95 protein-coding genes, 1 tRNA gene and 1 pseudogene (2 of these 97 running past the window's edge) are annotated in these 115,343 nt (G+C 61.6%); 58 read left to right on the forward strand and 39 right to left on the reverse strand.

Features of this window, described 5'->3' with window-relative positions:
* The 19 genes from sdhD to ACST81_RS03845 all read left to right on the forward strand — a co-directional run.
* A protein-coding gene (gene sdhD / locus ACST81_RS03755) for a succinate dehydrogenase, hydrophobic membrane anchor protein (RefSeq protein ID WP_056329928.1) crosses the window boundary here: on the forward strand, positions 1-330 show its 3' portion. The gene continues 51 nt to the left of window position 1, outside the view; only the last 330 of its 381 coding nucleotides appear in the window; the start codon falls outside the window, past its left edge; it ends in the stop codon at positions 328-330.
* A gap of 4 nt (positions 331-334) precedes the next feature.
* The gene (gene sdhA, locus ACST81_RS03760; RefSeq protein ID WP_438751505.1) at positions 335-2,179 is read left to right on the forward strand and encodes a succinate dehydrogenase flavoprotein subunit; all 1,845 of its coding nucleotides are present in this window, start codon (positions 335-337) and stop codon (positions 2,177-2,179) included.
* Between the two features lie 76 nt (positions 2,180-2,255).
* Positions 2,256-2,570, forward strand: a complete 315-nt coding sequence (locus ACST81_RS03765; RefSeq protein WP_411036416.1) for a virulence factor — start codon at positions 2,256-2,258, stop codon at positions 2,568-2,570.
* Positions 2,570-3,349 (forward strand): succinate dehydrogenase iron-sulfur subunit, encoded by a 780-nt coding sequence (locus ACST81_RS03770; RefSeq protein WP_438751507.1) that lies wholly within the window; start codon positions 2,570-2,572, stop codon positions 3,347-3,349. Before ACST81_RS03765 ends, ACST81_RS03770 begins: the two co-directional genes overlap by 1 nt.
* 503 nt (positions 3,350-3,852) lie before the next feature.
* Positions 3,853-4,401, forward strand: a complete 549-nt coding sequence (locus ACST81_RS03775; protein ID WP_438751508.1) for a protease inhibitor Inh/omp19 family protein — start codon at positions 3,853-3,855, stop codon at positions 4,399-4,401.
* Positions 4,402-4,469: 68 nt separating this feature from the next.
* Positions 4,470-5,624, forward strand: a complete 1,155-nt coding sequence (zapE, locus tag ACST81_RS03780) for a cell division protein ZapE (protein ID WP_438751509.1) — start codon at positions 4,470-4,472, stop codon at positions 5,622-5,624.
* A gap of 196 nt (positions 5,625-5,820) precedes the next feature.
* Entirely contained in the window at positions 5,821-6,783 is a 963-nt protein-coding gene (gene mdh / locus ACST81_RS03785; RefSeq protein WP_438751510.1) for a malate dehydrogenase, read from the forward strand.
* Positions 6,784-6,827: 44 nt separating this feature from the next.
* Positions 6,828-8,021 (forward strand): ADP-forming succinate--CoA ligase subunit beta, encoded by a 1,194-nt coding sequence (sucC, locus tag ACST81_RS03790; RefSeq protein ID WP_438751511.1) that lies wholly within the window; start codon positions 6,828-6,830, stop codon positions 8,019-8,021.
* Between the two features lie 16 nt (positions 8,022-8,037).
* Positions 8,038-8,940 (forward strand): succinate--CoA ligase subunit alpha, encoded by a 903-nt coding sequence (gene sucD / locus ACST81_RS03795; RefSeq protein ID WP_438751512.1) that lies wholly within the window; start codon positions 8,038-8,040, stop codon positions 8,938-8,940.
* 129 nt (positions 8,941-9,069) lie between these two features.
* A complete protein-coding gene (locus tag ACST81_RS03800) occupies positions 9,070-12,066 on the forward strand; it encodes a 2-oxoglutarate dehydrogenase E1 component (RefSeq protein WP_438751513.1) in 2,997 nt (998 codons plus the stop codon).
* Between the two features lie 73 nt (positions 12,067-12,139).
* Positions 12,140-13,372, forward strand: coding sequence for a 2-oxoglutarate dehydrogenase complex dihydrolipoyllysine-residue succinyltransferase (odhB, locus tag ACST81_RS03805; RefSeq protein WP_438751514.1), 1,233 nt, complete (start codon positions 12,140-12,142; stop codon positions 13,370-13,372).
* A gap of 197 nt (positions 13,373-13,569) precedes the next feature.
* Positions 13,570-13,983 (forward strand): MAPEG family protein, encoded by a 414-nt coding sequence (locus tag ACST81_RS03810; RefSeq protein ID WP_438751516.1) that lies wholly within the window; start codon positions 13,570-13,572, stop codon positions 13,981-13,983.
* Between the two features lie 25 nt (positions 13,984-14,008).
* Positions 14,009-14,650 carry a LysE family transporter gene (locus ACST81_RS03815; RefSeq protein ID WP_438751517.1) on the forward strand — a complete coding sequence of 214 codons (642 nt, stop codon included), beginning with the start codon at positions 14,009-14,011 and terminating at the stop codon, positions 14,648-14,650.
* A 2-nt stretch (positions 14,651-14,652) separates the two neighbouring features.
* Positions 14,653-15,147, forward strand: coding sequence for a hypothetical protein (locus ACST81_RS03820; RefSeq protein WP_438751518.1), 495 nt, complete (start codon positions 14,653-14,655; stop codon positions 15,145-15,147).
* Positions 15,144-15,902, forward strand: a complete 759-nt coding sequence (locus ACST81_RS03825) for an SDR family oxidoreductase (protein WP_438751519.1) — start codon at positions 15,144-15,146, stop codon at positions 15,900-15,902. Before ACST81_RS03820 ends, ACST81_RS03825 begins: the two co-directional genes overlap by 4 nt.
* A gap of 23 nt (positions 15,903-15,925) precedes the next feature.
* Positions 15,926-17,329 (forward strand): dihydrolipoyl dehydrogenase, encoded by a 1,404-nt coding sequence (gene lpdA / locus ACST81_RS03830; protein WP_438751520.1) that lies wholly within the window; start codon positions 15,926-15,928, stop codon positions 17,327-17,329.
* Between the two features lie 410 nt (positions 17,330-17,739).
* Positions 17,740-18,702, forward strand: coding sequence for an IS110 family transposase (locus ACST81_RS03835; protein WP_438750411.1), 963 nt, complete (start codon positions 17,740-17,742; stop codon positions 18,700-18,702).
* Positions 18,703-18,853: 151 nt separating this feature from the next.
* Positions 18,854-19,345, forward strand: a complete 492-nt coding sequence (locus ACST81_RS03840) for a DUF2867 domain-containing protein (RefSeq protein WP_438751521.1) — start codon at positions 18,854-18,856, stop codon at positions 19,343-19,345.
* 121 nt (positions 19,346-19,466) lie between these two features.
* The gene (locus ACST81_RS03845) at positions 19,467-20,735 is read left to right on the forward strand and encodes a CHASE3 domain-containing protein (RefSeq protein ID WP_438751522.1); all 1,269 of its coding nucleotides are present in this window, start codon (positions 19,467-19,469) and stop codon (positions 20,733-20,735) included.
* Between the two features lie 288 nt (positions 20,736-21,023).
* On the opposite strand, the gene ftsZ is transcribed toward ACST81_RS03845, so the two are convergent.
* A complete protein-coding gene (gene ftsZ, locus ACST81_RS03850) occupies positions 21,024-22,046 on the reverse strand; it encodes a cell division protein FtsZ (protein ID WP_438751523.1) in 1,023 nt (340 codons plus the stop codon).
* Between the two features lie 194 nt (positions 22,047-22,240).
* Here ftsZ and ACST81_RS03855 point away from each other — a divergent pair, with 194 nt between their 5' ends.
* Together ACST81_RS03855 and ACST81_RS03860 are read left to right on the forward strand one after the other, a co-directional pair.
* Complete coding sequence (locus tag ACST81_RS03855) at positions 22,241-22,747, forward strand: methyltransferase family protein (RefSeq protein WP_438751524.1); 507 nt, start codon at positions 22,241-22,243, stop codon at positions 22,745-22,747.
* Positions 22,748-22,846: 99 nt separating this feature from the next.
* On the forward strand, positions 22,847-23,332 hold the full coding sequence (locus ACST81_RS03860) for a TetR/AcrR family transcriptional regulator (protein WP_438751525.1): 486 nt from the start codon (positions 22,847-22,849) through the stop codon (positions 23,330-23,332).
* Positions 23,333-23,970: 638 nt separating this feature from the next.
* Here the strand turns inward: ACST81_RS03860 and ACST81_RS03865 are convergent.
* Entirely contained in the window at positions 23,971-25,056 is a 1,086-nt protein-coding gene (locus tag ACST81_RS03865; RefSeq protein WP_438751526.1) for a TraB/GumN family protein, read from the reverse strand.
* Between the two features lie 103 nt (positions 25,057-25,159).
* Entirely contained in the window at positions 25,160-26,095 is a 936-nt protein-coding gene (locus tag ACST81_RS03870) for a tyrosine recombinase XerC (RefSeq protein ID WP_438751527.1), read from the reverse strand.
* Positions 26,096-26,229: 134 nt separating this feature from the next.
* Between ACST81_RS03870 and ACST81_RS03875 the strand changes: the two genes are divergently transcribed.
* The 4 genes and pseudogenes from ACST81_RS03875 (at position 26,230) to ACST81_RS03890 (ending at position 30,391) form a co-directional block, all read left to right on the forward strand.
* Positions 26,230-27,156 carry a GNAT family N-acetyltransferase gene (locus ACST81_RS03875; RefSeq protein WP_438751528.1) on the forward strand — a complete coding sequence of 309 codons (927 nt, stop codon included), beginning with the start codon at positions 26,230-26,232 and terminating at the stop codon, positions 27,154-27,156.
* A 70-nt stretch (positions 27,157-27,226) separates the two neighbouring features.
* Positions 27,227-27,613 (forward strand): annotated as a pseudogene (locus ACST81_RS03880) (AAA family ATPase); the annotation flags it as partial.
* 1 nt (position 27,614) lies between these two features.
* Positions 27,615-28,307 carry an AAA family ATPase gene (locus tag ACST81_RS03885; protein ID WP_438751529.1) on the forward strand — a complete coding sequence of 231 codons (693 nt, stop codon included), beginning with the start codon at positions 27,615-27,617 and terminating at the stop codon, positions 28,305-28,307.
* A gap of 269 nt (positions 28,308-28,576) precedes the next feature.
* A complete protein-coding gene (locus ACST81_RS03890; RefSeq protein WP_438751530.1) occupies positions 28,577-30,391 on the forward strand; it encodes a methyl-accepting chemotaxis protein in 1,815 nt (604 codons plus the stop codon).
* Positions 30,392-30,658: 267 nt separating this feature from the next.
* Here the strand turns inward: ACST81_RS03890 and fsa are convergent, their stop codons facing one another.
* Positions 30,659-31,312 carry a fructose-6-phosphate aldolase gene (gene fsa / locus ACST81_RS03895; protein ID WP_438751531.1) on the reverse strand — a complete coding sequence of 218 codons (654 nt, stop codon included), beginning with the start codon at positions 31,310-31,312 and terminating at the stop codon, positions 30,659-30,661.
* An 80-nt stretch (positions 31,313-31,392) separates the two neighbouring features.
* Between fsa and ACST81_RS03900 the strand changes: the two genes are divergently transcribed.
* The 8 genes from ACST81_RS03900 (at position 31,393) to ACST81_RS03935 (ending at position 41,151) form a co-directional block, all read left to right on the forward strand.
* Positions 31,393-33,597, forward strand: a complete 2,205-nt coding sequence (locus ACST81_RS03900; RefSeq protein ID WP_438751532.1) for a primosomal protein N' — start codon at positions 31,393-31,395, stop codon at positions 33,595-33,597.
* Positions 33,598-33,764: 167 nt separating this feature from the next.
* Positions 33,765-34,151 carry an AGROH133_08824 family phage infection protein gene (locus ACST81_RS03905; RefSeq protein WP_438751533.1) on the forward strand — a complete coding sequence of 129 codons (387 nt, stop codon included), beginning with the start codon at positions 33,765-33,767 and terminating at the stop codon, positions 34,149-34,151.
* Positions 34,152-34,412: 261 nt separating this feature from the next.
* On the forward strand, positions 34,413-34,979 hold the full coding sequence (locus ACST81_RS03910) for a F0F1 ATP synthase subunit delta (RefSeq protein WP_438751534.1): 567 nt from the start codon (positions 34,413-34,415) through the stop codon (positions 34,977-34,979).
* Entirely contained in the window at positions 34,979-36,508 is a 1,530-nt protein-coding gene (gene atpA / locus ACST81_RS03915) for a F0F1 ATP synthase subunit alpha (protein ID WP_438751535.1), read from the forward strand. Before ACST81_RS03910 ends, atpA begins: the two co-directional genes overlap by 1 nt.
* A 28-nt stretch (positions 36,509-36,536) precedes the next feature.
* Positions 36,537-37,421, forward strand: a complete 885-nt coding sequence (locus ACST81_RS03920) for a F0F1 ATP synthase subunit gamma (RefSeq protein ID WP_438751536.1) — start codon at positions 36,537-36,539, stop codon at positions 37,419-37,421.
* A 24-nt stretch (positions 37,422-37,445) separates the two neighbouring features.
* Positions 37,446-38,963 carry a F0F1 ATP synthase subunit beta gene (gene atpD, locus ACST81_RS03925; RefSeq protein ID WP_438751538.1) on the forward strand — a complete coding sequence of 506 codons (1,518 nt, stop codon included), beginning with the start codon at positions 37,446-37,448 and terminating at the stop codon, positions 38,961-38,963.
* A gap of 107 nt (positions 38,964-39,070) precedes the next feature.
* A complete protein-coding gene (locus tag ACST81_RS03930) occupies positions 39,071-39,478 on the forward strand; it encodes a F0F1 ATP synthase subunit epsilon (protein ID WP_438751539.1) in 408 nt (135 codons plus the stop codon).
* Positions 39,479-39,723: 245 nt separating this feature from the next.
* Positions 39,724-41,151, forward strand: a complete 1,428-nt coding sequence (locus tag ACST81_RS03935; RefSeq protein WP_438751540.1) for a mannose-1-phosphate guanylyltransferase/mannose-6-phosphate isomerase — start codon at positions 39,724-39,726, stop codon at positions 41,149-41,151.
* Between the two features lie 273 nt (positions 41,152-41,424).
* On the opposite strand, the gene ACST81_RS03940 is transcribed toward ACST81_RS03935, so the two are convergent.
* Positions 41,425-42,528 (reverse strand): saccharopine dehydrogenase C-terminal domain-containing protein, encoded by a 1,104-nt coding sequence (locus ACST81_RS03940; RefSeq protein ID WP_438751541.1) that lies wholly within the window; start codon positions 42,526-42,528, stop codon positions 41,425-41,427.
* Positions 42,529-42,649: 121 nt separating this feature from the next.
* Here ACST81_RS03940 and ACST81_RS03945 point away from each other — a divergent pair, with 121 nt between their 5' ends.
* The 3 genes from ACST81_RS03945 to ACST81_RS03955 all read left to right on the forward strand — a co-directional run bounded on the left by ACST81_RS03945 (position 42,650) and on the right by ACST81_RS03955 (position 46,730).
* Positions 42,650-43,081 carry an Lrp/AsnC family transcriptional regulator gene (locus tag ACST81_RS03945; protein ID WP_062577605.1) on the forward strand — a complete coding sequence of 144 codons (432 nt, stop codon included), beginning with the start codon at positions 42,650-42,652 and terminating at the stop codon, positions 43,079-43,081.
* Positions 43,082-43,186: 105 nt separating this feature from the next.
* Positions 43,187-44,695: an ATPase domain-containing protein gene (locus ACST81_RS03950; protein WP_438751542.1), complete on the forward strand. Its 1,509-nt coding sequence runs from the start codon at positions 43,187-43,189 to the stop codon at positions 44,693-44,695.
* 79 nt (positions 44,696-44,774) lie between these two features.
* On the forward strand, positions 44,775-46,730 hold the full coding sequence (locus ACST81_RS03955; RefSeq protein WP_438751543.1) for a PAS domain-containing protein: 1,956 nt from the start codon (positions 44,775-44,777) through the stop codon (positions 46,728-46,730).
* A gap of 17 nt (positions 46,731-46,747) precedes the next feature.
* Here the strand turns inward: ACST81_RS03955 and ACST81_RS03960 are convergent, their stop codons facing one another.
* The 8 genes from ACST81_RS03960 to ACST81_RS03995 form a co-directional block, all read right to left on the reverse strand.
* A complete protein-coding gene (locus ACST81_RS03960) occupies positions 46,748-47,443 on the reverse strand; it encodes a pentapeptide repeat-containing protein (RefSeq protein WP_438751544.1) in 696 nt (231 codons plus the stop codon).
* A 201-nt stretch (positions 47,444-47,644) separates the two neighbouring features.
* Positions 47,645-47,902, reverse strand: coding sequence for a formate dehydrogenase subunit delta (locus ACST81_RS03965; protein WP_438751545.1), 258 nt, complete (start codon positions 47,900-47,902; stop codon positions 47,645-47,647).
* Positions 47,892-48,719 carry a formate dehydrogenase accessory sulfurtransferase FdhD gene (gene fdhD, locus ACST81_RS03970; protein ID WP_438751546.1) on the reverse strand — a complete coding sequence of 276 codons (828 nt, stop codon included), beginning with the start codon at positions 48,717-48,719 and terminating at the stop codon, positions 47,892-47,894. The genes ACST81_RS03965 and fdhD overlap by 11 nt, the downstream gene beginning before the upstream one ends.
* Before the next feature lie 397 nt (positions 48,720-49,116).
* The gene (gene fdhF, locus ACST81_RS03975; protein ID WP_438751547.1) at positions 49,117-51,996 is read right to left on the reverse strand and encodes a formate dehydrogenase subunit alpha; all 2,880 of its coding nucleotides are present in this window, start codon (positions 51,994-51,996) and stop codon (positions 49,117-49,119) included.
* Positions 51,997-52,206: 210 nt separating this feature from the next.
* Complete coding sequence (locus ACST81_RS03980) at positions 52,207-53,763, reverse strand: formate dehydrogenase beta subunit (RefSeq protein ID WP_438751549.1); 1,557 nt, start codon at positions 53,761-53,763, stop codon at positions 52,207-52,209.
* On the reverse strand, positions 53,760-54,239 hold the full coding sequence (locus ACST81_RS03985; protein WP_438751550.1) for a formate dehydrogenase subunit gamma: 480 nt from the start codon (positions 54,237-54,239) through the stop codon (positions 53,760-53,762). Before ACST81_RS03985 ends, ACST81_RS03980 begins: the two co-directional genes overlap by 4 nt.
* Positions 54,240-54,445: 206 nt before the next feature.
* The gene (locus ACST81_RS03990) at positions 54,446-55,339 is read right to left on the reverse strand and encodes a LysR family transcriptional regulator (RefSeq protein WP_438751551.1); all 894 of its coding nucleotides are present in this window, start codon (positions 55,337-55,339) and stop codon (positions 54,446-54,448) included.
* Between the two features lie 34 nt (positions 55,340-55,373).
* The gene (locus ACST81_RS03995) at positions 55,374-56,144 is read right to left on the reverse strand and encodes an SDR family NAD(P)-dependent oxidoreductase (RefSeq protein ID WP_438751552.1); all 771 of its coding nucleotides are present in this window, start codon (positions 56,142-56,144) and stop codon (positions 55,374-55,376) included.
* Positions 56,145-56,320: 176 nt separating this feature from the next.
* Here ACST81_RS03995 and ACST81_RS04000 point away from each other — a divergent pair, with 176 nt between their 5' ends.
* The 9 genes from ACST81_RS04000 to ACST81_RS04040 all read left to right on the forward strand — a co-directional run bounded on the left by ACST81_RS04000 (position 56,321) and on the right by ACST81_RS04040 (position 65,244).
* Complete coding sequence (locus tag ACST81_RS04000; protein WP_438751553.1) at positions 56,321-57,085, forward strand: DeoR/GlpR family DNA-binding transcription regulator; 765 nt, start codon at positions 56,321-56,323, stop codon at positions 57,083-57,085.
* Between the two features lie 86 nt (positions 57,086-57,171).
* Entirely contained in the window at positions 57,172-58,731 is a 1,560-nt protein-coding gene (gene glpD / locus ACST81_RS04005) for a glycerol-3-phosphate dehydrogenase (protein ID WP_438751554.1), read from the forward strand.
* A 48-nt stretch (positions 58,732-58,779) separates the two neighbouring features.
* The gene (locus ACST81_RS04010) at positions 58,780-59,862 is read left to right on the forward strand and encodes an ABC transporter ATP-binding protein (RefSeq protein ID WP_438751555.1); all 1,083 of its coding nucleotides are present in this window, start codon (positions 58,780-58,782) and stop codon (positions 59,860-59,862) included.
* A gap of 10 nt (positions 59,863-59,872) precedes the next feature.
* The gene (locus tag ACST81_RS04015; protein WP_438751556.1) at positions 59,873-60,961 is read left to right on the forward strand and encodes an ABC transporter ATP-binding protein; all 1,089 of its coding nucleotides are present in this window, start codon (positions 59,873-59,875) and stop codon (positions 60,959-60,961) included.
* A 2-nt stretch (positions 60,962-60,963) separates the two neighbouring features.
* Positions 60,964-61,830 (forward strand): carbohydrate ABC transporter permease, encoded by an 867-nt coding sequence (locus ACST81_RS04020; protein ID WP_438751557.1) that lies wholly within the window; start codon positions 60,964-60,966, stop codon positions 61,828-61,830.
* Positions 61,831-61,851: 21 nt separating this feature from the next.
* The gene (locus ACST81_RS04025) at positions 61,852-62,676 is read left to right on the forward strand and encodes a carbohydrate ABC transporter permease (RefSeq protein WP_438751558.1); all 825 of its coding nucleotides are present in this window, start codon (positions 61,852-61,854) and stop codon (positions 62,674-62,676) included.
* Positions 62,677-62,689: 13 nt separating this feature from the next.
* Positions 62,690-63,109, forward strand: a complete 420-nt coding sequence (locus ACST81_RS04030) for a DUF2160 domain-containing protein (protein WP_438751559.1) — start codon at positions 62,690-62,692, stop codon at positions 63,107-63,109.
* An 81-nt stretch (positions 63,110-63,190) separates the two neighbouring features.
* Positions 63,191-64,912 carry an ABC transporter substrate-binding protein gene (locus ACST81_RS04035; protein WP_438751560.1) on the forward strand — a complete coding sequence of 574 codons (1,722 nt, stop codon included), beginning with the start codon at positions 63,191-63,193 and terminating at the stop codon, positions 64,910-64,912.
* A gap of 140 nt (positions 64,913-65,052) precedes the next feature.
* Positions 65,053-65,244 carry a hypothetical protein gene (locus tag ACST81_RS04040; RefSeq protein WP_438751561.1) on the forward strand — a complete coding sequence of 64 codons (192 nt, stop codon included), beginning with the start codon at positions 65,053-65,055 and terminating at the stop codon, positions 65,242-65,244.
* A 124-nt stretch (positions 65,245-65,368) separates the two neighbouring features.
* Here the strand turns inward: ACST81_RS04040 and ACST81_RS04045 are convergent, their stop codons facing one another.
* The 5 genes from ACST81_RS04045 to ACST81_RS04065 all read right to left on the reverse strand — a co-directional run bounded on the left by ACST81_RS04045 (position 65,369) and on the right by ACST81_RS04065 (position 70,881).
* Positions 65,369-66,130 (reverse strand): sugar transferase, encoded by a 762-nt coding sequence (locus tag ACST81_RS04045; protein WP_438751562.1) that lies wholly within the window; start codon positions 66,128-66,130, stop codon positions 65,369-65,371.
* Between the two features lie 417 nt (positions 66,131-66,547).
* Positions 66,548-67,417, reverse strand: a complete 870-nt coding sequence (locus ACST81_RS04050) for a DUF6030 family protein (RefSeq protein WP_438751563.1) — start codon at positions 67,415-67,417, stop codon at positions 66,548-66,550.
* 499 nt (positions 67,418-67,916) lie between these two features.
* On the reverse strand, positions 67,917-68,720 hold the full coding sequence (locus ACST81_RS04055) for a potassium channel family protein (RefSeq protein WP_438753367.1): 804 nt from the start codon (positions 68,718-68,720) through the stop codon (positions 67,917-67,919).
* A gap of 134 nt (positions 68,721-68,854) precedes the next feature.
* The gene (locus tag ACST81_RS04060) at positions 68,855-69,811 is read right to left on the reverse strand and encodes an MBL fold metallo-hydrolase (RefSeq protein ID WP_438751564.1); all 957 of its coding nucleotides are present in this window, start codon (positions 69,809-69,811) and stop codon (positions 68,855-68,857) included.
* Between the two features lie 83 nt (positions 69,812-69,894).
* The gene (locus tag ACST81_RS04065; protein ID WP_438751565.1) at positions 69,895-70,881 is read right to left on the reverse strand and encodes an alpha/beta fold hydrolase; all 987 of its coding nucleotides are present in this window, start codon (positions 70,879-70,881) and stop codon (positions 69,895-69,897) included.
* A 154-nt stretch (positions 70,882-71,035) separates the two neighbouring features.
* Between ACST81_RS04065 and ACST81_RS04070 the strand changes: the two genes are divergently transcribed.
* Together ACST81_RS04070 and ACST81_RS04075 are read left to right on the forward strand one after the other, a co-directional pair.
* Entirely contained in the window at positions 71,036-72,034 is a 999-nt protein-coding gene (locus tag ACST81_RS04070) for a GlxA family transcriptional regulator (protein WP_438751566.1), read from the forward strand.
* A gap of 228 nt (positions 72,035-72,262) precedes the next feature.
* Positions 72,263-73,633, forward strand: coding sequence for an IS1182 family transposase (locus tag ACST81_RS04075; protein ID WP_438751402.1), 1,371 nt, complete (start codon positions 72,263-72,265; stop codon positions 73,631-73,633).
* A gap of 161 nt (positions 73,634-73,794) precedes the next feature.
* Here ACST81_RS04075 and ACST81_RS04080 read toward each other — a convergent pair whose 3' ends face one another.
* From ACST81_RS04080 to rocF, 4 genes are all read right to left on the reverse strand, one after another.
* Positions 73,795-74,274 (reverse strand): chemotaxis protein CheW, encoded by a 480-nt coding sequence (locus ACST81_RS04080; RefSeq protein ID WP_325463718.1) that lies wholly within the window; start codon positions 74,272-74,274, stop codon positions 73,795-73,797.
* Positions 74,274-76,061 (reverse strand): methyl-accepting chemotaxis protein, encoded by a 1,788-nt coding sequence (locus ACST81_RS04085; RefSeq protein ID WP_438753369.1) that lies wholly within the window; start codon positions 76,059-76,061, stop codon positions 74,274-74,276. Before ACST81_RS04085 ends, ACST81_RS04080 begins: the two co-directional genes overlap by 1 nt.
* A 321-nt stretch (positions 76,062-76,382) precedes the next feature.
* Complete coding sequence (rocD, locus tag ACST81_RS04090; RefSeq protein ID WP_438751567.1) at positions 76,383-77,585, reverse strand: ornithine--oxo-acid transaminase; 1,203 nt, start codon at positions 77,583-77,585, stop codon at positions 76,383-76,385.
* A gap of 29 nt (positions 77,586-77,614) precedes the next feature.
* On the reverse strand, positions 77,615-78,550 hold the full coding sequence (gene rocF, locus ACST81_RS04095) for an arginase (RefSeq protein ID WP_438751569.1): 936 nt from the start codon (positions 78,548-78,550) through the stop codon (positions 77,615-77,617).
* Positions 78,551-78,688: 138 nt separating this feature from the next.
* On the opposite strand from rocF, the gene ACST81_RS04100 reads away from it, so the two are divergent.
* The gene (locus ACST81_RS04100) at positions 78,689-79,132 is read left to right on the forward strand and encodes an Lrp/AsnC family transcriptional regulator (protein ID WP_438751570.1); all 444 of its coding nucleotides are present in this window, start codon (positions 78,689-78,691) and stop codon (positions 79,130-79,132) included.
* Between the two features lie 3 nt (positions 79,133-79,135).
* Here ACST81_RS04100 and ACST81_RS04105 read toward each other — a convergent pair whose 3' ends face one another.
* The 3 genes from ACST81_RS04105 to ACST81_RS04115 form a co-directional block, all read right to left on the reverse strand.
* Entirely contained in the window at positions 79,136-84,856 is a 5,721-nt protein-coding gene (locus ACST81_RS04105) for a translocation/assembly module TamB domain-containing protein (protein ID WP_438751571.1), read from the reverse strand.
* Positions 84,857-84,952: 96 nt separating this feature from the next.
* Positions 84,953-86,863 (reverse strand): autotransporter assembly complex protein TamA, encoded by a 1,911-nt coding sequence (locus ACST81_RS04110; protein ID WP_438751572.1) that lies wholly within the window; start codon positions 86,861-86,863, stop codon positions 84,953-84,955.
* 279 nt (positions 86,864-87,142) lie between these two features.
* Entirely contained in the window at positions 87,143-87,397 is a 255-nt protein-coding gene (locus ACST81_RS04115; protein WP_325463711.1) for a YMGG-like glycine zipper-containing protein, read from the reverse strand.
* On the opposite strand from ACST81_RS04115, the gene ACST81_RS04120 reads away from it, so the two are divergent.
* The 6 genes from ACST81_RS04120 (at position 87,384) to ACST81_RS04145 (ending at position 94,281) form a co-directional block, all read left to right on the forward strand.
* On the forward strand, positions 87,384-87,746 hold the full coding sequence (locus ACST81_RS04120; RefSeq protein WP_438751573.1) for a hypothetical protein: 363 nt from the start codon (positions 87,384-87,386) through the stop codon (positions 87,744-87,746). The genes ACST81_RS04115 and ACST81_RS04120 overlap by 14 nt on opposite strands.
* 110 nt (positions 87,747-87,856) lie before the next feature.
* A complete protein-coding gene (locus tag ACST81_RS04125; protein ID WP_438751574.1) occupies positions 87,857-88,345 on the forward strand; it encodes a (2Fe-2S)-binding protein in 489 nt (162 codons plus the stop codon).
* Between the two features lie 121 nt (positions 88,346-88,466).
* Complete coding sequence (locus ACST81_RS04130; protein WP_438751575.1) at positions 88,467-90,815, forward strand: xanthine dehydrogenase family protein molybdopterin-binding subunit; 2,349 nt, start codon at positions 88,467-88,469, stop codon at positions 90,813-90,815.
* A 16-nt stretch (positions 90,816-90,831) separates the two neighbouring features.
* Positions 90,832-91,629: an FAD binding domain-containing protein gene (locus ACST81_RS04135; protein WP_438751576.1), complete on the forward strand. Its 798-nt coding sequence runs from the start codon at positions 90,832-90,834 to the stop codon at positions 91,627-91,629.
* A gap of 224 nt (positions 91,630-91,853) precedes the next feature.
* Complete coding sequence (gene hemA / locus ACST81_RS04140; protein ID WP_438753371.1) at positions 91,854-93,071, forward strand: 5-aminolevulinate synthase; 1,218 nt, start codon at positions 91,854-91,856, stop codon at positions 93,069-93,071.
* A 91-nt stretch (positions 93,072-93,162) separates the two neighbouring features.
* Entirely contained in the window at positions 93,163-94,281 is a 1,119-nt protein-coding gene (locus ACST81_RS04145) for a serine hydrolase domain-containing protein (protein ID WP_438751578.1), read from the forward strand.
* A gap of 2 nt (positions 94,282-94,283) precedes the next feature.
* Here ACST81_RS04145 and dxr read toward each other — a convergent pair whose 3' ends face one another.
* Positions 94,284-95,477: a 1-deoxy-D-xylulose-5-phosphate reductoisomerase gene (gene dxr / locus ACST81_RS04150; RefSeq protein WP_438751579.1), complete on the reverse strand. Its 1,194-nt coding sequence runs from the start codon at positions 95,475-95,477 to the stop codon at positions 94,284-94,286.
* Positions 95,478-95,634: 157 nt separating this feature from the next.
* On the opposite strand from dxr, the gene ACST81_RS04155 reads away from it, so the two are divergent.
* Entirely contained in the window at positions 95,635-96,051 is a 417-nt protein-coding gene (locus ACST81_RS04155; RefSeq protein ID WP_438751580.1) for an META domain-containing protein, read from the forward strand.
* Between the two features lie 20 nt (positions 96,052-96,071).
* On the opposite strand, the gene ACST81_RS04160 is transcribed toward ACST81_RS04155, so the two are convergent.
* The 12 genes from ACST81_RS04160 to ACST81_RS04215 all read right to left on the reverse strand — a co-directional run bounded on the left by ACST81_RS04160 (position 96,072) and on the right by ACST81_RS04215 (position 110,787).
* Positions 96,072-96,227, reverse strand: a complete 156-nt coding sequence (locus tag ACST81_RS04160) for a hypothetical protein (protein ID WP_438751582.1) — start codon at positions 96,225-96,227, stop codon at positions 96,072-96,074.
* Between the two features lie 248 nt (positions 96,228-96,475).
* Positions 96,476-96,613: a hypothetical protein gene (locus ACST81_RS04165; protein ID WP_438751583.1), complete on the reverse strand. Its 138-nt coding sequence runs from the start codon at positions 96,611-96,613 to the stop codon at positions 96,476-96,478.
* Positions 96,614-96,686: 73 nt separating this feature from the next.
* Complete coding sequence (locus ACST81_RS04170) at positions 96,687-97,007, reverse strand: hypothetical protein (RefSeq protein ID WP_438751584.1); 321 nt, start codon at positions 97,005-97,007, stop codon at positions 96,687-96,689.
* Positions 97,004-98,497, reverse strand: a complete 1,494-nt coding sequence (gene cysG / locus ACST81_RS04175) for a siroheme synthase CysG (RefSeq protein ID WP_438751585.1) — start codon at positions 98,495-98,497, stop codon at positions 97,004-97,006. The genes ACST81_RS04170 and cysG overlap by 4 nt, the downstream gene beginning before the upstream one ends.
* Positions 98,469-101,126, reverse strand: a complete 2,658-nt coding sequence (locus ACST81_RS04180; RefSeq protein WP_438751586.1) for a nitrate reductase — start codon at positions 101,124-101,126, stop codon at positions 98,469-98,471. Before ACST81_RS04180 ends, cysG begins: the two co-directional genes overlap by 29 nt.
* 293 nt (positions 101,127-101,419) lie before the next feature.
* A complete protein-coding gene (gene nirD, locus ACST81_RS04185) occupies positions 101,420-101,755 on the reverse strand; it encodes a nitrite reductase small subunit NirD (RefSeq protein WP_438753372.1) in 336 nt (111 codons plus the stop codon).
* Positions 101,755-104,205, reverse strand: a complete 2,451-nt coding sequence (nirB, locus tag ACST81_RS04190) for a nitrite reductase large subunit NirB (RefSeq protein ID WP_438751587.1) — start codon at positions 104,203-104,205, stop codon at positions 101,755-101,757. Before nirB ends, nirD begins: the two co-directional genes overlap by 1 nt.
* A gap of 5 nt (positions 104,206-104,210) precedes the next feature.
* Positions 104,211-105,974 (reverse strand): ABC transporter ATP-binding protein, encoded by a 1,764-nt coding sequence (locus ACST81_RS04195; RefSeq protein WP_438751588.1) that lies wholly within the window; start codon positions 105,972-105,974, stop codon positions 104,211-104,213.
* 9 nt (positions 105,975-105,983) lie between these two features.
* Positions 105,984-107,069 (reverse strand): ABC transporter permease, encoded by a 1,086-nt coding sequence (locus tag ACST81_RS04200; protein ID WP_438751589.1) that lies wholly within the window; start codon positions 107,067-107,069, stop codon positions 105,984-105,986.
* Between the two features lie 35 nt (positions 107,070-107,104).
* Complete coding sequence (locus tag ACST81_RS04205) at positions 107,105-108,508, reverse strand: CmpA/NrtA family ABC transporter substrate-binding protein (protein ID WP_438751590.1); 1,404 nt, start codon at positions 108,506-108,508, stop codon at positions 107,105-107,107.
* A gap of 358 nt (positions 108,509-108,866) precedes the next feature.
* Positions 108,867-110,165 carry a CmpA/NrtA family ABC transporter substrate-binding protein gene (locus ACST81_RS04210; protein WP_438751591.1) on the reverse strand — a complete coding sequence of 433 codons (1,299 nt, stop codon included), beginning with the start codon at positions 110,163-110,165 and terminating at the stop codon, positions 108,867-108,869.
* Positions 110,166-110,199: 34 nt separating this feature from the next.
* Entirely contained in the window at positions 110,200-110,787 is a 588-nt protein-coding gene (locus tag ACST81_RS04215; protein WP_438751592.1) for an ANTAR domain-containing response regulator, read from the reverse strand.
* 213 nt (positions 110,788-111,000) lie between these two features.
* Here ACST81_RS04215 and ACST81_RS04220 point away from each other — a divergent pair, with 213 nt between their 5' ends.
* Together ACST81_RS04220 and ACST81_RS04225 are read left to right on the forward strand one after the other, a co-directional pair.
* Positions 111,001-112,737, forward strand: a complete 1,737-nt coding sequence (locus ACST81_RS04220; protein ID WP_438751593.1) for a cation:proton antiporter domain-containing protein — start codon at positions 111,001-111,003, stop codon at positions 112,735-112,737.
* A 117-nt stretch (positions 112,738-112,854) separates the two neighbouring features.
* The gene (locus tag ACST81_RS04225) at positions 112,855-114,138 is read left to right on the forward strand and encodes a cystathionine gamma-synthase family protein (RefSeq protein ID WP_438751594.1); all 1,284 of its coding nucleotides are present in this window, start codon (positions 112,855-112,857) and stop codon (positions 114,136-114,138) included.
* A gap of 213 nt (positions 114,139-114,351) precedes the next feature.
* Here ACST81_RS04225 and ACST81_RS04230 read toward each other — a convergent pair.
* Positions 114,352-114,428: transfer RNA gene (locus ACST81_RS04230), tRNA-Arg, on the reverse strand.
* A 202-nt stretch (positions 114,429-114,630) separates the two neighbouring features.
* Here ACST81_RS04230 and ACST81_RS04235 point away from each other — a divergent pair.
* Positions 114,631-115,343 carry the 5' portion of an ROK family protein gene (locus ACST81_RS04235; protein WP_438751596.1) on the forward strand. The gene runs 184 nt beyond the window's last position, so only the first 713 of its 897 coding nucleotides appear in the window; the start codon lies at positions 114,631-114,633; its stop codon lies off the right edge, out of view.

The following is a 115,343-nucleotide window of genomic DNA, read 5'->3' on the forward strand; positions in this document are numbered from 1 at the left end:
TCCGGCACCGAGCATTTCTGGCGCGTCCGTACGACGTCGCTGGCGCTGGTGCCGCTCATCCTTTTCTACGTGGTTTTCCTGATCTGCTATGCCGGCCGGCCCTATGAAGAGGTGATCGCCGCGCTTGCCAATCCCTTCGTCTCGGTGATCACCGTGCTCACCATCCTTGCCGGCATCATCCACATGAAGCTCGGCATGGAAGAGATCATCCAGGACTATTTCCATTCCGAAGGCCTGAAGCTTTCGCTTCTCGTCCTCAATAGTTTCTTTTCCTACATCGTCGGCGGCCTCTGTCTGCTTGCCGCTCTGAAGATTGCATTCGCGGGATAATCAGATGGCAACCAACAGTTCACCCGCTCAAACCGGCAAGGCCTATACCTATGTCGATCATTCCTTCGACGTCGTCGTCGTCGGCGCCGGTGGCGCTGGCCTGCGCGCCGCGCTCGGCATGGCCGAACAGGGCTTCAAGACGGCTTGCGTGACCAAGGTCTTCCCGACGCGCTCGCATACGGTGGCCGCGCAAGGCGGCATCGCAGCCTCGCTGCAGAACATGACGCCGGACAGTTGGCAGTGGCATCTCTACGACACGGTCAAGGGTTCCGACTGGCTCGGCGATGTCGATGCCATGCAGTATCTCGCCATGGAAGCGCCGAAGGCCGTCTACGAGCTTGAGCATTACGGCGTGCCCTTCTCGCGCAATGCGGAAGGCAAGATCTACCAGCGGCCGTTCGGCGGCCATATGCAGAATTACGGCGAAGGCCCGCCGGTGCAGCGCACTTGCGCCGCCGCCGACCGCACCGGCCATGCCATCCTGCACACGCTCTACGGCCAGTCGCTGAAGCACAATGCCGAATTCTTTATCGAATATTTCGCGCTCGACCTGATGATGTCGGACGATGGCAGCCGCTGCACCGGCGTGGTTGCCTGGAACCTCGACGACGGCACGATCCACCGCTTCGCCGCCAAGATGGTGGTGCTGGCGACAGGCGGCTATGGCCGCGCCTATTTCTCGGCGACCTCCGCCCATACCTGCACCGGCGACGGCGGCGGAATGATCGCGCGCGCCGGCCTGCCGCTCCAGGACATGGAATTCGTGCAGTTCCATCCGACCGGCATCTATGGCGCCGGCTGCCTGATCACCGAGGGTGCGCGCGGGGAGGGCGGCTATCTCGTCAATTCCGAGGGCGAGCGCTTCATGGAGCGCTATGCGCCCTCCGCCAAGGACCTTGCCTCGCGCGACGTGGTGTCCCGCTGCATGACGCTGGAAATCCGCGAGGGACGCGGCGTCGGCAAGAACAAGGACCATATCTTCCTGCATCTCGACCATCTCGATCCGGCCGTTCTGCACGAGCGGCTGCCGGGGATTTCCGAGAGCGCCAAGATCTTTGCCGGCGTCGACGTGACGCGCGAGCCGATCCCGGTGCTGCCAACCGTTCACTACAACATGGGCGGCATCCCCACCAATTACTGGGGCGAGGTCTTGAATGCCGACAGCGCCAATCCCGAGCGGATCATTCCGGGCCTGATGGCCGTGGGTGAGGCCGGCTGTGCCTCGGTGCACGGCGCCAACCGGCTGGGCTCCAATTCGCTGATCGACCTCGTGGTCTTCGGCCGCGCTGCCGCCATCCGCGCCGGCGAGGTCATCGACCGGGCGTCATCCATCCCGCCGGTCAACGAAAAGGCCAGCGAGAAGATCATGGCGCGCTTCGACAAGCTGCGCCATGCCAATGGCCAGACGCCGACAGCTGTGCTGCGCGAAAAGATGCAACGCACCATGCAGGAGGACGCCGCCGTGTTCCGCGCGCAGGAATCGCTGGAAAGCGGCTGCAAGCGGATGAGCGCGATCTGGCAGGAACTGCCCGACATCAAGGTCACCGACCGCTCGATGATCTGGAATTCCGATCTGGTGGAAACGCTGGAACTGGAAAACCTGATGGCCAATGCCATCACCACGGTCTACGGCGCCGAGGCCCGCAAGGAAAGCCGCGGCAGCCATGCGCGCGAAGACTATGTCGACGGCCCCTTTGCCGGCCGTGACGACGTCAACTGGCGCAAGCACACGCTCTCCTGGGTGAACGAGGCGGGCGAGGTGACACTCGACTACCGGCCGGTGCATACGCAACTGCTGGCCGAGGGCATCGATCCGTACAAGATCGAGCCGAAGGCGCGTGTGTATTGACGGGAGACATGCGATAATGGCGGGGAAAGGGTTCGCCATGAACATGATGGGACACAATAGAAGGCTGCCGAGATCCATGTATGCGATCACCTTCGATCTGGACACTGACACTCTGAAGAAGAGCTATCACAATCAGTCGTGGCAAAATGCCTACAACGACATTGCCAAGTTTCTTCGCGGGCAAGGCTTCGACCGTCAGCAGGGCAGCGTCTATTTTGGTGACGAGACGATCGATAGTGTAAAGTGTCAGATTGCGGTTCAGCGACTTACACTTGAATATGACTGGTTCGCACCTTCGGTCACCGATATCCGCATGTTGCGTATTGAAGACAACAATGATCTGACGCCGGCGATCGAGTTGGCACTTATGGCAAAAGGCATGGGCCGATAATGGTTGAACTCGCTCTCCCCAAGAATTCGCAGATGACCGAAGGCAAGGTCTGGCCGAAGCCGGCCGGGGCCGCCAATACCCGCGAATTGCGCATCTATCGCTGGAGCCCGGATGACGGCAAGAATCCGTCGATCGACACATTCTATATCGATGTCGACGATTGCGGCCCGATGGTGCTCGACGCGCTGCTCTATATCAAGAACAAGATCGACCCGACGCTGACCTTGCGCCGCTCCTGCCGCGAGGGCATTTGCGGCTCCTGCGCCATGAATATCGACGGCACCAACACGCTGGCCTGCACCAAGGGTATGGACGACGTGAAGGGGACGGTGAAGGTTTATCCGCTGCCGCATATGCCTGTCGTCAAGGACCTGGTGCCGGACCTCACCAATTTCTACGCCCAGCACCGCTCGATCGAGCCCTGGCTGAAGACCGTTTCGCCGACGCCGGCCAAGGAATGGAAGCAGAGCCATGAGGACCGGCAGAAGCTCGACGGCCTCTACGAGTGCATCCTCTGCGCCTGCTGTTCCGCCTCCTGCCCGAGCTACTGGTGGAACGGCGACCGCTATCTCGGCCCGGCCGTTCTGCTCCAGGCCTATCGCTGGCTGATCGATAGCCGCGATGAAGCCAAGGGGGAGCGTCTCGACGACCTCGAGGATCCCTTCCGTCTCTATCGCTGCCACACGATCATGAACTGCGCCCAGACCTGTCCCAAGGGTTTGAACCCGGCCAAGGCGATCGGCGAAATCAAGAAGATGATGGTCGAGCGGCGGGTCTAGTTTTCGAGGCGCCATCGCATGCAACATTGGGTGCGGCTACACCCCCCCCTGTCCCTCCGGGACATCTCCCCCCCTCAAGGGCAGGGCAATCGCATATGGAAAAGTCCCCTCCCCAACCCCTCCCCACAAGGGGGAGGGGCTTAACCCGCCGCTCTGTCAGTGATTTGAAGCGAGGGCCAACGGCTGGGTCTCTCCCCCCTTGTGGGGGAGATGGCCGACAGGCCAGAGGGGGTCTTTTTCCATATGCGATAGCCCTGCCCTTGCGGGGGCGATGTGGGCGTTGCCGACAGAGGGGGGTGCTGCCGCACTTACCGATCCAGCCAGCAGGGCATAAACTCTCCCCGGCAACCTCCCGGCGCAGAAACCTAAGCGTTTCAATCATGCCACAGTCCCAAAGAATCATTGCCATCTTGAATTTAAAGTTAGTTTTAAGCTAATTCCGCCTATATTCCCCTGAACAACGCCATGAACGCTAATAGCAGAGACGATCGGGAGCTTTAGACATGCGGACAATACATGCGGTTGCGGGACTGGCCGTGGTGCTGGCGGTGGCTGGATGTCAGCGGACGTCCATGACCGATTTCGGCGGAAATTCCATGCAGCCGGCGCCCTTGCAGGCACAGCCGGTGCCGACGGTTCAATCCAACCAGCTTTCCGCCCCGACCGGCGATACCTCGCAGTTTCCGGCTGCACCCGTCAGCGGCACGGCCGCGGTCGGTGGCGTGCAGACCCCGGGAACGGGCACCGAGGTCGCGGCCGCGACCAATGCGCTCGATGTCACCAAGGAATCGATGGTCGGCAACTGGCGCGTCTCGAATGCCGGCGCCTCCTGCGACATGTTCCTGACGCTCACCAATCTCGGCAGCGGTTCGCGTGGCGGTACGCGCGGCTGCGCCGGCGAGTTGACGACCATGGGCTCGTGGGAAGTGGCCGGCAAGCAGGTCGTGCTGAAGGATCGCAACGGCAATCCGCTGGCGCGCCTGTTCAAGACGGCCGATTCGCGCTTCGACGGCTCGACCAATGGCGGCCAGCCGGTCAGCCTGAGCCGCTAACAGACCAGCCCGGCATCTGAGCCGGGCTTTTTCTTGCCGTCGTTTCCGACACCAGACCGGTCCAGCGCGTGCCCAATCCCGAAGACAGCATTTCGCGAAAACTCGAAACCATGATCGCGGCCGGTACGCTCAAGCGTGATCCAGCCCAGATAGGCATTGCCAAGCGGCTTGATCACCTGTCGAGCGAACTGGCCGGCAGCCGGGCGCAGCGCAAGTCGAATGCGCTGGGATGGCTGTTTGCCTCGCGCAAGAACGATCATCCGCCGCTGAAGGGCCTCTATCTCTACGGTGGCGTCGGTCGCGGCAAGACCATGCTGATGGACCTGTTCTTCGAGACGGTGCCGATCCAGCGCAAGCGGCGGGCGCATTTCCATGAATTCATGGCCGATGTGCACGACCGGATCTTCAAGCACAGGCAGAAGCTGAAGAATGGCGAGACCCGCCAGGCCGATCCGATGCCGCCGGTGGCCTCCGAAATCTTTGCCGAAGCCCGGCTGCTCTGCTTCGACGAATTTTCCGTTACCGATATCGCCGATGCGATGATCCTGTCGCGGCTGTTCAGCGAACTGTTCGCCAAGGGCTGCGTGCTGGTCGCGACTTCCAATGTCGAACCGGTCAATCTCTACCGCGAAGGGCTGAATCGCGACCTTTTCCTGCCGTTCATCGATCTCCTGAAGGCCCATGCCCACATTGTTCCGCTCGATGCCGGCACCGACTACCGGCTGGCCAAGATCGAAGGCCTGCCGGTCTGGTCGGCGCCGCTCGGGCCTCAGGCCGATGCGGAGCTGGACAATGCCTGGAGGCTGGCGACGGCGGGCGTTGCTGCTGATCCGGCCGAAGTTGCCTTCAAGGGTCGCAAGATCGTCGTGCCGATGGCGGCAGGAGACTGTGCGCGGTTCTCATTCGCCGATCTCTGCGAGAAGCCGCTGGGGGCGGCCGATTATCTCGCCATCCTCTCACAGTATCGCACCATCTTCATCGAGGATATCCCGCATCTGAGCCCGGAACGCCGTAACGAAACCAAGCGCTTCATCATGCTGATCGACACGATCTATGATCACGGCGCGCGTTTGTTTGCTTCGGCCGCCGCAGCGCCGATCGATCTTCTGACAGCGAAAAAAGGCACCGAGGGCTTCGAATTCGACCGGACGGTATCGCGCCTGATCGAAATGCAAAGCGCCGAATACGCGCGCAATCATCATGGTGAATCTGCTGTTTCGTGACATGTTGGCGACATAATTTCTTACGTTTACGTAAGAAATTTATGATCTAACCGATTGAAAACGTTCTACTCAAAACTAGTTATTGATATTTTAGATTTTGAAGGTTAATTCCTTGCGCCGTAGGTTTGCGACGGTGAGCGCTTGGAGGCGCCGCGTTCAGGCCTTGTCAGATTTGGATCCTAAAGGAAGCACTTTCATGGCTCGCAACAAGATCGCACTCATTGGTTCTGGAATGATTGGTGGCACGCTGGCGCATCTCGCCGGCCTGAAGGAACTGGGCGACATCGTCCTGTTCGACATCGCCGATGGCATTCCGCAGGGCAAGGGTCTCGATATCGCCCAGTCCTCGCCCGTCGAAGGCTTCAACGCCAATCTGACCGGTGCCAGCGACTATTCCGCCATCGAAGGGGCCGATGTCTGCATCGTCACCGCCGGCGTCGCCCGCAAGCCGGGCATGAGCCGCGACGATCTTCTCGGCATCAACCTGAAGGTCATGGAACAGGTCGGCGCCGGCATCAAGAAATATGCCCCGAACGCCTTCGTCATCTGCATCACCAACCCGCTCGACGCCATGGTCTGGGCGCTGCAGAAGTTCTCCGGTCTGCCGAAGAACATGGTCGTCGGCATGGCCGGCGTGCTCGATAGCTCGCGCTTCCGCCTGTTCCTGTCCCAGGAATTCAACGTCTCCGTCCAGGACGTCACCGCCTTCGTTCTCGGCGGCCATGGCGACACGATGGTGCCGCTTGCCCGCTACTCCACCGTCGGCGGCATTCCTTTGACCGACCTCGTCAAGATGGGCTGGGTTACCAAGGAGCGCCTCGAAGAAATCATCCAGCGCACCCGTGACGGCGGCGCCGAAATCGTCGGCCTCCTGAAGACCGGCTCGGCCTACTACGCCCCGGCAGCGTCGGCGATCGAGATGGCCGATGCCTTCCTCAAGGACAAGAAGCGCGTCCTGCCAGCGGCTGCCCACCTCACGGGCCAGTACGGCGTCAAGGACATGTATGTCGGCGTTCCGACCATCATCGGTGCCGGCGGTGTCGAGCGCATCATCGAAGTCGAATTCACCAAGGCCGAACAGGAAGCCTTCGACAAGTCGGTCTCTGCGGTTGCCGGCCTTTGCGAAGCGTGCGTCGGCATCGCTCCGAGCCTGAAGTAATTGCGCCTGAAGTAACCGCTTCGGCATCAAACAGGAAATTTCCCATGAACATTCATGAATATCAGGCCAAGGCTCTCCTGAAGACCTTTGGTGCTCCGGTCGCGGAAGGTGTCGCCATCTTCTCCGCCGACGAGGCCGAAGCGGCAGCAAAGTCGCTTCCGGGTCCGCTTTACGTCGTCAAGAGCCAGATCCATGCCGGCGGCCGTGGCAAGGGCAAGTTCAAGGAACTCGGCCCCGACGCCAAGGGCGGCGTTCGCCTGGCTTTCTCGATCGAGGAAGCCAAGGCGCATGCCAAGGACATGCTCGGCAACACGCTGGTGACCGCGCAGACCGGCGAAGCCGGCAAGCAGGTCAACCGCCTCTATATCGAGGACGGCGCCGATATCGACCGCGAACTCTATTGCTCGCTGCTGGTCGATCGCTCCGTTGGCCAGGTCGCTTTCGTCATCTCGACCGAGGGCGGCATGGACATCGAGGCTGTCGCCCATGACACGCCGGAAAAGATCCACACCATCGCCATCGACCCGGAAGCGGGCGTGACCGATGCGGACGTGACCGCGATCTCCAAGGCGCTCGAGCTTTCGGGTGCGGCCGCCGAAGATGCCAAGTCGCTCTTCCCGCTGCTCTACAAGGCCTTCAACGACAAGGACATGTCGCTGCTCGAGGTCAACCCGCTGATTGTCATGAAGGATGGCCACCTGCGCGTCCTCGACGCCAAGATGTCGTTCGACGGCAATGCGATCTTCCGTCATGACGACGTCAAGGCGCTGCGCGACGAGACCGAGGAAGACGCCAAGGAAATCGAAGCCTCCAAGTGGGACCTCGCCTACGTTGCCCTCGACGGCAATATCGGCTGCATGGTCAACGGCGCCGGTCTCGCCATGGCGACGATGGATATCATCAAGCTCTACGGCAAGGAGCCGGCAAACTTCTGCGACGTCGGCGGTGGCGCCGGCAAGGAGAAGGTGGCTGCTGCCTTCAAGATCATCACCGCCGACCCGAAGGTCGAGGGCATCCTCGTCAACATCTTCGGCGGCATCATGAAGTGCGATGTCATCGCTGAAGGAGTCGTCGCTGCGGTTCAGGAAGTCGGTCTCAAGGTTCCGCTCGTCGTGCGCCTGGAAGGCACCAATGTCGAGCTCGGCAAGAAGATCCTCAACGAGTCGGGCCTGGCAATCACCGCCGCCGACGATCTCGATGACGCGGCGAAGAAGATCGTCGCTGCGATCAACGCCTAATCTGGGGACCTGATAGATGTCTATTCTCGTTAACAAGAATACCAAGGTCCTCGTCCAGGGCCTGACCGGCAAGACCGGCACGTTCCACACCGAGCAGGCGCTTGCCTATTACGGCACGCAGATGGTCGGCGGTATCCACCCGAAGAAGGGTGGCGAAACCTGGACCGGCTCGAAGGGCGAAAGCCTGCCGATCTTCGCCTCCGTCGCCGAGGCCAAGGAGCGCACCGGCGCCGATGCGTCCGTGATCTACGTTCCGCCGGCAGGTGCCGCCGATGCGATCATCGAGGCGATCGAAGCCGAGATCCCGTTCATCACCTGCATCACCGAGGGTATCCCGGTCATGGACATGGTGCGCGTCAAGGCCCGCCTCGACAAGTCGAAGTCACGCCTGCTCGGCCCGAACTGCCCGGGCATCCTGACGCCGGAAGAATGCAAGATCGGCATCATGCCGGGCTCGATCTTCCGCAAGGGTTCGGTCGGCATCGTCTCGCGCTCCGGCACGCTGACCTATGAAGCCGTGTTCCAGACCTCGAACGAAGGCCTCGGCCAGACGACGGCTGTCGGCATCGGCGGCGACCCGGTCAAGGGCACCGAGTTCATCGACGTGCTCGAAATGTTCCTCGCCGACGAAGCCACGACCTCGATCATCATGATCGGCGAAATCGGCGGTTCGGCTGAAGAAGATGCGGCACAGTTCCTGATCGATGAAGCGAAAAAGGGCCGCAAGAAGCCGATGGCCGGCTTCATCGCGGGCCGCACCGCGCCGAAGGGCCGCACCATGGGCCATGCCGGCGCTGTCGTTTCCGGCGGCAAGGGCGACGCGGAATCCAAGATCGCTGCCATGGAAGCGGCCGGCATCAAGGTTTCGCCCTCGCCGGCGCGCCTCGGCAAGACCCTGGTTGAAGTCCTCAAGGGCTGAGACACCGAGACGTGATCGGGCTGGTCCTTGCGGCCGGCCCGGTCGCCTCCATCTGAGTGCAGGTCGACCGGGACCGAAGCCGGCAGAGTTAACAAGTCAGGAGGCGGACGGACAGGTCCGCAAAACACCATGGCAAGGCAAGAAGCCAACGAGCAATTCCAGCTGACATCGTTCCTCGACGGTGCGAACGCAGGCTATATCGATCAGCTCTATGCGCGGTACGAAAGCGATCCGTCGTCGGTCTCCGGCGAATGGCAGTCGTTCTTCAAGGCGTTGCAGGATTCGCCAGACGACGTGATCCGGGCCGCCAAGGGTGCCTCCTGGAAAAAGCCGAACTGGCCGATCCCCGCCAGCGGCGACCTCGTCTCCGCCCTCGACGGCGACTGGGGCACCGTCGAAAAGGTTATCGAGAAGAAGGTGGCTGCCAAGGCCGAGGCACAGGCTGCCGCCACCGGCGTCGCATCCGCGCCCGCCGACGTCCACCAGGCGACCCGCGACAGCGTTCGCGCCATCATGTTGATCCGCGCCTACCGCGCCCGCGGTCACCTGCATGCCAAGCTCGACCCGCTGGCGATCGCCGCCCCGGTCGAGGACTATCACGAGCTGTCGCCGTCCAACTACGGTTTCAGCGATGCCGATCTGGATCGCAAGATCTTCCTCGATAACGTGCTCGGCCTCGAAGAGGCAACGTTGCGCGAGATCGTCGATATCCTCGAGCGAACCTACTGTTCGACGCTCGGCGTCGAGTTCATGCATATCTCCGATCCGGAGATCAAGGGCTGGATTCAGGGCCGCATCGAAGGTGCGGACAAGGGCATCGATTTCACCCCGGAAGGCAAGAAGGCCATTCTGCAGAAGCTGATCGAGGCCGAGGGTTTCGAGCAGTTCATCGACGTCAAGTACAAGGGCACCAAGCGTTTCGGCCTCGACGGCGGTGAATCGCTGATCCCGGCGCTGGAGCAGATCATCAAGCGCGGCGGCCAGGAAGGCCTCAAGGAAGTCATTCTCGGCATGGCCCATCGCGGCCGTCTGAACGTCCTGACCAACGTCATGGGCAAGCCGCACCGCGCCGTGTTCCACGAGTTCAAGGGCGGCTCCTATGCGCCTGACGACGTCGAAGGTTCGGGCGACGTGAAGTACCATCTGGGCGCTTCCTCCGACCGCGAATTCGATGGCAACAAGGTTCACCTGTCGCTGACGGCGAACCCGTCGCATCTCGAAATCGTCAACCCGGTCGTCATGGGCAAGGCTCGCGCCAAGCAGGACCAGATGGCCAAGGTGTTCGAAGGCGACGTCATCCCCTTGTCCGAGCGCGCGCAGGTCATGCCGTTGCTGCTGCACGGCGATGCTGCTTTCGCGGGGCAGGGCGTGACCGCTGAAATCCTCGGCCTGTCGGGCCTGCGCGGTCATCGCGTCGCCGGAACCGTGCATTTCATCATCAACAACCAGATCGGCTTCACCACCAATCCGGCCTTCTCGCGCTCGTCGCCTTATCCGTCCGACGTCGCCAAGATGATCGAGGCGCCGATCTTCCACGTCAACGGCGACGATCCGGAAGCAGTCACCTACGCCGCCAAGATCGCCACCGAATTCCGGATGAAGTTCCACAAGCCGGTCGTGATCGACATGTTCTGCTACCGCCGCTTCGGCCATAACGAGGGCGACGAGCCGTCGTTCACCCAGCCGAAGATGTACAAGGTCATCCGCGCCCACAAACCGGTCGTGCAGATCTACGGCGAACGCCTGATCGCCGAAGGCGTCATCAGCGAAGGCGAACTGGAAAAGATGCGGGCCGACTGGCGCGCCCATCTGGAACAGGAATTCGAGGCTGGCCAGTCCTACAAGCCGAACAAGGCCGACTGGCTGGACGGTGCGTGGTCGGGCCTGCGCGCCGCCGACAACCAGGACGAACAGCGTCGTGGCAAGACCGGCGTGCCGATGAAGGCGCTGAAGGAAATCGGCCGCAAGCTGTCGGAGGTTCCCGCCGGCTTCAACGTCCACAAGACGATCCAGCGTTTCATGGATGGCCGCGCCAACATGATCTCGAGCGGCGAGGGCATCGACTGGGCCATGGGCGAGGCACTGGCCTTCGGTTCGCTCGCGACGGAAGGCACCAAGATCCGCCTGTCCGGCCAGGATTGCGAACGCGGCACCTTCTCGCAGCGTCATTCGGTGCTCTACGATCAGGAGACCGAGGAACGCTACATCCCGCTCGCCAACCTGTCGCCCACCCAGGCCCGCTACGAGGTCATCAACTCGATGCTCTCCGAAGAGGCCGTCCTTGGCTTCGAGTATGGCTATTCGCTGGCTCGTCCGAATGCGCTGACCCTCTGGGAAGCCCAGTTCGGCGACTTCGCCAACGGTGCGCAGGTCGTGTTCGACCAGTTCATCTCGTCGGGCGAACGCAAGTGGCTGCGCATGTCCGGCCTCGTCTGCCTGCTGCCGCATGGCTATGAAGGCCAGGGTCCGGAACACTCCTCGGCCCGCCTCGAGCGCTGGCTGCAGATGTGCGCCGAAGACAACATGCAGGTCGCCAACGTCACGACGCCGTCGAACTACTTCCACATCCTGCGCCGGCAGATGAAGCGCGACTTCCGCAAGCCGCTGATCATGATGACGCCGAAATCGCTGCTGCGCCACAAGCGCGCCGTGTCTTCTCTGTCGGAAATGGCCGGCGACACGTCCTTCCACCGCCTGCTCTGGGACGATGCGGAGGTGATCAAGGACGGCCCGATCAAGCTGCAGAAGGACGCCAAGATCCGTCGCGTCGTGCTCTGCACCGGCAAGGTCTATTACGACCTGCTGGAGGAGCGCGAAAAGCGCGGCATCGACGATGTCTACCTGCTGCGCGTCGAACAGCTCTATCCGTTCCCGGCCAAGGCGCTGATCAACGAACTCTCGCGCTTCCGCAACGCGGAAATGGTCTGGTGCCAGGAAGAGCCGAAGAACATGGGCGCCTGGTCGTTCATCGACCCCTATCTGGAATGGGTGCTTGCCCATATCGACGCCAAGTACCAGCGGGTGCGCTACACCGGCCGCCCGGCTGCCGCCTCGCCGGCAACCGGACTGATGTCGAAGCATCAGGCACAGCTCGCGGCCTTCCTCGAAGACGCGCTCGGCGGCTGACGATCGGGAGGCCGGAAGGCCTCCTTCTCTTCCCCATTAGAAACAGACACCCGATCAACGGACGATAAATATCATGGCCACAGAAATCCGCGTTCCCACCCTGGGCGAATCCGTCAGCGAAGCCACCGTCGGTACCTGGTTCAAGAAGGTTGGCGACACCGTCAAAGCTGATGAGCCGCTGCTCGAACTCGAAACCGACAAGGTGACCATTGAGGTTCCCGCGCCCGCAGCCGGCGTTCTCTCCGAGATCGTTGCCGCCGCCGGCGAAACCGTCGGTCTTGGCGCACTGCTCGGCCAGATCGACGCCGCCGGCGCTGCAGCCGCTGCGCCTGCCGCCGCTGAAAAGAAGGTCGCTGCTCCGGCTACTGCTGCTCCGGCGGCAACACCTGCCGCAGCCCCGGTTGCCTCCGCCATGCCGGCAGCGCCTGCCGCCGCCAAGATGCTGGCTGAAAACAACCTTTCGGCCGATCAGGTCGATGGTTCCGGCAAGCGTGGCCAGGTGCTGAAGGGCGATGTCATCGCCGCCGTTGCCAAGGGTATCTCGACGCCTGCCGCTTCCGAGCCGGTCAAGGCCGTGTCGCGCGGCCCGTCGTCGGCCGAGGATGCGCCGCGCGAAGAGCGCGTCAAGATGACCCGCCTGCGCCAGACCATTGCCCGGCGCCTGAAGGATGCGCAGAACACGGCGGCCATGCTCACCACCTATAACGAGGTGGACATGAGCGCGGTCATGAGTCTGCGCACCAAGTACAAGGACATTTTCGAGAAGAAGCACGGCGTCAAGCTCGGCTTCATGGGCTTCTTCACCAAGGCCGTGACCCACGCGCTGAAGGAAATCCCCTCGGTCAACGCCGAGATCGACGGCACCGACATCATCTACAAGAACTTCTGCCATATCGGCATGGCCGTCGGCACCGACAAGGGCCTCGTCGTTCCGGTTATCCGTGATGCCGACGAGATGTCGATCGCCGGCGTCGAGAAGGAACTCGGCCGTCTCGCCAAGCTCGCCCGTGACGGCGCACTCGGCATGGGCGACATGCAGGGCGGCACCTTCACCATCACCAATGGCGGTGTCTACGGTTCGCTGATGTCCTCGCCGATCCTCAACGCGCCGCAGTCCGGCATTCTCGGCATGCACAAGATCCAGGATCGCCCGGTCGTCGTCGGCGGCCAGATCGTCATCCGTCCGATGATGTATCTCGCGCTCTCCTACGATCACCGTATCGTTGACGGCAAGGAAGCGGTCACCTTCCTCGTTCGCGTCAAGGAAAGCCTGGAAGATCCGGAACGCCTGGTTCTCGATCTGTAATAATCTCGATTGGCGAAAAGCCCCTCATCCGGCCTACCGGCCACCTTCTCCCCGTTTTTAACGGGGAGAAGGGACAAGCGGCAAATGCTGTCGTCCCCTCTCCCCGCATGCGGGGAGAGGGCTAGGGTGAGGGGCAGTCTCGCGATGAGAAGTTGGCTCACGATCCGAGCCGGTCGATCAACAGGGAATAGCCTTCAATGGACGCAGCAGTTCTGGCCGTATCGCCGTTCATCACACTCGTCGCATGGAGCGTGGTGGTGCTTGCCGTCCATATTGGCCTGCAGAGCATTCCCGCGACGCTGGAGCTCGGATCGGCCTGGAATGCCAGCGCTCGTGACGAGCAGCGCCGGCCAACCGGTATCTTCGCCGGCCGTGCGGAACGCGCCTTTGCCAATTTCCGCGAGACCTACCCGGCCTTCATTGGCCTCGCGCTGTCGCTTGCGATTACCGGCGATCTCAGCGGCTGGGGGCTGAGCGGCGCGTGGATGTGGCTGGTCTGCCGGATCGTCTATATTCCGCTTTATCTGGCAGGCATTCCCTATATCCGGTCGCTCGTCTGGCTCGGCTCACTTGCCGGCTTGCTCGTCATGACGGCCGTGCTTATCTTCTGACGATATCGGAACCGGAGAAAATACCGTGCATCCCTATCTCATCGAACTCGCCTCGCTGATGGCGATCTTTGCCTTCGCCATCGTCTCTCCCGGCGCCGATCTCGCCATGGTCATGCGCCAGTCGCTGATGAGCGGACGCCGCGCCGCCATCGTTACGTCGTTCGGCGTCGGCACGTCTCTGATGTTCCATGTCACCTATACGATCCTCGGTCTCGGGCTGATCATCTCGCAGTCGATCACCCTGTTCAACATCGTCAAATGGTGCGGTGTCGCCTATCTCCTCTATATCGGGATCAAGGCGCTGAGAGCCGGCAAAACGGACATGACGGTGGAGGACGCGAGCGCCGCCGGAAGCGTGAAGCGCCAATCGCTTTTGAAGGCCTTCGGTCTCGGCTTCGCCGCCAATGCGCTCAACCCGAAAGCGGTTTTCTTCTTCCTGTCGATCTTTTCGACGGTGGTCGGCGCTCACACCCCCATTCCAGTGAAGTTCGGCTATGGACTGGTGATGGCAAGCTGCCTGATCGCCTGGTTCGTCGGCGTCAGCCTGTTCATGACGACGCCGAAGATGCGCGCTGCCTTTTCGCGCGCCAGCCAGTGGATCGACCGCGCAAGTGGCCTCGTCTTCATCGCGCTGGGTTTGAAGCTTGCCACCGAGAAGGCCGCCTGAGCATGTCGCCCGCTGGTCCCGCATCGCTTCTCGTTGCCCTGCTGGCGGTCTCGCCGGCCATGGCCGCGGATTGCCTGCAGGAACGGGCCATCTACGCCGATGCGGCCGGTGCCTATGAATTGCGTTTCGAGCCGGTGGGTTCGCAGAGCGCTGCCACCAGTAACCATTTCAAGGTCGTAGTCGCCAAGACCGATCTCGTCCTCGACGGCATCGTCATGCAGTCCGGCGAACCCGTTCGGGCCAACGGCATGATCATGAACAACTGCCCGGAAGGCGATATCACCGGCGATGACATCGCCGCCTGCACGGTGTGGGAAGGTGTCATCTATTCGGTCGGCAACGACGGCACGGTCGGGTCCCTGCCGGCGGAGGGCGTGAACGCGGTGGCCCAGCTGCTGCTGCCCGATTTCGGCCCCGCCATTCGCAACTCGTCCATCTGGGGCAAGGCGACCGTCGCGCCCTGGGATGTGCTGACCTTCAAGGGGTGTGCGTCATGACATCGAGTGATCTGCCTGTTCTGCTCGTCACCGGCGGCAGCCGGGGTATCGGTGCGGCGGTCTGCCTGTCGGCGGCCGCACAGGGCTGGGCCGTCGTCGTCAACTATGCCTCCAACCGCCCGGCGGCGGATGCGGTCGTGACCGAGATCACCGAGGCCGGCGGCACGGCGATTGCCGTCGAGGGCGATGTCGGCAGCGAGGCGGGAATCAATGGGATCTTTGCCGCCGTCGACCAAGCGTTCGGCCGGCTCGACGGGCTCGTCAACAATGCCGGCATTGTCGGCATGCCGGCGCGGATCGATGAAATCACGCCGGAACGGCTGGAGCGCATGCTGCGCGTCAACGTCACCGGCTCGATCCTCTGCGCTGCCGCTGCGGTGCGGCGCATGTCGGTGCGCCATGGCGGCAAGGGCGGCGTCATCGTCAACCTGTCGTCCATGGCCGCCGTTCTCGGCTCGGCCGGACAATATGTTGATTATGCCGCCTCGAAGGGCGCGATCGACAGCTTTACCATCGGGCTTTCGCGCGAGGTTGCCGACGACGGCATCCGCGTCAACGCGGTTCGGCCGGGCATCATCGATACCGACATCCACGCATCCGGCGGTCTTCCCGACCGCGCGCGGGAAATGTCGCCGACCATTCCGTTGAAACGGCCGGGCACCGCGCAGGAGGTTGCCGACGCCATTCTCTACCTGCTTTCCCCTTCGTCGTCCTATGTCACGGGCGCCATACTCAACGTCAGCGGCGGACGATAGCCGCTCTCAGGAAGGACTTTTCCATGGCTTATGATCTCATCGTTATCGGCACCGGCCCCGGCGGCTATGTCTGCGCCATCAAGGCGGCCCAACTCGGCCTCAAGGTCGGCGTCATCGAGAAGCGCGCTACCTATGGCGGCACCTGCCTCAATGTCGGCTGCATTCCGTCCAAGGCCCTGCTGCACGCCTCCGAAGTGTTTCACCAGACAGCCCATGGCATCGACGCCCTCGGCGTCGAAGTGGCCGCCCCGACGCTCAACCTGTCGAAGATGATGGCCCACAAGGATGCGACGGTGAAGTCCAACGTCGATGGCGTCGCCTTCCTCTTCAAGAAGAACAAGATCGATGCCTTTCAGGGCACCGGCAAGGTGCTCGGCGCCGGCAAGGTTTCCGTCACCAGTGACAAGGGCGAGGAGCAAGTTCTCGAAACGAAGAATATCGTCATCGCCACCGGTTCCGACGTGGCCGGCATTCCCGGCGTCGAGGTCGAGATCGACGAGAAGATCATCGTCTCCTCCACCGGCGGTATCGCGCTGGAAAAGGTGCCGGCCAACATGATCGTCGTCGGTGGCGGCGTCATCGGGCTCGAACTCGGCTCGGTCTGGTCGCGTCTCGGCGCCAAGGTGACGGTCGTCGAATATCTCGATACCATCCTCGGCGGCATGGATGGCGAAGTCTCCAAGCAGTTCCAGCGGATGCTCGCCAAGCAGGGCATCGATTTCAAGCTCGGCGCCAAGGTGTCCGGCGTCGAGAAGTCCGGCGCCGGCGCCAAGGTGACCTTCGAGCCGGTCAAGGGCGGCGAGGCACAGACGCTCGACGCCGATGTCGTGCTGATCGCCACCGGCCGCCGTCCCTACACGACCGGCCTCGGTCTCGAGGAAGCCGGCATCACGCTGGAGCGCGGCCGCGTCGAGATCGACAATCACTTCCAGACCAGCGTTGCCGGCATCTATGCGATCGGTGATGTCGTTCGCGGCCCGATGCTCGCCCACAAGGCGGAGGACGAGGGCGTCGCCGTCGCCGAAATCATCGCCGGGCAGGCCGGCCATGTGAATTATGACGTCATCCCGGGTGTGGTCTACACCCAGCCGGAAGTCGCTTCCGTCGGCAAGACCGAGGAAGAACTGAAGGCGGCAGGCATCGCCTACAAGGTCGGCAAGTTCCCGTTTACCGCCAATGGCCGCGCCCGCGCCATCCTGGCCACCGACGGCTTCGTCAAGATCCTCGCCGACAAGGAAACCGACCGCGTTCTCGGCGGCCACATCATCGGCTTCGGCGCCGGCGAAATGATCCACGAAATCGCTGTCCTGATGGAATTCGGCGGCTCGTCCGAAGACCTCGGCCGCACCTGCCACGCGCATCCGACCATGTCGGAAGCCGTCAAGGAAGCCGCACTCGCAACCTTCGCCAAGCCGATCCATATGTAAGGTCAAGCGCAGGAGCCGTGACAATCGGCCCCTCAGACTGTTGATAAACTCCAAAGCTGGTTGTTTGAGGACGTGGCAACCCACCCCTCCGTCATTCTCGCCCTTGTGGCGGGAATCCAGCGACCCGACGTCCGTCGGGTCAAAAGACTCTTTCAGCCCAAGGACTGGCTGGCTGGATTCCTGTGACGAGCACAGGAATTGTCTGTCTGAATCATGCTTTAATGGGGTGAAGCTGGATCATGCCCGGGGTGGCCACCCCGGGCATGATGCGGTCACGCGCCCGAACAGGAATAGGTCTTGACGACCGGCCTCATCCTGGGCCGTGAGCGCACCAGCTTCGCATCGCTTGTTGACTTGAATGGGCCGGTTTTCACCGCGCCCGCAGACAATGCCAAGCATGGAGCCCCATCATGATCGCGAATGCCGATGAAATCCAGTCCACCCTCGGCTGTGATGTCGCCAAGGATACCGTCACCCTTTTCGACAGCCGCACCTTGAAAACTCTCACCGTCTCCAACACGACAGCTGCTCTGAAGGCGGCTCTGAAGCCCTATGCCGGACGCACCGGCATGCTTGCCATCTGCGAGGCGACCGGCGGTTACGAAGACGAACTGCTGCGCGTTCTGGAGAGCCTGGCCATCCCGGCCCACCGCGCCGATGCCGCGCGGGTGAAGGCCTTCATCCGCTCTTGCGGCACGATGGCCAAGACCGACCCGATCGATGCCCGCCATATCGCCGAATACGGCCTCCTGCGGGCAAAATCGCTGCCGCGCTTCCAGGCGCCGGAGCCACAGGACGCGCGCATGAAGCTTTTGGTCGCACGCCGGGCCGACCTCGTTGCCATGCGGGTGCAGGAAGAAAACCGGCTGAAGGCGCCGCGCAACAAGCCGATCGCGCGCGAAATCGCCGGGCATGTCGCCGAGATCAAGCGGCGCATCGATGCCATCGACCGGCAGATCGAGGCGACCGTCAGCGGCAACCGCCGGATGAAGGAGCGTCAGGCGATCCTGCGCGGTGTCCCAGGCATCGGAAAGGTGATCGCTCCCGTCCTGCTCGCCCTCATGCCCGAACTGGGCCAGATCGACCGCAGGCAGGCCGCAAGTCTCGCCGGCTGTGCGCCGCATCCCCGCGACAGCGGCACCTATAAAGGACGGCGATTTGCCACCGGCGGGCGCCGCCAGCTCCGCCCGCTGCTCTTCACCGCCGCCATGGCCGCAAGCCACAGCAAAAGCCACCTCGCCGTCATATACCGACGCCTCCTGGCCGCGGGAAAATCAAAGATGACAGCCCTCGGCGCCCTCATGCGACACATCGTCGTCATCGCAAATGCAAGGCTCAAGGAATATGAAGCCGCCGATGCACGACTGACTTGATGAGGGAGGAAATGGTAGCCACAGAATGACCCAAGCGACCTTCAGTGGCGTCAGGAAATGACTTTGTCAGTAGTCTGGGGGCCGTGACAATCGGCCCCTTTGCGGGGATTCAACGGGCGCTTTAGGATCGTTTGATCCAACGGAGCCCGCCATGCCCCAGCGCACCCATTCTGTTCCCGTCACCCTGCCGCATTCCGCCCTGCCGCTCGCCGACTGGGCGGATTGCTACGAGCGTCTGGTGCCGGGCCAGTCGGCGACGGCGATGTCTCTCGCAAAACGCGGACTTGGTCGTTTTCCGGGCTGGGTTCGCGCCCTGCTTGTGGTTCGCAACGCCATTGTCAGCCCCTTCGGCCTGAAGGGTTCGGGGGCGGACGGCAAGGCGGATATGATCGGCTTCTTCCCCATCGTGTCCGAGACCAGCCAACAGGCGGTGCTCGGCTTTGACGATACCCATCTGGATTTCCGCATCGTCATTGATGTCAGCCCGGCCGGAGAATTGGCGCAGCGGGTCAGCATCACGACGCTGGTCCGCCGCAAGATCCTGTTCGGCCGCATTTACATCGCCTTGATCACCCCGTTTCACCGGTTGATCGTCCGCACGATGCTGTCGCGGCTGTCCCGGTCGAAACCGGCTGCCGGCTAATCGCCGATCACCCCAGCTTAGGTCCAGCGCGAACAGGCGGGGACCCCTTGTAAAAATCGCGTTTCAGCGCCAATCTCCGGCAAACGGCGCAAGCGGTGCCGGGGTGGAATGGCAGGAACCTGTGGCATCCGATATCAGCGCGCCGAGATCGCAGAAACGCAAGGCTTCAACGGTTATTCGAAGGGTCGGCTACGAGGCTCGGCAGAACCTGCGGCTGATCACCGCCGGAACCGTGATCTTCATCGTCCTGTTGCTCGGCGCCTCCTTCTGGGTCTCGAAAAAGGGGCAGGCGGCGGATGAAGCCGTGGCGCATACCGTTCGCAACGAGCGGCTGATTTCGGTCGTCCAGTCCCAGCTGCAGGATGCCGAGATCGGCCAGCGCGGCTATCTCCTCACCGGCGATCCCTTCTATCTCGAACCTTACGAGAAAGCCGTCAGCGCCATTAACTCCAGCGTCGAGGCGCTGGGCGAGGGGGTCGCCGACAATCGCCGGCAGGATGGCAATATCGCGGTGTTGCGCTCGCTGGCGACGCAGAAACTCTCGGAACTGCGCCAGACCGTCGATCGCCACCGCGCCGGTGACGAAGGGGCGGCCGTTGCCGTCCTCAGAGCCGGTCAGGGCAAGGTGCTGATGGACGGCGTGCGCGATGTGCTGGAGCGGATGCGGGCCGAAGAGGAAAGCCTGATGGCGGTCCGGTCCAACCAGGCCCGCCGCGCCGGCTTCGTCCTGGAGTTCATGGTCATCGGCCTGGCGTTTCTGGCCGGGCTGATGGGGCTGATCGCGGTGCGTGCGACGCTCAGGCGGGCACGGTCGGCCGAAGCCTCGCGTGATGAACTGCTGCAGCATCTCGACCGCAAGTTGCTCGCCATCCTCGCTGCCGATATCGTCGGTTACAGCCGGATGATGGAGGAAGACGAAAGCCGCACCCTGTCGCGCCTGAAGGATGTTCGCGACCGGGTCGACCCGATCATCGCCGCCCATAGCGGCACCATCGTCAATACCGCCGGCGACAGCGTACTCGTCGCCTTTGCCAGTGCACTGTCGGCGATCGATTGCGCCGTCGAGATCCAGGGCGTGATGATTGCCGAGAGTGCGGATGTGGCGGAGGACGAGCGCCTGCTGTTCCGCATCGGCATCAATGTCGGCGATGTCATCGTCCAGGATGGCGACATCTTCGGCGATACGGTGAATGTCGCGGCAAGGCTGGAGCCGATGGCCGAGCCCGGCGGTATCTGCATTTCCCGCGGCGTGCGCGATCATATCCGCAAGCAGCGCGACCTCAATTTCGACGACCTCGGTTTCCTCAAGGTCAAGAACATCGCCCATCCCGTCAGCGCGTTTCGGGTGCGCTTTGATCCGGCGGCACAGTTGGCCGAAGCGGTGAACTGAGAACGTTTTTGGCGGTATCTAAGACGTTTCCAACCGCTTGCCCTGAGGTCGAGGAGACCTACCCCCCCCTTGTGGCAGGGCTATCGCCTATGGAAAAAGACCCCCTCTGGCCTGTCGGCCATCTCCCCCACAAGGGGGGAGAAACCCAGCCGCCAGCCCTCGTTTCAGGCACGGACAGAGCGGCGTGTTAAGCCCCTCCCCCTTGTGGGGAGGGGTTGGGGAGGGGACTTTTCCATAGGCGATAGCCCTGCCAAAAGGGGGTGTCTCGTCCGCTGGGACGGTCGACCCCTACTGCAGCGTCCGGACCTGCTCTGGCTGTGCGGCAACGGCGCCGGCATCCGCGCCGGGCGCCTGGGCGTCAAGGCCTGTTGCCACGACCGAGACGCGGAAGACGCCGTCTAGGCTCTTGTCGAAGATCGCGCCGACGACGATGTCGGCGTCTTCATAGACTTCCTCGCGGATACGGGTCGCAGCCTCGTCCACCTCGAACAGCGTCATGTCGGAACCGCCCGAGATCGAGATCAGCACGCCCTTGGCGCCCTTCATCGACACTTCGCTGAGCAGCGGATTGGCGATCGCCGCTTCGGCGGCTTTCGAGGCGCGGCTGTCGCCGCTCGCCTCGCCGGTGCCCATCATCGCCCGGCCCATTCCCTTCATCACCGATTTCACGTCGGCGAAGTCGAGGTTGATCAGGCCTTCCTTGACGATCAGGTCGGTGATGCAGCCGACGCCGGAATAGAGCACCCGGTCGGCGATGACGAAGGCATCGGCAAAGGTGGTCTTGGCATCGGCGATGCGGAAGAGATTCTGGTTGGGAATGACGATGACGGTGTCGGCGGCTTCGCGCAGCCGCTCGATGCCTTCCTCGGCCGCCTGCATGCGGCGCTTGCCCTCGAAGCTGAACGGCTTGGTGACGACGGCGACCGTCAGGATGCCGGCATTGCGGGCGGCCTGCGCGATGACCGGGGCCGCCCCCGTGCCGGTGCCCCCGCCCATGCCGGCGGTGACGAAGCACATATGCGTGCCGCCGAGATGGTCCATGATCTCGTCGATCGATTCTTCCGCCGCCGCGCGGCCGACGTCCGGGAGCGAACCGGCGCCCAAGCCTTCGGTCACCTGCGCGCCGAGCTGGATCAGCCGGGTCGCCTTCGACATGGTCAGGGCCTGCGCGTCGGTGTTGGCTGCCACGAACTCGGCGCCCTGCAGGCCCTCGGTGATCATGTTGTTGATGGCGTTTCCGCCACCGCCGCCAACGCCGATGACTGTGATCTTCGGTCTCATTTCCGAGATTTCGGGCTTCTTGAAATTCATGCGTCGTGTTCCTCGGGATAAAGCTGCGGCGGGCTGATCGCTCGATACGAATCAGTTTCGCCACGCAGAATAGGGGAGCAACAAGGCAGAGAGGCGGCGCCTGTGCAAGAGGGGGCCGTAAATATGCCCCGCCGGCGCGTTCCTGCCGTCCCGCTCCCGGCATATCCTCGCCGCCATTGCGGAACGAGCTGACCATGCTTGCCACCTTCGATAAAAATGATAACTTCAGTCGATCTATCATTTTATGGAGAGTCTCAATGCGCCGCCTTCTGCCGCCAGTGCTTGTTGGCTTGCTGCTGATTGCTTTGTTTGCGCTGTCCCGCGTCGAACAGCCGATTGACCCCTTGCCAGTTTCGTCAGCAATGATTGGATGGGTATGCGTCCCTCTCGCGCTGATCGGCCTTGCGGTCGCGCGCAGGCAGTTTTCCAGGGCCAGTGCGGAGATCATGACATTTGATACGCCGCGCAATCTCGTGACGGATGGCCTCTTCGCGTACAGCCGAAACCCCATGTATCTCTCGATGCTCCTGTTGGTTCTGGGGGCGGCATTGATCGTTGGGCATTGGGCGGGCCTGTTGATGCCCCTCGTCTTTTTTATCGCCGCCAACTGGTGGTATATCCCGTTTGAGGAAAACGCTGCCGAGCGGGCCTTCGGTGACCCATACAGGCAGTATCGCGCGCGCGTACGCCGCTGGATTTAAGCCATGTCTCGGCCTGTTGTCGAAAAAACGCTCATGCGTCGGCGCTTTGTGACGGCGGCGGAGGAAATATTGCGATCAAATGGCGGTACGCGTCTGGCATTGGCCGATGTCGCCGCGCGTCTCGGCATGTCGCAATCCAACAGCTATCGCTACTTCCCGGACCGGCAAGCGCTCATTTCCATGCTGGCTGAAAACTGGTTTGCCGGGGTGGAAGATGAAGTCGCTGCCGCTGTTATGGCGGAGTCCGAACCGGATGGACAGGTGGCCGCTTGGGTTCTGGAAACGATGCGCGCCAAATGCCAGCGATACGACGCCGACCCGACTTTGTTCCTGGCCTATCTGCGTCTCGCCAGCGGAGAGGCGAAGGCGATTGCCCGCCACGTCGGCCGCTTGCGGGAAATCATCCGCCCCGCGGTTGCCGCGCTCACCGGGGAAACAGAGGCGGAAGACGCGCTGATCTTGCTTGAAGACGCTACGATCCTGTTTCGAAATCCATTTCTGATAGCCCAGCACCGAGCAACGCTGTCTGAAGCACGGGCGCGCCGGGTTGCCGAGGCAATCGTTCAAGCAATCAGCCATCGTTAGCTCGAATCCGGATTGCCGGTGCATACATCGAGATGGCAGGATTCGTCGGTCGCAAGCGGCCGAAGGCAGGGCCGTAATTTTGGCGAATCCGTTCACCGGAAGGTTGCCAGTCCACCTGCGGCCCCACAGCGGAGATTCTCATGGCCCTTGAGCCTGCCGCCCACAAAAAAATTTCATCCCCGTCCATCCCCGCCCTCCATTCCCGTGCCATGATCATCCCGTCCTGTCGCGGATACACCGCAAGACGTTTGCGGCGAGGCAGGGCTGGCGCTCCACGGAAAGCCTCGGGGTCTTGATCCCGAACGTCAGGCGGAACGGAAGGAGAGCCCCCGGAACATGGACCCCCTCCGTCCTTATGGGGTGGGCGTGCCTGTGCGGCACACATGTCGGGAAAGGATGCGTGACGTACCGGGCTGTGTTGCTGAATGCCGGTCCCGGAGAGCGACGAAACGCAATCATCCCGAGGCAGAGGGTCCGAAGTCGGGGTCTGTAGGGAGGAAAGCTCCCGAGAGAACGCCAAACGGGGCGCTGGAAGGCGTCAGTCATTTTTCATTCGTTAGAGGCGATTTCCAGTGCCCCGTCCGAATGATCGAGTGTCGAAACCACGGCGGAGACCGCGCGGGGAGGATTTGCTGTATTCAGTTCACGGCCGATATGGTGAACCCGTCCTTGCGCAACAGTTCGATCAGCCCGTCCTTGCCCGGCAGGTGCAACGCGCCGACGGCCATGAAGACGGCGCCCTGATCGAGGATCGGCCTGGCGCGGGTCGCCATCGTTTTGTTGCGATCGGTGACGATGCGCTGCTCGAAATCGGCATAGCCGTCATTGGCGCTCTGGGACTTTTCCTCGGAGACCGATTTCATCAATGGCATGATCATGCCGATCTCCTGGGCGAGATAGAGATCGGTGGTGGTTTTCATGACGTCGGCGATGGTATCGCCGAGTTCGAGCGTCTCGATCAGGGCCTGCAGGTGAAACTGGATCGGCAGCGAATCCATCGCCTGCAACTGCTCGACCATGGTTTCCAGACCCTTCAGCGTCTTGCCCTGCTTCACGGCGTCCTCGGCCAGCTTCTTGTCGAGGAAGGAGGCGCCGGCGGCCTTGCGGCTCATTTCGCAGGCGGGAAGCGCGACGAAACTGGAAATCATCCAGGGTTTCATCTTGGAGACGGCGGCCAGCGGAATGCCGCGCTCCTTCAGGCCTTCGGCGAGCTTCTGCTCTTCCTCGGGCTTGAGGAAATCCTTGATCGACTTGCCATCGGTCAGCATCATCAGCTGCGGCTGCATCATCATGGTCGCCGCCGCCTTGCGGTCGTCGACAACTTCGTCGGATTCGACGATGACGGTTTTCGAAGTCTCATAGGCCGTCGCCGCGCCCTTAGGCATCGCCAGGACACGCGGATCGGTCACATGCATGGTGCCGAGCAGATAGGACGTCGGGACGCCGGCTTTCTCGATCTTCCAGAACGTGCCCTTGCCGTTCGGAATGGCAGCCGCCTCCTTCTGCAATCCGGCATAGCGCACGGGATCGGAGGTCTGCATTTCCGCAATCAGATCCTTACCGCCACAGGAACCATCGCTCGCCGCATGGGCCGGCGAGAGGGACAGCAGCGTCGCGATCAGGCTGAGCGCAAACAGCACATGCAGGGTCGCGATCAGGGCGAGGACGTTGTCGCCCAGTCGCTGCGCGATCTCACATGCCGGTTTTATAAACTGCTGGAACATGATCCGTCCTGTCCGCGCTATTTCGGTGATTGCGAGAACCCTAGCGGCGCAAGGCTCACGACCGGCTTAATAAAAATGGTTAACAGCGGTTCGTGGCTGAAATTCAAGCGCGCGGATGGGCGCGGTCATAGATTTCCAGCAGTCGGGCCGAATCGACGCCGGTATAGACCTGCGTGGTCGACAGGCTGGCATGGCCGAGCAGTTCCTGGATGGTCCGGAGATCGCCGCCGCCGGCGAGCAGGTGGGTGGCGAAGGAATGACGCAGCGCATGCGGGGTTGCGGTGTCGGGCAGGCCGAGCGCACCGCGCATCTTCTGCATCTCGCGCTGGATGATCGCTGCCTGCAGCTTGCCGCCCCTGGCGCCGCGAAACAGCGGGCCGTCTTCGTCAAGATGGTAGGGGCAAAGCGTCTGATAGGTCCTGATAGCATCGACCGCCACGGTGATCAGCGGCACGATGCGGGTCTTGCCGCCCTTGCCGTGGATGCGCAGCGACGTCGGCGCACCAGCGAAATTGCCGGGCGTCAGGTCGAGCGCTTCGGAAATGCGCAGGCCGCAGCCGTAGAGCAGCGTCAATACGGCGGCATTGCGGGCGGCGATCCAGGGCTCCTCGGCCAGTTGCGCGTCATTGGTCACCACCGTCAGCGCATCCGCGGCGGTCAGCGGCTTCGGCAGGGATTTCGGCTGTTTCGGCGAGCGCACGGCGCTGGCGCCTGCGGCGTTGGCCAAACCCTTCTTTTCCAGATGCCGCAGGAAGGAGCGAAGACCGGCAAGGCCGCGTCCAAGCGTGCGGGCACCGGCACCATCGCGGCGGCGGGCGGCGAGAAAGCCGCGCAGGTCGCCCGGTCGCAGTGCGCTGATGTCGCTGAGATTTGCCGGGCCGGCCAGATGTCCGGTGAGGAAATGCAGGAATTGCCGTGTGTCGCGCTCATAGGCCTCGACGGTCTTGCCGGACAGGCGACGCTCGTTGTCGAGGCTCGCCAGCCATTTCTGGCGCTCGGCCATCAGCTCGGGATGGCCAATGATCAGGAGTTCATTCACTCAGCTGCTCCGCGATAGATAATCGGTCGGACTCTGCGCGCGGGGCCGTTATGTTTTTCCTAACGCCCTTGGAATTTGTCATGGTGGGATCATATTCACCTGCGATAGCTCAGCCGAACATAGCGGATAGCACGATGGCAAGACGGGATTTGGCAGGCGGTTTCACGCATTTCGCAGAGACGGTCGCGCTGGTCTCGCAAGGACAGCCCGGGCATATCGTCGATACGTTGATCGCCGAGCGTGGCCAGCGCATTGTCAAACATCCGCTCTGGCCTGTCGTGCGGCCGTTTCTCTATACGCTTCTGAATTACCGCAAGGCGATCGAGTTCGCCGATGGCGTCGCCAACCTGCCGGGTTTTCAGGCTTTCCAGCATTTGAGTGAAATCCTGTCGCTCGATATCCGTGTGCGCAATGCCGAGCGTATCCCTCCGAGCGGCGGCTTCCTGATGGTCAGCAACCACCCGACCGGCATTGCCGACGGGATCGCCGTCTTCGATCTCCTGAAGGACCGCCGCCCCGACATGATGTTCTTTGCCAATCGCGATGCCATCCGGGTCAACCCGCGTTTTGTCGAGATGGTCATCCCGGTCGAATGGCGCGAGGATTACAAGAGCAAGCTGAAGGCGCGCGAGACGTTGCAGGTGACCAACCGGGCAATCTCGGACGGCAAGGCGACCGTGCTGTTTCCCTCCGGCCGCATCGCCTATTGGGCCGATGGCCGGCTGAACGAACGCCCCTGGAAGACGTCGGCCGTTAGCTTTGCCCGCAAGTACAATCTGCCGATCCTCCCCGTTCACATGGCGGCGCGCAATTCCGGCCTGTTCTACTGGCTGGCCAAATGGTCGACCGAACTGCGCGACATGACTGTCTTCCACGAGCTTCTGAACAAGAAGGGCGATGTCTTCGATTTCACCATTGGCACCCTGATCCAGCCCGAGGCGCTGGATGGTGATCCCGCCGAGGTGACGCAGGCGCTGGAGCGGCACACGGTGTTCGATCTGGCCCTTGATGGCGATGCGCCGTTCCGCTCGTCTGTTCCACGGTCTGCTTCTATGGTCTAAAATCTGCGCCATGCAGATTCGATCCATGTTCGCCGCCAATTACCGTTCGCTGAAATCCATTCGCATGGACATGGGCGGTGTGAACCTGTTCATCGGCGAAAACGGCGTCGGCAAGTCCAATCTCTACCGCGCCCTGCAACTGGTGCAGGCTGCCGTGCGCGGCCGGCTGGCATACGAGATAGCTCGCGAAGGTGGCATGGCGTCGGCATTGTGGAGCGGCATGCGCCGGAGCGGCGATCCGGTAAGGGTGAAGCTCGAGGTCGAGTTGCTGGACGAGGACCGCGCCGCAACGTTCTTCTACCGGATCGAATGCGGCCTGCGCCCGCCGCTGATGGCCGGCTTTGTCTTCGAGCCGCAGATCAAGGAGGAGGAACTGAGCGTCCGATGCCGGGCGGCGCGCCGTCGTCATGATGAAGCGGAAAGGGCCGCTGATCCAGGTGCGCAACGAAACCGGCCGCATGAGCGACTATCCCGAACAGGCGCTGACATCGGAAACTGCCATCGCGCTGCTCGGCGACGCCGGTCATTATCCGGAGGTCGGGACGCTGCGGCGGGTGATCGACGGCTGGCGCTTCTTTCACGGGTTTCGCACCGATCGCGACTCGCCGTTGCGCTCGCCCTGCCTTGCCGTCACGGCGCCGATGCTGGACGAGGACGGTTCAAACCTGGCGGCGGTCTTTGCGACGCTGCGCCATACCCGCGATGACACCGTCGATCTCGACCGCGCGATTGCCGATGCCTTCGGTGGCGCGCGGCTCGTCATCCCGGAACCGATGGAGTTCGCCGAATTTTCGCTGGTGTTCCCGGATTTTCCAAAGCGGCAGTTTTCGCCGCGCGAACTGTCGGACGGGCAGATGCGCTTTCTCGCCCTCGCCGGCGCGCTGCTCTCCTACCGCCGGCCGCGCTTCATTGCGCTCAACGAGCCGGAAACGAGCCTGCATCCCGACATGCTGCCGGCGCTCGCCGCCATGATCGCCACCGCCACCGCCGACAGCCAGATCTGGATCGTCACCCATTCGGAGGCGCTGGCTTCAGAGATCGAAACCCGCTGCGGCACCCGCCGCAAACGCGTCATCCGCACCGACGGCGCGACCTGGATCGAAGGGATGCGGCTGACGGGGATGATGGAAGAAGATGATGGAAGGAGATGAGTGAAAGCCCTCGGTTCTCCTTGAGGCTTCCCAACTGAATGTAACCACAGCGCGAATCGCTAATACAGTTAATCACGGCGTAATAATTATATTATAATTTAACCATCATCAGGAGGGTGCTGGTCTTCTCGTTGAGGGAGGGCCGGTTGCATGATGCTGGACGCTCCGTGCCGGATGAAATCCGGAGTTTTTTCAGGCTTGCATCGATGACTGTCCCGCGCCTGCTGGAGACCTCTTTCGTTGCGAGGATTTTTTGGCTGGGGGATTGCATGAAGTTTACCATTGCTCGCGGACTGCTTATTTTCGGTGCCATCGTGATTGTCGGCCTTGTCCTGTCGATCGGCATCAAGACCTATGCCTTCAACAAGTTGCGGGTCAACGGCCCGGTCTATACGCAAATCATCTATGGCAAGGACCTGATCGCCGACATCCTGCCGCCGCCGCTCTACACCGTCGAATCCTACATGCTGGCGATGGAGGCGGTTTCAAATCCGGAATTCGCCAAGGCCAATCTCGACAAGATCGCTGTCCTCAAAAAAGCCTTCGAGGATCGCCGGGTCTACTGGAAGGCCTCGACCGCCCCTGCCACGCTGATGGCCAAGTTGGAAAACGACGTGCTGGCGCGCGGCGATCTCTACTGGGAAGTCATGGACAAGAAGTTTCTGGCGCCCTTTCAAGCAAATGACCTGACGGCGGCCGAGCGCGCGCTGGGCGACCTGAAGACGAGTTTTCATCACCACGAAACCGCCGTCAACGAACTCGTCGCCATGGCCGACACCTTCCTGAAGGAGCAGGAAGCCGCCGCTGCCGCCGACACGGGCACACTGTCCGCGGCCGCGTTCATCAGCTCGGCAGCTTCGGTCTGCCTGCTGCTTGCCGGCCTCTGGTTCTTCCGACGCCGCGCCGTCCAGCCGCTGGCCGCCATGTCGTCCTACATGCAGACGCTGACCTCCGGCGATTACGATCAGGACGTGCCCTATGCCGGCCGTTCCGACGAGATCGGTGATGTTGCGAATTCCGTCGCCATCTTCCGTGAAGCAGCGATCGAGCGTCGCAATGCCCGCCAGCGTACCGAGGACGAGCGCCAGAGGCAGAGCGAGCGTGACGTGGCGTTGAGCGAGCAGAAGGCGGCCGAGGAAGCCGGGCGGCTGCAGGTCATTGAGGCCTTGTCCCACGGACTGGAGCGACTGTCGCATGGCGACCTATCGATCCGGATCCGGCAATCCTTCGCCGCAGAGTATGAGGCGTTGCGGACGGAATTCAACGGCAGCGTCGAACGGCTGGCCGAGACGATTTCGACCGTGCTTCATACATCGGCGCGGCTCAGGACCAATTCACTGGAAATCGCCGGTGCCACCGACGATCTCGCCAAGCGCACCGAAATGCAGGCGGCTTCGCTGGAGCAGACTGCTTCCGCCTTCGATGAAATCACCGTGACGGTGAAAAATTCCGCCGAGCGGGCGCGAGAAGCCAGTGCGGTGATGGAGGTGGCGAAGGATGGTGCGGAAAAGTCGGCGATCGTCGTTCGCGACGCGGTTGCCGCCATGGAGCGCATCGCCGATTCGTCGGCGCAAATCCGCCAGATCATCACCGTCATCGACCAGATCGCGTTTCAGACCAACCTGCTCGCCTTGAATGCCGGTGTCGAGGCGGCGCGGGCCGGGGATGCCGGCAAGGGTTTCGCGGTCGTCGCCCAGGAAGTGCGCGAACTGGCCGGACGCTCGGCAAAGGCCGCACGCGAGATCACCGCGCTGATCGAGGCGTCCACACAGGAAGTGGCCGGCGGCGTGCATCTCGTCAACGAAACCGGTTCGGCGCTGATCGGCATCGAGCAGCATGTCCGGCAGGTGAACGGCCTGATCGGCGGCATCGTGACTGCCGCAGGCGAACAGACCGCGGCTCTGTCGGAGATCAATGCGGCGCTGCACCAGATGGACCAGATGACCCAGCAGAATGCCGCGATGGTCGAAGAGACCAATGCCGCCTGCCGTGAACTCAGCGATGAGGTGCAGGATTTGAACAGCGCGGCCGGACGTTTCCAGGTCTCCGGCACGGTGGAGGGCCGCAAAAGAAAAGCGGCCTGAAGATACCGCCCAGGAAAGGCCCGCGATCGTCTCGCGGGCTTCAGACTGCTGACAAAGTCATCTTTCCGCGACTTCGGACGTCATTTGGGATGTGCGGAGCCACCTCCTCTCTGTCTTTCCCGTGCTTGTCACGGGAACCCAGCCAGCCCGTCGTTGGGCTGAAAGAGTCTTTTGACCCGACGGACGTCGGGTCGCTGGATCCCCGCCACGAGGGCGAGGATGACGGAGAGTGGGGATGCCTCTTTCAATTCAGGGATATCGGATCGGTCAGGCGATCTTCTGGCCGGTCTTGGCCCAGTCGGCGAGGAAGGTGGCAAGGCCTGCTTCGGTCAGCGGGTGCTTGACCAGCGCCTTCAGCGTTGCCGGCGGCGCGGTGACGACGTCGGCGCCGATCAGGGCTGCTTCCTTGATGTGGTTGACCGTGCGGGCCGAGGCGGCGAGAATCTCGGTCTCGAAGCCGTAATTGTCGAAGATCTGGCGGATGTCGCGGATCAGGTCCATGCCGTCGATCGCGATATCGTCGAGACGGCCGATGAAGGGCGAAACGAAGGTTGCGCCGGCCTTGGCGGCGAGCAGCGCCTGGTTGGCCGAAAAGCACAGCGTCACGTTGGTCAGGTGACCATCGGATGACAGGTTCTTGCAGGCCTTGAGGCCATCGAGCGTCAGCGGCAGCTTGATGCAGATATTGTCGGCGATCTTCGAAATGACGGCCGCTTCCTTCATGATCGTCTCATAGTCGGTGGCGGCGACTTCGGCCGAAACCGGGCCTTCGACGATGCCGCAGATTTCCTTGGTGACTTCAAGGATATCGCGGCCGGACTTCAGGATGAGCGAGGGGTTGGTCGTCACGCCGTCCACGAGACCCAGGTCGTTCAGTTCCCGGATTTCTTTTACATCGGCTGTATCGACAAAAAACTTCATGGAATTCTCCCTTGGGACACGCGGCTGTGCTGTTGTTTCGGGGTTTCCTTTAACGCAAACCGAAGGCAAGGTCACGGGCGATGACTGAAGATTCGACCGATTTGTTTGACGACCTGTTTGCCCGCCGGGTCGTGCCCGTTCTGGTGCCCATGCCGGCCCCCAAAGCATACTCCTATGTGGTGCCGGAGGGAATGGCGGTGGGGCCGGGCTCCATCGTCCAGGTGCCGCTTGGCCCCCGTCAGGTGCTGGGCGTCGTCTGGGATGGCGCCGAGGATGACGCCGTCGATCCGAAGAAGCTGAAGGCCATCACCCGGGCGTTCGACTGTCCACCGCTGGCCAAGGACATGCGCGCCTTTCTCGACTGGGTCGCGACCTATACCGTGTCGCCGCCCGGGCTCGTCGCCCGCATGGCGCTCCGCGCCCCGGCCGCCTTCGATCCCGAGCCGATGGTCGAGGGATTGCGGCTGACGGATATGCGGCCCGAGCGGCTGACCTCGGCGCGCGAGCGGGTGATCGCGGTCGCCGACAACGGTTTTACCTGGACGCGCTCAGGGCTTGCCCATGCGGCGGGCACGTCGTCGAGCGTCGTCGATGGGCTGACGGCGCAGGGCGTGTTCGAGACAGTGTTCATGCCACCGCCACCGGTCGTGGCCGCCCCTGATCCGGATTATGCCGAACCGCGGCTCGAAGGGCCGCAGAAACAGGCGGCGCAGGATCTGCTTGATAGTGTCGAAACGGGCGGCTTTTCCGTGGCGCTGATCGACGGCATTACCGGATCCGGCAAGACGGAAGTTTATTTCGAGGCGATCGCCGCGACGCTGAAGGCGGGAAAGCAGGTGTTGATCCTGCTGCCGGAAATCGCGCTGACCGCGAGTTTCCTCGAACGTTTTCAGGATCGGTTTGGCTCCAAGCCGGCCGAATGGCATTCCGACCTTGCGCCGAGAACCCGCGAGAAGGTCTGGCGGCAGGTGACGGAAGGCGGCGTGCGCGTCGTTGCCGGCGCGCGCTCGGCCCTGTTCCTGCCCTTCGAGAATCTTGGCCTGATCATTGTCGACGAGGAGCACGACCCGGCCTACAAGCAGGAAGATCGCGTCTTTTACAATGCGCGCGACATGGCGGTGGTGCGGGCCCGGATCGGCGAATTTCCCGTTGTCCTGGTCTCGGCGACCCCCTCGGTCGAAAGCCGGGTGAACGGCGATCTCGGCCGCTACAAGCCGATCCATCTGCCGACCCGGTTTGGCGACGCCGCGCTTCCGGATCTCGGCCTGATCGACATGCGCCGCCATCCGCCGCAGCGTGGCGGCTTCTTGTCGCCGGTCATGCTCAACCATATCGGCAAGGCCGTCGGGCGCGGCGAGCAGGCATTGCTCTTTCTTAACCGACGGGGTTACGCGCCGCTGACGCTTTGCCGCGTCTGCGGCCACCGGTTCCAGTGCCCGGATTGTTCGAGCTGGCTGGTCGAGCACCGGTTTCGCGGCCAGATCCAGTGCCACCATTGCGGTTATGCCGAAAAGACCCCGGAAGCCTGCCCGGAATGCGGCACGTTCGATCATCTCGTGGCCTGCGGGCCCGGCGTCGAGCGAATCGCCGAAGAGGTGGACCGGCATTTTCCCGATGCCCGCACCATCGTGCTTTCCTCCGACCTGATGGGCGTCAAGCGGCTGCGGCTGGAACTGGAGGCCATCGCCAAGGGCGAGGCGGATATCGTCGTCGGCACGCAGTTGGTGGCCAAGGGCCACAATTTCCCGATGATGACCTTCGTCGGCATCGTCGATGCCGATATCGGCCTTGCCAACGGCGACCCGCGTGCGGCAGAGCGCACCTTCCAGCTGTTGAGCCAAGTGACAGGACGCGCCGGACGTACGGGATTGAAGAGCCTCGGCCTGCTGCAGACCTACCAGCCGCAACATCCGGTGATGCAGGCTATCGTTTCGGGTGATTCCGAGGCGTTTTACGACCGCGAGATCAACGAGCGCGAAAAGGCACTGCTGCCGCCATTCGGCCGGCTGGCATCGGTGATTATTTCGGCGGATACGCGGGTCGATGCGGAAGGGCACGCACGGGGCTTGCGGCAGGCGGCTCCCCGCGTCAGTGGCATCAGCATTCTCGGCCCGGCCGAAGCGCCGCTGGCGCTGATCCGCGGCCGCCACCGTTTCCGGCTTCTGGTCCACGGCCGCCGCAACAGCGACATGCAGGCCTTCGTCAAGACCATGCTGGCCAACGGCCCGAAGATGCGCGGCTCGGTCAGCGTCCAGCTGGATATCGATCCGCAGAGTTTTCTGTGATCGTCTTTCGTCGCGCTCGATCCACGCATTATCCCTTTTTGCCACGGTTTTCTCCGAAAAGGGATAATGCCTTGAGTTTCAGGTGGATGCGGAAATGCCATAGTCTTTCCGGGCAAATCCGTCTGTGCGATAAGCGAATCGGCCGATGAGCATGCAAAGGGGTAGGCATGGAACTCTATATTCCAACCGAAACGGGAGAGTTCCTGGCGTTCTGCGCGGCCATAGCCACGTCGGTGATCGGCCTCATCTTCCTGTTCGCGCCGGGGTTTGCATTTCGCGCGCTCGGCCTTGACCTGCGGGAGGGACGACGGGGCGGGTATGCCGAGGCGCGCTCGACTCTGGGCGGGTTTCCGCTGGGGCTGGGGATCGCGGCCATTCTTCTCGCGCAGCCGATGGTCTATCTGGCGCTGGGGGCCGCCTTTGCGCTTGCGGCCTTCGGGCGCATCCTGTCGATGCTGTCGGATGGCGGCAATACGGTTGTGAATTGGGTGTTCCTGATCGTGCAGGTCGTGCTGTCGGGCTTGCCCCTGGCCTATGTATTCGGCTTCATCTGAAACGTCCAAACGGCGCTTGCAGCGCGAACCTCGCCAGTTCATACCCCGTTTTTGTCAAAATTTGGCCAAACCGGCCAAACTTGAGCGCATTCGTGCGGTTCGCGTGTTGCGAGTCCAGATATCCTATGCTAGACGAACCGCGACTTGTGGGGGAAACAAGCCGACAGGCTTGCTAAACTCAAAAAATATAGCAACAAATTCAAGGTGTTGGGTTTACGGTTCTCCGCAGACATCGCGCTTGAATTAAAATAAGAGAAGCTTGTGCCCGTGGCAGACACATCCCAGCTTATTTCAGGTGTTGCAGAAAGGTACGCGTCTTCGCTTTTCGATCTCGCGCTGGAAGCGGGGCAGGTGGAGAGCGTCGGGGCGGATCTGGACACGTTCCAGTCGCTGATCAACGAGAGTGCTGACCTCAAGCGCCTTATCGTCAGCCCGATCTTTTCTGCCGACGACCAGTTCAAGGCCATTTCCGCGCTCGTCGCGAAGGCCGGTATCACGGGTCTGGTTGGCAATTTCCTCAAGGTGGTTGCGCGCAATCGCCGCCTGTTCGCAGTGCCCGGCATTGTGAAGTCCTATCGCGAAACCGCCGCCCGTCATCGTGGCGAAGTTTCCGCCGACGTGACTTCCGCGCATGCCCTGTCGGTCGCGCAACAGACTGAATTGAAGGCGGCGCTGAAGAGCGTCACCGGCAAAGATGTGACGCTCAACGTCACGGTTGAACCCTCTATTCTCGGTGGTCTGATCGTCAAGGTCGGGTCCCGCCAGATTGACACTTCCCTTCGCACAAAGCTTTCGAGCCTTAAGCTTGCACTGAAAGAGGTCGGCTGATGGATATCCGCGCCGCGGAAATTTCCGCAATTCTCAAAGATCAGATCAAAAACTTCGGCCAGGAGGCAGTCGTCTCCGAAGTTGGCCAGGTGCTCTCCGTCGGTGACGGTATTGCCCGCGTCTACGGTCTCGACAACGTCCAGGCGGGCGAAATGGTCGAGTTTCCGGGCGGCATCCGTGGCATGGCGCTGAACCTTGAAGCCGACAATGTCGGTGTGGTTATCTTCGGTGCCGACCGCGAGATCAAGGAAGGCGACACCGTCAAGCGGACCGGCGCCATCGTTGACGTTCCGGTTGGTCCGGAATTGCTCGGCCGCGTCGTCGACGCACTCGGCAACCCGATCGACGGCAAGGGCCCGATCAATGCCACGCAGCGCTCGCGCGTTGACGTCAAGGCTCCGGGCATCATCCCGCGCAAGTCGGTGCATGAGCCGATGTCGACCGGCCTCAAGGCCATCGACGCCCTGATCCCGGTTGGCCGCGGCCAGCGCGAGCTGGTCATCGGCGACCGCCAGACCGGCAAGACCGCCATCATTCTGGACACGATCCTGAACCAGAAGGCGATCCACGACAACGGTCCGGAAGCCGAAAAGCTTTTCTGCGTCTACGTCGCTATCGGCCAGAAGCGCTCGACGGTTGCCCAGTTCGTCAAGGTGCTCGAAGAGCGCGGCGCGCTGAAGTACTCGATCATCATCGCTGCGACGGCTTCCGATCCGGCGCCGATGCAGTATCTCGCGCCGTTTGCCGGCGCTGCGATGGGTGAATATTTCCGCGACAACGGTCAGCACGCGCTGATCGGTTACGACGACCTTTCCAAGCAGGCCGTCGCCTATCGCCAAATGTCGCTGCTGCTGCGCCGCCCGCCGGGTCGCGAAGCTTACCCGGGCGACGTTTTCTATCTGCATTCGCGTCTCCTCGAGCGCGCTGCGAAGCTTTCCGATGAAAAGGGCGCCGGTTCGCTGACCGCTCTGCCGGTCATCGAAACGCAGGGTAACGACGTTTCGGCGTTCATCCCGACCAACGTGATCTCGATCACCGACGGCCAGATCTTCCTTGAAACGGACCTGTTCTACCAGGGTATCCGTCCGGCCGTGAACGTCGGCCTGTCGGTTTCCCGCGTTGGTTCGGCCGCACAGATCAAGGCGATGAAGCAGGTTGCCGGCTCGATCAAGGGCGAACTCGCCCAATATCGCGAAATGGCCGCCTTCGCCCAGTTCGGTTCGGACCTCGACGCTGCAACGCAGCGCCTGCTGAACCGCGGCGCACGCCTGACCGAACTCCTGAAGCAGCCGCAGTTCTCGCCGCTGAAGACGGAAGAGCAGGTCGCCGTGATCTTCGCGGGCGTCAACGGCTACCTCGACAAGATCGCCGTCAACAAGGTTGGCGCGTTCGAGCAGGGTCTGCTGTCGTACATGCGGTCCGAAGGCAAGGACATTCTTGAAGCTATCCGCAAGGACAAGGCTATCAGCGACGACGTCAAGGGCAAGCTCAAGGCTGCTCTCGACACCTTCGCGAAATCCTTCGCTTGATCGGGTTCCATTAAGGACGGAATAACGGATGCCTTCACTTAAGGATCTGAAGAACCGGATCGCCTCCGTCAAGGCGACGCAGAAGATCACCAAGGCGATGAAAATGGTCGCCGCGGCGAAGCTTCGGCGTGCGCAGGAGGCGGCCGAAGCGGCTCGCCCGTATTCGCAGCGCATGAGCGCGGTTCTGTCGAATATCGCAGCCGCTGTCGGTTCTGATGACAGCGCGCCGCGCCTGATGACAGGCACCGGCAAGAACCAGACGCATCTGCTCGTGGTCTGCACGGCGGAACGCGGACTTTGCGGCGGCTTCAACAGCCAGATCGCCCGCTTTGCCCGCGACCACGTTCGCAGGCTGCTCGCGGAGGGCAAGACGGTCAAGATCGTCTGCGTCGGCAAGAAGGGCTTCGATATCCTGCGGCGCGAATTCGCGTCGCTGATCATCGATCGCGTCGACCTGCGTGAAGTCAAGAAGATCGGCTTTGAAAATGCCGATCTGATCGGCAAGAAGATCATCGGCCTGTTCGAAAAGGGCGAGTTCGATGTCTGCACGCTGTTCTACTCTGAGTTCAAGTCGGTCATCAGCCAGGTCCCGACCGCGCTTCAGCTGATCCCCGCTGCCGCTCCGGCAGAGGCGGAATCGACGGAAGCTGGCGCTGCGGCGATCTACGAATACGAGCCAGATGCGGGCGAGATCCTCAGCGATCTCATCCCGCGCAACATTTCGGTGCAGGTTTTCCGGGCTCTGCTCGAAAATGTTGCCGGTGAAATGGGTGCCAAGATGAGCGCGATGGACAACGCCACGCGCAATGCCGGTGAAATGATCAACAAGCTGACACTGTCCTACAATCGTCAGCGCCAGGCTCAGATCACCAAGGAACTCATTGAAATCATTTCGGGCGCGGAAGCGCTCTAAGGTTACGGAAAGAGGGTAAGAATCATGGCTAAGGCAGCTACCCCCACAGATACAGCAGCGGTAAAGAAGCCGGCAGTCCGCAAGCCGGCGGCAGCCAAGGTAGCAGCGGTCACTGCAGCAACGGGCGCAGTTGGCCGCGTAACGCAGGTCATCGGCGCCGTCGTCGACGTGACCTTCGACGAAGGTCAGCTGCCTTCGATCCTGAACGCGCTGCAAACCGACAACAACGGCAACCGCCTCGTTCTCGAAGTCGCCCAGCATCTCGGCGAAAACGCCGTGCGCACGATCGCCATGGACTCGACCGAAGGTCTGGTTCGCGGTCAGCCGGTCACGGACACGGGCGCTCCGATCACCGTTCCGGTCGGTCTGGAAACGCTCGGCCGCATCATGAACGTCATCGGCGAGCCGGTTGACGAAGCCGGTCCGCTGATCACGTCGGGCAAGCGCTCGATCCACCAGGAAGCACCGGCTTACGTCGAGCAGTCAACGGAAGCGCAGATCCTCGTCACCGGCATCAAGGTCGTCGATCTTCTGGCTCCTTACGCCAAGGGTGGCAAGATCGGCCTGTTCGGCGGCGCCGGCGTCGGCAAGACCGTTCTGATCATGGAACTGATCAACAACGTCGCCAAGGCGCACGGTGGTTACTCGGTGTTTGCTGGCGTGGGTGAACGGACCCGCGAAGGCAACGACCTTTACCACGAAATGATCGAATCCGGCGTGAACAAGCATGGCGGTGGCGAAGGCTCCAAGGCTGCTCTCGTTTACGGCCAGATGAACGAACCGCCGGGCGCCCGCGCCCGCGTCGCTCTGACCGGTCTGACGATCGCCGAACAGTTCCGTGACGAAGGTCAGGACGTTCTGTTCTTCGTGGACAACATCTTCCGCTTTACCCAGGCAGGTTCCGAAGTGTCGGCTCTTCTCGGCCGTATTCCTTCGGCCGTTGGTTATCAGCCGACGCTCGCCACCGACATGGGCCAGATGCAGGAACGCATCACCACGACGACCAAGGGTTCGATCACCTCGGTTCAGGCCATCTACGTTCCGGCCGACGACTTGACTGACCCGGCTCCGGCAACTTCGTTCGCCCACCTGGACGCAACGACCGTTCTGTCGCGCTCGATCGCTGAAAAGGGTATCTACCCGGCTGTTGACCCGCTCGACTCGACGTCGCGCATGCTCGACCCGATGGTTGTCGGCGAAGAACATTACGAAGTGTCGCGCAAGGTGCAGACGACCCTGCAGCGCTACAAGTCGCTCCAGGACATCATCGCCATCCTAGGCATGGACGAACTGTCGGAAGAAGACAAGGTTGCGGTTGCCCGCGCCCGCAAGATCGAGCGCTTCCTGTCGCAGCCGTTCTTCGTTGCCGAAGTCTTCACCGGCTCGCCGGGCAAGCTCGTTGCTCTCGAAGACACGATCAAGGGCTTCAAGGGCCTGGTCAACGGCGAGTACGATCACCTTCCGGAAGCCGCCTTCTACATGGTCGGCTCCATCGACGAAGCCGTCGAGAAGGCAAAGCGTCTGGCTGCGGAAGCCGCTTAATTCAAGCGAATTGGGAATAGGGAGTAGCGAATAGGGATAGATTGAAATTGGCGATAGGGTTTCTTTGATCTATTGCTGTTCGCTATTCGCTATTTGCTAAATGTGTCATGGCTGATTTCAATTTCGAACTCGTTTCTCCGGAACGCCTGCTGCTTTCCGAGCGTGTCAGCGAAGTCGTCATTCCGGCAACGGAAGGCGAGATGACGGTCATGGCCAATCATGCCCCAACGATGACGACCATCAAGCCGGGCGTCGTGACCGTGAAGGCTGCCGACGGCAAGGTAACGCGCTATGTCGTGTTCGGCGGTTTCGCCGATATCCTGCCGACGGGCTGCACTCTGCTGGCCGAATCGGCCGTGCCGGTTGGCGAACTGGATCGTGCCGCCATCGAAAGGCGCATTGAGGCAACCAGGACAGAACTGGCCGACGGTTCGCATGGTGACGAGCACAAGACACGACTGGAGCAGTTCCTTGCCGAACTGACGCAGTTGAACGGTATCGTTGTCGCCGCCTGAATTGGACATCACCGCTGACGTTTCAAAACCCTGCTTCGGCGGGGTTTTTTGTTGCGCTATTTTGCATTTTTACCATGAATTGAGAGCGTCCGATTTGGTCATCGCGCTGTTAAAGCTTTGATTCTATATATGCTCGCATTTGCGAAATGAATTTACTTACCCTAGTTTTCCGTTAGGCTGCGCTCGTCGCAGGCATTTTTGAGAATTGAGGGCCGGAAGGCCCGACAAGTGACAAGAGGATGCGCATGTTTTCCAAGATCGTGCCGGTCATCATGGCCGGCGGCAAGGGTACGCGGTTGTGGCCGCTGTCGCGCTCGGCTTCACCCAAGCAGTTTCTCCAGTTCCTCGGCGATCACTCATTGTTCCAGAAAACGCTGGAACGGGTTTCCGATCCTGACTGGTACACGCCGGCGGTGATCGTCACCAATGCCGAGTTTCGCTTCATCGTCGCAGAGCAGGCCCGCGCGCTGGACGCGCCGCTGTCGAGCATCCTGCTCGAGCCGATTGCCCGCAACACGGCGCCGGCACTTGCCGCAGCCGCCTTCGTCGTGCTGCGCGATCATGGCGATGATGCGATCATGCAGGTTCTGGCCTCCGACCACGAGATCGACGCCGGCGAGCATTATTTCGATTGCATTCGCATCGCTCGCGAGACCGCCAGGGCTGGCAAGCTGGTGACCTTCGGCATCAAGCCGACCGAACCGGCGACGGGTTACGGCTATATCGAAACCGGAGATGCGCTGGAGACGGGCGCGCATAATGTCGCGCGCTTCGTCGAGAAGCCGAACCGGGAGCGGGCCGAAGAGTTGCTGGCGAGCGGAAACTATCTCTGGAACTCCGGCATGTTCATGCTGCCGGTCGGCCAATTCCTGGCGGAAATCCTGCGTTATGCTCCGGCGGTCTACGACGCAGCGCAACGCGCCATCCAGGGCGCTGAGCGCGACCTCGACTTCGACCGGCTGGACGAGGCATCCTTCTCGCAGGCGCCCAACATTTCGGTCGATTATGCCGTTTTCGAAAACACGCCGCATGCCGCCGTCGTGCCGTCATCCTTCAGTTGGTCCGATCTTGGCAGCTGGGATTCTGTCTGGGCGATCGGCGAGAAGGATGCCGACGGCAACGTCGTCGGACAGAAGGCGACCGTATCCAACACGCGCAACTCGCTGGTCCTGTCGCGCGATATCCATCTCGCGGTGCAGGGTCTCGACGATATCGCCGTCATTGCCAGCGAGGATGCCGTCTATGTCGGCCGGCTTGAGGACAGCCAGGATGTCGGCAAGATCGTCAAGCAGTTGGCGCAGTCGGCCAAGACCAAGGGACTGACGGAGAACCACCCAACCTCCTATCGCCCTTGGGGCGCGGTGGCGTCGGTGTTGAGCGGTGAGCGCTTCGAGGTCAAGCGACTGCATGTGACGCCCGGGCGCAAGATCTCGCTGCAGAAGCACCATCATCGCTCGGAACACTGGATCGTCGTGCGCGGCACCGCTGAGATCACCATCGATGGCGAGACGCGGCTACTGCATGAAAACGAGTCGGTCTATATCCCGCAGGGCGTCGTCCACCGCCTCACCAATCCCGGCAAGATTCCGCTGGAACTGATCGAGGTGCAGACTGGATCCTATCTCGAAGATGACGACATCATCCGGCTGGACGACGAGTTCGGGCGGACGTAAACCACTCGGGACTGCTCCTCATCCGGCCTGTCGGCCACCTTCTCCCCGCTTGCGGGGAGAAGGGATATGCCGCACCAATCGATTTTTCTTCTCGACCTCGCGCTGTCTTCAACAGTCCCGGGGGTATTTGTTTGTCTCCTTCTCCCCGCAGGCGGGGAGAAGGTGCCCGAAGGGCGGATGAGGGGCTGTCCGCGGCCTGATTTTAAAACACAAAAACGCCCGAGACCTTTCGATCCCGGGCGTCGCGGTCCATGGTCTTTTTGTCCCCGCAGGTCAGCTTGCCATTTTGTCCGCGTAGGCTCTCTGTTCGTAGTGGTGGCCGAAGCGGCTCTTGAGGAAGGCGTCGAGACCGATTTCTTCCTGGCGGATGAAGCCCTTGGCCGGCAGTTCACCCTTGGCGAGCATGTCGAGCACGGCGCAGATGCTGGACGCCGTGGTGATCTGGATGGCGCTCATCATGCGGCCGGCGACGACGGCGCTGTAAACCTTGTTGGCATAGGTTTCCTGCACGAGGCGGCCTTCCTTGCGGCCGGACACGGTCACGAAGATGATGACGACGTCCTGCATGGTCGAGGGCAGCGAGTTTTCGAAGATATCCTTCAGCACTTCGCGGCGATGGCGCAGGCCGAGGTCGTTGAGCAGGGCCTTCATGATCGCGGCATGGCCGGGATAACGGATGGTGCGGTAGTTCAGCGTGCGGACCTTGCCCTTGAGGCTTTCGCAAAGCGTGCCGAGGCCGCCCGAGGTGTTGAAGGCTTCGTAGGTGACGCCGTCAAGCGAGAATTCCTCGCGCTCTTCCAGCGCCGGAACTTCGATCAGTTGGCCTTCGACGATGGCTTCGCAGGGCTCGATATATTCGTTGATGACGCCGTCCGTGCTCCAGGTCAGGTTATAGTTGAGCGCGTTGGACGGGTACTGCGGCAGGGCACCGACGCGCATACGGACGCTGTCGAGCGTGTCGAACCGGCTGGCGAGGTCATTGGCGACGATCGAGATGAAGCCCGGTGCGAGGCCGCACTGCGGAATGAAGGCGGTTGAGGCGGTTTCGGCGATCGCCTTGACGCGACGAGTGGATTCGACGTCTTCGGTCAGGTCGAGATAATGCACGCCGGCCTTGGAGGCGGCTTCTGCAATGGCGATGGTCAGGTGATAGGGGGCGGCACTGAGAACGGCGAACTTGCCGGTGAGCAGGGCAACCATGGCAGCGCTGTCGGAAATGTCGATTTCCGCGACCGAGATCGCGTCATGCTTCTCGATCAGGGCCAGTTGCTCGGCGCTACGATCGGCAAGCGTGACCTGATAGTCGCCAGAATGGGCGAGAAGCCGCGCGATGGTCGAGCCGATCTTGCCGGCGCCGATGACGACGATGTTTTTCATGGTGGTTCCCCTCGAATGAATGTCAGTGCTCCATTGTCCGCCGTTCCATGGTTGATATGAAGCGATGATCTGATAAAAATGCCGTAGATATATCGGCATTTCGCCGATGGAGTTCTTCAAAATGACGTTAGTGGACAAGGACAGGCAACTTCTGGCGATCCTGAGCGAGAATGCTCGCATGCCGACGGCGCTTCTGGCGCGCAAGCTCGGCCTGTCGCGCACGACGGTGCAGGCGAAGATCGAGCGGCTGGAGCGGGACGGGGTAATCGCCGGTTACGGCGTGCGGCTATCGGATGACTTCGAGAAGGGGCTGGTCAAGGCGCATGTGCTGATCACACTGGCCGCCAAGGCGCTGGGGCGGGTGACGCAGGAATTGCACGATATCGAGGATGTCCGAACGCTGCATTCCGTCAGCGGCAGCTTCGATCTCATCGCCATCGTCGCGGCCAGTTCGATCAGCGAGCTTGACCTGGTGATTGATCGCATCGGCGAAATCGACGGGGTGGAGAAGACTTTGTCCTCGATCATCCTGTCGACACGTATCAGCCGATGATCGACGAAAAGGGAAAGGAATCGCCAATCAATTTTTCGCCCATCCGGTGAAACCGTTGCCGTTTTTAGAGGCGGCCCTATATTTCGTTCGATGAAAGGAGAGCATATGGCAAGCAGGCATGAATCGAAAGCGATGACAGGCGTGGTGGGGCTGGATGATGTGCTTTCGGGAGGCCTTTCTCGTGGCCGCGTCTATCTGCTGGAGGGATCGCCCGGGACGGGCAAGACGACCATTGCCTTGCAGTTCCTGATCGAAGGCGCAAAGCTTGGCGAGCGGTGTCTCTACATTACCCTGTCCGAGACCGAGGGAGAACTTCGGGAAAGTGCCACCTCCCACGGCATGACACTGGGAGATGAGATCGAGATATTCGAGCTTGTTCCGCCGGAAAGTCTTCTCGATGCGGACCAGCAACAGAGCCTGCTTTACTCGTCCGATCTCGAACTCGGCGAAACCACGAAACTGATCTTCGAGGCATTTGAGCGGTTGAAGCCGAGCCGCCTCGTAATCGACAGTCTTTCGGAAATTCGGCTGCTGGCGCAAAGTTCGCTGCGGTACCGGCGCCAGCTTCTGGCGCTCAAGCATTTTTTTGCCAGGTCCGGTGCAACGGTAGTCCTGCTGGATGACATGACATCGGATAATCTCGATAAAACGGTTCACAGCGTGGTGCATGGTGTCGTGCATCTCGAGCAGCTGGCGCCTGATTACGGGTCCGAGCGCCGTCGCATGCGCATCGTCAAATATCGCGGTCAGGCATTTCGCGGCGGTTATCATGACTTTGTCATCAAGACCGGCGGCGTGGCGGTTTTCCCGCGCCTGCGTGCTCTGGAACACCGCACTGACTTTTCCCGCGATACGCTGAGTAGCGGCATCGAAGAGATCGATGCGTTGCTGGGTGGTGGTATCCAGCGCGGATCGAGTACGCTGCTGATCGGCCCGACCGGGACAGGCAAGAGCCTGTTTGCGCTGCAATTCGTCAGCGCTGCCGTGGAGCGCGGGGAAAAAGCGGCGATCTTCGTGTTCGATGAAGAACTCGGGCTGCTTTATGCCCGCATGAAACTCCTGGGAATTGATCTCGAAGACCTGCGTGATCGCGGTCTGATCCATATCGAGCAACTCGATGCCGCGGAGCTTTCGCCCGGAGAATTCGCTCATCGGGTGCGTGACCGCGTCGCATCGTTCGACGCCAAGACCGTGGTGATCGACAGCATCAACGGCTACCAGGCGGCCATGCCGGAGGAGAATTCGCTGATCCTCCACATGCACGAACTGCTGCAGTACCTGAACCGGCAGGGCACCAATACAATGCTGACGATTGCGCAACATGGCCTTGTCGGAGATATGAAATCACCGGTGGATGTCACTTATCTCGCCGATACGGTCATTCTGCTGCGCTATTTCGAAGCATTCGGCAAGGTGAGGCGGGCGATATCGATTATCAAGAAGCGCACCGGCAAGCACGAGGACACGATCCGCGAGTACACCATCGGTGAGGGCGGCTTGACGCTTGGACAGCCGTTGTCCGGTTTCCAAGGTGTCCTTCGCGGCGTGCCGAGCCTTATGAATCAGGGTCAGCCCCTGCTCGAACTCTCGGACGAGGACGGCAACAATTCCTGACAGAGATGCCATAGCGCTGATTCATGCGCCTGCGGGGAGAGATGCGCAGATTGCCGCCTCGTTGCTGGCTGCGGCCGGAATGCGTTCGAAGCTGGCCGATGATCTGGATACGTTCGTTGCCGACCTGGAAGAGAACATCGCTTTTGCCGTCGTCACCGAGGAAGCTTTGCGTTCGGCCGATCTGCGCTCCCTCTGTGGCTGGATTGCGGCCCAGCCGAGTTGGTCGGATCTGCCATTCGTGATCCTGACGCAGCGTGGGGGTGGACCGGAGCGGAATCCCGCGGCAGCCCGCCTGTCCGAGGTTCTCGGCAATGCCAGCTTTCTGGAACGACCCTTCCATGCCACGACCTTTGCCAGTGTCGCCAAGACCGCACTCCGCGACCGGCGACGTCAGTATGAGGCTTGTCTTCGCATGGAGGCCCTCGACGAAGGTGAGCGAAGACTTCAGACGGCGCTGGAGGCAGGGCGATTGGGCACCTGGGAGCTTGATCTGGCGACTTTTGCGCTGACGACCTCGGCGACCTGCCGGAGGGTTTTCGGCCGCGTAGCGGATGATCCCTTCACTTACGACGATCTGATCTTGCTCATTCACCCGGAAGATGTCGATCGGATGCAGGCTGCGGTGAAGAACACGATCGAGACCGGCGCCGACTATTCGATCGAATATCGCATCCTCCGGGAGGACGGATCGATCCATTGGGCCGAAATCCGCGCCCAGCTATACCGGGACCGCAAGAACCGTGCGGTCAAGCTGGTCGGGGTCTCCGCCGATATCACCGCCCGCATGCGCGCCGAGGAAAATCAAAGGCAGCTCAACGAAATTCTCGAGGTTCGTGTTGCCGAGCGCACGGCCGAGCTCGAAGCTGCACATGCGACCGTCATGGCGGAGGTGGCGCAGCGCGAACAGGCCGAGGAGCAGTTGCGCCAGGCACAAAAAATGGAAGCGATCGGCCAGCTGACCGGTGGTGTCGCCCATGATTTCAACAATCTGTTGATGGCGGTGCTGGGCAATCTCGAGCTGTTGCGCAAGCACCTTGACGGGAATGCAAAGTCTCTCCGGCTAATCGAAGGGGCATTGCAGGGAGCAAAGCGGGGGGCATCGCTGACGCAGCGTCTTCTGGCTTTTGCGCGGCGGCAGGATTTGCATGTGGGCTCCGTCGATATGGCCAAGCTGGTCCTGGACATGGAGGACCTTCTCAGGCGGTCAGTTGGCACTGAGATCATGGTCGAAACATCGATTCCATCGACACTTCCGCCCGTGGTTGCCGATTCGAACCAGATCGAGCTGGCGCTGCTCAATCTCGCCGTGAACGCCCGCGATGCAATGCCAAACGGTGGCGCGCTACGGATCGAACTGAAGGAAATGGTGCAGTCCGTTCCTGATGACGATCTGGCACGGGGGCGTTATGTGGTCCTGTCGGTTATCGACAAGGGACATGGGATGGACGCCGAAACCCTGCGGAAGGCGATCGAGCCATTCTTTTCGACGAAGGAACTGGGTAAGGGGACGGGGCTCGGCCTATCGATGATCCACGGGCTTGCGCTACAGCTCAAGGGCGCGCTGAAGCTGGCGAGCACCGTCGGAACCGGCACGACAGCGGCGCTTTGGGTGCCTGTCGCGACCGAGGATTTCGTGGTCGAGCAGCCGGCGGAAACCGAACCTGCCGACGGCCAGGATACCGGGCCGAAACGAATCCTGTTGGTCGATGACGACGTTCTGATTGCCATGAGCTCTGCGGACATGCTGATGGACCTCGGTCATGAGGTGGTGGAAGCGCATTCCGGCAGGGAGGCGCTGGATCTGCTGAACAATGGCCAAGTGTTCGACCTGATGATCACCGATTATTCCATGCCCGGCATGACCGGCGCCGATCTGGTGAAGGCTGCGCGTTCATTGAACCCGGATTTTCCCATCCTGCTCGCAACGGGATATGCGGACCTGCCACCGGGCGCCGATATCGAGGTGCCGCGTCTCGGCAAACCCTATTCACAGGAAAGCCTGGCTGCCGAGATCGTCAAGCTGACGCGTGGATAGGACTGGTCCGGTAAACGCTACCGAACCTTTAACCCAAGTTCGGCCAGCAACTGTCCTGCCTGGTCGCGTGAAATGGTGGCACCCTTGAACTGCTTGGCGTTCAAGAGACGGATGCCGCCGAGATCCGCGCCGCGCAGATCGGCGCCTTCGAACCGGCATTCGGCAAGGTTGGCGTCGCGCAGGCTGCAGTCTTGAAAGATGGCGTCGCGGAAATCGGATTTCCTTAAGTCCGCCAGCTGGAAATCGAGCCCGTTCAGCCGTGCCTTTCGGAAGGAAAGGCCGGGCAGACGGGCATCGGCCAAGCGTGTTTCGTCAATGGTCAGGTTAAGTGTCTTGGCTTCCGCAAGATTGGCGCCGGTCAGTTTGCAGCGCTCGATCTGCGCGCCGGTCAGCGTGGCGCCCCGGAAGCTCGAATTGTTGAAATCGCAGCCCTGGATCCGGCTCTCGGACAGATCGGCGCCGGTAAAGTCGGCAAGACCACCCTTACAGTTTGACCAGACCGTGTCACTCAGTTTTGCTCCGGTGAAATTGGCCTGCTTGACGTTGCATGCCTCGAACACCCAGCCCTCCAGCACCAGACGCGAGAGATCAACTTCCTCAAGGGTGCAATCGACAAGCTTGTGCGGCATTCCGCTTTTCGCCAGCGCCTCGACCGTCGCTCGATCCAGTGTGCGGTTTTCGATGGTATGCGCCGGGGTCATTTCAGATGCCATGTCGATATTCCTTGTTCGCCAGCGAGGAAACACGGCATGGGACCACGTACCCGCTGACCGCTTGCGATCAAACCGGACCCGTGGAAGCCCGAAGGCCATAAGCTGCTTTGCGCAGGGACCGGATTACCAACCGGCCCATCTTTTTCGGTATTGTTGTTTAACCCGGACGGTGCGTCGGTTCAATCGTATTGCCGGGACATGTCACTGTGCAGCGTCGGCGTCCTGCGGGCTCGGGGTGGGGCGTTTGATGCTGGCAGCGGCGGAGATGACGATGGGGTCGAAGCCGGCGTCGCCCTGTTCGATCAGTTCGAAGAAGGCCTTGCGCATGCGGGGCTCCCAGAACTTGTTGATATGGGTGGCGACACCTTCGACGCGCTCGGCTTCGGGCTGCGACTTGAAGAAGGTGGCGATCTGGTTTGCCATCCGCACGAGTTTGCCATTGGTGTTATCAAGCGACATCGGCGACGGCTCCGGATTGAATGCGGTTGGGGTGGGTGAAAATTTCGAAATCGGCGCCGCGCACCAGCGCGATCAGCGTCATGCCGGCCTCGTCCGCCGTGCGGATGGCAAGGGCGGTGGGCGCCGAGATGGCAATGATGAACGGGCTGCCGATGATGGCGGTCTTCTGCACCATCTCGACGGATACACGGCTCGTCACGATGACAGCGCCGGTCGTGCCCGGATGGCCGGCGCGGGCAGCGGCGCCCACCAGCTTGTCGAGGGCATTATGGCGGCCGACGTCCTCGCGTACGGCGATCAGGCCCTTGCCCGGCACATAGAAACCGGCGCCATGCACGGCTCGGGTCTCGAAATGCAGCGGTTGCTGGCCGTTCAGAAGCGCCACGGCTTCGACGATCTGCTGTTCGGTCAGGCGCAGCGGCGAGGCGGAAATGGACGGCGTCTTGCGCACGGCCTGCTCGATCGATTCGATGCCGCAGAGGCCGCAGCCCACCGGGCCGGCCATGTGGCGGCGGCGGGAGACCAGCGCGTCGTTTTGCTCATCCTTCAGCATGATCTGCAGGTCGATGCCTTTTTCGTCAGTGACGGCCTCGACCGTCTCGATCTGCGACGGGCTGGTGATGATGCCCTCGGTCAGGCTGAAGCCAACGGCGAAATCCTCCAGATCGCCGGGCGTCGCCATCATCACGGCATGGGTGGAGCCGCCATAGGAGAGGGCCACCGGCGTTTCCTCGGGGACCACGCGGGAGCCGGAGGTAAGCTTGCCGTTGCGATGGGCCGTTTCAGGGACGGTATGGGTGAGTTTGAACTCGGTCATGCGGCAAGCTCCCTCTTCTCCTCATCGGGGAGAAGGTGGCGCACTGCGCCGGATGAGGGGGGCGAAGCCACCTCATTCTTGCCACCAACTGAAACCGCTGTCCTCGGCGTACGCGAAACTGGCCTTCGGCCCCCCTCATCCGCCCTGCGGGCACCTTCTCCCCGTTGGGGAGAAGAGGAAGACAGGCGGATCGGCCGGGTTAAGCCCCTCCCCCTTGTGGGGAGGGGGTAAGGAGAGGACTTTATTGTCATCAAAAAAAAGAACCCCTCCCCTCCGCTTCGCTCCGACCCTCCCCACAAGGGGGAGGGTTAGCCCGCATCTGCCGCAAGCTCCCAACGAAAACGAAAAATCGTACCTGTCGGAACGAGAGTGCCGCCACAACCATCACTGACAAATCCTACTCCGCAGCCTCCAGCTTGCCGGCGATGCGGCGGGACTGGCGGGATTGTTCGTCGTAGTCCACCTGCCATTGCGACGGGCCGTTCGAGGGCGATATCTGGACGGCGGTCACCTTATATTCGGGGCAGTTGGTTGCCCAGTCGGAGAAGTCGGTGGTGATGACGTTCGCCTGCGTCGTCGGGTGATGGAAGGTGGTGTAGACGACACCGGGGGCGACGCGTTCGGTGATCAGCGCGCGCAGGGTGGTATCGCCGGCGCGGCTCTGCAGCTTTACCCAGTCGCCATCGCGCACGCCGCGCAATTCAGCATCGTGCGGATGGATTTCGAGCCGGTCTTCCTCGTGCCAGACGACATTATCCGTGCGCCGTGTCTGCGCGCCGACATTGTATTGCGAGAGGATACGGCCAGTGGTGAGCAGCAGCGGGAAGCGCGGGCCGGTCTTTTCGTCGGTCGCGACATATTCGGTGCGGATGAACTTGCCCTTGCCACGCACGAAGCCGTCGATATGCATGATCGGCGAGCCAAGCGGCGCTTTTTCGTTACAGGGCCACTGAACCGAGCCCATCTTTTCCAGATAGTCGTAGGACACCAGCGCAAAGCTGGGGGTTGTCGCGGCGATCTCGTCCATGATTTCGGAGGGATGGGTGTAGTTCCAGTTCAGGCCCATGGCGTTGGCGAGGTTCTGGGTCACTTCCCAGTCGGCATAGCCGTTGCGCGGCGTCATCACCCGGCGGACGCGGTTGATGCGGCGCTCGGCATTGGTGAAGGTACCGTCCTTTTCGAGGAAGGTCGAGCCTGGCAGGAAGACATGGGCATAGTTGGCGGTTTCGTTGAGGAACAGGTCCTGCACGACGACGCATTCCATCGCGGCGAGGCCCGCCGAAACGTGTTTGGTGTCCGGATCGGACTGCAGGATATCCTCGCCCTGGATGTAAATGCCTTTGAACGAACCGTCGACGGCGGCGTCCAGCATGTTGGGGATGCGCAGGCCCGGCTCGTTGGAAATGGTGACGCCCCAGAGCTTTTCGAAGATATCGCGGGTTGCGTCATCCGAGACGTGGCGATAGCCGGGAAGCTCGTGCGGGAACGAACCCATGTCGCAGGAGCCCTGCACGTTGTTCTGGCCGCGCAACGGGTTCACGCCGACGCCGGGACGGCCGATATTGCCGGTGGCCATGGCAAGGTTGGCGATGCCGATGACCGTCGTCGAGCCCTGGCTGTGTTCGGTGACGCCGAGACCGTAATAGATCGCGCCATTGCCGCCGGTGGCGAACAGGCGGGCGGCGCCCCGGATTTCCTCAGCCGGAACGCCGCAGAGCTTTTCAACGGCTTCGGGGCTGTGATGCGGTTCGGCGACGAAGGCGGCCCAATCCTCGAATTCCGACCAGTCGCAGCGTTCGCGGATGAACTTCTCGTCGAACAGGCCTTCGGTGACGATAACATGGGCGAGCGAGGTGACCAAGGCGACATTGGTGCCGGGAAGCAGCGGCAGGTGATGCGCCGCCTTGATATGCGGTGACGAGACCATGTCGATGCGGCGCGGATCGATCACGATCAGCTTGGCACCCTGGCGCAGGCGCTTCTTGAGGCGCGAGGCGAAGACGGGGTGGCCGTCGGTCGGGTTGGCGCCAATGATGATGACGACGTCGGTGTGTTCGACCGAATCGAAATTCTGCGTGCCGGCCGAGGTGCCGAAGGTGGCGCCGAGGCCGTAGCCGGTCGGTGAATGGCAGACGCGGGCGCAGGTATCGACATTGTTGTTGCCGAAGCCGGCGCGGATCAGCTTCTGGACCAGATAGGTTTCTTCATTGGTGCAGCGCGACGAGGTAATGCCGCCGACCGATTCGCGGCCGTACTGATACTGGATGCGGCGGAATTCGGCTGCGGTATGGGCCAGCGCCTCTTCCCAGCTGACTTCGCGCCAGGGATCCGAAACCTTCTCGCGGATCATCGGGTTGAGGATGCGTTCCTTGTGGGTGGAGTAGCCATAGGCAAAGCGGCCCTTGACGCAGGAATGGCCGCGATTGGCCTGGCCGTCCTTCCACGGCACCATGCGAACCAGTTCCTCGCCGCGCATTTCCGCCTTGAACGAACAGCCGACGCCGCAATAGGCGCAGGTCGTAACGGTGGAATGTTCCGGCTGGCCGATCTCGATCACAGACTTTTCGGTCAGCGTCGCGGTCGGGCAGGCCTGCACGCAGGCGCCGCACGAAACGCATTCCGATTCCAGGAAGTTCTCGTGCATGCCGGGCGAGACGCGGCTGCCGAAGCCACGGCCTTCGATGGTCAGCGCGAACGTGCCCTGTACCTCTTCGCAGGCGCGGACGCAGCGCGAACAGACGATGCACTTGGAAGGGTCGTAGGTGAAATAGGGGTTCGATTCGTCCTTCGGCATCCATTTGGCATTGATGTCGCCATTGTTGCGCGCCTTGACATGGTTGTCGCCCTCATAGCCATAGCGCACATCGCGCAGGCCGACGGCGCCAGCCATGTCCTGCAGTTCGCAGTCACCATTGGCGGCGCAGGTCAGACAGTCGAGCGGGTGGTCGGAGATATAAAGCTCCATCACCCCCTTGCGGATGTCCTTGAGACGTGAGGTCTGCGTGTGAACGCTGATGCCGGGCGCAACCGGCGTGGTGCAGGAGGCGGGCGTGCCGTTGCGTCCGTCTATTTCCACAAGACAGAGGCGGCAGGAGCCGAAGGCATCGACCATGTCGGTGGCGCAGAGTTTCGGCACCTGGATGCCGGCTTCCATCGAGGCGCGCATGATCGAAGTACCCTCCGGCACGGTGATCTCGCGACCATCGATAGTCAGCGTCACCATCTTTTCCGCGCGGGAGGCGGGGGTACCGAAGTCGATTTCAGGAACGAGGGGCATGGAGGGCCTCCTGTGTGGATGTCGTCAGATATGAGTTTGCGGAGTCTAAGACCCCTCCCCAACCCCTCCCCACAAGGGGGAGGGGCTTGACCAGCCGAATTCTCCGCAAAGGGGATGAAAGATTGATGCGGGAAATCGCCGCGGGTTCAGCCCTCCCCCTTGTGGGGAGGGCGGCGAGCAGAGCGAGCGGGAGGGGTCTTTTGCTGAAGATCATTCCGCCGCCTCCACCAAGGGTGCCGGCCTGAAATCGTCCGGGAAATGGTTCATGGCACTGGTCACCGGATAGGGGGTGAAGCCACCGAGGGCGCAGAGCGAGCCGAATTTCATCGTGTTGCAGAGGTCGGCGAGCAGTGCCTTGTTCTTTTCCGGCTCGATCCCTTGCGCAATCTTGTCGGCGGTCTCGACGCCACGCGTCGAGCCGATCCGGCACGGCGTGCACTTGCCGCAGCTTTCGATGGCGCAGAATTCCATCGCAAAACGTGCCTGCTTCAGCATGTCGGCGCTGTCGTCGAAGACGGTGATGCCGGCATGGCCGATCAGGCCGTCCCTGGCTGCGAAGGCCTCGTAGTCGAAGGGTGTGTCGAACAAAGCGCGCGGGAAATAGGCGCCGAGCGGGCCGCCGACCTGCACGGCCTTGACGGGGCGCCCGCTTGCCGTGCCGCCGCCGACCTCATCGACGATCTGGCCGAGCGTCAGGCCGAAGGCGGCTTCATAGAGGCCGCCATGCTTGACGTTGCCGGCGATCTGGATCGGGATGGTGCCGCGCGAACGGCCCATGCCGAAGTCTTTATAGTAGACTGCGCCCTTGTCCATGATCACCGGCACCGAGGCGAGCGAGATGACGTTGTTGATCACCGTCGGACGGTTGAAAAGACCCTTGTGGGCCGGCAGCGGCGGCTTGGCGCGGACGATGCCGCGCTTGCCTTCGAGCGAGTTGAGCAGCGCCGTTTCCTCGCCGCAGACATAGGCGCCGGCGCCGGTGCGGATTTCGATATCGAAGGTACGGCCGGAGCCGAGCACCGAGGGGCCGAGGACGCCGGTCGCGCGAGCGATCTCGACGGCTTTCGTCATCGTCGTTATGGCATGCGGATATTCCGAGCGGATATAGACGAAGCCCTTGGTCGCAAGTGTCGCCAGTCCCGCGATCGCCATGCCCTCGATGACGACGAAGGGATCGCCTTCCATGATCATCCGGTCGGCAAAGGTACCACTGTCGCCCTCGTCGGCGTTGCAGACGATATATTTTCGCTCATCGACAGTATCGAGCACCGTCTTCCATTTGATGCCGGTCGGGAAGCCGGCGCCGCCGCGACCGCGCAGGCCGCTTTCGGTGACCTGGGCGACGACATCGGCGGGCGCCATCGTCAGGGCCTTTTCCAGGCCCTTCAGCCCGTCATGGGCGCGATAGTCGGCAAGGGACAGCGGATCGACGATGCCGCAGCGGGCAAAGGTCAGCCGCGTCTGGCTTTTCAGGAAGGGCAGGTCCTCGGTCTTTCCAAGACAGAGCGGGTGGCTGCCGCCGGTGGCAAGGCCTGCGTCGAGCAGGGAGGCGACATCGGAGGCCTTGACCGGACCATAGGCGACACGGCCGTCCGGTGTCTCGACCTCGACCATCGGCTCCAGCCAGTGCAGGCCGCGCGAACCGTTGCGGACGATCGTCGCATCGATGCCGCGGGTTTCGATTTCACGCGACAGGGCCCGGGCGACACGATCGGCGCCGAGCGCCAGGGCCGCCGCATCCTTGGGGACGAAAATCCGCACGCTCATGCCCGCACCTCCGCGATGAGGTCCTTCACCGCATCCGCATCAAGCCGCCCATGCACCTCGCCGTTCAACATCGCGGCGGGTGCGGTGGAACAGAGCCCCAGACAGTAGACCGGTTCGAGCGTCACGGCCCCATCCAGTGTTGTTTGGTGGAAGTCGATGCCGAGCAGGGCTTTGACCCGTTCCGCCAGAGCATCGCCGCCCATCGACTGACAGGCTTCGGCACGACAGAGCTTCAGCACATGACGGCCGGTCGGGTGATCGCGGTAATCGTGATAGAAGGTGACGACGCCGTGGACCTCGGCGCGCGACAGGTTGAGTTCGCGGGCAATGATCGGCAGGGCTTCCTGCGGCACATAACCGAACTCGGCCTGAATCTCGTGCAGGATCGGCAGAAGCGGGCCTTCGAGCGCCTTCATCTCGCTGACGATCGAGAGCGTCCGCTCGCCGATATCCCGGCTTGATATATGCAGGTTCAACGTTCAGACCTCCCGAACTGAAATGAACAATATAGCGTCATGCTCGCCGTCCGAGGTCATCCGCCACTCGAGAGCTTCGGATCGTCTCGTTTCATCCCTTGCGGGATAAACACGGCATTTTTGCATTCCACGCGTTATTAAACAGCGTGTCAGCACTGCGTTTGACGGTCAATACGCGTCTTTCGTTGGGTGATAGGAATTTTCTATCAATAGGCGGGAATCTCGCCAAGAATACGGGCTTCGTGCAAAAGCGCCGAGACGAGCGGTGTGAAGGGTTCGCGGTGCGTGGCCACCAGGCCGACGGTGTGGCGGGCATCGGGCTCGATGATCGGGATGAGGCGAATATCCTCGTAAAAACCGAATGATTTCCCGACGTTATAGGGCATGATGCTGGCCCAGTGGCCAGTGCGCACATGGGAAAACAGCACGATCATGGAATTGGATTCCAGCGTCGGGGACACACTGACGCCGGCTTCGGAAAAGTGCTGATTGATGATCCGTCGGTTCTGCATGTCGGCGGTCAATAGACAAAGCCGAATGCCGGCGATTTCCTTCCAGGTCACGGTTTCGCGATCCGACAGCGGACTGCCGGCTGCGGTGACGAGATGGTAGCGTTCCACCTGCAACGGCACGCTGGTGACCCGCCCGAGCGGTTCGTTTTCCAGATAGGTGAGGCCGGCGTCTATTTCGAGGTTTTCCAGAAGACCGAGGATTTTGAGGGATGTGGTGGAGAGCACGGAAAAGGTGACGTTGGGATGCTTTTCCTGGAACGGGCCGGTGATACGCGGCACCATGGCGAGCGTGGTCGGCACGGCGGCGAGCCGGATATGGCCGACAAGGCCGCGCCGCGCAGCCCGCATTTCCTCATGCAGGGTGCGCGAATCGCTGACGATGCGGCGGGCCCATTCCAGCACGCGCTGGCCTTCCGGGGTCAGGCTCTGGTAGCGCGAGCCGCGATTGACGAGCATGACGCCAAGCTGCTCTTCCAACTGCTTGATGGCGGCTGAAAGTGTCGGCTGGGTTATGCCGCAGAGATCGGCCGCCCGCCCGAAATGCCGTTCCTGGGCGAGCGCGATGAAGAATTCCAGCTTGTCGATCATGCGCCACCCCTCCCGAACGCGATGCCGTGTGTGGTCAGCAGATCAGCTGTCCGCCGTTCACTTCCAGCACCTGGCCGGTGATGTAGCCGGAGAGCGTATGCGACGCGAGGAACAAATAGGCCGGCGCGCAATCCTCCGCCGTGCCCAACCGCTGCAGCGGGATCGTCTTGCGCGTCGCCTCGAGCTTTTCGGCCGAGGAGTAGCGGTCGTGGAAATCAGTGGTGATCGTGCCCGGCGATACGCAATTGACGCGGATGCTCTCCGGCGCCAGTTCACGGGCAAGCGCCTTGGAATAGGTGGAGACGAAGGCCTTGGTCGCCGAATAGATCGACGAGCCGGCGCTGCCGCCGGTCAGCGCCGAAATGGACACGGTGTTGATGATCGCCGGGTTCGTGCCACGGCGCAGCAGCGGCAGGAGCGCGCGGGTTGTCTGGACGACGGCGGTCTGGTTGAGTTGCACGACGCTCTCATATTGCGCGTCCGTCAGATCGCCGGCCAGGAATCGTCCGACCATCGTGCCGGCATTGTTGACCAGCACGTCGATCGACCGGAACCGCTTGCCAATGCTCTCCGCCAGCAGATCGACGCCGCCGGCCATCGAGAAATCCGCGTAGGACAGATAGGCGCGGCCATCGACAAGCGCGGAATCGAGGAAGTCCGGTAGCGGCTCGCGCGCGATGCGTCCGCCATGCAGATAGACGGTGGCGCCGCAATCGAGAAACTGACGGGCGACTTCAAGGCCGATGCCGCGACCGGCGCCGGTGACGACCACGTTGATATCTTTGAACAGAGATGGATGAAACATCGGAAATCCTCCCAAGCGACCGACAGGCTGTCGCATCGCGACCAGAATTGCAAACGCAGCCGATCGTCCTTTTACCCGCAAGGTTCATTTTCAAATGGCGCGTTGCGTTTATGAAATTGCACTGCTTTCGTTTTTGCATATTATGAAGAAAAACGAAAACAGCGGGAGTGATATTGATGTATCTGACGGGCCGACAGTCCGAAATTCTGGAACTGGCCAAGACGGAAGGCCGTGTCCTCGTCGATGAACTTGCCGTGCGCTTCTCCGTGACGCCGCAGACTATCCGCAAGGATCTCAACGATTTGTGCGACGGGCGGGTGCTGACGCGTATCCATGGCGGCGCCATTTTCCCGCGCGGAAACGAAAATGTGAAATACGAAGCGCGTCGCTCGATCGCGGCACTCGAGAAGCAGGCAATCGGCCAGGCGGCGGCGGCCATGATCCCGAACAATTCGTCGCTGTTCATCAATATCGGTACAACGACGGAAGCCGTCGGCGAAGCGTTGCTCGATCATGCGGAATTGATGGTGATCACCAATAACATCAATGTTGCCAATCGTTTACGTGTTTTTCCCTCCATCGAGGTGGTCATTGCCGGCGGTGTCGTGCGTGGCGCCGATGGCGGTATCGTCGGCGAGGCGGCGGTCGATTTCATCCGTCAGTTCAAGGTGGATTATGCCGTTATCGGCGCCTCGGCGATCGACCATGACGGCGCGCTCCTGGATTTCGATTATCGCGAAGTGAAAGTGGCGCAGGCGATCATCGCCAATGCCCGTCATGTCATTCTGGTTTCCGATTCGACCAAGTTCGAACGAACAGCGCCTGTTCGCATCGGCCATATCACCCAGGTTCATACCTTCATTACCGATACCTGTCCCGTGGAAAACGTGCGTTCGATCTGCCAGGAACAGGATGTCCGTCTGATCGAAACCTCCGCCTGAAGGTCAATTTCAGGCGCTGCTGATTTTCTAAAAACATTCGTTTGACATTCGCAAGTTATTCGCTTTAATTATTTTTGCTTTCGCAAATGCTCAAAATTGTGCAATGCGAAAAGCGGGGAGGGAAAGCAGTGCCTGCGCAGGATGTACTCGACATTTTCGTGATTGGCGGCGGCATCAATGGCTGCGGGATCGCAAGGGATGCGGTTGGCCGTGGCTATTCGGTCGCACTCGCGGAAATGGACGATTTCGCCTCCGGCACATCCTCGCGCGCCACCAAGCTGATCCACGGCGGCCTGCGCTATCTCGAGCATTATGAGTTTCGTCTCGTGCGGGAATCACTCATGGAGCGCGAAGTGCTCTGGGCGATGGCGCCGCATATCATCTGGCCGATGCGCTTCGTTCTGCCGTTCCACAAGGGTGGCATCCGCCCGGCCTGGCTGATCCGGCTCGGCCTCTTTCTTTATGACCATATCGGCGGACGCAAGCTGTTGCCGGCGACCCGCACGCTCGACATGCGCAGCGATCCGGCCGCCAAGCCGCTGAAGGCGCTGTTCACCAAGGCTTTCGAATATTCGGATGGCTGGGTCGATGACGCCCGCCTCGTCGTCCTCAATGCCAAGGATGCAGCGCTCAAGGGCGCTGATATCATGACCCGCAGCCGGGTCATGTCGGCTGAGCGCGAGGGTTCCGTCTGGGTGATCAAGGTCGAGGACACGGCGACCGGCGTCGTCAGCACGTTCAAGTCCCGCATGCTCGTCAATGCCGCCGGTCCCTGGGTCGATGTCGTCCTGTCGAAGGCCGTGCGCAAGAACAATGTCCATAATGTCCGCCTGGTTCAGGGCAGCCATATCGTCGTGAAGAAGAAGTTCGATGATGCGCGTGCCTATTTCTTCCAGAACCCGGACAACCGCATCATCTTCGCGATCCCGTATGAGACCGATTTCACGCTGATCGGCACGACCGACAACGATTTTATCGGCGACCCGAAGGATATCCGGATCACCGAGGGCGAGATCAACTATCTCTGCAATGCGGCGAGCGAGTATTTCTCCGAACCCGTCAAGCCGTCGGATGTCGTCTGGACCTATTCCGGCGTGCGGCCGCTGTTCGACGACGGCGCCTCCAAGGCGCAGGAGGCGACGCGGGATTACGTCCTGAAGATCGATGGTGGGCAAGGCGAGGCGCCGCTGCTCAATGTCTTCGGCGGCAAGCTGACCACCTATCGCCGGCTGGGCGAGCATGCGCTGGAAAAGATCGCCGATGCGATCGGCGCCAAGGGGCGTCCATGGACGGCTGGAAGCGTGCTGCCGGGCGGCGATTTCGCGCCGACGGCCTATGAATCCGAAGTCGCGAAGCTTTCCAGCCGCTATCCGTTCCTGGCAGCGCGCCATGCGCGGCGGCTGGTGCGGCTCTACGGTACATTGGCAGCGAACCTGCTCGGCAGTGCCGGCAAGATTGAGGATCTCGGACGCCTTTTCGGCGCCGATCTCTACGAAGTCGAAGTACAGTGGCTGGTCGCCCAGGAATGGGCAAGGCGCGCCGAGGACGTGCTTTGGCGCCGGACCAAGCTCGGTTTGAAATTGACCCAGGCGGAAGCCGCCGGGTTGGAGGAATACATGCGGGAGACTGTCCGCAGCGTTGCCTGAGGGCGGCGCCTCGATGGCGCTGCCGACGGCTGGGAGGAAGCCTGAGAAATGCTTGAACTGAAAAACATAACCAAGGTCGCGGGGGCGGATATACATATCCATCCGACGAACCTTGTGCTGGAGCGGGGCTCGCTCAATGTGCTGCTGGGCCCGACGCTCTCCGGCAAGACGTCGCTGATGCGGCTGATGGCAGGCCTCGACAAGCCGACGACGGGCACGATCACCTTCGACGGCAAGGACGTGACCGGCGTGCGCGTCCAGGATCGCTCCGTCGCCATGGTTTACCAGCAGTTCATCAATTATCCGGCGATGACGGTCTATGAGAACATCGCATCGCCGATGCGGATTTCCGGCAAGGACGAGGCGACGATCGACCGCGAGGTTCGCAAAGCGGCCGAACTGATGAAGCTGACGCCCTATCTGGAGCGCACGCCGCTCAATCTCTCCGGCGGCCAGCAGCAGCGCACGGCGCTTGCCCGCGCCATCGTCAAGAATGCCAGCCTCGTCCTGCTCGACGAGCCGCTCGCCAACCTCGACTACAAGCTGCGCGAGGAACTGCGCGAGGAATTGCCGAAGCTGTTTGCAGCCTCCGGCTCGATCTTCGTCTATGCGACGACGGAACCGCAGGAAGCGCTGTTGCTCGGCGGCAATACGGCGACGTTGAACGAGGGACGCATCAGTCAGTTCGGCCCGACCATCGGGGTCTATCGCAAGCCGACAGACATCGTCACGGCCAGGACTTTCGCCGATCCGCCGCTCAACACGATCGAGTTGACCAAGGCCGGCAGCGTCTTCGAGCGCCAGGGCATCACCGTACTGCCGGTGCCGGAGCATCTGGCTCGCATCGCCGATGGGCCTTACACGGTCGCTTTCCATCCACATCACCTCTCGCTGGAGCGCCCGCACGCCACGGCTGCACCTCTCAAGGCGAAGATCATCATTTCGGAAATCGCCGGCTCGGAAAGCTTCATCCATGTCGATTGCGCCGGCTCGCGTTGGGTCATGCTGGAGCACGGCATCCACGACATCGAGCCGGACACGGCGATCGAGCTTTTCGTCGACACCCGCCACCTGATGGCCTTCGGCGCCGATGGGCGTGCGATCGTCGGCTCAACCGGTCGGGGAGCGTGAGGAGAACATCATGGCACGCATCAATCTCGATCATATCCGCCACGCCTACGGCCCCAACCCGAGCAAGCCCTCGGACTATTCGCTGAAGGAAGTTCACCACGAGTGGAACGATGGCGGCGCCTATGCGCTGCTCGGTCCGTCCGGCTGCGGCAAGACCACGCTGCTTAACATCATCTCGGGCCTGCTTCAGCCGTCGGAAGGCAAGATCCTGTTCGACGGCAAGGACGTCACCAATCTGTCGACGCAGGACCGCAACATCGCGCAGGTGTTCCAGTTCCCGGTCATCTACGATACGATGACGGTCTACGACAACCTGGCCTTCCCGCTGCGCAACCGTCGCGTTCCGGAGAGGGAAGTCGATCGCCGCGTCACCGAAATCCTCGAAATGATCGGCTTGTCCGACCGGGCGCGGAAGAAGGCGCAAGGATTGACCGCCGACCAGAAGCAGAAGATCTCGCTCGGCCGTGGTCTCGTTCGCTCCGACGTCAGCGCCATCCTGTTCGACGAGCCGCTGACGGTTATCGACCCGCACATGAAATGGGTGCTGCGCTCGCAGTTGAAGCGGCTGCACAAGCAGTTCGGCTTTACCATGGTCTACGTTACCCATGACCAGACCGAAGCGCTCACTTTCGCCGACAAGGTCGTCGTCATGTATGACGGCGAGATCGTCCAGATCGGCACGCCGGCCGAGCTTTTCGAGCGTCCGAAGCATACATTCGTCGGCTATTTTATCGGCTCCCCGGGCATGAACGTGCTGCCGGCGAAGATCGATGGCTCGTCCGTCGATCTCGACGGCCAGAAGGTCGATCTCTCCTTCGCACCGAAGATCGCCGCCGGCGCCAAGACCGAACTCGGCATTCGCCCTGAATTCGTTCGGCTCGGCCGCGAGGGCATGCCGGTAACGATCTCCAAGGTCGAGGATATCGGCCGCCAGAAGATCGTTCGCGCTTCCTTCGCCAACCGACCGATCGCCATCGTCGTTCACGAGGACGGTGAAATTCCCTCGGAACCGAAGATCACCTTCGATCCCAATGCCATCAATATCTACGCCGATTCATGGCGTGTGGCTGATTCATCACTGGTAGGGGGGGAGGCCTGATCATGGAAAAGACCTGGAACAACAAGGCCTGGTTCATGGTCCTGCCGGTACTGGTGCTGGTCGCCTTCTCGGCGGTCATTCCGCTGATGACGGTGGTCAACTATTCGGTTCAGGACACGTTCGGCAACAACCAGTTCTTCTGGAACGGGGTCGGCTGGTTTTCCGACGTCCTGGATTCCGATCGGTTCTGGGAGGCGCTTGGGCGCAACCTGCTCTTTTCGGCGATCATCCTGGCGCTGGAAATTCCGCTGGGCATCCTGATCGCGCTCAACATGCCGAAAAAGGGTTTTGGCGTGCCCGTCTGCCTCGTGCTGATGTCGCTGCCGCTGCTCATTCCGTGGAACGTCGTCGGCACGATCTGGCAGGTCTTCGGCCGTGTCGATATCGGTCTGCTCGGTTATACGCTGGCGGCGCTCGGCATTCCCTACAATTACGTCAACAACGTCTTCGACGCCTGGCTGACGCTGATCGTCATGGACGTCTGGCACTGGACGAGCCTCGTCGTGCTGCTGTGCTATGCCGGTCTCGTCTCGATCCCCGATGCCTACTACCAGGCAGCCAAGATCGATGGCGCCTCGCGCTGGGCCGTGTTCCGCTACATCCAGCTTCCGAAGATGAAGCGCGTGCTGCTCATCGCCTTCCTGCTGCGCTTCATGGACAGTTTCATGATCTATACCGAGCCCTTCGTCATCACCGGCGGCGGTCCCGGCAACTCGACCACGTTCCTGTCGATCGATCTCGTCAAGATGGCGATCGGCCAGTTCGACCTCGGGCCGGCCGCAGCCATGTCCCTCATCTACTTCCTGATCATCCTGTTGCTCTCATGGATATTCTATACCGTGATGACCAACAGCGATGCGCAGAACTGACGGCCGGAGGGAGGAAAAACAATGACCACCGCGACCCAAACGTCCGACCGTAGCCTCTCCTGGCTGGTGCCGACGCTCTACATCATCTTCCTGCTCTTGCCGATCTACTGGCTCGTCAACATGAGCTTCAAGACCAATACCGAGATCACCGGCGCATTCTCGCTCTATCCGCATGCGCCGACCCTTCGCAACTATGCGGTGATCTTTACCGATCCGTCCTGGTACAAGGGCTATATCAACTCGATCATCTATGTGGTGATGAACACGGTCATCTCGGTTTCAGTGGCGCTGCCGGCGGCCTATGCCTTCTCGCGATACCGTTTCCTCGGGGACAAGCATCTGTTCTTCTGGCTGCTGACCAACCGCATGGCGCCGCCGGCCGTTTTCGCGCTGCCCTTCTTCCAGCTCTATTCAGCCTTCGGCTTGATCGATACGCATATCGCCGTTGCCTTGGCGCACTGCCTGTTCAACGTGCCGTTGGCGGTCTGGATTCTCGAAGGCTTCATGTCCGGCGTGCCGAAGGAGATCGACGAAACCGCCTATATCGACGGCTATTCGTTCCCGCGCTTCTTCCTGCGGATCTATATCCCGCTCATTGCCTCCGGCATCGGTGTCGCTGCATTCTTCTGCTTCATGTTCTCCTGGGTCGAACTCCTGATCGCCCGCACGCTGACGACGACCGACGCCAAGCCGATCGCCGCCATCATGACGCGCACGGTCTCTGCTTCGGGCATGGACTGGGGCGTGCTGGCCGCGGCCGGTGTGCTGACCATCATTCCGGGCGCCATCGTCATCTATTTCGTTCGCAATTACATCGCCAAGGGCTTTGCCCTTGGCCGGGTCTGAGGGGGAGGGTCTCATGGCTGCTGTCATTCAACGCACCAATCGCTGGCCTCTGGCCCTGGCCATCGTCCTTATCGTCTATGCAGCCGTTGTCGGCCTGCTTGTCCTGTCCCTGCCGCTCAAGGACGGGGTGCGCGACTGGTTCGCCCCGCTGATCCCCGGCGGCTGGATGGCCTGGTCTTTTCCCGGCGCCATGTTCTTTCTGACGATCTTCCTGCTGCTGTCGCTGATGGCGGTCTGGGAATATGCCAGCCCGGGCGGCAATCCGCGTGTCGGCATCCTGCGCTTCGAGACGACGCGGGGAGACCGGCTGTTCGTCTCGCTGCTCGGCAGCGCCTTCATTCATCTCGCATGGCTGGGACTTGTCGGTCCCAACGTGTGGTGGGCTCTTGCTCTTTCCGTCGTGTACGCCATCGGGGTGTTCAAGCTGGTCTGAGACAAGATTACGAAACGGACAGCCAGGGAGGAACCGGGCCGTCCGACACTGCAATCGCAAAACCTTTAAGGGAGGACACCTATGCGACGGCATCTTCTAACAACGACAGCAGTCATGCTTCTGGCCTTTACCGGCTCCGCATTCGCCGGCATGGACGAGGCGAAACAGTTCCTCGACAAGGAAGTCGGCGACCTGTCGGCGCTCGACCGCGCCGGCCAGGAAGCGGAAATGCAATGGTTCATCGATGCGGCCAAGCCGTTCGCCGGCATGGACATCAAGGTGGTTTCCGAAACCATCACCACGCACGAATATGAATCCAAGGTTCTGGCGCCTGCCTTCACCGCCATCACCGGCATCAAGATCACCCACGACCTGATCGGCGAAGGCGACGTCGTCGAGAAGCTGCAGACACAGATGCAGTCGGGTGAAAACGTCTATGATGCCTATGTCAACGATAGCGACCTGATCGGCACCCATTGGCGCTACCAGCAGGCCCGTTCGCTGACCAAGTGGATGGAAAACGAAGGCAAGGACGTGACCAATCCCGGTCTCGATCTCGCCGACTTCATCGGAACGAAGTTCACCACTGCTCCGGACGGCGACCTCTATCAGCTGCCCGACCAGCAGTTCGCGAACCTCTATTGGTTCCGCTACGACTGGTTCAACGACGAGAAGAACAAGGCGGACTTCAAGGCGAAGTACGGCTACGACCTCGGCGTTCCCGTCAACTGGTCGGCTTATGAAGACATCGCCGAATTCTTCACCGGTCGCGAAATCGACGGCAAGAAGGTCTATGGTCACATGGACTACGGCAAGAAAGACCCGTCGCTCGGCTGGCGCTTCACCGACGCCTGGCTGTCGATGGCCGGTAACGGCGACAAGGGACTGCCGAACGGTCTTCCGGTCGACGAATGGGGCATCAAGGTCAACGAGAAGTCCCAGCCGGTCGGTTCTTGCGTTGCCCGCGGCGGCGACACCAACGGTCCGGCTTCCGTATACGCCATCCAGAAATATCTCGACTGGTTGAAGGCCTATGCACCGGCCGCTGCCCAGGGCATGACCTTCGGCGAAGCCGGCCCGGTTCCGGCCCAGGGTGAAGTCGCCCAGCAGATGTTCACCTATACGGCGTTCACGGCCGACTTCGTCAAGGAAGGCCTGCCGGTCGTCAATGCGGACGGTACGCCGAAGTGGCGCTTTGCTCCGTCGCCGCACGGCGTCTACTGGAAGGACGGCATGAAGCTCGGCTATCAGGACGTCGGCTCCTGGACGCTGCTCAAGTCCACGCCGGACGACCGCGCCAAGGCCGCGTGGCTCTACGCGCAGTTCGTCACCTCCAAGACTGTCGACGTCAAGAAGGCCCATGTCGGCCTGACGCTGATCCGCGAATCGACGGTCCAGCACCCGAGCTTCACGGAACGTGCGCCGAAGCTCGGCGGTCTGATCGAGTTCTACCGTTCGCCGGCCCGCGTCCAGTGGTCGCCGACCGGCACGAACATCCCGGACTATCCGAAGCTGGCCCAGCTATGGTGGCAGGCAATCGGTGACGCTTCCTCGGGTGCAAAGTCCGCCCAGGAAGCCATGGATTCGCTGTGCGCCGAGCAGGAGAAGGTTCTGCAGCGTCTGGAAAAAGCCGGTATCCAGGGTGAAATGGGTCCGAAGCTCGCCGAGGAACATGACTTGGCCTACTGGAACGCGGAAGCCGTCAAGGCCGGCAACCTCGCTCCGCAGCTGAAGATCGAGAACGAAAAAGAAAAGCCGCAGACCGTCAACTACGACGAACTGGTCAAGAGCTGGCAGAAGTAAGCCGGTACTTGCATCAAGCGACAATAGAGCCGCCCGGGTCACTCCGGGCGGTTTTTTGTCGGAAGGCCGGAAGCCGCTGAACCGTTCATGGGAACCATTCACAAAGCGCTCCGTTTCCTTTTCAAGGAAAGGAGACCACCATGTCTGTCAAGGATGTCGTCACATCGCTGCTCACCGAGGTCAAAGGCCCCGACACAGCCAGAACCCGGAAAGAGCCAGCCGCGGGCGTCGATGACGGCAGTCTTGCTGCCGGGAAGACACCAAAGCCCAACGAGCCCGATCCGGAGCAGGTGCAATATCCCGGCTATTTCAAGGATGGTGGAAGCCTATAGGTCCAGGTTGAGTTCAGTGCTCTTGGGCAGGTTAAAGCGGCATATTCCAAATCATTCCCGAAATGAAAAAACCACCGATTTTCATCGGTGGCTCAGTTGTACCAGTTCCAGGATAAGCAGGCCTTTACAGCCCGGTGCCGCCCTTTAACTCGTTGACGACGGTGCGGATAATGATCTTGATATCCAGCAAAAGAGAAAAATTTCGGACATATTCGACATCGCAGACGATACGGCGGATCGCCATCCAGCGATGACCCGTCGGGCCACGCAGGCCGCGCGCCTGGGCGAGGCCGGTTATGCCCGGGCGCATCAGGTGGCGGTACTCGTAACCCTGAACGAGATCGGAATAGGTGCGGCCGGCCGCCAACATATCCGGAACGTGCGGGCGCGGACCAACCAGCGACATGTCGCCGATCAGGACGTTCAACAGTTGCGGCAGCTCATCGAGATTGGTCTTGCGCAGGATGCGGCCGAGTGGAGTGATGCGCGGGTCGTTGTCGATCGTCTGGCGTACACCGCTGTTGTCGCAGAGATCGGTATACATCGAGCGGAACTTCAGGATTTCGAACGGGGTCTCGTTGATACCCGTGCGCAGCTGCCGGAAGAAGACCGGACCCTTGCTTTCCAGCTTGATGAGAATGGCGACCAGAAGCATGAGCGGCGAAAGAACGAGCAGGCCGAGGAATGAGCCGAAAATGTCCATGCCGCGCTTGGCAGCCAGTTGAGCGGGCATGTCCGGGGCGTTGGCCGGATTGATGTAAAAATTCGTTTCGTCAGCACGCCGATCATTGTTCTGAACCGGCAGTCTGGCGGAAAGTGTTCTGCTCAGCCTGCTATCTTCTACAGCGACAGCGGCCGATTGCTGCAATATCATTTTTTCTGTCATGGCGTTTGTTACTCCTGGCACTTTTGACAGACAGCGTGACCCTTTCTGGTCCTGCTGAAAAATTTGTTTGTACAAGAACCGGTCGGTTTTTTATTTTGAGCGGAAATGCTTCCTATAACAGGCAGGATTTCTGCTTTCGGTATCCCCGTGGAATGCTTCGTCCCTGAAATCTATTTTTCCGAAAAAGCGTTATTTGATCTTTTAATCATTTATTAAATATGATCGACTTTGACAAGCCACCGCAATCGCAAACTTGTACCTTGTGGTTAATTTGCGCCGCTCCAAAATGGCTCATTTTTGGGTGAATGCCCTTATTCTGCAATGATATGCGGCAAGACGCCCATCTGTTACGCGGTGCGGCATAATCTTGGTCCGACCACCTGCCGGCTTGAAATTTTCATGACAGAAAATATTGGCCTATTCTGCCGGTTCGGTGAGTGGCAGGCCCTGTGAGCCTTCGCCGGCCATCATGCCATCGATCATCGGCACGCCGTTGCTGTCGGTCAGCGGAAACCATCGTTCGCGGTCGAAGTAGATAGTCCCCGGGCTTGCCTTGCCCGCCTTGCTGATCTGGTTGGCAAGGAAGTTGTAGCGCGGGGTTTCGCCGAATTCCCGCTTGAACTGGATGCGGCTGCCGAAATTGCGGATGTCGAAGGCTTCCAGCCGATGGATCTTGCCGAGGATTTCACCCGGATTTCCCCAACGGACCTGGCGCAGGAAGATATTGGCCGCGTTGCCAGCGAGATCGGCGACCTTGATCGCATCGTTCGAATTCTCGATGTTCAACTTGACGCGGAAGGACGTGACGCGGTTTTCGCCATCACCCTTGATGAAGATGAAGACCGAGGACTGGACCTGATCGTCCGCGCCTCTCGGCGGCAGATCGACCGTGGAGGAGCATTCCCACTTGTCCTTGCTGGCGTCGCTGATCGTCCAGTCGAGATCGCTGAAGCCGCCTTCTTTCACCTTTTCGCACAATGTCCTGGGATCGCTCTGGATCAGGCGCAGAAAATGCTGCTTCGGCGCATTGAAATCCGCGAAGGCATAGGTTGGCAGAACCATCTTCGCCGCAGGCAGACGAACACCCTTGCTTGTCTTGACCGTGACTGTTTTGGCGACGGGCTCTTCCTTCGGCAGCAGATCCTGATAGCCGAGGGAGGTCAGGAGGAGGTCGAGATTGCGATGGCGATTGGCAAGCAGCACTGTTGCCAGGATCCCGATGAAGACCAGGGCAAGGGTGATGATGAAGAACAGCCTGCCGGATCGACGGTTGCGCGCCCCTGTCATGCCAGAATCCGAATTCCGTCGGTCTTACGCTTAACGTCCTGACATGCTTTGGCCATCCGTTGCTCTCGATCCCGCACCACCATTCTGGCGTATTTTACAGGCGGGACTATGGACGTCTGTCAGCCGTTTGCCGATCCCTGTAGGCGGAGAAAATCACATGAACGACAAGCAGCGGCCACAACAGGCATAAAACCAGCCCGAGAACACGCATCCCATCCCACACACCACCCGCAGCTTCGCCCTCGCGATAGGTATTGTCGAGAAAGAACAGGCATATCAAGGTATAAATCGAAAGAAGCCATGCCATGTGCGGATGCCGAAATTCAGAAGAGGAGAAGACAAACTCGGATACACGCAGTTTCCACCGTGGCATCATGGCTGAGAGGGCATTGCTGTTCTCTGGCCAACTGGCGAAAACACCACGACAAACGCTGACTGCACCATCGCACGATTCGAGCGCGTCGCACAATCTGCCTGCACCCGAGCCCGGCCGTCCGCTTCAGCTTCCCTCGTCGGGAATATTCAGCACATGGCCGCAGGCCTTGCAGTGCACGGCGTCGGTCTCGTGGCGCTGCAGGCCGCATTGCGGGCAGGGGAAGACGACCTTGTGCGGACGCACGATTGCCTGCGCCAGCCGTACGAACAGCGAGATGCCGAAGATCATCGTGACGATCGAGGTCAGCTTGCCGAGCGCGCCGGGCAAGGTGATGTCGCCAAATCCGGTCGTGGTCACGGTGGCGACGGTGAAATAGAGCGCGTCGATAAAGCCGTCGATGCCGGCCTCATGATAGAAGAACGTCGTGTAGACGAAGCCCGTGACGAGGAAGAGGAAGGTGAGGAAGTTGACGCAAGCGCGGATGACATCTTCCCACTCACCGCAGCCGGCCCGCTTGACCAAAAGCGTGAAGACCTTGCTCTGGCTGAGCGACCAGATGCGAAACGCGCGCAGGAAGGCAAAATTCGAGAAGGTCGTGGGAAACAGCAGTGTCGCCAGGATGGCGATATCGACCCAGGTCATCGGCCGCGTCAGCCAGCGCATGAAGCTGTTGGTGAGCAGCGCGCGTGCTGCGAGCTCGAAGGCAATCAGCGCTGCAATGACATAGTCGACGATAAGATAGGTCCTGCCACCGCTGAAATAGGGCCCAAGCAGGAAGAAGATGATGATGGCGAGATCGACCAGCGCCATGACGACCTGGAAGCGGACAGCCCGTGGGCCGGTTCCGAGATAGAGCACACGCAGCCGCGAACGAAGCCTGTCCAGTGTCGTTGGGGCGGGCTCGATTGTCTCGCGGTGATTGGCCATGGCAGGGAAATAGGCTGATCTCTCAAAGCGTTCAAGGGCGATGGCGCCGATCATTGTGTGGTGCGCCCGGTGCTAAAGTCAAAGCCCCGCAATGTGCGGGACTCTGGGCGTAAGGTTGGCGTATCGAGATCGCTTTAGGCGGCGGCGAAGCGGTAGCCGGTTCCCTTGCGCTCGGCATAGCCGATGCCGGGATAGGTCCAGTGATAACCGAGCAGCTTGATGCGGTCGGTCGCGGCGCGGTCCATCAATGCCTGGCGGTTGCGGATCGCCACGTCCTGCTGAGTGTCGAAGCCGAATTTCCAGCCGGGATGTTCGAATGAGACGATCCGGTTGGTGGCGGCATCGGCAGAGATGATCAGGCCATCGCCACCGGCAAGCTCCAGCGAGATATGGCCCGGCGTATGGCCGGCGGTATCGAGCACGCGTATGCCGGTGACGATGTCGTCGCCGTCCTTGACCAGCTTGACCCGATCCTTGACCGCGAACAGGTCACGCTGGGCGCCGCGGGCAAAGTCGTGCAGTGTCTTCGGCATCTTCGTTTCGAAATCGGGGTCGATCCAGAAAGCCCATTCCTTCTCGGAGACGAAATATTCGGCGTTGGGAAAACGCAACTTGCCGGCCTCCGTCAGCGTGCCGCCGGTATGGTCCGGATGGGCATGGGTGAAGACGACCTTGGTGACATCGGCGGGGTCGATGCCGGTCATGTCGAAATTCGTGCCGAACGTGCCGGCGGTCGCCTGGAAGTTCGTGCCCGAACCGACATCAACGACGATGATGTCCTTGGCCGTGCGGATGACCGGGATATTGGACGGTGCCTGGGCGCTGTCGGCATTGCCGCCGAGGCGTTTCAGAATGTCGACCCGCTCCGCCGGGGAAGCTTCCGGCATGATGATATCGGCCGGCAGGGTGATGTAGCCGTCGCTGAGGACGGTGATGTCGAAATCGCCCTGTGCGATGCGGTGAGTTTCGGTGGCAAACATGGTCTTCGGCCAGAACGGGAGGGTTGCGATGGCGCCGCCAAGAGCAAGGAATCGGCGGCGGGCGGGATCGATTTCAGTGGATGTATCGAGTGCGGCGAGTGTGCGGGCCATGGTCGTGCTCCAGTGCGGATCGGGTTGAAGAGAATGGGAGGAGGCCGGCGCCGCCTGTGAAGCGGCGCCGGATAGCCGGTGTCTCAGGACCGTGCGAACTCGAGCAGGTCGGCGTTCAGCTGCTGTTTGTGCGTGTCGGTGATGCCGTGCGGGGCGCCGGCATAGACCTTGAGGATGGCGTGCGGCACCAGTTTCTTGGATGAACGGGCGGCGGCATCGATCGGCACGATCTGGTCGTCGTCGCCATGGATGATGAGTGTCGGCACATCGAACTTCTTCAGGTCCTCGGTAAAGTCGGACTGCGAGAAGGCGACGACCGAGTCATAGGTGTTCTTATGGCCGCCCATCATGCCCTGCAGCCAGAAGCTGTCGATCATGCCCTGCGAGGCGACGGCGCCCGGCCGGTTGAAGCCGAAGAAGGGGCCGGATGCGATGTCGCGGTAGAGCTTGGAGCGATCGACGATGCTGGCGGCCTGGATGCCGTCGAACACGTCCTTCGGCAGACCGAGCGGGTTGGCTTCGGTCTTGACCATCAGCGGCGGCACGGCGGAGATAAGGCCCAGCTTGGCGATCCGGCTGGTGCCATGGCGGCCGACATAGCGGGTGATTTCGCCGCCGCCGGTGGAGAAGCCGGCCAAGAAGATGTCCTTCAGATCCAGCTGCTCGATCAGGTCGGACAGGTCGTCGGCATAGTGATCCATGTCGTTGCCATCCCAGGGCTGCGATGAGCGGCCATGGCCGCGGCGGTCATGAGTGATGACGCGGAAGCCGTTCAGGGCAAGGTGGAAGGCCTGGGCTTCCCAGCTGTCGGCAGACAGCGGCCAGCCATGGCTGAGGATGACAACCTTGCCATCCTTCGGACCCCAGTCCTTGTAGTAGATTTCGACGCCGTCGCGGGTGATGATCTTGCTGCCCATGGTCCTGTTCCCCTCGTTGCTGTTGGCTGCGGTGGTGGAGTTGGCTGCTACGGCTGCGGCCGGAAGGCCTGCGAGACCGGTGATACCGGCTGCTCCGAAGAGGACGCTGCGGCGGGAGAGGATGGCGCTTTCGGTGGAGGCGATGATGGTCATTGTCGTGTTCCCTTGTTCTATCCGGTTGTTTTTCCTCGATGGGCGGCTCCGTCTCGGTCAATCCGTTTCCGCCGCCCGTCTTGTTGCTTTGATACCAAGCGGGGCCTAAACTCGGGATTGGCGAAACTGACATTAAGCGGGACGGAACTGACAAATGGCTCTCGGTGAACCAGCGGAGATCGGAATTGTCGTCTATCCGGAGGCGCAGCGTGCCGCGATCCACGGGCTGACCGACCTGTTCCATGTCGCCAACCTGATGAGCGAGGAGCAGGGCGGTCGTGCACCGGCGCGCATCCGCGTCAGCCACTGGCAGCTCTCGGTTGATGGGACATCCGTGGAAAAGGCATTCGACAGCCATCCGGGCCTGCCGGAGCGGGGCCTGATCGCGCTGATCCTGCCGCCGAGCCTCACCAACCTGCCGGTCGGCGAGCGCATGGCTGCTTTTCCAGGGTGGATCAAGGCGCAGCACCGAGCCGGCACGACGATCTGCTCGATCTGCGGCGGCGCCTATCTGATGGCGGAATCAGGCCTGCTCGAGGGGCGGCTGGCGACCACCCACTGGACGCATTCGGAGCAGATTTCCGGCAAGTTTCCCGGTATCAAGGTTGATGTCAGCAAGCTGATCATCGACGATGGCGATATCATCACGGCGGGTGCGATGATGGCCTGGATCGATCTGGGGCTAAAGCTCGTCGCGCGCTTCATGAGCCCCAGCATCCAGCTGGCGACGGCGCGTTTCATGCTGGTCGATCCGGCGGGGCGAGAGCAGACCTTCTACAGTACCTTTGCGCCGAAACTGCATCACGGCGACGAAGCGGTGCTGAAGATCCAGCACTGGCTGCAGGCGCATCACACCGAAAAGATTACGCTGGAAATGATGGCCGAGCGCGCCGGTCTCGGGGAGCGCACCTTCCTGCGCCGCTTCCAGAAGGCGACGGGTCTCAATCCGACGGAATATTGCCAGCAACTCAGGATCGCCAAGGCGCGCGAGCTTCTGGAGATTTCCAGCATCAAGGTCGAGCAGATTGCCTGGCAGATCGGCTATGAAGATCCCGGCGCGTTTCGCAAGATCTTCCGCAAGTTGCTTGGGCTATCGCCGGGCGAATACCGCCGCCGGTTTTTTGTCGGCGAGGATGCGGCGGCACTGGCTTGATCGGGTTACGGTTCCATCGTCGCCTGCTATGGCGAGAGGTCTGCCCGCACTCCGTCATCCTCGACCACTGAGCCGAGGATCCAGAACTCCGATCATGACGGAGAGTGTGGAGGTCTTGGAAGACAGTAGCTGGCTCGGGCACTCAAACGAAAAGAGCGGCCGCATGGGCCGCTCTCAGACTGCTGACAAACCTCTGGCCACAGCCAGGGGTTTGTGATTCAGTGGGACATGTTGAAGAAACCTGCTCCCGAACAGACGGCTCTCGAGATGGTGACGCTCGATGGGCTGGTTCCAAAGGATCATCTGCTTCGCAAGATCGATGCGGTGATCGACTTCTCCTTCATCCATGACCGCGTTGCCGGGCACTACTGCGCCGACAACGGCCGGCCGGCCCTCGATCCGACCTGCATGTTCAAGGCGCTGTTCATCGGCTACCTGTTCGGGATACGCTCGGAGCGGCAGTTGGTGCGCGAGATCGAAGTCAACGTCGCCTATCGGTGGTTCTTGCGGATGAAGCTGACCGACCCGGTCTTTGATGCCTCGACGCTGTCGCAGAACCGCCGCCGTCGCTTCAAGGATACCGACGTGGCGCAGGATATCTTCGATGCGATCGTCGAGCAGGCGATCCGGCACGGCCTGGTCGATGGCACGGTGCTGTACACGGATTCGACGCATCTGAAGGCCAATGCCAACAAGGGCAAGTACGACTTGGAGATGATTGCCAAGTCACGCGCCGACTACTGGACCGATCTCGACCGGGCAATCGAGGCGGAGCGCGCCGCCCATGGCCAGAAGCCGTTGAAGGAAAAAGAGCGCGAGCCTATGGTGAAGGAAACCAAGGTCAGCCGCACCGACTCGGACAGCGGCTATATGGTGCGCGACGGCAAGCCCAAGGGCTTCTTTTACTTGGATCATCGCACGGTGGATGGCCGCCATGCCATCATCACCGACACCCATGTGACACCTGCCAATGTGCATGACAGCATCGTCTACCTCGAACGCCTCGACCGGCAGCGCGCGCGCTTCGACTTCAACGTCGGTGCGGTGGGGCTCGACGCGGGCTATGCCACGTCGGGCATCGCCAAGGGACTGGAGGACAGAGACATCCTCGGAGTGACCGGCTATCGCAACCCGACACCGCCCAAGGCCGGGATGATGCGCAAGTCGAAGTTCGTCTACGAGCCCGAGACGGACGGCTATCGCTGCCCTCAGGGCCAGTTGCTGACCTATGCCACCACCGACCGCACCGGCTACAAGCATTACGGCTCCGACCCCGCCCTCTGCCGTGACTGCCCGCTGCTTGCCTCCTGCACCTCTAACGCCAAAGCAGAGCGCACCATCACCCGCCATGTCTGGCAAGATGCCCGCGAGCGAACAGACGCTCATCGCAAGACGCCTTGGGGCAAGGCGATTTACAAGCGGCGAAAGGAGACGGTCGAGCGCTCCTTTGCCGACGCCAAACAGCTTCACGGCCATCGTTATGCACGCTTCCGCGGCCTGATCAAAGTCAGATGGCAATGCCTTCTCGCCGCCGCCGCGCAGAACATCAAAAAGATCGCAACCGCAATGACCAAGGCTTCAAAGCCCGCCTGGGGATAAGGCCATGGCCCGCTTCGGATAACACTACCCGGCCGCACAAACACTACCTGAGCGCGCACTCCACAAACAAGAAAACCCGCCGAGAAAAATCGACGGGTTTGTCAGCAGTCTGAGAGCGGCCGCATGGGCCGCTCCGAGTCTTTTGACAAAACAGGCGCCGATCAGGCGGCCATGTCGTCCATTTCGCGTTCCTTGAACATGCGGGCGAGATTGAGGAAGCAGATCATGCCGGTCTCGTTGGCGATAATGCCTTCCGCATAGCTCTTGTCGAAGGATGTGGTGATTTCCGGAACCGGCTGAACCTGGTCGCCACGGACGGTCAGAATGTCGGAAACGCGGTCGACGACGAGGCCGATGACCATGTTGTGGACTTCGGCAACGACGATGGCGCTGCGTTCGTTGGCAACCGTGCTCTTCATGCCGAGCTTGTGAGCGAGGTCGATGATCGGGATGACCGTGCCGCGCAGGTTCATGACGCCGAGCACGTCGGCCGGCGAATGGGGGATCGGCGTCGATGGCGCCCAGCCGCGGATTTCGCGGATCGTCGTCGTCTTCACGCAGAATTCCTGATCATGAAGACGGAAGGCGATGATCTCGAGGGTTTCGTGACCGAAGGTACCTGTTGCGATTGTGTTGTTCATCAAAATTCTTCCCAGCTATCCCGATTGGCGGCAACTGCCACGTTTGAACTAAAGGCGTTCACCACCCGGTTGGCCATCGCGCGGGCCGGGGAGGCGACCGGTTTAACGTCCTGCCGCGCCGTCATTATGCGCCCCTGTGCCTCGCCGACCTTGAACTGGCTGAGAAGCCTGAAAAGACCTTCCGCTTCCTTCGCCAAAGTGTGGCTGGCAGCCGTGGATTGCTCGACCATCGCTGCATTCTGCTGTGTACCTTGGTCCATTGTATTCACAGCCTGGTTAATTTCTTTCAAACCTGTCGCCTGTTCTTTCGCACCTTCTACAATAGCCGCCACATTCGTGTTGATCTGGTGCACCTGCGCAAGGATTTCCTCCAGCGCCTGGCCCGTCTGGCCGACCAGCGACACGCCGCTTTTCACTTGTTCGCTGGAGGCAGTGATCAGGCTCTTGATCTCTTTCGCCGCTTTCGCCGAGCGTTGTGCGAGCTCGCGAACTTCCTGCGCGACAACGGCAAATCCCTTGCCGGCATCACCGGCACGGGCTGCCTCGACGCCGGCATTCAGCGCCAGGAGGTTGGTCTGGAAGGCGATTTCGTCAATGACGCCGATAATATTGCTGATTTCGCCGGAGGAGGCTGCGATCTGGCTCATGGCTTCGACCGCGTTGTTGACCACGGCGCTCGACCGCTCCGCATTTTCCTTGGTCTGGGCAACCAGCTTGCCGGCGTCCTCGGCACGCCGGCTCGAATCAGCGACGGTGGTGGTGATCTGCTCGAGTGCGGCGGCGGTTTCCTCGATCGAAGCTGCCTGTTGCTCCGTCCGCTTCGACAGATCCCCGGCCGCATTGCGGATTTCGTTCGAACCGGCAGCAATCGCTGCGGCATTGTGGCCTACGGTGCGTAGGGCCAGCTTGAGCCTGGAGGCGGAACCGGTAAAGCTCAGGCGCAGCTTTTCCAGTGCGGGGATGAATCTTTCATCGAGGGACTGGTCGAGATTGCCTGCCGCCAGATCCTCAAGCGCGCCGGCCAGCGTTTCGCTGTTTTGAACGCGCCCGGTAATGTCGGTTGCGAACTTGACGACCTTGGTCACGCGGCCATTGAGGTCGAAGATCGGATTGTAGCTGGCCTGAATCCAGATATGTTTGCCGCCGCGCCCGATGCGCATGAACTCGTCGGCGATGAACTGGCCCGCCCGCAGATTGCTCCAGAATGTCGCGTATTCCTCGCCATTGGCATAGGCGGGATCGCAGAACATGCTGTGATGCTTGTCCTGGATTTCGGCAAGCTTGTAGCCCAGCGTCAACAGGAAATTCTCGTTCGCTGTCAAGATATCGCCGGTAGGCGTGAACTCGATGACCGCTTGAGCTCGCGAGATCGCTTCGATCTTGCCTGCATCATCGGCGCTCTTCAGCTTTGCCGCAGTGATATCGGTTGCGAACTTCACGACCTTGTAGGGCCTTCCGCCCCGGAAGATCGGGTTGTAGGAGGCTTCGATCCATATTTCCCTGCCGCCCTTGCCGACCCGCTTGTACTGGCGGCTGTCGTATTCTCCGCGCCCGAACCGCGCCCAGAATTCGCGATAGTCAGGGCTGGCCGCGTCGGCCGGATCGACGAACAGGCGATGGTTCTGGCCGATAATTTCCGTAAGGGTATAGCCCATCGCCTTGCAGAAATTCTCGTTGGCCGTCAGGATCCTGCCCTGCAGGTCGAATTCGATGATGGCCTGCGATCGCTGCATGGCCGAAAGAATGGCGTTGGCGTCCGTACGAAATCGATTTCCAAAAACAGGCATCATTTTCTCCAAAATTTTCTCAGGCGAAAGCCCGGCATTCGGTGACGACATGCCGCGAGATATAAAATGACTTTAAATGGGATGCCGGTTCATCGGCGCCGCGCTTGCCTCATGCTTGGCGTCGGGCCAATCGCGCTTGCGGCAATTTGGGGGGCACGTCTTAATTAAATATTTAAATATTTGGAGGCGACGTCATATATCGCAATCAAAGTCATATTATTCTGTCGGTTACCGCAACGCACGGTAAGCCTTTAAAAGTTCCACATGAACAGGTTGCGCGTCCCGAGGCAAACGGAACGCGCTTTCTCTTCTGTGAACAGGTCAGTTCAACAGGACGGCGGCAAATTGCTCGACGGCCCAATCGACCTGATCTGCGGTGATCACCAAAGGCGGTGCAATCCTGATCGTGTCGCCATGGGTATCCTTGGCGAGAATGCCGCGCTCCTTCAGCGCCTCGCAATATTTGCGGGCGCCGCCGGCTTCCGGTACCAGTTCAACGGCCAGCATCAGGCCGCGGCCACGGACTTCCTTGATGATGTTCGAGCGGATGTCCTTGAGGCCGGCCTGGAAGCGATCGCCCATGCGCTGCGAATTGCCGATCATGTCTTCTTCGGTCAGGACCTTCAGCGAGGCGCGAGCGATGGCGCACGCGAGCGGGTTGCCACCGAAGGTCGAGCCATGCTGGCCCGGCTTCAGGACGCCGAGAACCTCGGAATTCGAAAGCACGGCCGAGACCGGGTAGAAGCCGCCAGACAGCGCCTTGCCGATCAGGGTCACGTCGGCCTCGATGCCTTCATGCTCTTCGGCCAGAAGCTTGCCGGTGCGGCCAAGCCCGGTCTGGATCTCATCCAGGATCAGCGTGATGCCATGCTTGGAGCAGAGTGCGCGGACTTCCGGGAAATAATCCTGCGGCGGGATCATGACGCCAGCTTCGCCCTGGATCGGTTCGATCAGGAAGGCAACGGTGTTTTTGTTGATCGCGGAGCGAAAGGCGTCGATATCGCCGAACGGAACAGTGCGGAAACCCGGCGCGAAGGGGCCGAAGCCGGTACGCGCATCCGGATCGGTGGAGAAGCCGACAATGCCCATGGTGCGTCCGTGGAAATTGTTGGAACAGACGATGATCTCGGCCTTGTTCTCGGCAACGCCCTTGACCTCGTAACCCCATTTGCGCACCGCCTTGACGGCGGTTTCGACGGCTTCGGCGCCCGAGTTCATCGGCAGGATCTTGTGGCTGCCGGTGAGAGCGGCCAGTTCCTCGTAGAGATGCGCCAGCTGGTCGTTGCGGAAAGCGCGGGATGTCAGCGTGAGCTTGCTCGCCTGTTCCACCATCGCCGCCAGGATCTTCGGATGGCAATGGCCCTGGTTGACGGCGGAATAGGCCGAGAGACAGTCGAGATAACGGTTGCCGTCGAGATCCCAGACATAGACGCCTTCGCCGCGCGACAGCACGACGTCGAGCGGCTTGTAGTTATGCGCGCCCAGCCGGTATTCGGTTTCAATCAGGGCATTGGTCGTGTTCATGGGTCCTCCGGAAGTTTTTTCTTGTGGTCTCAGGCGCTGCGGGTCGGGCGATCGAGGATGCGGCGGCCGAACAGGCTGGCCGTCAGTTCGACGAGAATGCGGGCGCTCTTGCCGCGATCGTCGAGGAACGGATTGAGTTCGACGAGGTCGACCGAGGAAACTAGCCCGGTATCGCACAGCATTTCCATGATCAAATGGGCTTCGCGGAAAGTGGCGCCGCCGGGAACCGTGGTGCCGACGCCCGGGGCAAATTCGGGATCGAGGAAATCGACGTCGAGGCTGACATGCAACAGGCCGTTGGCATCCTTCACCGTGGCGATGATCTCATGCATGATATGCGCCATGCCGGTCTCGTCGATGGCGCGCATGTCGAAGACATTGACGCCATGCTTGGCAATTTCTTCGCGCTCGCGTTCGTCGACCGAGCGGATGCCAACCTGGTAGACCCTTTTCGGGTCGACGAAGGGACGGTCCTTGTCGAGGATCGGGGCAAATTCCGCCTGACCGCAGAAGAAGGCGACCGGCATGCCGTGCATGTTGCCGGACGGGGTGGTGGCCGGCGAGTTGAAATCGGCGTGGGCATCGAGCCAGAGCACGAAGAGCGGCCGGCCGACATCGGCGGCGTGACGGGCCATGCCGGAGACCGAGCCCATGGCCAGCGCATGGTCGCCGCCGAGAACGATCGGCACGCCGCCGGCACGGGCAACGTCATGCACGGCGGAATCGAGCGCGCGGGTGAAGGCCGTGACGATCTGCAGGTTGTTGGCGCCCTTGTGGTTGGGCATGTCGCGGGCCGGCAGCGGCTTCACGTCACCCTCATCGGTCACGCTATGGCCGAGTTCGGCAAGTGTTGTGTCGAGACCCCCGATGCGCAGGGCGGCAGGCCCCATGGCGCAACCGCGACGGCCGGATCCTTCTTCGATCGGTGCGCCGATCAGGGTGATCTTTTTCTTGGTTTCAGCCATGGTTTCCCCGCGGGTTTGCGTTATGCCGGTTTGCCCGGTTTTCTCGGCGGATTATACGGGTTCAGGCGTTGGCAAATAGATGGAAAACTGGCAAATGGAAGGCAATAATCGGCATTATGCCAAGTACGGATGAGCAAAATGATAAGCCTGGATGACCTCGATCATGCCCTGATCAGCGCGCTGCGCCACAATGCCCGCACGCCTGTCTCATCGCTTGCCGCCATGACCGGTGCGTCCAGAGCCACGGTCGCCGCCCGGATCGACCGGCTGGTCGCGTCGGGCACGATCGCCGCCTTCACCATTCGCACCGGTGCGGAGCTTTCCGGCAGCGGCGTGCGCGCCATCGTCATGATCGAGATCCACGGCAAGATGGCCGACCGCGTCGCCGCCCAACTGCGCGGCCTGCCGCAGGTCCGCGCCCTTCATTCGACCAATGGCCGCTGGGACTTCATCGCCGAACTGGAGGATAAGGACCTCGGCACGTTCGACGAGACGCTGCGCCTCATCCGCCTGATCGATGGGATCAATCTGACGGAAACGAATATATTGCTGAAGACCAGCAAGATTTCGGCGGCGTCCTGACCGTTAATATTCCTTCTCGTAGAAAATCCCGCCGCCGGCGCCGCTTGAGCCGGCTTCGCCGCGCAGCTTGATGCCACGGCCGACGTCGAGATTGATGATCGCCTTGCCGCCACCGGATTCCGAGCCGGACTGGAGTTCGAGATAGGTCCGCTCGTTGAGGTATTTGCCGGCCGTGACAGTGGCGCCGCCGGTGGCATCGGTGGAGACATCGAGATCATCGACGCCGAGCTTGTTGCGCAGGCCGTTCAACAGCCCGTTCGAGCCGCCGCCGGCGAGTTCGCTGACGGCGCTGGCGAGTTGCGCGATCTGCAGGGCCGAGAGCTTGGAGAGAGAGCGGTTGAAGATCAGCTGCGCCAGGATTTCATCCTGCGGCAAAGCAGGCGACGACGAGAAGGTGATCGCCGGATTGTTGGCGACACCAGCGACATTGACGGTGATCGTCGTCGTGCCGGCGCTGGAGGTGGCGTCGAGATCGAGCGTCGGGATCAGGTTGCCGCCGAAGGTGATCGTGCCATCGGTGAAGTTGAGGCGCTTCGCGAGGATCTCAAGCCGGCCGCGGCGCATTTCGAACCCGCCGGAAACGGCCGGCTGGGCGGCGGTTCCCCGGATCGTCAGGTCACCGCCGAGTTCGGCATCGATGCCGCGTCCGCGCACGAACAGTTTGCCCGGTGCGCTCACCGTCAGGTCGAAGCCGATACCGCCGCCGCTGCCGGCGCCGTCGCCACCGCCGCGCTGGTCCTTTCGGATATCCGCCTGCATCTGGCGGACCTTGGCCGGTGCGTTCTTGTGCTTGATGTTGATCTCGGACAGCGAGGCTGGCAGCTTTTCCGGAATGGTGATCGCCGCCTTCTGGATCGTGACATTGCCACCGAGGATCGGCGTGGCGGTGAGCGGGCCTTTCAGCGTCATGGCCCCATCGAGGGTGGCCGTGACAAGGCTGCCATCGACATAGGTCGCGTTGTCGAGTCGGATCGAGAGGTCTGCCGGAAAGCCAGAGCCGGGCGTGATGCCGATCGTGCCGCTGATATCGAGCAAGCCGCCGCTCGCCAGCCGGCCGGACAGTTTCGAGATATTGGCCTGCTGGCCGTTCAGTGCGACATTGGCAGTAAGGTCGGTGATCGCAAGATTATGGCGGACATCTACGAGACGCGCGCCGGCGGTCGAGATCGTGCCGGTGATCACAGGCGCCGTTGCCGCGCCCGAGATCGAGACATCGACATTGGCCGAGCCGGTGAGCGTGAAGCCTTGGCTGGCGAGCAGGGCCGCGCCGAGGCCGAAGGGTAGTTCGCCGGAAAACTTCATGGCAATTGGCCGATTGCCGGTAATGCCCAGCGTGCCGCCGCCCCGGAAGGCGAGGCCGCTTGGACCGCTCAACGTCGTGTCTACAGTGACGTTGTTATTGGCGAATTGTCCCTTCGCAGCGATATCGAGCGCGCCGACGCCAGCCGATCGGGTCTGCGCAAAGCCGGCATTCGCCCAGCGCAGGTCATAAGTAACGGCAGGGGCAGCCGCCGTGCCCTTGATGCCGACTGTACCGCTGATCGCGCCGTCAGCGCCGAGCGACGGTGAGAAGGTGTTTACGAGCTTTGCCGGCAGTGCGTCGAGATTGACGGCGAGATCGAGCTTTTCACCGGCCTTGCCGGAGATCGCGATCGAGCCGCCCGATGCCCCAATGGTCAGCTTTTGCAGGCTGACCGTGCCGTTCTCGATGGTGATCACCGTCGGGTCTGTCAGCTTGAGCGGGATCTTGCGGGGTGATGCCGCAAAGCTGGCAAGATTGACGACCGTCTTGCCGCCCATGGTCTGGATATCGGCCTTCAGGTTGACGGGCGCGCCATCATAGCTGCCGCCGAGTGTCACGTTGGTCTTGCCTGCCTGCTGGGCAAAATCGAGCTTCAGGCCGTTGACGCGGTTCTCACCCTGCGCAAACGTCTCGACCGAGAGATTGCCCTTGATCGCCAGTGTCTTCAGGTCTGCGATATTGATATCGGCTGATGGTTTGGTGATGACGAGATCGCCGCGCTTGATGCCTGAACCGCTGGCCTTGAGTGCGATCGCGGTCTTGCCTTCGGCGCTGGTGATCGCGGCCGAACCGGCAATGTCGCCCGATGCCTTTTCACCGGCCATGGCGGCAAGCAGGCCGACATCCGGGAAATTGAAGTCGATCGAGCCCTGCGGCAGGAAATCCGTGGTGAACTCAATGGAGCCGTTCAGCGTGTTTTCGCCGATCTGCGCCTGCAGAACCGGAACGCTGGTGCGACCGTCCTTGGAGACGAGGTCGGCGTTGACGTTGATCGCCTGGCCGCCGAGCGCGCCGGTGGCCGTGATCTTGGCCTGCGGATTAGCGGGGTTTGCGGTTGCATTCACGGCCAGTTGGAGATCGCTCAGCGTCCGTCCGGCGAGGGTCGCGCCGCTGGAGGTCACGATTGCCTTGACGCCGAGATTGTCGAGCGGGCCGGTCGCGTCGATCTTGAAATCGGCGGTGCCCTTGGCATCCGCCAGCACCTTGCCGAGATGGGGCAGGGTGCCCGTCAGTGCCGCCGTCAGGGTTTGCTCCTTGAGGGAAACAGATCCGTCTGCCCGGATGGTTCCGGAGGCGATCTTCAGGTCTGTGACATCGACAGCGCCTTGCGGGCCGGTCACCAGCCTGCCGGTGATATCGACCGGCGTATCGAATTTTGCCGCGGCGGCCGGCGGAAGGGCTGCCGGCTTGGCCGAAATCTTGAAGGTCGTGCGGACCGCATTGTCGGCAACGGCGAAGGAGCCGGCCAGCGCGCCGTCGAGGTTGGTGCTGGCGATCGTCACGGGACTGAAGCCAATGGCTTCGGGAGTGACATCCAAGGTGGTCGCGATCCTGACCGGACCTTTGACCAGCCGGTCGAGATCGGCATTGGTGAGCTGTGTCGCGCCGGTTTCGATCGTGGTCGCTACTGTGCCGGAGCGGGCGGTGAGGTTGAAGGCATCGCTGTGTGCCGTCAGCTTGACGCCGTCGAAACGGCCCTGCGGCAGAGCGAGCTGTCCGACATCGGCTTTGACGTCGAGAATAGCTGTCTGCATCGTGCCCTTGATCGAGGCCGTGCCGGCGTCGAGCACGACATGCGCTTCGCCGCCCTGTAGTGGCACGCGGGCGTCGATGCTGGCAAGGGTGGCGGTCAGATTGAGGGTCTCGCCTGCGCTGCCGTCGAGCGTGATCGTGCCCCCGGACGCCTCAACCGCCAGCTGGCTCAGATGGACAGCGCCGTTTTCGATGACGATCGTCGTCGGCGCCGCCAGCTCCAGCGGAATCTTCTTCGGCGCGGCGGCAAAGGATTGCAGGTTGATCGTTGTCTTGCCGCCCGCGCTTTGCAGGTCGCCGTGCGCGGTCAGCGGTGCGGCATCATAGGCGCCATCCAGGGCAAAGTTGGTTTGGGCGCCTTGCTGCTCAAAACCGAGCTTGAGGCCGGACAGCCGCGTTTCGCCCTGCGCCACGCTCTCGACGGTGACATTGCCCTTGATCGCGAGCGCCTTCAGATCGGCGATGGTGATATCGGCGGCGGGCCTGGTGATGACGAGATCGCCGCGCGTGATGCCGGCACCGCTGGCCTTTACGGCGACCGAGGTCACGCCATTGTCGGTCTTGATGCTGGCCGAGCCGGCAAGGTCGCCGGACGCGGTCTGCCCAGCCATGGCCGCGAGCAGGCCGAGATCGGGCAGGTTGAAGGTGAGCGTGCCGTTCGGCTGGAAATCGGCTGTCAGGTCCAGCGCGCCGGTCAGCGTGTTTTTGCCGATGGTGACGTCGATGGAGGGGATGCTGGTCGTGCCCCTTGCCGAGGCGATCTCGGCCTTGGCATCGATCGTCTGCCCGTCGAGCGAACCCGTGGCGTTGATCGTCGCGTTCGGTCCGTTCTTTCCGATGGTTGCATCGGCCTTGACGGCGAGGTCGTCCAGGGTGCGTCCGGCCAGTGTCGCGCCGCTGGAGGTGATTTGTGCCTTCACCGCCAACGCGTCGAGCGGGCCGGTCACATCGGCATTGAACTTTGCGATGCCCTTGGCGTCGGCCAGGAATTTGCCGATCTCCGGCACGGTACCGCTGATGGCGGCGGTCAGGTTACCCGTCTCAAGCGCCAGGGATCCGGCGGCCTCCACGGTTCCGGATGCGAGTGCAATATCCTTGACCGTGACACTGCCATCGGAGCCCGTCGCAAGATTGCCGGCAATGGCGATGGTCGTGTCGAATTTCGAGGCGATGCCCGGCGGCAGGGTTGCGGGCAGGGCAAAAAGCTTGAAGGCCGAAGTGACTGTTCCTTCGGCAATCGTGTAGGAACCGGTCAGCGTGCCGCCGACACTGGTGCTTTCCAGTGTAACGGGATCGAAGGACACCGTTTCCGGCGTCACCGACAGCGTGCCGTCTAGCTTCACAGGGCCTTTGACGAGGCGGTCGATATTGGGGTTTACGAAACGGGTCACGCCGGTCTGGATTTCAGCTTTCAGCGGACCGGTCCTGGTCGAGAGATTGAAGGTGTCGCTATAGGCGTGCAGCTTGATCGCGTCGATCTCGCCTTGCGGCAGCGTCGCCTTGCCGATATCGGCGCCGATGTCGAGCACGGCGGTCTGGGCATCGCCGATCAGCGAGACATTCGCCGCGTTGATCGACAACTGTGCTTCGCCCTCGGCAAGCGGCAGCCGGAAGTCGATGGGAGCGGTCTTGCCGGTGAGGCTTGCCTGCAGGTCGTTCTGCCCGGCCGTGCTGTAGGTGCCGGATGCGGACAGCGCCAGAGCACCGGTGGAGATATTGCCCTTGTCGATGCGCACCGTCTTGCCGCCGTCGATCGCCGCTGCGAGATCGATTTCGGTCGTGCCGGCAAACAGCGGCCGGAAGGCGGCCGGCAGCAGGTCGCTGAACGTGCCGCCGCCATGCAGGGCCACCGTGCGAAAACCGTCCGGCGCCAAAGTATGCTCGCCGTCGAGTTTCAGCACCCGGTTGCCGTCGAGGGCGGCGGTGGCTGAGCCGCGCCATTTCGACAGCGGGCCATCGCCGGTGATGGAGACGCTGAGTGCCGGTTCGCCCGGTAGGCGCATCGCTTTGGCAAGCAGGCCACCCTTTGGCTCGTTGATGGTGGTTTCCAGCTTCAGCTCGTTACCGGCCGGATTGAAGACGATATCGGCGATCGCCTTGGCGTCGGGCCGGTCGCGTTGTGCCACTGCAAGAGCGGCGGCGATGCTGGCATTGGTGGCGTTCAGCTTGCCCTCAGCGCTGAGGAACTGGTCGGCACCGGCGATGTCCTTGCCGATGACCACTTCCTTGAGATCGAACGCGTCGATCTTGATGTCCAGCGGCAGGGCAAAGGTCTCGCGGACCTCGCGCGTTTCCTGGGACGGGATCGGCAGCCGTTCTAGGCGCACGGATCCGGCCGACAGCTTCGCGGCTTCGAAGCGCGATGAGAAAAGGGCGGTCGGCGACCAGTCGATCCCGACCTCGCGAATTTCCGCGTAGACGCCCTTGCTGTCGAACAGCGTCACGCTAGAGGCTGTGAAATCGCCGGTCAGCAGCGCGCTGGGATCGTTGATGCGGACGATCTGGTCCGGCGTCGAGGCATATTTCTCGATCATCATCGCGACGAAGCGCGCACCCGGCGCCGTGAAGCCGGCAAACAGAGCCAGGAGTACGGTGGCAACCACCGTGAAGCCGAGAATATAGGCCAACCAGCGCAGGGCGATTTTCAGAAAGCGGAGCAAACGATTCATGGTTCATCCATAGCGCAAGTTGCGTCGGGGTGAAATTGCGTCCCCTGAACCCGGGGTTTCGCATCCGGTTCCAGGCCGTGTCGATTGCGCCTGCAATCAGAAGGATTGGCCGATCCCGGCATAGATTCCGTATTTCGTGCCGTCGGGATAGGCGTTGAGCGGCACGGCGACATCAAGCCGGATCGGCCCAAACGGCGTGTTGTAGCGCAGCCCGAGGCCGGCGCCGGCGCGCAGGTCCGAAAAGTCCGGCGTGGTCTTCGCCGAGACCGTGCCGACATCGACGAAGGGAACGAGGCCGATCTTTTCGGTGATGCCGATGCGAGCTTCCACCGTGGCGTTGACATAGGAACGCCCCCCGAGAATGTCGTCGTCCTTGTTGCGCGGGCTGATCTCCTGATAGGAATAGCCGCGCACAGTGCCGCCACCGCCGAGATAGAAGCGCCGGTTGGCTGGAATCGAAGCGAGGCCATCACCGCCGATAAGCGAACCGATGCCGAGCCGGCCGGCCAGCACGAAACGGTTTTCATCGCCGAGGCCGAGATAGGCGGAAGCCGAGCCTTCAATGGAGCTGAAGAATGTCTGGCCGTTGATCTCGTAGCTCGGCTTGGCGTTGATCGAGGCGCGATAACCTTCCGTCGGGTTCAGCTTGTTGTCGCGGGTGTCGCGAATATATTCGATCGGGATAGACGCAGTCAGATATTCGTTCGCGCCGAAAGCGTCCTCGACATCGGCCCACTGCAATTCGCCGCCGACGGAAATCGTATCGGTTTCCGACAGTTCGGCGGTAACGCCCGCAGCGCCGGTAAAGATCGTCGCCTTGTAGGCGTCGGGATCGAGAAGCTGCGCCTTCAGGCTGGCGTTGAAGGTCGTGGTCGGGCCGAAGGCGCCGGGCTTGGCGAAGATCAATCCCGCCGAATAATCGAGGCTGCCGACATCGGTGGTTTCGCCGATGCGACTGACCGAGCCTTCCAGCCGCAGTGATTCCGCCCTGCCGAAGAGATTGCGATGGCCCCAATAGCCCTGGATGCCGAAACCATCCGTCGTCGAATATTGCGCGCCGGCGCCGAAATAGCGGTGCTTGCCTTCCGAGACCTCGATCGTCATCGGGATCGTTCCATCGGGCGCCAAGACCGTGGCTTCCTTGATGGTGATGCTGGAAAATACGCCGAGTTGGCGCAACCGTTCGGATGCCTTGCGAATTTCTTCCGGCGAATAGGGATCGCCGCCGTTCAGCCGCGAATATTCCGCGACGAATTCCGGATCGACCGTCTTGGTACCGGCGACTGAGACGGCGCCCACTGGAGCGACCGGCCCGCCCTCGGCCGCAATGGTCACATCGACTGTGTTGGAGGCATGATCGGCGACGACGCTGCGATCGGTCAACTGGGCCAGCGGCCGGCCTTCTTCCTTCAAATCCTCGACGACTTTCTCGCCGGCCTTGATGATCAGGGTCGAATCCGCCCGGTTGCCCGGTTTTAGATACTCATCCGGCCGCTTGCCGACAGCGTCGCCCTTCAGCACGACATCGCCGAGCGTGAAGACCGGGCCGGGTGTGACCGTGATCTCGACGGGAACGGGGGCGTCGTTCGGGAAGACGGGATCGGGCGGCAGGGTGTCGATGTCCTGGCCGTTGACCTTGACCGTGACGACGCCGCCATAGCGCGCCTGTTCGTAGAGGGCTGCCAACAAGCGGTCGCGATCGTCGCGCGCCTTGATGGCGAGGCCCAGGTTGCCGGAAACGGGTTCGTCCTTGTCCTGGAAAAGGCGCGAGCTGTTTTCGAGCGCTTCCTTCAGATCGGAAACGCCGGATTGTTCGGTCAGTGTCAGGCTGTAATTGACGGGATCGACGATCGGATTCTTTTCTTCCTCGCTCTCGAAGAAGCGCATACCGAAAATCTTGAAGGCATAGGCGTTCGACGCCGAAAGCGGGCCGCATGCGACCAGAGCCGCGACCGCAAAAGCAGTGCCAGCCTTCCGATACGCAACACCCACAATCGGCAGACGCATTCGTTTCCGCATTCGCTGTCCAGGCTACTTTCAACATCTGCCCGCCGTCATGGCGAGAGTACCATTACATGACAGGGTTGCCCCTTGATGAACGGCGACCCTACACAGCATTGTCCCATTGATGAAGACGCAGGGCCGGATTTTGTCGAAAACCAAGGCAACTGTGACGTGTCGGAAACAAAAACCCCGGTTTGTGCCGGGGTCCTGTCGCGTTTTCGCAACCATCACGAAAAGATCCCGGCAAAGTCGCGCCGGGTCGGTTGCAGCCTGTGGACTATGTCACGGGCAGTCGCTGATATAACGGCGTCCGTAGCGGTCACGGTAGTAGCACTGGCCGGGCTGTTCGGAGACATGGCCGATGACCGCTCCGGAAACGCCGCCGATCGCCGCGCCGACGGCCGCGCCGCGAACATCACCGGTGATGGCGCCGCCGATAATGGCGCCCGACACAGCACCGATGCCGGCGCCCTTTTCTGTTTGCGTGCAACTCGCGACGGATAAAGCGAGCAGCACGAGCACGATGGCCTTTTTCATTGGTTCTCCAATCTGGACGTGGACGATGTCTTGCGTTCGTCGCCGTCCGTTCTCCCCTGAGGCAGAAGGTGGTCGGTTCAGGCCACCCTCCAGTCGAACTTGCAATTTCGAAGATAAATGGCTGTCTGCGAAAGTCTACAGACATCCTGAGAAATCCCCGAGATCACAAGAGAATGGCATTCAAGCTGAACGGGAGCTGAAAGCGCTGTTCCCTGCGTCACACACCGATACCATTGCGGCCAGTGGTGTGCGGATTTTGGAAGCCGGCCAGATTTTTCAAACCAAATTGAAAGTACCGGTTGCGGCGATCCGAAAAAAGACAAATGATGCAAATGCCGTAGCGCTTTGAGGAGAAGGCCCCGCGGTGAAGGCATGAAAGTTGACGCGGTTCTGTCGCGGGAACGAGTTTATCTGCCCGACAGCCGCTCGTGTTGGCACGACCAACCTCGGAGGAACGAGATGGCAAAAGTGAAAATGACGGTCAACGGCCGGCAGGTCGGCTCGGAGTGCGAGGACCGCACTCTTCTGGTGCATTTCCTGCGCGAAAACCTGGCGCTGACCGGAACCCATGTCGGCTGCGACACCACGCAATGCGGCGCCTGCGTCGTCCATATGGATGGCCGTTCGGTGAAAAGCTGCACGATCCTGGCGGTCCAGGCAGCGGGATCGACGATCACGACGATCGAGGGACTGGCGGGTGGCGGCGACCTTCATCCGGTGCAGGCGGCCTTCAAGGCTAATCACGGCCTGCAATGCGGCTTCTGCACGCCGGGCATGGTGATGACCGCTGTCGACATGATCCGCCGCCATGGCGCCAATCTCGACGAAGCCACCGTCCGCGCCGAACTCGACGGCAATATCTGTCGATGCACCGGCTACCACAATATCGTCAAATCGATCCTTGCCGCGGCCGCCGAAATGGGCGGCGTGCAGCAGGCGGCGGAGTGAGGCAAGCGAATAGGGAGTAGCGAATAGCGAGTAGGTGGCCGCTGCGCGGCCCAGTCGCGGTTCGAACTCCCTCCATTCGCTACTCACTATTCGCTATTCGCTCTTCTGGAGGAGATGAAGCATGGGTGTTGAAGGCATTGGCGCCAGCGTTGCGCGCAAGGAAGACAAAAGGTTCCTCACCGGCAAGGGCCGGTACACGGATGACATGAGCGTTCCGGGCATGAAATATGCATTTTTCGTGCGCAGCCCCCACGCCCACGCGAAGATCAAAAGCATCGATATTTCCGCCGCCATGGAAATGCCCGGCGTCATCGGCGTGCTGGAGGGCAAGCAACTGCAGGCCGATGCGATCGGCAACCTCATCTGCGGCTGGATGATCCACTCCAAGGACGGATCGCCGATGAACATGGGTGCCTGGCGGCCCCTCGCACATGACACAGTCCGCTATGTTGGGGATGCTGTTGCGATCGTCGTGGCCGACAGTCTGGGCGAGGCTCGCGATGCGGCCGAGGCCGTGGTGGTGGACTACGACGTGCTGCCGGCCGTCACCGAAGCGGTCAAGGCGCTGGAAGCCGGCCAGCCGCAGATCCATCCCGAGGCTGCGAACAATCTGATCTTCGACTGGCAGATCGGCGACGGTGCGGCGGCCGACAAGGCGATCGCCGAGGCCGCGCATGTCACCGAGATCAAGCTCCACAATAACCGGCTGGCGCCGAACCCGATGGAGCCGCGCGCCACGCTTGGTATTTACGACAGTGCCGAGGATCACTATACCTGCTACACGACCAGCCAGAACCCGCATGTGGCGCGTCTGGTGATGAGCGCATTCTACAATGTCGCGCCGGAAAACAAATTGCGCGTCATCGCCCCGGATGTCGGCGGCGGCTTCGGCTCGAAGATTTACATCTATCCGGAAGAGATCGTCTGTCTCTGGGCATCGAAGAAGACCGGCGTCCCGGTGAAATGGACCTGCGACCGTACCGAAGCCTTCCTCACCGACGCGCACGGCCGAGACCATGTCTCGACGGTGAAGATGGCCTTCGACAAGGACAATCGCATCACCGGCCTGAAGGTCGATACGATCGCCAATCTCGGCGCCTATATGTCGCTGTTCTCCTCGGCGGTGCCGACCTATCTCTATGCGACGCTGTTGTCCGGCCAATATGCCATTCCGGCGATCCACGCCAATGTCCGCACCGTCTATACCAATACCGTGCCGGTCGATGCCTATCGCGGCGCCGGGCGGCCGGAGGCGACCTATCTTCTCGAACGCACGATGGAGACGGCGGCGCGCGAGCTGGGCGTTTCGCCAGCCGAACTCAGACGAAATAACTTCATCCGCAGCTTCCCCTACCAGACACCGGTGATCATGAACTACGATGCCGGCGACTACGAAGCGTCGCTGGAAGCGGCCATGGCATCGGCCGACTGGAACGGCTTTGCTGCCCGCAAGGCAGAGGCGGCGGGGCGCGGCATGAAGCGCGGCATCGGCATGAGTTGCTATATCGAGGCCTGCGGCATTGCGCCGTCGGCGGCGGTCGGCTCGCTCGGGGCCGGTGTCGGCCTTTGGGAATCGGCCGAAGTGCGCGTCAATGCGGTCGGCACGATCGAGGTGATGACAGGCTCGCACAGCCACGGACAGGGTCACGAGACGACCTTTGCCCAGCTGATCGCCGACCGGTTGGGTGTCCCGATCGACAGCGTCAACATCGTTCACGGCGATACCGACAAGGTGCAGATGGGCATGGGCACCTATGGTTCGCGCTCCGGCGCCGTTGGCATGTCGGCGGTGGTCAAGGCGCTCGACAAGGTGGAGGCCAAGGCCAAGAAGATCGCCGCCCATCTGATGGAAGCCGACGAGAGTGACATCGTCATCGAGAATGGCGAGTTGAAGGTGGCGGGCACGGACAAGGCGCTGCCCTGGTTCCAGGTGGCGCTGGCCGCCTATACCGCGCACAACCTGCCGGCCGGCATGGAGCCGGGATTGAAGGAGGGCGCGTTCTACGATCCGTCCAACTTCACTTTCCCGGCCGGCTGCTACATCTGCGAGGTCGAGGTCGATCCGGAAACGGGCACGATCGAGATCGTCCAGTTCGTCGCCGCCGACGATTTCGGCAATATCATCAATCCGATGATCGTCGAGGGTCAGGTGCATGGCGGCATCGCGCAAGGCGTTGGCCAGGCCCTGCTCGAAAATGTCCATTACGATCCGCAGAACGGCCAGCTGATCACCGCAAGCTACATGGACTACGCCATGCCGCGCGCCGACGATCTGCCGTCGTTCAAGCTGTCGCATCAGAACACGCCGTGCCCGTCCAATCCACTGGGCATCAAGGGCTGCGGCGAGGCGGGCGCGATCGGGTCGCCGCCGGCACTGATGAATGCCATCACCGATGCGATCGGCAATAACGACCTGACCATGCCGGCCACGCCGCAAAAGGTCTGGTCAGCGATCAACGCCGCCAACTGAACCGGAGGAGAAAACCATGTACGCGACCAATTACCATCGTGCATCCTCGGTTCAGGATGCAGTCAAACTGAAATCGGGTGCTGATGAGGGCAAGTATCTCTCCGGCGGCATGACGCTGATCGCGACGATGAAACAGCGTCTCGCTTCCCCGAGCGACCTCGTCGATCTCCGGCATATCCCGGACCTCAAGGGAATATCGGTGAATGGCCTGTCCGTGCGGATCGGTGCGGCGACGACGCATTATGATGTGGCGTCGTCGGCGGAACTGAAGGCCGTCTGTCCGGCGATCTGCGATCTTGCCCACCATATCGGCGATCCGCATGTCCGCCATATGGGAACGATCGGCGGTTCGGTGGCCAACAACGACCCGGCGGCCGACTATCCGGCGGCACTTTTGGCGCTCGATGCCGTCGTCGTCACCAATTCCCGCGAGATCAAGGCGGGTGATTTTTTCACCGGTCTGTTCGATACGGCGCTTGAGGATGGCGAGATCATCGTCGCCGTCACCTTCGATGCTCCGGAAAAGGCGGCTTACGCCAAATTCCGCAATCCGGCCTCGCGTTATGCCATGACGGGCGTCTTCGTCGCGCGCCGTGGCAATAGCGATGTCCGGGCGGCGGTGACCGGGGCCGGCGCCGATGGCGTGTTTCGTCACGACGGCATCGAGGCGGCTCTTGCTGCCAACTGGTCGCCGGATGCGCTTGCGGGTGTGGCGGTTGATCCGTCCGATCTGCTCTCGGACATCCACGCCAGTTCGGAGTATCGCGCCAATCTCGTAAAAGTGATGGCGAAGCGCGCGGTTGCGGCGGCGTAAGGCATTTCCGTATTATTTTTGAAACAGAATATAGGGACGGGGCAACCCGTCCTTTCTTCTAGCGACTTGACTCAAATCATATCGGATGGAATGAAAACCGGTAAGGATAGTTTGGAACTGTTCAAAATTAGGGGCCTTTTGCCGCACTTGGCCGCGATCATCCTCGCAGAGGTTGACGCAACCGCTCTTTGGATCAAAAAGACGGCAAGGTTCTGGAGACGATGATGGATTTCGAAAGTTTCTTCAAAGGCGAGCTGGACGGCCTGCATCAGGAAGGCCGCTACCGGGTGTTCGCCGATCTGGAGCGCCAGCGCGGACAATTTCCCAAGGCGACCCGTTATAACACTGCTGGCGAAAAGCAGGACGTCACGGTCTGGTGTTCCAATGACTATCTCGGCATGGGCCAGCATCCCAAGGTCACCGAAGCGATGAAGCTCGCCATCGACCAGTGTGGCGCGGGTGCGGGAGGCACCCGGAATATTTCTGGCACCAACCACTACCACGTTCTTCTCGAGCGCGAGCTCGCCGACCTGCATGGCAAGGAATCGGCTCTGCTGTTCACCTCCGGCTATGTGTCCAACTGGGCGGCACTCGGAACGCTCTGTTCGAAGATTCCCGGTGTGATCGTCTTTTCGGACGCCGGGAATCACGCATCGATGATCGAAGGCATCCGCCATTCCAAGTGTGAGCGGGTGATTTTCAAACACAATTCCCTCACCGATCTCGAAGCCAGGCTGAAGGCAGCCGATCCGCGCGCGCCGAAGCTGATCGCTTTCGAATCGGTCTATTCGATGGATGGCGATATCGCGCCGATCAAGGAAATTTGTGATCTTGCCGACCAGTACGGCGCGATGACCTATCTCGATGAAGTCCACGCCGTCGGCATGTACGGCCCGCGCGGCGGCGGCATCGCCGAACGCGAAGGACTGATGCACCGACTGACGGTGATCGAAGGTACGCTCGGTAAGGCTTTCGGCGTCATGGGCGGCTATATCGCCGCGTCGACTGCGCTGTGCGATTTCATCCGGTCCTTTGCCTCCGGCTTCATCTTCACGACGGCCCTGCCGCCGGCGCTGGCTGCCGGTGCAGTTGCCTCGATCCAACATCTCAAGGTCAGCCAAGTCGAACGCTTCGCCCATCAGGAACGGGTTCGACGCCTGCGCCACCTGCTCGACAAGAACGGCATTCCGCACCTCAGCAATCCGAGCCATATCGTTCCGGTGATCGTCGGTGATGCCTCCAAGTGCAAATGGATATCCGATCTGCTGCTCGACAATTGTGGTGTCTACGTCCAGCCGATCAACTATCCGACCGTGCCGAAGAAGACCGAGCGCCTGCGCATCACGCCGACGCCGCTGCATTCGGATGCCGATATCGACCATCTGGTCGGTGCGCTGCACCAGCTCTGGTCGCGTTGCGCGCTGGCAAGGGCTGTCGCCTGATCGCAGCTCCTAAACAGGCTTGAAATCGAAATGCGGATCGTCGAGAGATGGTCCGCATTTTTGTTTTGAAACCTGCTTTGGAGCCTCGGTCATGACTATCGAACACAGGCTGAATGCGGTCATCGACGAGGCTCTGCAGTCCGGCCGGATCACCGGAACCGTGGTTCTCGCCTTCCAGTATGGCGAGCCGATCTTTCGCCGGACGGCAGGCTTTGCCGATCGGGAAGCCGGAAAACCGGTGGCTTTCGATACGATTTTTCGGCTGGCATCGGTTTCCAAGCCGATTGTCGCGGCGACCGCGCTGGCGATGATCGACCGAGGCCTGATGAGCCTGTCCGACAGCGTTTCAGCACATCTGCCCTGGTTTCGGCCAAGGATGCCCGACGGTGCGGCGGCCAATATCACCATCCATCATCTGCTGACGCATACGTCTGGATTGACTTACGATCCGGCGCTCGAGCATCTGCCCGCAGACCTCGCTGTCAATTGCGGCCTGTCAAACACCGACCTGGATTTCGAGGCTAATTTCAGTCGGCTCAACCACCTGCCATTAGCCTTCACACCCGGCGCGCAATGGAACTACTCGATTGCCACAGACATTCTCGGCGCGGTGATTGCCGCCGTGCGCGGGTCAAGCCTCGAAGACGCCGTCGTGGAATATGTCGCCGGTCCGCTTGATATGGCCGACACCCGCTTTCATGTGACGGATATAGAGCGGCTGGCAACGCCTTATGCCGATGGCAATCCCGTGGCGATCCGCATGCCCGATCCCTATTTCCCGAATGGCGATGCCGAATGGTCGGTCGGCTTTTCGCCGTCGCGGATCTTCAATCCGAAGGCATTCCAGTCGGCGGGCGCCGGCATGGCCGGAACGGCGGATGACGTCATGATTCTCCTCGAAACCCTGCGGCAGGGCGGCAAGGGCCTGATGACGGCGGAAACGGCCGAGATCGGCATGAGCAACCGGATCGGCGACCTGCGCTCGGATCCCGGCTGTGGCTTCGGCTATTTCGGTGCGGTCGTGCTGGAGCCCTGGGAAGCGATGAGCCCGCAATCTCCGGGCACGGTCCGCTGGGGTGGCGTCTATGGCCACAACTGGTTCATCGACCCCGTCCGGGAACTGACGGTGCTCAACATGACCAACAACGCCGTCGAGGGCTGCATGGGGCAATTCCCCGATCGGATCATGCGGGCTGTCTACGAAGAATAAGCTCAGGCCGCCGCTGCGGCCTGCTCGACGCGTTGCCGGGCGATCCGCCGGGCTTCCTCGTCGGCTACGAAGACGTCATCCATCGTCGTGGCCGCCGGCATGCCGGAGAGCGCGTCCATCACCGTTTCGGTGATTTCCGCCATCTGCAGGAAGCCGACATGGCCGTCGATGAAGGCTTCGAGCGCGACTTCCTTGGCACCGTTAAGAATGGCGCCCTGGGCGCCGCCGCGTTCCATTGCCAGCCGGGCCAGCCGCAGCGCCGGGAAACGCTCCTCATCCGGCGCCTCGAAATCCAGTCGTGACAGCTTGGCGAAGTCCAGCCGTTGCACGTCGAGTTGCGGCCGGACGGGATGGGACAGGGCATAGCCGATCGCGGTGCGCATGTCCGGGCAACCAAGCTGCGCCAGCACCGAGCCGTCGCTGTAACCGACCATCGAATGGATGATCGACTGCGGATGGACGATGACCTCGATCTGGTCAGGGCGCATGCGAAACAGGTGCTTCGCCTCGATCATCTCCAGCGCCTTGTTGAACATCGAGGCGCTGTCGATGGAGATCTTCAGTCCCATCGACCAGTTGGGATGGGCACGAGCGGTCGCGGCGGTGACATCGCGCATTTCCGCCAGCGTCGACGTGCGGAACGGGCCGCCGGATGCGGTCAGGATGATGCGTTCGACGGCATGGCGCTGGTGTTCTTCCAGCACCTGGTAGATAGCATTGTGTTCGCTGTCGACCGGCAGCAGCTTGCCGCCGCCTTCGGACACCGCGCGGATGAACAGGTCGCCGGCGGAAACGAGGCATTCCTTGTTGGCGAGCGCGATATCGGCGCCGCGGCGGGCTGCGGCAAGCGTTGGGGCAAGGCCGGCCGTGCCGACAATGGCCGCCATGACCCAGCCGGCATTGCGCTCGGCTGCCTCGATCAGGCCGTTGCGGCCTGCGGCGACCTCGATGCCGGTGCCGGCAAGCGCCGCTTTCAGGTTTTCATACTGGCCTTCATCCGCCGTCACGGCCAGTTCCGCACTGAGCGATTTTGCCTGTTCTGCCAGAAGGTCGATATTGCCGCTGCCGGTCAGGGCGGCGATCTCGAACCGGTCGCGCCCGCCAAGCTGCCTGACGACGTCGAGCGTGTTGGTGCCGATCGAGCCCGTCGAGCCGAGGATCGTCAAGCGGCGTTTATCGTTGGCGCCGGAAGTCATGGCCAAATCCCGTTGTTCTTCTTCTCTTGAGCTAGGCTCTACAGGTGAAAGCGAATGCCAACAAGGGTGGCTTCGAACAAGGGGAGGGCGATAAGGTCGCAGGGTGCGAATCAAAAGCGGTGATCACAGTGGTCGTCTGCCGGAAAGGATATGGCCCGTGCTGAAACTTGCGCTGTTCCTCGGCTGCAGCTGCGTGCTGATCGATCCGGCCTCGGTATCGATGGTGGCGGCCGGGGCGGTGCCGCCGGCGCTGGTTGGCCGGTGGCTGGCTGAGGATATCGGCGGTGGTGGCGTCATCGATTTCCTTGAGACGACGCTGGAGATTAACGACGACGGCACCTATGCCGGTTTTGCCGGCTGCAACAGTTATACGGGAACGTTCGGGCTATCCGGCAACGAGATCATCTTTTCTCCACCCGGGGCGACGCGCAAGATCTGTGTGCCGGCCGTCATGGACCAGGAAGGCAGGTTCTTCGAAGCGCTGAAGCGCGGGCTGTCCTGGAAGGTGGACGACACCAAGCTCTTCCTGACGGGACCGAATGCGAAGATCGGCCTTCGGCTCGTCGCGAATTAGACCTGCGCGGGTGGCGCAGATCAGGATTTTTCGTCCAGTGCTCTCAGCGTGCGCTTGAGCAATTCCGCCTCATCCCACACGCCGTGACGGTAGAGCGTCAGCACCAGGGCTGCCACCGGGTTGTTGGCATCACTGTCGGCGGAAATCTTGCGGGCCTTCTTCGCGGTCTCGAACACCCGCTGGCACAACTCCACATGGTGTGGAAGCATTGGTTCGTTTAACCATTGTTTCATATGCTACTTACCCCCAAACCTATCACAAAAATAGCAATCCCATGCACCGAGGGAGCTGGCTGTCAGCTCCATCCTCCGAAAAATGTGCTCGCCCTTCGACGATTCACGGGATTCCGAGGCGATACGGGTGGCTTTCGAATGTGGCAATTTTCCAACGAAACAATATTTGTTTGGCAGGCGGCGGCTCTGGATCATGTTGGCTGGGTGACCGCCGCAGGATCGAGTATGGGAACCTCCGCATTGAGATCGTTCTCGGCATATTTGATCGCCAGGATACTGAGAATGGATCCCACAATCACCACGAAGACAGCACGCATGGCCATTCGCATTACACAACTTCCTGTTCAAGCATCCATGCAAACGTGCGGATGGACAGGTTGTTCCGCCAGGTTTTCTGGCGGCTCAGTGCGTCGCGCTTAAAACGGCATAAGCGAGCAGACTGCAGGCTGCCATTGCCACGCGAACCGAGGCGCCCGCCTGACCGTTGCCGAGAAGCACTGCGAATGCCAGCCCGAGCGCAATAGTCACAATGCCGGTGAGCATGTCATTGCCGACAAAAGCCAGGGCCGAGGCGGAAAGGCAGACAGTGCTGGCAAGCGTCGTGGCCGGTGACATGAGGATCGTATTGTCGGTCGCTTGCGAGAAGATCGTCCGGAACCGGCTCCAGCTGCAGGCAATGGCGAGGCTGAGGAAAAGCATGGCGAGAATTTGGGTCTGCATCATACGGCCCGCCGTTCGATAAAGGGAAGTGTGTCCGGCGAGGTCTCGGTGTTCTGGCGGGCTTTGGAAAAGACGGAGCCGACACCGATCAGCACCGGATTGTCGACACCGATGCTACTCACCGCATCGGCAAGGCCGTCGAGTGTCCCGACCCAGCGTGATTCGTTGGCGCGGGTGATGGCGCCGACGACGACGGTTGGGGTGCGTCCACTCATGCCCGCAGCCCGCAGCCGGGTCTGGATCTGGCCGGCGGTGCGGCCGCCCATGTAGAAGATCGTCGTGGTTGCCGCCTCGGCCAGGTTCCGCCAGTCGAGATTATCAGGCAGGTGTCCGGAGCGGGAATGGCCGGTGACGAAGCGGACGGCCTGCGCGTGGTCGCGATGCGTCAGCGAAACGCCGAGCCGCGCCGCCATGGCGCTGGCCGAGGTGATGCCGGGAACGATATCGACGAGGATACCTTCCTTTTCCAGGCAGGCGATTTCCTCGCCGGCACGGCCGAAGATCATCGGATCACCGGATTTCAGCCGGACGACGCGCTTGCCGGCCTTGGCCAGCGAAACCATCATGGCGTTGATGTCTTCTTGGCTGCAACTGGCGCGACCGCCGCGCTTTCCAACCAGCATCCGCTTGGCCTCGCGGCGGGCAAGTTCCAGCACCTCGTCGGATACGAGATCATCGAACAGGATGACGTCGGCGGCCTGCAGCGCGCGGACGGCCTTCAGCGTCAAAAGTTCCGCATCGCCCGGCCCGGCGCCGACCAGGGTAACGCGGCCGGTGGAGGTCTTGGCGGTTGTTTCGAGCCTCTCGGCTGATGAAAGAAGGTCGCGTTCCGTGCCGGCTCCCGGTTCAGGACCAAAGGCGCGATCGACGAATCTTTCCCAGAAGGCGCGGCGTGGTGCGCCGGGGCTGATCCGGGCGTTGACCTTGTCACGGATCGTGTGGGCCAGCGATGCCCAGGATTTCAGCGAGGGTGGCAGCAGTGTTTCGATACGGCGACGGATCGCCTGGGCGAGAATGGGGGCGGCGCCATCGGTGGAGATGGCGACGACGACGGGAGAGCGGTTGACGATCGAGCCGAACTGGAACTGGCAATATTTCGGGTTGTCGATGATGTTGACCGGGACGCCGGCCTTGCAGCCGGCTTCGTGGAAGATGGCTGCGGCCTTATCATCCGTGCAGTCCGCAACTGCGATCGCGGCACCCTCGAAGGATTGCTGCGACCAGAGCGCGTCGTGATGAACGAACCGGCCTTCGCCCGAATCAGCGCTGCGGGCGATGAGATCGGCGAAACTCTCGCTCAATTCATCTGCGTAGACATGGACATGAGCGCCGCAAGCGGCCAGCAATTCCGCCTTCCAGGCTGCGGCATCGGATCCGCCGGCTACAATGACGCGCTTCCCTTCGAGCGCCCAGAAGACGGGAAGCTTGGCGAGCGGCGCCATGCGGGCGGGTGCGGCGTTGCGGTCACTCGGCGGCAGCTGCAAGACATCCATCGATGATCCCCCTGATTTCCGCGCGGCAGGAGCCGCAATTGGTTCCGGCATTGGTTTCCTTGCCGATCGCCTCGACGCTGTGACAACCGCCGCGAACGGCCGCGATGATTTGGTTGACGCCGACGCTGAGGCAGGAACAGACGGTGGCGCCGGGATCCATCCGGCCGGCGCCGGGACGCCCGGCAACGACGGCAAAGCGCTTGGCCATTTCCGTATGTGCCGCGGCGAGCTGTTCGATTGCCCAGTTGCGGGCGACGGCCACCGGCTGGCGGGCGATGAACAGGGCGGCCAGCAAGCGGCTGCCGTCGAAAAAGGCGAGGCGCAGATCGCCGGATTGCGCGTCGGCATAACCGAGCGGCTCGATATGATCGGGGATGTCGAAGCGTGCGCGGCACCAGGCCGTCCAGTCCTGCGGCGCGGTATCGAAGGCCAGCTCCAGCCGCCATCCGCCATCCGCCTTTGCCATCGCCCAATAGGCGCTGCCCGGATGCTCGGGCTTGGCGGCGGAGACGGCGAAACCGTAGTGCGAAACCGGAAAGCGGCGTGCGGCGACCGCGACATTCTTCGAGGCGGGCTGACCGGAGACGGGATCGGTGACCGGGGCAACCACCACGTCGATCCGCGCCTTGGCAGCGAACTGGTCGTTCCAGTGCATCGGCACGAACAGGCTGCCGCGTGCCTGCCGGTCGGTGACGAGGGCACGCACGACGGCCTTGCCGTAGGGGCTTTCGATTTCGACAAGGGCCGCGCTGGCGACGCCCATTTCCATCGCATCGCGCGGATGGATCTCGGCGAAGGGCTCGGCGATATGGGCGGAAAGACGGGCGCTCTTTCCGGTGCGCGTCATCGTGTGCCACTGGTCGCGGATGCGACCGGTGTTGAGGGTGAGTGGGAATTCGGGGCTGGTGCGATCGGAAACCGGCGCGCTGACCGCGATAAAACGGGCCTTGCCGTCGGGGTGGAAGAAGCCGCCGTTCGCGAAGAACCGGGTGACGCGCGGGGCTGTCTTCTGGGGTTGCGGCCACTGGAACGGCATCAGCGCATCGTAGGTCACGGGAGCGATCTCGGCATGGGCGCCGATGTCAAAATCGCGGCTGCCGTTGTTTTCGAAAGCCGAGAGGGCGGCGTGTTCGGCAAATATTTCCGTGGCGGAGGAATAGGAAAACGCGTCGGCAAAACCCATGCGGCGTCCGACTTCCGCCATCTGCCACCAGTCGGCTTTCGCCTCGCCCGGCTTGGTGAGAAAATCGCGCTGGCGGGAAATGCGGCGCTCGGAATTGGTGACGGTGCCGTTTTTCTCACCCCAGCCGAGCGAGGGCAGCAGCACATCGGCGAACGATGTCGTGTCTGTCTGCTGCAGGACGTCGGAGACAACGACGAAGGGGCAGGCGGCAATCGCGGCCGCGACGGCATCCGCATCCGGCATCGAGACGACCGGGTTTGTCGCCATGATCCAGAGCGCCTTGATGCGTCCGTCGGCCACCGCGCGGAACATGTCGACAGCCTTCAGGCCGGGCTTGCGGGCAATGGTGGGCGACGCCCAGAAGCGCTGCACGCGGTCGCAGTCCTCGGGGTTTTCGATCGCCATATGGGCGGCGAGCATGTTGGCGAGACCGCCGACCTCGCGTCCGCCCATGGCGTTCGGCTGGCCGGTCAGGGAGAACGGTCCCATGCCGGGCCGGCCGATGCGTCCCGTCGCGAGGTGGCAATTGATGATGGCGTTGACCTTGTCTGTGCCGGAGGCCGACTGATTGACGCCCTGGCTGTAGCAGGTGACGACCTTTTCGCTTTCCTCGAACAGCCGGTAGAACTGCCGCAACTGCATCGACGGCAAGCCGGTGAGTTCCATCAATTCGGCGATGCTCAACGACGAGGCTGCGGCAAAGGCCTCGGAAAAGCCTTGGGTGTGACGGCCGATATAGTTCTGGTCGATCGCGGCGGTGCCGGCGAGATGGGCGAGCAGGCCCATGAACAGCGCCACATCGCCATCTGGTCGTATTGCCAGATGCATGTCGGCGATATCGACGGTCATCGTCCGGCGCGGATCGATGACGACGATCTTCATGGAAGGTCGGGCGGCCTTGGCTGCGGTGAGACGCTGGTAGATGACCGGATGGCACCACGCGAGATTGGAGCCGGTGAGGATGACGAGGTCCGCAAGCTCGAGATCCTGATAGGTGCCGGGAACCGTATCCGCTCCAAAAGCACGGCGATGGCCGGCGACGGAGGAGGACATGCAGAGCCGCGAATTGGTGTCGATATTGGCCGAGCCGATAAAGCCCTTCATCAGCTTGTTGGCGAGGTAGTAGTCTTCCGTCAACAATTGGCCGGAGACGTAGAAGGCGACAGAGTCCGGGCCATGCTCGGCAATGGTTTCCGAAAAACGCGTAGCAACGAGGTCGAGCGCCTCGTCCCATCTTGCCCGTTGTCTGCCGATCTGAGGGGTCAGCACGCGTCCGTCGAGATCGATGGTTTCGGCCAGTGCCGAACCCTTGGAACAGAGCCGGCCGAAATTGGCGGGATGATCGGGGTCGCCCTTGACGCTCACCGTGCCGGTGTCATCGATTTTGGCGATGACACCGCAGCCGACGCCACAATAGGGGCAAGTGGTCTTGGTTTCAGTGGACATGGGCGTGTCCTCTGATCTGATTGTGAATGCGGGCTGCGGCTTCCCTCTTCTCCCCAGCGGGGAGAAGTGCCGAGCACAGCGAGGCGATGAGGGGGGCTTCGGCGAAGCCGGAGCCGGGCATCAGATTCACAGGGTGGCCTTCGGCCCCCCTTATCCGGCCCTGTGGGCCACCTTCTCCCCGCTGGGGCGAAGAGGGGACCGAGTTCGAACGCCGATCCCGAAACCCTTCAAAGGCAGCGGAGAAGGCAAAAGGTTGAGCAAGGGGGGGTATCGCCACAAACTCCGTCATGCGCCTACTCCGCCGCCATCATCAGGCTTTCCAGCGCGATGGAGAGCGCGCCATTGTCGTTGCGCACCCGGATCGTGCGGACCTCGCCCTGATCCGCGCCCAGCGCCTTGCCGGTTTCGAGCGAGATGACCCAGTTGTGGAGCGGGCAGGTGACTGCAGTGCCATGGACGATGCCCTGGCTGAGCGGGCCGCCCTTGTGCGGGCAGTGGTCCTCGATGGCGAAGACCTCGTTTTCGCTGGTGCGGAACACAGCGATCTTGCCCTGCGGGGTCTTGACGCAGCGGGCGCCGCGCAGAGGGATGTCGGAAATATTGCCGATTGCGATCCAGTTCATGTCCATCACTCCGCAGCTTCCGGATAACCGACCGTCGCCATCGGCCGGAATTCATGCTTGTCCTTGCCGGAGACGCGCTCCGACCAGGGATCGACCTGGGCGAATTTCTGGGAGAAGACGAAGCGGTCGTAATAGGTCTGGCGCTTGTCCGCATCATCCATGATCTGGCGGCGGATTTCGTCCAGCCCGATGCGCTTGGCCCATTTATAGATACGCTCGAGGTAGCGGCCCTGCTCGCGGTACATCTGGGTGAGCGCCACGATATGCTCCAGCGCCTCGTCTTCGGTCCTAACGAGGCCGAGCACTTCCGTGCCCTTGATGTCGAGACCGGCGGCTCCGGCAAAATGGATCTCGAAGCCACTGTCAACGCAGATGACGCCGATATCCTTGCAGGTGGCCTCGGCGCAATTTCGCGGACAGCCGGAGACTGCGAGCTTGAGCTTGGCCGGCGTCCAGGAACCCCACATGAATTTCTCGATGCGGATGCCGAGCCCGGTGGAATCCTGTGTGCCGAAGCGGCACCAGTCGGAACCGACGCAGGTTTTTACCGTGCGCAGGCCCTTGGCATAGGCCTGGCCGGAGATGAAGCCGGCCTTGCCGAGATCGGCCCAGACGGCCGGCAGGTCTTCCTTCTCGATGCCGAGCAGATCGATGCGCTGGCCGCCGGTGACCTTGACCAGCGGGATTTCGAATTTGTCGACGACATCGGCGATCGCCCGGAGTTCACCGGCATTGGTGACGCCGCCCCACATCCGCGGAACGACGGAATAGGTACCGTCCTTCTGGATGTTGGCGTGGACGCGTTCGTTGATGAAGCGGGACTGGTAGTCGTCGGCATATTCGTCCGGCCAGTCGCAAACGAGATAATAATTGAGTGCCGGGCGGCATTTGGCGCAGCCGCAGGAGGTCTTCCATTCCAGTTCCTGCATGACGGCGGGAATGGTCTTCAGACCCTTTGCCTTGATCAGGCGGCGGACATCGTCATGGCCGAGTTCAGTGCATTTGCACATCGGCTGGACGGCGGCCGGATTGTAGGCATCGCCGAGCGTGATGGTCATCAGCTGTTCGACCAGGCCGGTGCAGGAGCCGCAGGAGGCGGAGGCCTTGGTGTGGGCACGGACATCGTCCAGCGAGGTCAGGCCCTTGGAGGTGATCGTCGAGGTGATTTTGCCCTTGCAGACGCCGTTGCAGCCGCAGATTTCCGCATCATCCGGCAAGGCTGCAACGGCCGCCATAGGGTCCAGCGGCGACCCTCCCTGGTAGGCCTGTCCGAAGATGAGCGTTTCGCGCATTTCGGAAATATCGGTGGCTTTCTTCTTCAGGTCGTTGAACCAGGCGCCATCGGAGGTTTCGCCGTAGAGCACGGTGCCGATGATCCGGTTGTCCTTCAGAACCAGCCGCTTGTAGACGCCGGCGGTGGCATCGCGCAGCACGATTTCCTCGCGGTCGTCGCCATCAGCAAAATCGCCGAGCGAGAAGAGGTTGATGCCGGTGACCTTGAGCTTGGTCGGCGTGTCGGAATGGACGAAGGCGGGCGTGCGATCGCCGGTCAGATGCGATGCGGCGATGCGGGCCATTTCGTAGAGCGGGGCGACGAGGCCGTAGACCATGCCATCGACTTCGGCGCATTCACCGAGCGCCAGAATGTCACCATCCGAGGTCTGCATGCCGGAATCGACGACAATGCCGCGATTGACGGCAAGGCCTGCTTCCTTGGCAATGCCGGCGTTCGGACGGATGCCGACCGCCATGACGACGAGCGTCGCCGGTATGATGGTGCCGTTGTCGAGTTCGATGCCCTCGACCTTGCCATTGCCGATGATCGCCTTGGTGTTGGCCTTGCAGATGACCTTGATGCCGCGTTCCTCAACGGCTTTCTGAAGCAGGTAGCCGGCGGCCGGATCGAGTTGGCGTTCCATCAGCGTCGGCATGACGTGCAGTACGGTCACGTCCATGCCGCGCGAGGCAAGGCCAGCTGCCGCTTCGAGGCCGAGCAGACCGCCGCCGATGACGATCGCCTTTTCGCGCGACTGGGCGGCGAGCAGCATGGCCTGTACGTCGTCGAGGTCGCGATAGGTGATGACGCCGGGTAGGTCCTTGCCGGGAACCGGAATGATGAAGGGCACGGAGCCGGTGGCGATCACCAGCTTGTCGTAGCTTTCGGTGACGCCGTGGTCGGAGGTGACGGTCTTCGCCGCCCGGTCGATCGCGACGATCCGGTGGCCTTTATAGAGCGTGATGCCGTGCTTGATGTACCAGCCGTCGCCGTGAATGACGATTTCCTCATAGCTCTTTTCACCGGACAGCACCGGGGAGAGCATGATGCGGTCGTAGTTGACGCGCGGCTCGGCGTTGAAGATCGTGACGCTATACTGCCCGGGTGCTTTCTCAAGCAGATGCTCCAGCATGCGCCCGGGCGCCATGCCATTGCCGATGACGACGAGTTTTTGGGTCATGTCGGTTACTCCGCAGCTGTTCTGGGAAGGGCGCTGCCGGTCTCTCCGAGACGGACGGCGCGCTTCTGCCGGATGGTTTCGAGGCGTTCGGGCGACGGATTGGCGCCACCCTCATAGGCTTCGAGGAAATCGATGAGTTCTTCGCGGTAGGCGTAGTAGTGGCGATGGGCGAGCAGGGCCTTGCGGCTGCGCGGGCGCGGCAGGTGCACGTCCATGATGTTGCCGATGCGGGCGTTGGGACCGTTCGACATCATCACGACGCGGTCGGCGAGCAGGATCGCTTCGTCGACATCGTGCGTCACGCAGATCGCCGTCACCTTGGTTCGCGCCCAGACGTCCATCAGCACTTCCTGCAGTTCCCAGCGTGTCAGGCTGTCGAGCATGCCGAAGGGCTCGTCGAGCAGCAGCAGCTTGGGGGAGAGGGCGAATGCGCGGGCGATGCCGACGCGCTGCTTCATGCCGTTCGACAGATCGGCGGCGATGCGGTGCATGGAATCACCGAGCCCCACCTTCTCCAGATAATATTCGACGATGTCCTTGCGTTCGGCGGGGGATGCCGTCGGATAGACGCGATCGACGCCCAAGGCCACATTTTCACGTGCTGTCAGCCATGGCATCAGCGAGGGTGACTGGAACACCACGGCCCGGTCCGGTCCGGCGCCGGAAATTTCCTTGCCGTCCAGGATGATGCCGCCGCCGGAAATCGAGTTCAGGCCGGCTGCCATCGACAGGACGGTGGACTTGCCACAGCCGGAATGGCCGATGACCGAGATGAATTCGCCCTTGTTGATCTTCAGGTCGAAGCCATCGACGACCGTCAGCGGCCCCTTCGGCGTCGCGTAGGTCTTGCGAACCTCCGAGAACTCGACGAAGCGGCGCTCGACCACGGTGCGAGCGGCGCGCTCGTATGCGGCCGGCAGCTTGTCTTTTGCCGGCTTCTGGGTGATCGGGATGACGTTCGGCAGCTCGATGAGGCGACCGATGGAGCTATTCCGGTCGGCGCCGACATCCATCAGATAGGCGGTGACGGCGGCGCGCAGGCGGATGAATTCGGGATCCGAGTTCATCTTGGCGCGGATGCGTGGACGCGGCAGGGCCACGTCGAAGCTCGGGCCGAGCGTTGCCTTCGGGCCGGGTGTCAGCGGAATGATGCGGTCGGCCAGCAGGATCGCCTCGTCGACATCGTTGGTGACGAGAATGATTGTCTTCTTTTCCTGTTCGGAAATCGCCGCGAATTCATCCTGCAGCTTGGAGCGGGTCAGGGCGTCGAGCGCCGAGAGCGGTTCGTCCATCAGGAGGACTTGCGGCTGCATCGCCAAGGCCCGCGCCACGGCGACGCGCTGGCGCATGCCGCCGGAGAGTTCGGCAGGCTTGCGGTCCCTGGCATGAGCAAGGCCGACCATGCCGACATATTGCGAGACGATAGCTTTGCGCTCCGCCTTGTGCTTGGCCTTGAAGACACTGTCGACGGCGAGCGACACGTTCTGATCGACTGTCAGCCAGGGCATGAGGGAATAGGACTGGAACACCACGCCGCGTTCCGGGCCGGGGCCGGTGACTTGCCTGTCGTTGAACAGTACGGCGCCGGAATCCGGCGTGATGAGGCCGGCGAGCAGGGAGATCAGGGTCGTCTTGCCCGCGCCGGAGAAGCCGACGATGGCAATGAACTCGCCCTTTTTCACCTTCAGATTGACGTTCGACAGAACGTCGTTGCGGCTCTTGCCCTGGCCGTAGGATTTCGAAGCGTCGCTGAGTTCGAGAATGGTCATCGCCGGTCCTTATCGATTGGCCGAGAAGGTGAAGGCGGACTGGAGCGCGAACATGATGCGGTCGAGCGCAAAGCCGATGATGCCGATGGTCAGGACCGCGACCATGATGCGGGCGAGCGAGGTTTCCGAGCCGTTCTGGAATTCGTCCCAGACGAACTTTCCAAGGCCGGGATTCTGCGCCAGCATTTCAGCGGCGATCAGCACCATCCAGCCCACGCCGAGCGCAAGCCTGAGGCCGGTGAAGATCAGCGGCAGGGCGGACGGCAGGACGAGCTTGCGGATCGTCGTTGTGGTCGAAAGCTGCAGGACCTTGCCGACATTGACGAGATCCTTGTCGATCGACGCGACGCCGAGCGCGGTGTTGATCAGTGTCGGCCACAGTGAACAGAGGGTGACGGTGACGGCCGAGATCACCAGCGACTTCGGCAGCATGTCGGACGGGTTCACGTAGAGTGCCGAGACGATCATGGTCACGATCGGCAGCCAGGCAAGCGGCGAGACCGGCTTGAAGAGCTGGATCAGCGGGTTGATCGCGCCATTGATCGTGCGTGACAGGCCGGAGGCAATGCCAAGCGGGATGGCGATGACGCTGCCGATCAGGAAGCCTAGACCTACTGTGAGCAGAGAGGTCAGGATCTGGTCGAGATAGGTCGGCTTGCCGGTATAGGTGCGGTGCTTGACCTCGTCCGGCTTGCCTTCCGCGACGAGTTTGGCGTTGCGTTCGTCCTGGCGCTGGTAGAAAGCACCAGCCTTTTCGCGCTCGGCGAAATGGTCCTGCCACAGCACGCCCGCCTGCTCGAAGACCTCGACCGGGCCGGGAACCGCTCCGAGCGATGTCTTGACCGTCGGGGCGAGAACGCCCCAGGCGACCAGGAAGAACAGGATGCCGGCAAGCGGGACGACCAGGGTCTTGCGGATTTCCGCCATCTGCTCACGAACGCTATCCCCGGCGGCGATCCTGAGGAGCGGCGTCACCCAGCCGAGCCCGAGAATGTTGAGCCAGGTGGCGGTCTTGTTGATGCGCTGGAAGAGGCGTTCCCGGCGCATGGCGCTGTTGAGCTTGCCGGTATCGATGCTATCGGATGCGTGGGCCATTTAAGCTTGCCTTGTAGATATCTGGAAAGGGTGGATCAGCCGCCGACGATCTCGGAGCCTTCGACCTTCTGCTGGCCTTTCAGGCCGAGCTTCAGGCTGTCGATGTAGGCGTTGGGCTGCTTGCCGTCGTAGCTGACGCCGTCGATGAAATCGGCGGTGGCCGGCTTGTAGCCATCGCTGTTCCAGGGGAAGTCGGCATCCTTGGCCTTGCCTTCCTCGACCAGCATCCTGGCAGCCTTCAGGTAGAGGTCCGGCTTGTAGACGGACTTGGCGGTCTCTGCGAACCAGGCGTCGTCCTTGAATTCCGGGATCTGGCCCCAGCGGCGCATCTGCGTCAGGTACCAGATGGCATCGGAATAGAAGGGATAGGTGGCGTTGTGGCGGAAGAAGACGTTGAAGTCCGGCACGTCGCGCTTGTCGCCCTTCTCGTATTCGAAGGTTCCGGTCATCGAGTTGGCGATGACCTTGGCATCGGCGCCGACATATTCCTTGCGGGAGAGAATCTCGACAGCCTCGGCGCGATTGGCGTTGTTGTTTTCGTCAAGCCACATGGCGGCGCGGATCAGCGCCTTCGTCAACGCGATCGTCGTGTTGGGGTTCTGCTCGACGAAGTCCTCGGTCAGGCCGAGCACCTTTTCCGGATTGTTCTTCCATATTTCGTAGTCGGTGACGACGGGAACGCCGATGCCCTTGAAGACAGCGGCCTGGTTCCAGGGTTCGCCGACCGAATAGCCGAGGATCGTGCCGGCTTCGAGGGTTGCCGGCATCTGCGGCGGTGGCGTTACCGACAGAAGCGCGTCGCCCATGATCTGGCCGGAAACGTCGGCCGGCGAGTAATAGCCGGGATTGATGCCGCCGGAGGCCAGCCAGTAGCGCAGCTCGTAATTGTGGGTGGAAACCGGGAAGACCATGCCGAGATTGAACGGCTTGCCGTCTGCCTTGAACGTATCGATGACGGGCTTCAGCGCATCGGCCTTGATCGGATGCGCCGGTTTGCCGTCGGCACCGACCGGGATGTTGGCCTTCATCATGTCCCAGATCGCGTTGGAAACGGTGATGCCGTTGCCGTTGAGATCCATGGAAAACGGCGTGACGATATGGGCTTTGGTACCGTAGCCGATCGTCGCGGCCAGCGGCTGGCCGGCCAGCATATGAGCGCCGTCGAGTTCTCCGGTGATGACGCGATCGAGCAGGACTTTCCAGTTGGCCTGCGGCTCAAGCGTGACATAAAGCCCTTCATCCTCGAAGAAGCCCTTTTCGTAGGCGATCGCCAGCGGCGCCATGTCGGTCAGCTTGATGAAGCCGAGCTTCAGTTCGTCCTTTTCGAGCGACAGCGTTTCAGCCGAGGCGTGCGTGGCAAAGACGCCGGTCGTCAGGGCGGAACAGATGACTGTTCCGGCCAGCATCGTCTTCATGGCATCCGTCAATTTCTCGGTCATCTGTCGGTCCCCTTGGGCTGCGGGAAAATGGGCAATAAAAAACGCCGCTCGGAGATTGCGCCTGCGGGATGATCTCGATCCCGGACTGCAAAAACCTTGCGACGTCGGTGTCACTGCGAGCCCATGTCTGCGGGCTCGACTTGCTGCGATCGCCATTGACCGCTGCGATTCATGTCATGCAATGCGCATGCCAGTTTTGAGGGGAAATATTAGGGTGTTGAAACTGAAAGGATTTTTATGATTTTTGGAGGATAGATTAAAATTTGATCATGCTTATGCGATGCAAAAGTTTTTGGCGTTTGCTTTTGCATTGTCGATTTCGCAGGGGAAATTTTGTGCAATGCAAAATCCTCGAGCGTCAGATTTCGTCGCCTGAGAGGCCATCCCGCATCCCTGTCTTGACCGGGAAGGCGGCAATATAGGCGGCCATATCACGGGGGTCGAAAACCTGGCCGTCCAGGAAGCGGTCGCTCTCCATGGCGCCTTCGATCCGCGCGTCGTCGTCGGTTGGCATGGTACCGGCGCCGAGAGCGCGGCGATAGATATCCGGCCTGTAGGCGGAGGCAGCGCCAGTCATGCCGCTCGGTGAAAGCTCCGTCTGCCCCCAGCGGACCATCTGGCTGTAGAGCCAGAGCGCCTGGCTCGGCCGCGGATAATTGGCGGAGTCGGCGTGAAAGGTGAAGTAGTCGGTGATGATCCGCTTGTTGCCTTCGCCATCGAGGTTGAACTCACCGGCGAGAACTCGGCGAATGATGTCGATGGGCGCGGCAATATAGCGGCTGTCGGCCAGCGCCTCGGCCAGGGCGTCATGGTTGCCGGGATCGTCGCACCAGCGGGCGGCGGCATCGAGCGCGACGATGAGGCGAGATACGGTCTCCGGATGCGCCTCAGCCCAGTCCGGCCGCATGCCGATCACCTTTTCCGGGGCAGAAGGCCAGATGTCCTGCTTGGCTGCGACGATGCGGCCCGTGCCGCGTTCGGAGGCGACCATGTTCCAGGGGGCGCCGACACAGAAGCCGTCGATGGCATTGGCGGCGAGTGCATCCGATGTCATCGGCGGCGGTACGACGACGAGCTTGATGTCGCGGTCCGGATCAATGCCGCCGGCGGCCAGCCAGTAGCGGAATTCGTAATTGTGGGAGGAGAAGGGGTAGGTGACGCCGAGCGTCGGCGGCGCTTCGCCGCGCGCCTTCATGCCCTCGATCACCTTGGCCAGCGCTCGGGCGTTTTCCAGTGCGCCGGCGGTCTCGATTATGCCCGCCTCCTGCCGCATGCGGGCGTAGAGTCGGGTCGAAAGCGTAATGGCGTTGCCGCCGCGACCGAGCGAGAAGGGGGTGATCGTCGGCGAGGGGTTGGAGCCGAGCCCGAGCATCGAGGCGACCGGCATGGGCGACAGCATGTGGGCGATGTCGAACTGGCGAAAAGCCAGCCGGTCGCGGACATTGGCCCAGGAGATATCCCGGACGAGATCGAGCAGGATGCCTTCCTTCCGTGCAAAGCCGAATTCCGCGGCAGCGATCAGGACGGAGGCATCAACGAGCGGAATGAAACCGGCGCGCAGCGTGCGCGGGCCTTCCCCGGTCAGTCGGCCGGGTGCAGCGAGCTGACTGTTGCCGTCGCGCGGACTGCCGGACGAATCCGTGGATTTCGTGATCATGTTCACTCCACTGCCTCCCCGGGCATGCCGACCATCACATCAAAAGCCCTGCAGCGGTTACGACGCTTTGCGCGATGTCGGACAATTTCTTCTTCTCGTTCATGGCGGTCTGGCGCAGCAGCGCATAGGCCTGCTCCTCCGAAAGGCCGCGCATCTTCATCAGGATGCCCTTGGCGCGCTCGACAACCTTGCGTTCTTCCAGTGCGGACTTGGCATCCGCCAGTTCTCGCTGCAGCCGCGAAAAGGCGTTGAAACGGCTGACGGCCATGTCGAGGATCGGCTTGACGCGCTCCTTCTTCAGGCCGTCGACGATATAGGCGGACACGCCGGCATCGACGGCGGCCTCGATGGAGGCCGTGTCGGAGCGATCGACGAACATGGCGATCGGCCGGCTGAGCGTGCGCGTCAGCTGGAAGAGATGTTCCATCATGTCCCGATTGGGATTCTCGAGATCGATGAAGATCACGTCAGGTTGCAGCGTCTCGATGATGCGGGCGATGCCGTTGACCTCGTTGACGACGGTGACCCTGGCATGTCCCGCCTCACGCAGACCTTCCTCGATGATGGAGGCGCGGATAGCGTTTTCATCGATCACAAGAATGGTGAGGTCCAAATAAGCCATGGCGCATACATGACGCAGTGCAGCAAACTTGGCAATGCCTATAATTGCAGCGTTTCCTGTTGCGCATTAAAAATTAGGCAAACAGCTTGGTGTCGATGATTCGACGTGCTTTTTTCAATACGCTGTTTTATCGGATGGAAGAGGGTGGCTTACGATGAGACGGATCGTAAGGGCGGAGAGATTTGCAGTCGGGGGTAGGGCGTGCATCAGGACATGGCTTTGGTAACGACCGTCGCGGTCAGCTTCGTGCTGGCGGCGGCCTTTGGCTACTGTGCCGATCGGCTTCGCTTGCCGCCCCTTGTCGGATATCTGGTGGCCGGCATCATGATCGGGCCGTTCACGCCGGGCATTGCCGCTGATGGCGCCATGGCGGCGCAACTGGCGGAAATCGGCGTTATCCTGCTGATGTTCGGCGTCGGCCTGCATTTCTCGGCGTCCGACCTCATCGCGGTGCGCGGCGTCGCCATTCCCGGCGCCATCGGCCAGATCGTCCTTGCAACGCTGCTCGGCATTGGGCTCACCACGCTCTGGGGCTGGAGCCTCGGCGCCGGTCTGGTCTTCGGTCTGAGCATATCCGTCGCCAGCACCGTCGTGCTCCTGAAGGCGCTGGAGGAGCGAAATCTGGTCAATTCGCCCAACGGCCGCGTCGCTATCGGCTGGCTGATCGTCGAGGACCTGGCCATGGTTCTCGCTCTCGTCCTCTTGCCGATCGTGGCGCAGGTGCTGGGTGATCATGACGCGGTCGGCTCTCATGGTTTGCCGGCCAGTGGCGGCACGGAAATCATGCTGACCATCGCCATGACGGTGGTGAAGCTCGCGGCCTTCGCGGCGCTTGCGATCATTCTCGGTCCCAGGATCGTGCCCTGGATCCTGACGCTGGTCGCCCGTACCGGATCGCGCGAATTGTTCACGCTGACGGTTCTGGCGACCGCCGTGGGGCTTGCCTTCGGATCGGCGGCGATCTTCGGCGTCTCCTTCGCGCTCGGCGCATTCTTCGCCGGCGTCATCATGAGCGAATCGCATCTCAGCCATCGGGCGGCCGCCGATTCGCTGCCGCTGCAGAATGCCTTTTCGGTTCTGTTCTTCGTCTCCGTCGGCATGCTGTTCAATCCGTATATCCTGATCCGCGAGCCGCTGGAGGTTCTCGCGATCCTGGCGCTGGTCACGCTCGGCAAATCGATCATCGCCATCGGCGTCGTCGTGCTTCTGCGTTATCCCATATCGATGGCGCTGACGGTCGGGGCGAGCCTCGGGCAGATCGGCGAATTTTCCTTCATCGTGGCGGGGCTCGGCATTTCGCTCGGCCTCTTGTCGCAGGAGGGGCATGACCTGATCCTTGCTGGCGCCATCCTGTCGATCACACTCAATCCGATGCTCTTCTGGGCGGCCGGCAAGCTTAGAACCGTGCTCGGCACGGTCGCCCCGACATTCGTCGCCACCCATGGCGCGCGCAAGCTGGCGGTGCTCAGCCGCGATCTCGATATCGTCAAGGCGCGGGTGGAGGAGAAGGAGAGCCAGCAGCAACTGAAAAAGCAGCAACTGGTCAGCACCTTCCCGCTGTTCTCGCAGGTCGACGAGCATGCGCTGGAAGAATTGTTGTTGCTATTCCGGCCCGCCTCCGCCCAGCCGGGTGACAAGGTGATCCGTGCCGGAGAGCGGGGTGACGCGATGTATTTCATCGCCGCCGGCACCGTCGAGGTTCGCCTGGAGGCCGGCTCGGTTCCGCTGGAGGCAGGTGCGTTCTTCGGCGAAATGGCACTCCTGAGTGGCGGCTTGCGCACGGCCGACGTGATCGCCGTCGATTTCTGCCAGTTCCTCAAGCTCGACCGGCGCGACTTCAACATGTTCATGGCGCGCCATCCCCGCCTTAGGGCTGTCGTCAGCGACATGGCCCGCGAGCGCAAGCAGATGAATGTGGTGCGCGAAGCCAATGGCAGCGCTTCGGACTGAAACTTGCGCGGTTTTGGCCGGAGTGCAATTTTCACCGAAAAACCTGTCGGGATTGGCAATAATCGACATGCGGCTATGATGTAGACTTTTCAGGTCACATTGAAGCCGGAGACCGCCATGACTGCGCCGCATCCCTCCAAAACCCATATCGGCAACCACAAGCTCCATCCAGAAACGCTGATGCTGAATTTCGGCTATGACCCGGAACTCTCCGAAGGCGCGGTCAAGCCACCGGTTTTCCTGACCTCGACCTTCGTCTTCAAGTCTGCGGAAGAGGGGCGTGACTTCTTCGACTTCGTTTCCGGGCGGCGCGAACCGCCGGCGGGCACGGCGGCGGGGCTCGTTTATTCCCGCTTCAATCACCCCAACAGCGAGATCGTCGAGGATCGTCTGGCGGTGTATGAACGCACCGAAAGCTGCGCGCTGTTTTCCTCCGGCATGTCGGCGATCGCGACAACGCTCCTGGCCTTCGTTCGTCCGGGCGACGCGATTCTTCATTCGCAGCCGCTCTATGGGGGAACGGAAACGCTGCTTGCAAAAACCTTCCTGAATATGGGGGTCGCGGCGGTCGGGTTTGCCGATGGCGTCAATGAAGAGAGTGTGCAATCGGCGGCAGATACAGCGATGGCAAAGGGCCGCGTCTCGATGATCCTGATCGAGACGCCGGCCAATCCCACGAACAGTCTGGTCGATGTCGCCATGATTCGCCGCATCGCCGACAGGATCGGCAAGGCGCAGGGGCATACGCCTGTCATTGCCTGCGACAATACCTTGCTCGGACCTGTGTTCCAGCGGCCGATCGAACATGGCGCGGATATTTCGCTCTATTCGCTGACCAAATATGTCGGCGGCCATTCCGACCTGATCGCCGGTGCGGCGCTTGGCTCGAAGGCCGTGATGAAACAGGTCAAGGCTCTGCGCGGTGCGATCGGCACGCAGCTCGATCCGCATTCCTGCTGGATGCTCGGCCGCTCGCTGGAAACGCTGTCGATCCGCATGGAAAAGGCAAACGGCAATGCGCTGGAGGTGGCGAATTTCCTGAAGGATCATCCGAAGGTCGAAGGCATCCACTATCTGCCCTATCACGATCCGCAGTCAACACTTGGAAAGACCTTTGCCGCCCAATGCACCGGCGCCGGCTCGACCTTTTCCTTCGACATCCGCGGCGGCCAGCCAGCCTCGTTCCGGTTCCTCAATGCCTTGCAGATCTTCAAGCTGGCCGTCAGTCTCGGCGGCACGGAATCACTTGCCAGCCACCCGGCCAGCATGACCCATTCCGGCGTACCCATCGATGTGCGTCAGCGTATCGGCGTGCTGGAATCGACCATCCGCTTGTCGATCGGTATCGAGCACCCCGACGACCTGATCGCCGATCTGACGATGGCGCTCGACGCGGCATGACAGGCGTTTTTCTTATTTTTCGTTGTGTCTTGAAACGGTTACATTGATGCGCCATATTACATCCATGGAATTCGTTTCCAGCGGTTGACCACGGATGTACTGGCAACTGTTGTCGAGACGGGTCGGAGAGGTCGGGTTTTCACCCGGCCTTTTTCTTTGGGCGAACCATTTTCTGCGCTTTGGGAAATGCCTTCGTGAGGGCGGCTCGAAGAATGGTGATCCCAATTGGATTCGAACCAATGGCCTCAGGATTAGGAATCCTGCGCTCTATCCTGCTGAGCTATGGGACCGACCGGAAGAACCCATACAAAAGGCTTGAGCTTTAGCCAAGTGTTTTCCTGCGCACCCGCCCGCTGCTTTTTCCGCGGCGCGTCGGCGTGGGGCTGGCGCCGGATGCTTTTCCGATGTTAAGCAGGATGCGGCGTAACGGGGAGGAGACCCGGCCGTTACGGTGCCGCTTTGACAACGAGACGCACAAGAGTTTGATTCAGCATGTTCATCGGAATTGATTGGGGCGGTACGAAAATGGAAGTCATCGCGCTCGATCGCGATGGCGCAACAAGGGCAAGGCACCGGATCGCCACGCCGACCAGCGGTTACGACGCCTGCGTGCGCGCCGTGCAGGATCTGGTCGCGGCGGCCGAGCAGATGGCCGGCGAACGCGGCACCGTCGGCATCGGCATTCCCGGCAGCCCCAATCCTCGCACCGGCATCGTGCGCAATTCCAACGCGGTGCTTTTGAACGGCCAGCCGCTTGGCCGCGACCTTGCGGCGGCGCTCGGCCGCGAGGTGCGGCTTGCCAATGATGCCAATTGCCTCGCCGTGTCCGAGGCGGTGGATGGTGCCGGCAAGGACGAGCATACCGTATTCGGCATCATCGTCGGCACCGGCCATGGTGGCGGCCTTGCCATCGGCAAGCATGTGCATGCCGGTTATCAGGGCGTTGCCGCCGAGATCGGCCATTACCCCTTGCCCTGGATGACGCCCGAGGAATATCCCGGCCACAAGTGCTGGTGCGGGAAGCACGGCTGCCTCGACATGTATGCCTGCGGTACCGGCGTGGAGCTTGACTACCGCACGACGACGGGCATCGACAGGCGCGGTCGCGACATCATTGCCGACAAGCGCAACGGCGAGCCGATGGCGATCGCCGTCTACCAGCGTTTCGTCGATCGGCTGGCGCGCAGCCTGGCGCTTCTGACCAA

This window comes from Pararhizobium sp. O133 (assembly GCF_051669845.1).
Lineage (GTDB): Bacteria > Pseudomonadota > Alphaproteobacteria > Rhizobiales > Rhizobiaceae > Pararhizobium.

Bases quoted from the DNA above. Each gene is read 5' to 3' on its own strand.
- sdhA (WP_438751505.1), top strand. From the start codon at position 335: ATGGCAACCAACAGTTCACCCGCTCAAACCGGCAAGGCCTATACCTAT.
- ACST81_RS03765 (WP_411036416.1), top strand. From the start codon at position 2,256: ATGTATGCGATCACCTTCGATCTGGACACTGACACTCTGAAGAAGAGC.
- ACST81_RS03770 (WP_438751507.1), top strand. From the start codon at position 2,570: ATGGTTGAACTCGCTCTCCCCAAGAATTCGCAGATGACCGAAGGCAAG.
- ACST81_RS03775 (WP_438751508.1), top strand. From the start codon at position 3,853: ATGCGGACAATACATGCGGTTGCGGGACTGGCCGTGGTGCTGGCGGTG.
- mdh (WP_438751510.1), top strand. From the start codon at position 5,821: ATGGCTCGCAACAAGATCGCACTCATTGGTTCTGGAATGATTGGTGGC.
- sucC (WP_438751511.1), top strand. From the start codon at position 6,828: ATGAACATTCATGAATATCAGGCCAAGGCTCTCCTGAAGACCTTTGGT.
- sucD (WP_438751512.1), top strand. From the start codon at position 8,038: ATGTCTATTCTCGTTAACAAGAATACCAAGGTCCTCGTCCAGGGCCTG.
- ACST81_RS03800 (WP_438751513.1), top strand. From the start codon at position 9,070: ATGGCAAGGCAAGAAGCCAACGAGCAATTCCAGCTGACATCGTTCCTC.
- odhB (WP_438751514.1), top strand. From the start codon at position 12,140: ATGGCCACAGAAATCCGCGTTCCCACCCTGGGCGAATCCGTCAGCGAA.
- ACST81_RS03810 (WP_438751516.1), top strand. From the start codon at position 13,570: ATGGACGCAGCAGTTCTGGCCGTATCGCCGTTCATCACACTCGTCGCA.
- ACST81_RS03820 (WP_438751518.1), top strand. From the start codon at position 14,653: ATGTCGCCCGCTGGTCCCGCATCGCTTCTCGTTGCCCTGCTGGCGGTC.
- ACST81_RS03825 (WP_438751519.1), top strand. From the start codon at position 15,144: ATGACATCGAGTGATCTGCCTGTTCTGCTCGTCACCGGCGGCAGCCGG.
- lpdA (WP_438751520.1), top strand. From the start codon at position 15,926: ATGGCTTATGATCTCATCGTTATCGGCACCGGCCCCGGCGGCTATGTC.
- ACST81_RS03835 (WP_438750411.1), top strand. From the start codon at position 17,740: ATGATCGCGAATGCCGATGAAATCCAGTCCACCCTCGGCTGTGATGTC.
- ACST81_RS03840 (WP_438751521.1), top strand. From the start codon at position 18,854: ATGCCCCAGCGCACCCATTCTGTTCCCGTCACCCTGCCGCATTCCGCC.
- ftsZ (WP_438751523.1), bottom strand. From the start codon at position 22,046: ATGAATTTCAAGAAGCCCGAAATCTCGGAAATGAGACCGAAGATCACA.
- ACST81_RS03855 (WP_438751524.1), top strand. From the start codon at position 22,241: ATGCTTGCCACCTTCGATAAAAATGATAACTTCAGTCGATCTATCATT.
- ACST81_RS03865 (WP_438751526.1), bottom strand. From the start codon at position 25,056: ATGTTCCAGCAGTTTATAAAACCGGCATGTGAGATCGCGCAGCGACTG.
- ACST81_RS03875 (WP_438751528.1), top strand. From the start codon at position 26,230: ATGGCAAGACGGGATTTGGCAGGCGGTTTCACGCATTTCGCAGAGACG.
- ACST81_RS03885 (WP_438751529.1), top strand. From the start codon at position 27,615: ATGAGCGACTATCCCGAACAGGCGCTGACATCGGAAACTGCCATCGCG.
- ACST81_RS03890 (WP_438751530.1), top strand. From the start codon at position 28,577: ATGAAGTTTACCATTGCTCGCGGACTGCTTATTTTCGGTGCCATCGTG.
- fsa (WP_438751531.1), bottom strand. From the start codon at position 31,312: ATGAAGTTTTTTGTCGATACAGCCGATGTAAAAGAAATCCGGGAACTG.
- ACST81_RS03900 (WP_438751532.1), top strand. From the start codon at position 31,393: ATGACTGAAGATTCGACCGATTTGTTTGACGACCTGTTTGCCCGCCGG.
- ACST81_RS03905 (WP_438751533.1), top strand. From the start codon at position 33,765: ATGGAACTCTATATTCCAACCGAAACGGGAGAGTTCCTGGCGTTCTGC.
- atpA (WP_438751535.1), top strand. From the start codon at position 34,979: ATGGATATCCGCGCCGCGGAAATTTCCGCAATTCTCAAAGATCAGATC.
- ACST81_RS03920 (WP_438751536.1), top strand. From the start codon at position 36,537: ATGCCTTCACTTAAGGATCTGAAGAACCGGATCGCCTCCGTCAAGGCG.
- atpD (WP_438751538.1), top strand. From the start codon at position 37,446: ATGGCTAAGGCAGCTACCCCCACAGATACAGCAGCGGTAAAGAAGCCG.
- ACST81_RS03930 (WP_438751539.1), top strand. From the start codon at position 39,071: ATGGCTGATTTCAATTTCGAACTCGTTTCTCCGGAACGCCTGCTGCTT.
- ACST81_RS03935 (WP_438751540.1), top strand. From the start codon at position 39,724: ATGTTTTCCAAGATCGTGCCGGTCATCATGGCCGGCGGCAAGGGTACG.
- ACST81_RS03940 (WP_438751541.1), bottom strand. From the start codon at position 42,528: ATGAAAAACATCGTCGTCATCGGCGCCGGCAAGATCGGCTCGACCATC.
- ACST81_RS03945 (WP_062577605.1), top strand. From the start codon at position 42,650: ATGACGTTAGTGGACAAGGACAGGCAACTTCTGGCGATCCTGAGCGAG.
- ACST81_RS03950 (WP_438751542.1), top strand. From the start codon at position 43,187: ATGGCAAGCAGGCATGAATCGAAAGCGATGACAGGCGTGGTGGGGCTG.
- ACST81_RS03955 (WP_438751543.1), top strand. From the start codon at position 44,775: ATGCGTTCGAAGCTGGCCGATGATCTGGATACGTTCGTTGCCGACCTG.
- ACST81_RS03960 (WP_438751544.1), bottom strand. From the start codon at position 47,443: ATGGCATCTGAAATGACCCCGGCGCATACCATCGAAAACCGCACACTG.
- ACST81_RS03965 (WP_438751545.1), bottom strand. From the start codon at position 47,902: ATGTCGCTTGATAACACCAATGGCAAACTCGTGCGGATGGCAAACCAG.
- fdhD (WP_438751546.1), bottom strand. From the start codon at position 48,719: ATGACCGAGTTCAAACTCACCCATACCGTCCCTGAAACGGCCCATCGC.
- fdhF (WP_438751547.1), bottom strand. From the start codon at position 51,996: ATGCCCCTCGTTCCTGAAATCGACTTCGGTACCCCCGCCTCCCGCGCG.
- ACST81_RS03980 (WP_438751549.1), bottom strand. From the start codon at position 53,763: ATGAGCGTGCGGATTTTCGTCCCCAAGGATGCGGCGGCCCTGGCGCTC.
- ACST81_RS03990 (WP_438751551.1), bottom strand. From the start codon at position 55,339: ATGATCGACAAGCTGGAATTCTTCATCGCGCTCGCCCAGGAACGGCAT.
- ACST81_RS03995 (WP_438751552.1), bottom strand. From the start codon at position 56,144: ATGTTTCATCCATCTCTGTTCAAAGATATCAACGTGGTCGTCACCGGC.
- ACST81_RS04000 (WP_438751553.1), top strand. From the start codon at position 56,321: ATGTATCTGACGGGCCGACAGTCCGAAATTCTGGAACTGGCCAAGACG.
- glpD (WP_438751554.1), top strand. From the start codon at position 57,172: ATGCTCAAAATTGTGCAATGCGAAAAGCGGGGAGGGAAAGCAGTGCCT.
- ACST81_RS04010 (WP_438751555.1), top strand. From the start codon at position 58,780: ATGCTTGAACTGAAAAACATAACCAAGGTCGCGGGGGCGGATATACAT.
- ACST81_RS04015 (WP_438751556.1), top strand. From the start codon at position 59,873: ATGGCACGCATCAATCTCGATCATATCCGCCACGCCTACGGCCCCAAC.
- ACST81_RS04020 (WP_438751557.1), top strand. From the start codon at position 60,964: ATGGAAAAGACCTGGAACAACAAGGCCTGGTTCATGGTCCTGCCGGTA.
- ACST81_RS04025 (WP_438751558.1), top strand. From the start codon at position 61,852: ATGACCACCGCGACCCAAACGTCCGACCGTAGCCTCTCCTGGCTGGTG.
- ACST81_RS04030 (WP_438751559.1), top strand. From the start codon at position 62,690: ATGGCTGCTGTCATTCAACGCACCAATCGCTGGCCTCTGGCCCTGGCC.
- ACST81_RS04035 (WP_438751560.1), top strand. From the start codon at position 63,191: ATGCGACGGCATCTTCTAACAACGACAGCAGTCATGCTTCTGGCCTTT.
- ACST81_RS04040 (WP_438751561.1), top strand. From the start codon at position 65,053: ATGTCTGTCAAGGATGTCGTCACATCGCTGCTCACCGAGGTCAAAGGC.
- ACST81_RS04045 (WP_438751562.1), bottom strand. From the start codon at position 66,130: ATGACAGAAAAAATGATATTGCAGCAATCGGCCGCTGTCGCTGTAGAA.
- ACST81_RS04050 (WP_438751563.1), bottom strand. From the start codon at position 67,417: ATGACAGGGGCGCGCAACCGTCGATCCGGCAGGCTGTTCTTCATCATC.
- ACST81_RS04055 (WP_438753367.1), bottom strand. From the start codon at position 68,720: ATGGCCAATCACCGCGAGACAATCGAGCCCGCCCCAACGACACTGGAC.
- ACST81_RS04060 (WP_438751564.1), bottom strand. From the start codon at position 69,811: ATGGCCCGCACACTCGCCGCACTCGATACATCCACTGAAATCGATCCC.
- ACST81_RS04065 (WP_438751565.1), bottom strand. From the start codon at position 70,881: ATGACCATCATCGCCTCCACCGAAAGCGCCATCCTCTCCCGCCGCAGC.
- ACST81_RS04070 (WP_438751566.1), top strand. From the start codon at position 71,036: ATGGCTCTCGGTGAACCAGCGGAGATCGGAATTGTCGTCTATCCGGAG.
- ACST81_RS04075 (WP_438751402.1), top strand. From the start codon at position 72,263: ATGTTGAAGAAACCTGCTCCCGAACAGACGGCTCTCGAGATGGTGACG.
- ACST81_RS04080 (WP_325463718.1), bottom strand. From the start codon at position 74,274: ATGAACAACACAATCGCAACAGGTACCTTCGGTCACGAAACCCTCGAG.
- ACST81_RS04085 (WP_438753369.1), bottom strand. From the start codon at position 76,061: ATGCCTGTTTTTGGAAATCGATTTCGTACGGACGCCAACGCCATTCTT.
- rocD (WP_438751567.1), bottom strand. From the start codon at position 77,585: ATGAACACGACCAATGCCCTGATTGAAACCGAATACCGGCTGGGCGCG.
- rocF (WP_438751569.1), bottom strand. From the start codon at position 78,550: ATGGCTGAAACCAAGAAAAAGATCACCCTGATCGGCGCACCGATCGAA.
- ACST81_RS04100 (WP_438751570.1), top strand. From the start codon at position 78,689: ATGATAAGCCTGGATGACCTCGATCATGCCCTGATCAGCGCGCTGCGC.
- ACST81_RS04105 (WP_438751571.1), bottom strand. From the start codon at position 84,856: ATGAATCGTTTGCTCCGCTTTCTGAAAATCGCCCTGCGCTGGTTGGCC.
- ACST81_RS04110 (WP_438751572.1), bottom strand. From the start codon at position 86,863: ATGCGTCTGCCGATTGTGGGTGTTGCGTATCGGAAGGCTGGCACTGCT.
- ACST81_RS04120 (WP_438751573.1), top strand. From the start codon at position 87,384: ATGGCCTTTTTCATTGGTTCTCCAATCTGGACGTGGACGATGTCTTGC.
- ACST81_RS04115 (WP_325463711.1), bottom strand. From the start codon at position 87,397: ATGAAAAAGGCCATCGTGCTCGTGCTGCTCGCTTTATCCGTCGCGAGT.
- ACST81_RS04125 (WP_438751574.1), top strand. From the start codon at position 87,857: ATGGCAAAAGTGAAAATGACGGTCAACGGCCGGCAGGTCGGCTCGGAG.
- ACST81_RS04130 (WP_438751575.1), top strand. From the start codon at position 88,467: ATGGGTGTTGAAGGCATTGGCGCCAGCGTTGCGCGCAAGGAAGACAAA.
- ACST81_RS04135 (WP_438751576.1), top strand. From the start codon at position 90,832: ATGTACGCGACCAATTACCATCGTGCATCCTCGGTTCAGGATGCAGTC.
- hemA (WP_438753371.1), top strand. From the start codon at position 91,854: ATGGATTTCGAAAGTTTCTTCAAAGGCGAGCTGGACGGCCTGCATCAG.
- ACST81_RS04145 (WP_438751578.1), top strand. From the start codon at position 93,163: ATGACTATCGAACACAGGCTGAATGCGGTCATCGACGAGGCTCTGCAG.
- dxr (WP_438751579.1), bottom strand. From the start codon at position 95,477: ATGACTTCCGGCGCCAACGATAAACGCCGCTTGACGATCCTCGGCTCG.
- ACST81_RS04165 (WP_438751583.1), bottom strand. From the start codon at position 96,613: ATGCGAATGGCCATGCGTGCTGTCTTCGTGGTGATTGTGGGATCCATT.
- ACST81_RS04170 (WP_438751584.1), bottom strand. From the start codon at position 97,007: ATGATGCAGACCCAAATTCTCGCCATGCTTTTCCTCAGCCTCGCCATT.
- cysG (WP_438751585.1), bottom strand. From the start codon at position 98,497: ATGGATGTCTTGCAGCTGCCGCCGAGTGACCGCAACGCCGCACCCGCC.
- ACST81_RS04180 (WP_438751586.1), bottom strand. From the start codon at position 101,126: ATGTCCACTGAAACCAAGACCACTTGCCCCTATTGTGGCGTCGGCTGC.
- nirD (WP_438753372.1), bottom strand. From the start codon at position 101,755: ATGGACATGAACTGGATCGCAATCGGCAATATTTCCGACATCCCTCTG.
- nirB (WP_438751587.1), bottom strand. From the start codon at position 104,205: ATGACCCAAAAACTCGTCGTCATCGGCAATGGCATGGCGCCCGGGCGC.
- ACST81_RS04195 (WP_438751588.1), bottom strand. From the start codon at position 105,974: ATGACCATTCTCGAACTCAGCGACGCTTCGAAATCCTACGGCCAGGGC.
- ACST81_RS04200 (WP_438751589.1), bottom strand. From the start codon at position 107,069: ATGGCCCACGCATCCGATAGCATCGATACCGGCAAGCTCAACAGCGCC.
- ACST81_RS04205 (WP_438751590.1), bottom strand. From the start codon at position 108,508: ATGACCGAGAAATTGACGGATGCCATGAAGACGATGCTGGCCGGAACA.
- ACST81_RS04210 (WP_438751591.1), bottom strand. From the start codon at position 110,165: ATGATCACGAAATCCACGGATTCGTCCGGCAGTCCGCGCGACGGCAAC.
- ACST81_RS04215 (WP_438751592.1), bottom strand. From the start codon at position 110,787: ATGGCTTATTTGGACCTCACCATTCTTGTGATCGATGAAAACGCTATC.
- ACST81_RS04220 (WP_438751593.1), top strand. From the start codon at position 111,001: ATGGCTTTGGTAACGACCGTCGCGGTCAGCTTCGTGCTGGCGGCGGCC.
- ACST81_RS04225 (WP_438751594.1), top strand. From the start codon at position 112,855: ATGACTGCGCCGCATCCCTCCAAAACCCATATCGGCAACCACAAGCTC.